This window comes from Actinopolymorpha singaporensis (assembly GCF_900104745.1).
Classification (GTDB): domain Bacteria; phylum Actinomycetota; class Actinomycetes; order Propionibacteriales; family Actinopolymorphaceae; genus Actinopolymorpha; species Actinopolymorpha singaporensis.
Genome location: NZ_LT629732.1, coordinates 2,219,792 through 2,334,020 on the forward strand (window position 1 = coordinate 2,219,792; position 114,229 = coordinate 2,334,020).

Annotated in this window: 106 protein-coding genes (2 of these 106 cut by a window edge); 75 read left to right on the forward strand and 31 right to left on the reverse strand. The window is 71.9% G+C overall.

Annotated features, from left to right (window positions below; all coding sequences use genetic code 11):
* Together BLU27_RS10145 and BLU27_RS10150 are read right to left on the reverse strand one after the other, a co-directional pair.
* A protein-coding gene (locus BLU27_RS10145; RefSeq protein ID WP_157728388.1) for a polysaccharide lyase 8 family protein crosses the window boundary here: on the reverse strand, nt 1-2,670 show its 5' portion. 9 nt of this gene lie to the left of the window's left edge; only the first 2,670 of its 2,679 coding nucleotides appear in the window; it begins with the start codon at nt 2,668-2,670; the stop codon falls past the left edge of the window.
* A 114-nt stretch (nt 2,671-2,784) separates the two neighbouring features.
* Complete coding sequence (locus BLU27_RS10150; RefSeq protein WP_092657495.1) at nt 2,785-3,687, reverse strand: HhH-GPD family protein; 903 nt, start codon at nt 3,685-3,687, stop codon at nt 2,785-2,787.
* Between the two features lie 129 nt (nt 3,688-3,816).
* Here BLU27_RS10150 and BLU27_RS10155 point away from each other — a divergent pair, with 129 nt between their 5' ends.
* A complete protein-coding gene (locus tag BLU27_RS10155) occupies nt 3,817-4,569 on the forward strand; it encodes a hypothetical protein (protein ID WP_092652704.1) in 753 nt (250 codons plus the stop codon).
* Nucleotides 4,570-4,801: 232 nt separating this feature from the next.
* Entirely contained in the window at nt 4,802-5,962 is a 1,161-nt protein-coding gene (locus BLU27_RS10160; protein ID WP_092652706.1) for a Gfo/Idh/MocA family protein, read from the forward strand.
* 84 nt (nt 5,963-6,046) lie between these two features.
* On the opposite strand, the gene disA is transcribed toward BLU27_RS10160, so the two are convergent.
* Nucleotides 6,047-7,132 (reverse strand): DNA integrity scanning diadenylate cyclase DisA, encoded by a 1,086-nt coding sequence (gene disA, locus BLU27_RS10165; RefSeq protein ID WP_092652708.1) that lies wholly within the window; start codon nt 7,130-7,132, stop codon nt 6,047-6,049.
* Nucleotides 7,133-7,430: 298 nt separating this feature from the next.
* Between disA and BLU27_RS10170 the strand changes: the two genes are divergently transcribed.
* On the forward strand, nt 7,431-10,118 hold the full coding sequence (locus BLU27_RS10170) for an alpha-L-rhamnosidase (RefSeq protein ID WP_092652710.1): 2,688 nt from the start codon (nt 7,431-7,433) through the stop codon (nt 10,116-10,118).
* Between the two features lie 118 nt (nt 10,119-10,236).
* On the opposite strand, the gene radA is transcribed toward BLU27_RS10170, so the two are convergent.
* Nucleotides 10,237-11,685 (reverse strand): DNA repair protein RadA, encoded by a 1,449-nt coding sequence (gene radA, locus BLU27_RS10175; RefSeq protein ID WP_092652712.1) that lies wholly within the window; start codon nt 11,683-11,685, stop codon nt 10,237-10,239.
* Between the two features lie 281 nt (nt 11,686-11,966).
* On the opposite strand from radA, the gene BLU27_RS10180 reads away from it, so the two are divergent.
* A complete protein-coding gene (locus BLU27_RS10180) occupies nt 11,967-12,488 on the forward strand; it encodes an SAM-dependent methyltransferase (protein ID WP_241827897.1) in 522 nt (173 codons plus the stop codon).
* Between the two features lie 54 nt (nt 12,489-12,542).
* On the opposite strand, the gene BLU27_RS10185 is transcribed toward BLU27_RS10180, so the two are convergent.
* Nucleotides 12,543-13,241, reverse strand: coding sequence for a class I SAM-dependent methyltransferase (locus BLU27_RS10185; protein ID WP_092652714.1), 699 nt, complete (start codon nt 13,239-13,241; stop codon nt 12,543-12,545).
* Nucleotides 13,242-13,290: 49 nt separating this feature from the next.
* Nucleotides 13,291-14,109 (reverse strand): DUF3109 family protein, encoded by an 819-nt coding sequence (locus tag BLU27_RS10190; protein ID WP_241827898.1) that lies wholly within the window; start codon nt 14,107-14,109, stop codon nt 13,291-13,293.
* A gap of 197 nt (nt 14,110-14,306) precedes the next feature.
* Here BLU27_RS10190 and BLU27_RS10195 point away from each other — a divergent pair, with 197 nt between their 5' ends.
* The 4 genes from BLU27_RS10195 (at nt 14,307) to BLU27_RS10210 (ending at nt 18,461) form a co-directional block, all read left to right on the forward strand.
* Nucleotides 14,307-15,248 (forward strand): Ppx/GppA family phosphatase, encoded by a 942-nt coding sequence (locus BLU27_RS10195; protein ID WP_092652716.1) that lies wholly within the window; start codon nt 14,307-14,309, stop codon nt 15,246-15,248.
* A gap of 25 nt (nt 15,249-15,273) precedes the next feature.
* The gene (locus BLU27_RS10200) at nt 15,274-16,302 is read left to right on the forward strand and encodes a BadF/BadG/BcrA/BcrD ATPase family protein (RefSeq protein WP_092652718.1); all 1,029 of its coding nucleotides are present in this window, start codon (nt 15,274-15,276) and stop codon (nt 16,300-16,302) included.
* Between the two features lie 160 nt (nt 16,303-16,462).
* On the forward strand, nt 16,463-17,347 hold the full coding sequence (locus tag BLU27_RS10205) for a sugar phosphate isomerase/epimerase family protein (RefSeq protein WP_197681899.1): 885 nt from the start codon (nt 16,463-16,465) through the stop codon (nt 17,345-17,347).
* A gap of 283 nt (nt 17,348-17,630) precedes the next feature.
* Nucleotides 17,631-18,461, forward strand: coding sequence for an SGNH/GDSL hydrolase family protein (locus BLU27_RS10210; RefSeq protein ID WP_092652722.1), 831 nt, complete (start codon nt 17,631-17,633; stop codon nt 18,459-18,461).
* A gap of 114 nt (nt 18,462-18,575) precedes the next feature.
* On the opposite strand, the gene aceA is transcribed toward BLU27_RS10210, so the two are convergent.
* A complete protein-coding gene (gene aceA, locus BLU27_RS10215) occupies nt 18,576-19,982 on the reverse strand; it encodes an isocitrate lyase (protein WP_241827899.1) in 1,407 nt (468 codons plus the stop codon).
* Between the two features lie 292 nt (nt 19,983-20,274).
* On the opposite strand from aceA, the gene BLU27_RS10220 reads away from it, so the two are divergent.
* From BLU27_RS10220 to proC, 5 genes are all read left to right on the forward strand, one after another.
* The gene (locus BLU27_RS10220; protein WP_092652724.1) at nt 20,275-21,711 is read left to right on the forward strand and encodes an XRE family transcriptional regulator; all 1,437 of its coding nucleotides are present in this window, start codon (nt 20,275-20,277) and stop codon (nt 21,709-21,711) included.
* Between the two features lie 303 nt (nt 21,712-22,014).
* Entirely contained in the window at nt 22,015-23,451 is a 1,437-nt protein-coding gene (locus BLU27_RS10225) for a hemolysin family protein (protein WP_092652726.1), read from the forward strand.
* Complete coding sequence (locus BLU27_RS10230; protein ID WP_092657501.1) at nt 23,444-24,481, forward strand: hemolysin family protein; 1,038 nt, start codon at nt 23,444-23,446, stop codon at nt 24,479-24,481. The genes BLU27_RS10225 and BLU27_RS10230 overlap by 8 nt, the downstream gene beginning before the upstream one ends.
* 106 nt (nt 24,482-24,587) lie before the next feature.
* Nucleotides 24,588-25,520 (forward strand): proline dehydrogenase family protein, encoded by a 933-nt coding sequence (locus BLU27_RS10235; RefSeq protein ID WP_449709588.1) that lies wholly within the window; start codon nt 24,588-24,590, stop codon nt 25,518-25,520.
* Between the two features lie 127 nt (nt 25,521-25,647).
* Nucleotides 25,648-26,466 (forward strand): pyrroline-5-carboxylate reductase, encoded by an 819-nt coding sequence (gene proC / locus BLU27_RS10240; RefSeq protein WP_092652728.1) that lies wholly within the window; start codon nt 25,648-25,650, stop codon nt 26,464-26,466.
* A 12-nt stretch (nt 26,467-26,478) separates the two neighbouring features.
* On the opposite strand, the gene BLU27_RS10245 is transcribed toward proC, so the two are convergent.
* Nucleotides 26,479-26,859 (reverse strand): nitroreductase family deazaflavin-dependent oxidoreductase, encoded by a 381-nt coding sequence (locus tag BLU27_RS10245; RefSeq protein WP_092652730.1) that lies wholly within the window; start codon nt 26,857-26,859, stop codon nt 26,479-26,481.
* Between the two features lie 66 nt (nt 26,860-26,925).
* The gene (gene trpS / locus BLU27_RS10250) at nt 26,926-27,921 is read right to left on the reverse strand and encodes a tryptophan--tRNA ligase (RefSeq protein ID WP_092652732.1); all 996 of its coding nucleotides are present in this window, start codon (nt 27,919-27,921) and stop codon (nt 26,926-26,928) included.
* Nucleotides 27,922-28,145: 224 nt separating this feature from the next.
* On the opposite strand from trpS, the gene BLU27_RS10255 reads away from it, so the two are divergent.
* Nucleotides 28,146-28,760 carry a GNAT family N-acetyltransferase gene (locus BLU27_RS10255; RefSeq protein ID WP_241827900.1) on the forward strand — a complete coding sequence of 205 codons (615 nt, stop codon included), beginning with the start codon at nt 28,146-28,148 and terminating at the stop codon, nt 28,758-28,760.
* A gap of 36 nt (nt 28,761-28,796) precedes the next feature.
* On the opposite strand, the gene BLU27_RS10260 is transcribed toward BLU27_RS10255, so the two are convergent.
* Nucleotides 28,797-29,378, reverse strand: coding sequence for an NUDIX hydrolase (locus BLU27_RS10260; RefSeq protein ID WP_092652734.1), 582 nt, complete (start codon nt 29,376-29,378; stop codon nt 28,797-28,799).
* A 121-nt stretch (nt 29,379-29,499) separates the two neighbouring features.
* Here BLU27_RS10260 and BLU27_RS10265 point away from each other — a divergent pair, with 121 nt between their 5' ends.
* The 5 genes from BLU27_RS10265 to BLU27_RS10285 all read left to right on the forward strand — a co-directional run bounded on the left by BLU27_RS10265 (nt 29,500) and on the right by BLU27_RS10285 (nt 34,238).
* A complete protein-coding gene (locus BLU27_RS10265; protein WP_197681766.1) occupies nt 29,500-30,564 on the forward strand; it encodes an ROK family protein in 1,065 nt (354 codons plus the stop codon).
* Nucleotides 30,565-30,568: 4 nt separating this feature from the next.
* Nucleotides 30,569-31,807 (forward strand): acetoin utilization protein AcuC, encoded by a 1,239-nt coding sequence (locus tag BLU27_RS10270; RefSeq protein WP_197681767.1) that lies wholly within the window; start codon nt 30,569-30,571, stop codon nt 31,805-31,807.
* A 225-nt stretch (nt 31,808-32,032) separates the two neighbouring features.
* Nucleotides 32,033-32,134 carry a 30S ribosomal protein bS22 gene (locus BLU27_RS10275; protein WP_092652736.1) on the forward strand — a complete coding sequence of 34 codons (102 nt, stop codon included), beginning with the start codon at nt 32,033-32,035 and terminating at the stop codon, nt 32,132-32,134.
* Between the two features lie 30 nt (nt 32,135-32,164).
* Entirely contained in the window at nt 32,165-33,223 is a 1,059-nt protein-coding gene (locus BLU27_RS10280; RefSeq protein WP_092652738.1) for an NAD-dependent epimerase/dehydratase family protein, read from the forward strand.
* Nucleotides 33,216-34,238, forward strand: coding sequence for a lysophospholipid acyltransferase family protein (locus BLU27_RS10285; protein ID WP_092652740.1), 1,023 nt, complete (start codon nt 33,216-33,218; stop codon nt 34,236-34,238). The genes BLU27_RS10280 and BLU27_RS10285 overlap by 8 nt, the downstream gene beginning before the upstream one ends.
* A 158-nt stretch (nt 34,239-34,396) precedes the next feature.
* Here BLU27_RS10285 and BLU27_RS10290 read toward each other — a convergent pair whose 3' ends face one another.
* The 3 genes from BLU27_RS10290 to BLU27_RS10300 form a co-directional block, all read right to left on the reverse strand.
* On the reverse strand, nt 34,397-35,575 hold the full coding sequence (locus BLU27_RS10290) for a DUF5667 domain-containing protein (protein WP_157728390.1): 1,179 nt from the start codon (nt 35,573-35,575) through the stop codon (nt 34,397-34,399).
* A 163-nt stretch (nt 35,576-35,738) separates the two neighbouring features.
* Nucleotides 35,739-36,581: a sigma-70 family RNA polymerase sigma factor gene (locus BLU27_RS10295; RefSeq protein WP_092652744.1), complete on the reverse strand. Its 843-nt coding sequence runs from the start codon at nt 36,579-36,581 to the stop codon at nt 35,739-35,741.
* An 84-nt stretch (nt 36,582-36,665) separates the two neighbouring features.
* Complete coding sequence (locus tag BLU27_RS10300) at nt 36,666-37,568, reverse strand: HAD family hydrolase (RefSeq protein ID WP_092652746.1); 903 nt, start codon at nt 37,566-37,568, stop codon at nt 36,666-36,668.
* An 81-nt stretch (nt 37,569-37,649) separates the two neighbouring features.
* Here BLU27_RS10300 and BLU27_RS10305 point away from each other — a divergent pair, with 81 nt between their 5' ends.
* The 14 genes from BLU27_RS10305 (at nt 37,650) to BLU27_RS10370 (ending at nt 53,923) form a co-directional block, all read left to right on the forward strand.
* Nucleotides 37,650-39,395, forward strand: a complete 1,746-nt coding sequence (locus tag BLU27_RS10305; RefSeq protein ID WP_241827901.1) for a class I adenylate-forming enzyme family protein — start codon at nt 37,650-37,652, stop codon at nt 39,393-39,395.
* A 2-nt stretch (nt 39,396-39,397) separates the two neighbouring features.
* A complete protein-coding gene (locus BLU27_RS10310) occupies nt 39,398-39,691 on the forward strand; it encodes a glutaredoxin family protein (RefSeq protein WP_092652748.1) in 294 nt (97 codons plus the stop codon).
* Between the two features lie 288 nt (nt 39,692-39,979).
* Entirely contained in the window at nt 39,980-40,717 is a 738-nt protein-coding gene (locus tag BLU27_RS10315) for a redox-sensing transcriptional repressor Rex (protein ID WP_092652750.1), read from the forward strand.
* Nucleotides 40,714-42,060: a glutamyl-tRNA reductase gene (locus BLU27_RS10320; RefSeq protein ID WP_092652752.1), complete on the forward strand. Its 1,347-nt coding sequence runs from the start codon at nt 40,714-40,716 to the stop codon at nt 42,058-42,060. Before BLU27_RS10315 ends, BLU27_RS10320 begins: the two co-directional genes overlap by 4 nt.
* A 32-nt stretch (nt 42,061-42,092) precedes the next feature.
* Entirely contained in the window at nt 42,093-43,037 is a 945-nt protein-coding gene (gene hemC, locus BLU27_RS10325; RefSeq protein WP_092652754.1) for a hydroxymethylbilane synthase, read from the forward strand.
* The gene (locus BLU27_RS10330) at nt 43,034-44,641 is read left to right on the forward strand and encodes a bifunctional uroporphyrinogen-III C-methyltransferase/uroporphyrinogen-III synthase (protein WP_092652756.1); all 1,608 of its coding nucleotides are present in this window, start codon (nt 43,034-43,036) and stop codon (nt 44,639-44,641) included. The genes hemC and BLU27_RS10330 overlap by 4 nt, the downstream gene beginning before the upstream one ends.
* 110 nt (nt 44,642-44,751) lie before the next feature.
* Nucleotides 44,752-45,726: a porphobilinogen synthase gene (gene hemB, locus BLU27_RS10335; RefSeq protein ID WP_092652758.1), complete on the forward strand. Its 975-nt coding sequence runs from the start codon at nt 44,752-44,754 to the stop codon at nt 45,724-45,726.
* 736 nt (nt 45,727-46,462) lie between these two features.
* Complete coding sequence (hemL, locus tag BLU27_RS10340) at nt 46,463-47,866, forward strand: glutamate-1-semialdehyde 2,1-aminomutase (RefSeq protein ID WP_092652760.1); 1,404 nt, start codon at nt 46,463-46,465, stop codon at nt 47,864-47,866.
* Entirely contained in the window at nt 47,863-48,519 is a 657-nt protein-coding gene (locus BLU27_RS10345; protein ID WP_092652762.1) for a histidine phosphatase family protein, read from the forward strand. The genes hemL and BLU27_RS10345 overlap by 4 nt, the downstream gene beginning before the upstream one ends.
* A 25-nt stretch (nt 48,520-48,544) precedes the next feature.
* Entirely contained in the window at nt 48,545-49,192 is a 648-nt protein-coding gene (locus BLU27_RS10350) for a TlpA disulfide reductase family protein (RefSeq protein WP_092652764.1), read from the forward strand.
* A 95-nt stretch (nt 49,193-49,287) separates the two neighbouring features.
* Nucleotides 49,288-50,034: a cytochrome c biogenesis CcdA family protein gene (locus BLU27_RS10355; protein ID WP_197681900.1), complete on the forward strand. Its 747-nt coding sequence runs from the start codon at nt 49,288-49,290 to the stop codon at nt 50,032-50,034.
* A gap of 3 nt (nt 50,035-50,037) precedes the next feature.
* On the forward strand, nt 50,038-51,795 hold the full coding sequence (resB, locus tag BLU27_RS10360; protein WP_092652766.1) for a cytochrome c biogenesis protein ResB: 1,758 nt from the start codon (nt 50,038-50,040) through the stop codon (nt 51,793-51,795).
* Nucleotides 51,792-52,823 (forward strand): c-type cytochrome biogenesis protein CcsB, encoded by a 1,032-nt coding sequence (gene ccsB / locus BLU27_RS10365; RefSeq protein WP_241827902.1) that lies wholly within the window; start codon nt 51,792-51,794, stop codon nt 52,821-52,823. The genes resB and ccsB overlap by 4 nt, the downstream gene beginning before the upstream one ends.
* Before the next feature lie 95 nt (nt 52,824-52,918).
* The gene (locus tag BLU27_RS10370; RefSeq protein ID WP_092652768.1) at nt 52,919-53,923 is read left to right on the forward strand and encodes a hypothetical protein; all 1,005 of its coding nucleotides are present in this window, start codon (nt 52,919-52,921) and stop codon (nt 53,921-53,923) included.
* Here BLU27_RS10370 and BLU27_RS10375 read toward each other — a convergent pair.
* From BLU27_RS10375 to BLU27_RS10385, 3 genes are all read right to left on the reverse strand, one after another.
* Nucleotides 53,905-55,218, reverse strand: coding sequence for a hypothetical protein (locus BLU27_RS10375; RefSeq protein ID WP_092652770.1), 1,314 nt, complete (start codon nt 55,216-55,218; stop codon nt 53,905-53,907). The genes BLU27_RS10370 and BLU27_RS10375 overlap by 19 nt on opposite strands.
* Nucleotides 55,219-55,268: 50 nt before the next feature.
* Nucleotides 55,269-55,658, reverse strand: a complete 390-nt coding sequence (locus BLU27_RS10380; RefSeq protein WP_157728392.1) for a PLD nuclease N-terminal domain-containing protein — start codon at nt 55,656-55,658, stop codon at nt 55,269-55,271.
* A gap of 218 nt (nt 55,659-55,876) precedes the next feature.
* The gene (locus BLU27_RS10385) at nt 55,877-56,062 is read right to left on the reverse strand and encodes a hypothetical protein (RefSeq protein WP_092652772.1); all 186 of its coding nucleotides are present in this window, start codon (nt 56,060-56,062) and stop codon (nt 55,877-55,879) included.
* 117 nt (nt 56,063-56,179) lie between these two features.
* On the opposite strand from BLU27_RS10385, the gene BLU27_RS10390 reads away from it, so the two are divergent.
* The 8 genes from BLU27_RS10390 to BLU27_RS10425 all read left to right on the forward strand — a co-directional run bounded on the left by BLU27_RS10390 (nt 56,180) and on the right by BLU27_RS10425 (nt 61,214).
* Nucleotides 56,180-56,728: an Lrp/AsnC family transcriptional regulator gene (locus BLU27_RS10390; RefSeq protein WP_092652774.1), complete on the forward strand. Its 549-nt coding sequence runs from the start codon at nt 56,180-56,182 to the stop codon at nt 56,726-56,728.
* 9 nt (nt 56,729-56,737) lie between these two features.
* Complete coding sequence (locus tag BLU27_RS10395) at nt 56,738-57,700, forward strand: threonine ammonia-lyase (RefSeq protein WP_092652776.1); 963 nt, start codon at nt 56,738-56,740, stop codon at nt 57,698-57,700.
* 17 nt (nt 57,701-57,717) lie between these two features.
* On the forward strand, nt 57,718-57,972 hold the full coding sequence (locus BLU27_RS10400) for a DUF4229 domain-containing protein (protein WP_092652778.1): 255 nt from the start codon (nt 57,718-57,720) through the stop codon (nt 57,970-57,972).
* Between the two features lie 123 nt (nt 57,973-58,095).
* Nucleotides 58,096-58,419: a DMT family transporter gene (locus tag BLU27_RS10405; protein WP_092652780.1), complete on the forward strand. Its 324-nt coding sequence runs from the start codon at nt 58,096-58,098 to the stop codon at nt 58,417-58,419.
* 74 nt (nt 58,420-58,493) lie between these two features.
* Nucleotides 58,494-59,021, forward strand: coding sequence for a TetR/AcrR family transcriptional regulator (locus tag BLU27_RS30090; RefSeq protein WP_277869305.1), 528 nt, complete (start codon nt 58,494-58,496; stop codon nt 59,019-59,021).
* Between the two features lie 59 nt (nt 59,022-59,080).
* Nucleotides 59,081-59,686, forward strand: a complete 606-nt coding sequence (locus tag BLU27_RS10415; protein ID WP_197681768.1) for a hypothetical protein — start codon at nt 59,081-59,083, stop codon at nt 59,684-59,686.
* 9 nt (nt 59,687-59,695) lie between these two features.
* Nucleotides 59,696-60,910: a PLP-dependent cysteine synthase family protein gene (gene cds1, locus BLU27_RS10420; RefSeq protein WP_479683694.1), complete on the forward strand. Its 1,215-nt coding sequence runs from the start codon at nt 59,696-59,698 to the stop codon at nt 60,908-60,910.
* A gap of 85 nt (nt 60,911-60,995) precedes the next feature.
* A complete protein-coding gene (locus BLU27_RS10425; RefSeq protein WP_092652786.1) occupies nt 60,996-61,214 on the forward strand; it encodes a hypothetical protein in 219 nt (72 codons plus the stop codon).
* Nucleotides 61,215-61,285: 71 nt separating this feature from the next.
* Here BLU27_RS10425 and BLU27_RS10430 read toward each other — a convergent pair whose 3' ends face one another.
* Both BLU27_RS10430 and BLU27_RS10435 read right to left on the reverse strand, forming a co-directional pair.
* A complete protein-coding gene (locus BLU27_RS10430; RefSeq protein WP_092652788.1) occupies nt 61,286-62,158 on the reverse strand; it encodes a 1,4-dihydroxy-2-naphthoate polyprenyltransferase in 873 nt (290 codons plus the stop codon).
* A 56-nt stretch (nt 62,159-62,214) separates the two neighbouring features.
* Nucleotides 62,215-63,471 carry an AMP-binding protein gene (locus BLU27_RS10435; RefSeq protein WP_241827903.1) on the reverse strand — a complete coding sequence of 419 codons (1,257 nt, stop codon included), beginning with the start codon at nt 63,469-63,471 and terminating at the stop codon, nt 62,215-62,217.
* A gap of 99 nt (nt 63,472-63,570) precedes the next feature.
* Here BLU27_RS10435 and BLU27_RS10440 point away from each other — a divergent pair, with 99 nt between their 5' ends.
* The 6 genes from BLU27_RS10440 to trhA all read left to right on the forward strand — a co-directional run bounded on the left by BLU27_RS10440 (nt 63,571) and on the right by trhA (nt 71,095).
* A complete protein-coding gene (locus BLU27_RS10440; RefSeq protein WP_092652790.1) occupies nt 63,571-64,533 on the forward strand; it encodes an o-succinylbenzoate synthase in 963 nt (320 codons plus the stop codon).
* A complete protein-coding gene (gene menD, locus BLU27_RS10445) occupies nt 64,530-66,305 on the forward strand; it encodes a 2-succinyl-5-enolpyruvyl-6-hydroxy-3-cyclohexene-1-carboxylic-acid synthase (protein ID WP_092652792.1) in 1,776 nt (591 codons plus the stop codon). Before BLU27_RS10440 ends, menD begins: the two co-directional genes overlap by 4 nt.
* A gap of 80 nt (nt 66,306-66,385) precedes the next feature.
* The gene (locus BLU27_RS10450) at nt 66,386-67,267 is read left to right on the forward strand and encodes a GNAT family N-acetyltransferase (RefSeq protein ID WP_092652794.1); all 882 of its coding nucleotides are present in this window, start codon (nt 66,386-66,388) and stop codon (nt 67,265-67,267) included.
* A gap of 70 nt (nt 67,268-67,337) precedes the next feature.
* Nucleotides 67,338-68,489, forward strand: coding sequence for a DUF2207 domain-containing protein (locus BLU27_RS10455; protein ID WP_092652796.1), 1,152 nt, complete (start codon nt 67,338-67,340; stop codon nt 68,487-68,489).
* A gap of 189 nt (nt 68,490-68,678) precedes the next feature.
* A complete protein-coding gene (locus BLU27_RS10460) occupies nt 68,679-70,334 on the forward strand; it encodes an ABC-F family ATP-binding cassette domain-containing protein (RefSeq protein WP_172804927.1) in 1,656 nt (551 codons plus the stop codon).
* A 74-nt stretch (nt 70,335-70,408) separates the two neighbouring features.
* On the forward strand, nt 70,409-71,095 hold the full coding sequence (gene trhA / locus BLU27_RS10465) for a PAQR family membrane homeostasis protein TrhA (protein WP_092652798.1): 687 nt from the start codon (nt 70,409-70,411) through the stop codon (nt 71,093-71,095).
* Nucleotides 71,096-71,250: 155 nt separating this feature from the next.
* Here trhA and BLU27_RS10470 read toward each other — a convergent pair whose 3' ends face one another.
* A complete protein-coding gene (locus tag BLU27_RS10470; protein ID WP_092652800.1) occupies nt 71,251-72,573 on the reverse strand; it encodes an isochorismate synthase in 1,323 nt (440 codons plus the stop codon).
* Between the two features lie 63 nt (nt 72,574-72,636).
* Here BLU27_RS10470 and BLU27_RS10475 point away from each other — a divergent pair, with 63 nt between their 5' ends.
* The 17 genes from BLU27_RS10475 to BLU27_RS10555 all read left to right on the forward strand — a co-directional run bounded on the left by BLU27_RS10475 (nt 72,637) and on the right by BLU27_RS10555 (nt 92,618).
* Nucleotides 72,637-73,329, forward strand: a complete 693-nt coding sequence (locus BLU27_RS10475; protein WP_092652802.1) for a demethylmenaquinone methyltransferase — start codon at nt 72,637-72,639, stop codon at nt 73,327-73,329.
* 545 nt (nt 73,330-73,874) lie between these two features.
* Complete coding sequence (locus tag BLU27_RS10480) at nt 73,875-75,185, forward strand: geranylgeranyl reductase family protein (protein WP_092652804.1); 1,311 nt, start codon at nt 73,875-73,877, stop codon at nt 75,183-75,185.
* A gap of 157 nt (nt 75,186-75,342) precedes the next feature.
* The gene (locus tag BLU27_RS10485; protein ID WP_092652806.1) at nt 75,343-75,702 is read left to right on the forward strand and encodes an NADH-quinone oxidoreductase subunit A; all 360 of its coding nucleotides are present in this window, start codon (nt 75,343-75,345) and stop codon (nt 75,700-75,702) included.
* 46 nt (nt 75,703-75,748) lie between these two features.
* Nucleotides 75,749-76,303, forward strand: a complete 555-nt coding sequence (locus BLU27_RS10490; protein ID WP_092652808.1) for a NuoB/complex I 20 kDa subunit family protein — start codon at nt 75,749-75,751, stop codon at nt 76,301-76,303.
* Entirely contained in the window at nt 76,300-77,046 is a 747-nt protein-coding gene (locus BLU27_RS10495) for an NADH-quinone oxidoreductase subunit C (protein ID WP_092652810.1), read from the forward strand. Before BLU27_RS10490 ends, BLU27_RS10495 begins: the two co-directional genes overlap by 4 nt.
* Nucleotides 77,046-78,407, forward strand: coding sequence for an NADH-quinone oxidoreductase subunit D (locus tag BLU27_RS10500; protein ID WP_092652812.1), 1,362 nt, complete (start codon nt 77,046-77,048; stop codon nt 78,405-78,407). The genes BLU27_RS10495 and BLU27_RS10500 overlap by 1 nt, the downstream gene beginning before the upstream one ends.
* Nucleotides 78,404-79,276 (forward strand): NADH-quinone oxidoreductase subunit NuoE, encoded by an 873-nt coding sequence (gene nuoE, locus BLU27_RS10505; RefSeq protein ID WP_277869290.1) that lies wholly within the window; start codon nt 78,404-78,406, stop codon nt 79,274-79,276. Before BLU27_RS10500 ends, nuoE begins: the two co-directional genes overlap by 4 nt.
* Nucleotides 79,273-80,595: an NADH-quinone oxidoreductase subunit NuoF gene (nuoF, locus tag BLU27_RS10510; RefSeq protein WP_092652814.1), complete on the forward strand. Its 1,323-nt coding sequence runs from the start codon at nt 79,273-79,275 to the stop codon at nt 80,593-80,595. Before nuoE ends, nuoF begins: the two co-directional genes overlap by 4 nt.
* Nucleotides 80,592-83,141 carry an NADH-quinone oxidoreductase subunit G gene (locus BLU27_RS10515; RefSeq protein WP_092652816.1) on the forward strand — a complete coding sequence of 850 codons (2,550 nt, stop codon included), beginning with the start codon at nt 80,592-80,594 and terminating at the stop codon, nt 83,139-83,141. The genes nuoF and BLU27_RS10515 overlap by 4 nt, the downstream gene beginning before the upstream one ends.
* Complete coding sequence (gene nuoH / locus BLU27_RS10520; protein ID WP_092652818.1) at nt 83,138-84,562, forward strand: NADH-quinone oxidoreductase subunit NuoH; 1,425 nt, start codon at nt 83,138-83,140, stop codon at nt 84,560-84,562. Before BLU27_RS10515 ends, nuoH (BLU27_RS10520) begins: the two co-directional genes overlap by 4 nt.
* Complete coding sequence (gene nuoI, locus BLU27_RS10525) at nt 84,555-85,136, forward strand: NADH-quinone oxidoreductase subunit NuoI (protein WP_092652820.1); 582 nt, start codon at nt 84,555-84,557, stop codon at nt 85,134-85,136. The genes nuoH (BLU27_RS10520) and nuoI overlap by 8 nt, the downstream gene beginning before the upstream one ends.
* Nucleotides 85,133-86,089 carry an NADH-quinone oxidoreductase subunit J gene (locus BLU27_RS10530; protein ID WP_092652822.1) on the forward strand — a complete coding sequence of 319 codons (957 nt, stop codon included), beginning with the start codon at nt 85,133-85,135 and terminating at the stop codon, nt 86,087-86,089. Before nuoI ends, BLU27_RS10530 begins: the two co-directional genes overlap by 4 nt.
* Nucleotides 86,086-86,385 (forward strand): NADH-quinone oxidoreductase subunit NuoK, encoded by a 300-nt coding sequence (gene nuoK, locus BLU27_RS10535; protein WP_092652824.1) that lies wholly within the window; start codon nt 86,086-86,088, stop codon nt 86,383-86,385. Before BLU27_RS10530 ends, nuoK begins: the two co-directional genes overlap by 4 nt.
* Before the next feature lie 82 nt (nt 86,386-86,467).
* Complete coding sequence (gene nuoL, locus BLU27_RS10540) at nt 86,468-88,381, forward strand: NADH-quinone oxidoreductase subunit L (protein WP_092657525.1); 1,914 nt, start codon at nt 86,468-86,470, stop codon at nt 88,379-88,381.
* Complete coding sequence (locus BLU27_RS10545; RefSeq protein ID WP_092652826.1) at nt 88,378-90,000, forward strand: NADH-quinone oxidoreductase subunit M; 1,623 nt, start codon at nt 88,378-88,380, stop codon at nt 89,998-90,000. The genes nuoL and BLU27_RS10545 overlap by 4 nt, the downstream gene beginning before the upstream one ends.
* Entirely contained in the window at nt 89,997-91,559 is a 1,563-nt protein-coding gene (gene nuoN, locus BLU27_RS10550) for an NADH-quinone oxidoreductase subunit NuoN (protein WP_092652828.1), read from the forward strand. The genes BLU27_RS10545 and nuoN overlap by 4 nt, the downstream gene beginning before the upstream one ends.
* 57 nt (nt 91,560-91,616) lie before the next feature.
* Nucleotides 91,617-92,618: a polyprenyl synthetase family protein gene (locus BLU27_RS10555; RefSeq protein WP_092652830.1), complete on the forward strand. Its 1,002-nt coding sequence runs from the start codon at nt 91,617-91,619 to the stop codon at nt 92,616-92,618.
* Between the two features lie 16 nt (nt 92,619-92,634).
* On the opposite strand, the gene BLU27_RS10560 is transcribed toward BLU27_RS10555, so the two are convergent.
* The 4 genes from BLU27_RS10560 to BLU27_RS10575 all read right to left on the reverse strand — a co-directional run bounded on the left by BLU27_RS10560 (nt 92,635) and on the right by BLU27_RS10575 (nt 97,498).
* The gene (locus BLU27_RS10560; protein ID WP_092652832.1) at nt 92,635-94,821 is read right to left on the reverse strand and encodes a bifunctional polysaccharide deacetylase/glycosyltransferase family 2 protein; all 2,187 of its coding nucleotides are present in this window, start codon (nt 94,819-94,821) and stop codon (nt 92,635-92,637) included.
* Nucleotides 94,822-95,441: 620 nt separating this feature from the next.
* Nucleotides 95,442-96,047: a nucleotidyltransferase family protein gene (locus BLU27_RS10565; RefSeq protein ID WP_092652834.1), complete on the reverse strand. Its 606-nt coding sequence runs from the start codon at nt 96,045-96,047 to the stop codon at nt 95,442-95,444.
* Nucleotides 96,048-96,051: 4 nt separating this feature from the next.
* Nucleotides 96,052-96,972 (reverse strand): PhoX family protein, encoded by a 921-nt coding sequence (locus BLU27_RS10570; protein WP_092652836.1) that lies wholly within the window; start codon nt 96,970-96,972, stop codon nt 96,052-96,054.
* 160 nt (nt 96,973-97,132) lie between these two features.
* The gene (locus tag BLU27_RS10575; RefSeq protein ID WP_092657528.1) at nt 97,133-97,498 is read right to left on the reverse strand and encodes a DUF427 domain-containing protein; all 366 of its coding nucleotides are present in this window, start codon (nt 97,496-97,498) and stop codon (nt 97,133-97,135) included.
* A 215-nt stretch (nt 97,499-97,713) separates the two neighbouring features.
* Here BLU27_RS10575 and BLU27_RS10580 point away from each other — a divergent pair, with 215 nt between their 5' ends.
* Nucleotides 97,714-98,415 carry a sulfotransferase family protein gene (locus tag BLU27_RS10580; RefSeq protein ID WP_092652838.1) on the forward strand — a complete coding sequence of 234 codons (702 nt, stop codon included), beginning with the start codon at nt 97,714-97,716 and terminating at the stop codon, nt 98,413-98,415.
* 32 nt (nt 98,416-98,447) lie between these two features.
* Here BLU27_RS10580 and BLU27_RS10585 read toward each other — a convergent pair whose 3' ends face one another.
* Nucleotides 98,448-98,894 carry a MerR family transcriptional regulator gene (locus BLU27_RS10585; RefSeq protein ID WP_092657530.1) on the reverse strand — a complete coding sequence of 149 codons (447 nt, stop codon included), beginning with the start codon at nt 98,892-98,894 and terminating at the stop codon, nt 98,448-98,450.
* 98 nt (nt 98,895-98,992) lie between these two features.
* Here BLU27_RS10585 and BLU27_RS10590 point away from each other — a divergent pair, with 98 nt between their 5' ends.
* Nucleotides 98,993-99,694 (forward strand): SDR family oxidoreductase, encoded by a 702-nt coding sequence (locus tag BLU27_RS10590; RefSeq protein WP_092652840.1) that lies wholly within the window; start codon nt 98,993-98,995, stop codon nt 99,692-99,694.
* Between the two features lie 51 nt (nt 99,695-99,745).
* Here BLU27_RS10590 and BLU27_RS10595 read toward each other — a convergent pair whose 3' ends face one another.
* From BLU27_RS10595 to BLU27_RS10610, 4 genes are read right to left on the reverse strand one after another with little or no spacing between them, the layout of a single operon-like run.
* Nucleotides 99,746-100,330, reverse strand: coding sequence for an MOSC domain-containing protein (locus BLU27_RS10595; protein WP_092652842.1), 585 nt, complete (start codon nt 100,328-100,330; stop codon nt 99,746-99,748).
* A 57-nt stretch (nt 100,331-100,387) separates the two neighbouring features.
* Nucleotides 100,388-101,413, reverse strand: coding sequence for an EamA family transporter RarD (rarD, locus tag BLU27_RS10600; RefSeq protein WP_241827904.1), 1,026 nt, complete (start codon nt 101,411-101,413; stop codon nt 100,388-100,390).
* Nucleotides 101,410-102,513 carry a 2-oxoacid:ferredoxin oxidoreductase subunit beta gene (locus BLU27_RS10605; RefSeq protein WP_092652844.1) on the reverse strand — a complete coding sequence of 368 codons (1,104 nt, stop codon included), beginning with the start codon at nt 102,511-102,513 and terminating at the stop codon, nt 101,410-101,412. The genes rarD and BLU27_RS10605 overlap by 4 nt, the downstream gene beginning before the upstream one ends.
* Complete coding sequence (locus BLU27_RS10610; protein ID WP_092652846.1) at nt 102,510-104,402, reverse strand: 2-oxoacid:acceptor oxidoreductase subunit alpha; 1,893 nt, start codon at nt 104,400-104,402, stop codon at nt 102,510-102,512. Before BLU27_RS10610 ends, BLU27_RS10605 begins: the two co-directional genes overlap by 4 nt.
* 350 nt (nt 104,403-104,752) lie before the next feature.
* Here BLU27_RS10610 and BLU27_RS10615 point away from each other — a divergent pair, with 350 nt between their 5' ends.
* Both BLU27_RS10615 and BLU27_RS10620 read left to right on the forward strand, forming a co-directional pair.
* Entirely contained in the window at nt 104,753-106,447 is a 1,695-nt protein-coding gene (locus tag BLU27_RS10615) for an ABC transporter substrate-binding protein (RefSeq protein WP_157728395.1), read from the forward strand.
* Between the two features lie 181 nt (nt 106,448-106,628).
* On the forward strand, nt 106,629-107,102 hold the full coding sequence (locus tag BLU27_RS10620; RefSeq protein WP_092652850.1) for a DUF1203 domain-containing protein: 474 nt from the start codon (nt 106,629-106,631) through the stop codon (nt 107,100-107,102).
* Nucleotides 107,103-107,222: 120 nt separating this feature from the next.
* Here the strand turns inward: BLU27_RS10620 and BLU27_RS10625 are convergent, their stop codons facing one another.
* Genes BLU27_RS10625 through BLU27_RS10635 form a run of 3 tightly spaced genes read right to left on the reverse strand, consistent with a single transcriptional unit; the run spans nt 107,223 to nt 109,912 of the window.
* Nucleotides 107,223-107,981: an amino acid ABC transporter ATP-binding protein gene (locus tag BLU27_RS10625; RefSeq protein ID WP_092652852.1), complete on the reverse strand. Its 759-nt coding sequence runs from the start codon at nt 107,979-107,981 to the stop codon at nt 107,223-107,225.
* A complete protein-coding gene (locus tag BLU27_RS10630; RefSeq protein WP_092652854.1) occupies nt 107,978-108,892 on the reverse strand; it encodes an amino acid ABC transporter permease in 915 nt (304 codons plus the stop codon). The genes BLU27_RS10625 and BLU27_RS10630 overlap by 4 nt, the downstream gene beginning before the upstream one ends.
* Before the next feature lie 18 nt (nt 108,893-108,910).
* Nucleotides 108,911-109,912, reverse strand: coding sequence for an ABC transporter substrate-binding protein (locus BLU27_RS10635; RefSeq protein WP_092652856.1), 1,002 nt, complete (start codon nt 109,910-109,912; stop codon nt 108,911-108,913).
* 147 nt (nt 109,913-110,059) lie between these two features.
* Here BLU27_RS10635 and BLU27_RS10640 point away from each other — a divergent pair, with 147 nt between their 5' ends.
* The 7 genes from BLU27_RS10640 to BLU27_RS10670 all read left to right on the forward strand — a co-directional run.
* Complete coding sequence (locus BLU27_RS10640) at nt 110,060-110,539, forward strand: DinB family protein (protein ID WP_092652857.1); 480 nt, start codon at nt 110,060-110,062, stop codon at nt 110,537-110,539.
* A 207-nt stretch (nt 110,540-110,746) separates the two neighbouring features.
* Nucleotides 110,747-111,142: an NADH-quinone oxidoreductase subunit A gene (locus tag BLU27_RS10645; protein WP_241827905.1), complete on the forward strand. Its 396-nt coding sequence runs from the start codon at nt 110,747-110,749 to the stop codon at nt 111,140-111,142.
* Nucleotides 111,133-111,822, forward strand: coding sequence for an NADH-quinone oxidoreductase subunit B (locus tag BLU27_RS30985; RefSeq protein WP_338417597.1), 690 nt, complete (start codon nt 111,133-111,135; stop codon nt 111,820-111,822). The genes BLU27_RS10645 and BLU27_RS30985 overlap by 10 nt, the downstream gene beginning before the upstream one ends.
* Entirely contained in the window at nt 111,819-112,601 is a 783-nt protein-coding gene (locus BLU27_RS30840) for an NADH-quinone oxidoreductase subunit C (protein WP_092652859.1), read from the forward strand. Before BLU27_RS30985 ends, BLU27_RS30840 begins: the two co-directional genes overlap by 4 nt.
* Nucleotides 112,594-113,553 (forward strand): NADH-quinone oxidoreductase subunit NuoH, encoded by a 960-nt coding sequence (gene nuoH, locus BLU27_RS10660; protein WP_092652861.1) that lies wholly within the window; start codon nt 112,594-112,596, stop codon nt 113,551-113,553. Before BLU27_RS30840 ends, nuoH (BLU27_RS10660) begins: the two co-directional genes overlap by 8 nt.
* 34 nt (nt 113,554-113,587) lie before the next feature.
* A complete protein-coding gene (locus tag BLU27_RS10665) occupies nt 113,588-114,109 on the forward strand; it encodes a NuoI/complex I 23 kDa subunit family protein (RefSeq protein WP_092657538.1) in 522 nt (173 codons plus the stop codon).
* 4 nt (nt 114,110-114,113) lie between these two features.
* On the forward strand, nt 114,114-114,229 hold the 5' end (the start) of the coding sequence (locus BLU27_RS10670) for an NADH-quinone oxidoreductase subunit J family protein (protein WP_092652863.1). It continues 475 nt past the right edge of the window; only the first 116 of its 591 coding nucleotides appear in the window; it begins with the start codon at nt 114,114-114,116; its stop codon lies off the right edge, out of view.

Here is a 114,229-nt window from a genome sequence, read left to right on the forward strand (position 1 = left end):
CAGGCGGGCGAACAGCCGCTGCGTGCCGTCGTCCAGGACGGCGGCCGCCTCCGGGCTGAGGCCGTGGCCCCGCAGCGCGGCGATCCTGCGCCGCAGGGCCCACAGCTGGGCGTGGGCCGGGCGCCCGCGTTCGGCCAGGTCGGCGAGGGTGTCCAGGGCCTGGCTCAGCGCCTGTCGGGCGTTCGGGCTCACCTCTGCCGGCCCCAGTCCGGCCAGTACCCGCTGCAGGTCCGGAACGCTCCAGGGGCGGTAGGTGGCCCGCAGGCCGCGGCTGGTGCCGTTGGCTCCGCCGAGATCCACCTCGACGGTCAGCGGATCCAGCGTGATCACCCGGAGGCCCTCGTCCGCGGCCAGCACCCTGTTCGCCGGCACCCCGACGCTGATCCACACCTTCCCCGCGGCCCGGGTCGGATCGGACACCGCGAGCGCGACCTCCTCGTCACCTTCCTGCACCACCACACCGGCCGGCGCTCTGGTGGACACGATCGACGCCGCACCGAGAGCCCACAGGTTCACGCCGAGCACACCGGCGTTCAGCGCTCGTACGGCCTGGACGCGGGAGGTGTTCGCGACCACCGCGGTCCCGGGCCGTTCGGCGTACCGTCTGGTCGTCTCCGCGTCGGCGGTCGGCAGCAGGACGTAGGAGTACGCCGCCTGGTCGGGATCCACGCCGTGGTCGAGCCAGAGGGTGAAGTAGTCGCGGGGGAGCGGGGTGTCGTCCTTCCAGGATGGGTGCTGGGTGATGTCGGACCAGCGGCCCACCCGGTGCTCGCGTTTCAGGTGCGCCTTGACGCCATGGGGGAAGACGTACCCGCCCGTCCCGGCGAGGTGGACCCACCGGGCGGCCGGCACGGTGGTCTGCTCGCCGAGCCCGGGCACCGCGGTCGTGCCGTTCACCACCACCGCCTCGGTCCCGGTCGCCAGCCGGCGGTTCTCCACCACCGTCTCCACCCGGCGGCCGTCGTGCGCGGTGATGCCGGTGCCCAGCGCGACCACCTCGTCGTCGAAGCAGAACCATGACCTTCGCGACACCAGCGAACAGCCCTGCGACGCGAGCCACATCCCCACCGCGGTGTAGCGGTCGGCGAGCGTGGTGCCGCCCACCCAGTCCTGCGGGTTGAGGTAGCCGCGGCCCTCCATCGGCCGGCGTTCACGCACGTCCACCGTCGTGCCGGGAATCCGGTAGGGGTCCACCGTGGGCCAGAACCCGTCGTTGTAGTGGTCGATCTGGTGGTCGTAGAGGTAGGTGGCGCCGTCCGCGGTGAGCCAGCCGCGGAGGTTCTCGTCGTTGATGGACTCGAAGTTCGCGATCCGCCGGGAGCACATCGAGATGCCGTACGCCCAGTTCGTACGCCGGTGCACCACCCGGTCCATGGCGGCGAAGACGTGGCTGGTCACCAGAGGTCCACGCCGGGGTACGGACTCGTCGGCGAGGAGCGTGCGCGCCTGCAGGAGAGCCGGGACGCTGCGACCGGCCAGCGGGTCGTCCTGGGTGTCGGCCAGGATCCACTCCTTGAGCATCGGCCCGAGCCAGGCGCTGGTCTCCGCCGGCGCGGCCACCCACAGGCCGAGGGCGGCGTCGACCGCGGCGTGCCCGGCGTGGTGGTCCTGTTCGTTGTGGCGGGCGATGACCCGGCCGCTGGCCATGTCCATCAGCCCGCCGTGCCAGATCAGCGGGTCGTAGGCGTCCCGGATCCACTCGTAGACGATGGGGTCGCTGACCGCGAACGGCGTCCCCGCGACCCGCTGGAAGATCCCCGGCAGCGTCGCCAGCAGGCTGACGCCGTAGGAGCCGTTGTAGGGGTAGTAGTCGTGCTGGATGAACGACCCGTCGCGGTGGAAGCCGTCGCCTGAGTCGGCGTACGACATCACCGGTGCCAACCCGTCCACCCCTAGCCGCACCGCGGCGGCGTCCCCGGCGAGGATGCCGCGGCCGACGACCACGTCGGCGGTGAGCACCCGGTTGGCCGCGGTGGCGATGGGCTCGGGCGTGTAGTTGGCCACCGCCCGGGTGTAGGCCCCGATCCGGTCCGCGCTCAGGTCGTCGTACACCAGCATCGCGGCGAGGTTGAAGCTCTGCGGCCCCGAGATCATCCACTCGTACCAGTTGCCGATGATCTGCCCGTCCTCGCGGTAGTAGTGCGCGACCATCCAGTCCATCGCGGCGATCACGTCGGCGAGCAGCTTCGGGTCGCCGTGAGTGTCGATGCCGGGGGTGGCCCAGCCGAGGGCCATCCGGGACAGCCGGCCGAACGAGATCGAGATGGCGAACGAGATCTGCACGTCGAGCCGGGCGTCCGGCCACAGGAACGCCCGGTCCGCCCCGGTTTCCATCGTCGACCACCACTGGTGGGTTTCCGCGGCGAGCCGTGCGAGTCCGGGGGCGATCGCCGGGTCCGCCGGGTCGTAGTCGCTGCCCACGTAGCCCGCCCGCCACTGGGCGCGCATCCGGGCGAAGTCGTCCCCGGCGGCGGACGGCGCGATGCCTGCGGCTGTGACGGCCGCGACGGTGGCCGCGGCCCTCTCTGCCGGGGTGGTGCCGGCCCGGGCCGGGTGAGCGCTCACCAGGCCCGCCAGGCCCGTACCGGCGAGGAGCGCACCGAGGTGGAGCGCGTGCCGTCGGGACAAGGGGAGGGGCTGGGGACTCTCGGGGTTTCCCGCGTCGTTCAAGGTCGGTCTCCGTTCGTCGTTCGGAGCGGCGGCGGGGAAGGCGCGACCTTCGTGTCTAGGCCCGAATCAGTACAAAGTGAAGAAAAACCGGTGAGATCGGTCGTCCGGTTGCCGTCAGGGCGTGGGTGGGAACACCGGCGCACTGACCGGGAGCCGGAACGTCCCGTCTGCCAGCGGCTCGACCAGCCCGTCGGCGACCAGCGTGTCGAGGGCGCGTTCGCGCTGCGGCGCCGCGGACCAGGCGGCGTCCAGGTCGGCTCGGGTGACCGGCCCGCTGGCCTCGCGCAGCACCCGCAGCAACCGGCCCCGGCACTGCCGGTCGGTTCCGTCGTAGGACTGCCGGCGGCGGGGCGGTCCGTCGTACGCCGGCTGTCCGGCAAGCCGCCACGCACAGCGGCGCCGGATCGGGCAGTCCGCGCACCGCGGACCTGCGGCCGTGCACACCAGGGCGCCGAGTTCCATCGTGGCCACCGCCCACCGGGCGGCGGTCGCGGGTTCGTCGGGCAGCAGGGCGAGCGCGGTCCGGCGCTCGGCGGCGGTGGTCGCCGTGGGCGGGTACTGCACGCCGTCGACGGCCCGGGCGAACACCCGGCGCACGTTGGTGTCCAGGACGACGTGCCGGCGGCCGAACGCGAACGAAGCGACCGCGGCGGCGGTGTAGTCGCCGATGCCGGGCAGGTCACGCAGCTCGTCGTAGTCGGCGGGTACGTCGCCGCCGTGCCGCCGGCTGATCGTGGTCGCGGCGGCGTGCAGTCGCAACGCGCGGCGCGGGTAGCCGAGCCGGCCCCACTGGCGTACCGCCTCACCGGGCTCGTCCGCGGCCTGCGCGGTCGGCGTGGGCCAGCGATCGAGCCACGCGGCGTGTGCGGGGAGCACCCTGCTCACCGGTGTCTGCTGCAGCATCACCTCGCTGACCAGCACCGACCACGGCGAGGCGTCCGGACGGCGCCAGGGAAGGTCACGGGCGTTGGTGGCGTACCACGCGAGAACGGGCGTGTGCAGCGGTGACTTCGGCATGGCGGTTCCGATCCTGCCACGGGGCCGGGACCGTACCCGGCAGCCGTACATGGTCACGGCGGCGCGGCACATGGTGTCGGCGCGGCGTGGGAACCCGGACATCCGGCGGCGGGCAGTTAGCCTCCGCCTATGATCCGCCCGCTGCTGCGTCCCGTCGGGCCGTTGCCTGCTTCGGCGTACTGGCTTCGGCGGGGTGTCCTGCTCGCCGTCGTCGTTGCGCTGGTGTGGGCGCTCGTGGCGTTGTTCACGCCGGACGGGCCGAGTCGTGGGACCGCGCAGGGCGCGGCGACGGCCAGTCCCACGCCGTCGCAGGACCCGACGATCGAGCCAACCAGCGCCGCTGACAAGGGCGGGCCGGTGGGGCGTTCGCCGGCGTCGACCGGCAAACCGTCCGAGACTCCCTCGCCGTCGCCGACTGCCTCGACGTCTCCGACGCCGTCGAAGACACCGACCCCCGAGTCCAGCCCGAAGCCGACGCCCGGCGGGTCCGCCCGGCCGGTTGCCTGTGAGCCGGGCACGCTCGGCGTCGAGGCCGAGGTGACCCAGAGTCCGGTCGAGGCCGGCAAGCCGGTGGTGGTCACGGTGCGACTGCTCAACAGCGGGTCGGACCCGTGCAGGCTGACGATCGACTCCAGTACGCTGCGCGTGCTCGTCACCTCCGGCAGCGACCACATCTGGGACACGGCGGACTGCCGCGGTCTGCCCGAGGTGCCGGTCGTCCTGAAGGCGAAGGAGCAGCGCAACCTGACCGTGCGGTGGCCGGGGGTGCGCTCCCGTGAGGGCTGCCCGAGCGGGCAACCCGCGGCGAAGCCTGGCTACTACGCAGCGGACGTCACCGTCGGCGGGGTGGGTCCGGTCCGCACGCGGTTCCGGCTGAGCTAGGCCCGACCTGGTGGCACCGCTGCCGTCCGGCCCTGCGCCGACCGGTTCCTGAGATTGCCCCGACGCGCTCGTGACACTACGGGCGCGGGGGTACTAGCGTGCCATCAGCGCCTGCACGTAATCGCCTGTCGTTACGTCGTTCCGCACAGCTTTGCGCAACTCGCTCAGGGGTGGGGGGACTTCTCGGCGAGCGGCGCGCATCGGTCGGGTACAACGAACGGAGTGGCACAGCATGGCGGACCTTGCGATCGGCGTGATCGGCTACGGGCTGCGGGGCAGTCTGGCACGGCACGCGCACCGGCCCGGTGAAGGCTCGAGGCTGGTCGCGGTGTACGACCCGGACGTCGCGGCGCACCAGCGGTTCCGCGAGGCGTTCGGCTCGGACGTCGCCGCCACGACCGACCTTGACGAGTTCCTCAAACTCGACCTCGACGCGGCGTTCGTGCTCAGCCCCGACTTCCTGCACGAGGAGCACGCCCTCGCCCTGCTCGACGCCGGCATCCCGGTCTACCTCGAGAAGCCGATGGCGATCACCACCGAGGGCTGCGACCGTCTGCTGCGGGCCGCACAGCAGAAGGGCGGCCGCCTCTACCTCGGCCACAACATGCGGCACATGCCGTTCGTCCGGGAGATGAAGAAGCTGATCGACTCCGGCGCGATCGGTGAGCCGAAGGTCGCGTGGTGCCGGCACTTCGTCGGCAACGGCGGCGACTTCTACTTCGGCGACTGGCACGCCGAGCGCAAGTACGGCACCAGCCTGCTGCTGCAGAAGGGCGCGCACGATCTCGACGTCCTGCACTGGCTGTGCGGCTCCTACGCCAGCGAGGTCACCGCGATGGGCGACCGGATGGTCTACAGCGCCGACCAGGGCGGCGAGGAGGACCCGTGGTGGCAGGGCGAGCGCAACCTCAAGCGCTGGCCGCCCAAGTCCCTCACGGGCCTCAACCCGAAGATGGACGTCGAGGACGTCTCGATGATGACGATGCGGCTGCAGAACGGCATTCTCGCGTCGTACGAGCAGTGCCACTTCACACCCGACTACTGGCGCAACTACACGATCATCGGCACCGAGGGCCGGATCGAGAACTTCGGCAACGGCGAGCCCGGCACCGTGATCCGGTTGTGGAACCAGCGTCACGACTACGCCGCCCAGGGCGACCACGAGGTGTCCCTCGGCGAGGAGACCGGCGGCCACGGCGGCGCCGACCCGCGGATCGTGGCGGAGTTCCTGCGCTACGTCCGTGAGGGCGGCCAGACCGACACCTCGCCGGTGGCCGCGCGGTACGCGGTGGCGGCCGGCTGCGCGGGTGCGGAGTCGCTGCGGTCGGGGAGCAGGCCGGTACGCGTGCCCGAGGTCGACCCGCAGGTCACGGCGTACTTCGACCAGGCCTGACGTCGGGGTCGCTCGGGTCGCACTCTCGAACGAGCTCCGAAGCGCCGCCGGCCGGACAGCACAGGATGTTCGGCCGGCGGCGGTTCAGACGTAGCGTTCGAGGATGCTCGACTCGGCCAGCCGGGACAGGCCCTCGCGGACCGAACGCGCGCGGTTCTCGCCGACCCCGCCGACGGCCTGCAGGTCGTCGATGCTGGCGGCGAGCAGCTTCTGCAGGCTGCCGAAGTGGTCGACCAGCCGGTCGATGACCGTGCCCGGGAGCCGCGGCACCTTCGCCAGCAGGCGGTAGCCGCGCGGGCTGACCGCGGCGTCCAGGGTGTCGCCGCCGTGGCCCAGCGCACGGGCCACTGCACCGACGTCGAGTAGCTCGGAGGCGGACAGGGCGTCGAGGTCCTCCAGCGCCTCGTCGACGGTGCGTACGCGCCGGCCGGGGACCTGGGGGAGGTAGTCGCGGGCGACGAGGTTGCGTTCGGGGTCGACCCCGGCGACGAGTTCGTCGAGTTGAAGCGACAGCAGCCGGCCGTCGACGCCCAGCTCGACGACGTACCCGTGGATCTCGTTGGCGATCCGGCGGACCATCTCCAGTCGCTGCGCCACCTGGGCGACGTCGCGGACGGTCACGAGGTCCTCGATCTCCAGCGCGGAGAGCGTGCCGGACACCTCGTCGAGGCGAAGCTTGTAGCGCTCCAGGGTGGCCAGGGCCTGATTGGCGCGGGACAGGATCTGCCCGGTGTCCTCCAGGACGTACCGGATGTCGTCGACGTACAGGCCGATGATCCGCATCGACTGCGACACCGACACCACCGGGAAGCCGGTCTGCTTGGCGACGCGCTCGGCGGTCCGGTGCCGGGTGCCGGTCTCGACCGTCGGAATGGAGGGGTCGGGCATCAGGTGGACGGCGGCCCGGACGATGCGTGTGCACTCGCGGTCGACGACGATCGCGCCGTCCATCTTGGCGAGCTCGCGCAGTCCGGTGGCGCTGAACTCCACGTCGAGGGTGAACCCGCCGGTGCACAGGCTTTCCACCGTACGGTCGTGTCCGAGGACGATGAGCGCGCCCGTGCGCCCCCGGAGGACACGCTCGAGCCCGTCGCGCAGAGAGGTACCTGGCGCGACCGCGGCGAGCGTGGCCCGGAACTTCGCGTCCGGGCTCTTGTCACTTGCAGCCACAACTCTCCTGGGATGGTCAGCTTGCTCGGCAGCAAAGTCTACGGTCCCGGAATCCGGGATGCGCCACGCGCCATGCTCTGGTCCCCGACGCGGAATCGCCCGATCGGACGTCGAAGCCGGCACGGCCAGCCCCGGGATCGCTGGATGTGACCGCTTGCGGACGGTGTGGCGCTGGCTGGGTATAGGCAGATCGGGTGTGACACGCAATTGTGGTGCAGTCCGTCCCCGTTGGCGCGGTGTTCCCGGTAATTGGCGGGTCCGCGCCGGCTTCGCCGAACCCTAGTGGAGTACGCCCCGCATGAGTGCCGCCAGTGCCACCGGTGTCCTGATCCCGCACACGCTTCGCACCGAGTACGCCGAGAACCCGCTCGGCGTGGAGGAACCCAGCCCGCGGCTGTCCTGGCTGCTCCGCCCGGTCCCGCAGGAGACGTCCGGTACCTCCGGCTCCGGCGCTTCTGGTTCCGGCGCGGCCGCCGCGGCCGCGACGCAGACCGCCTACCAGGTGATCGTGGCCACCGACCTGGCCGACCTGGACGCCGGCCGCGGACCGGTCTGGGACTCCGGGCGGGTGGAGTCCGGGCGTACCGGCCAGGTGGAGTACGCCGGGCAGGCACTGGCCGCGGACACCGGACACTTGTGGACCGTCCGGGTCTGGGACGGTTCCGGCGAGGTGTCGGACTGGGCCGAGCCGGCCACCTTCGTCACCGCGCCGGCGGGCGAGCAGGGCTGGGGAGGTGCGATGTGGATCGGGCAGGCCCAGGCCCTGCAGACCGACGGCCAGCCACCGGCACCCCTGCTGCGCAAGGCGTTCCGGCTGCCCACCGGCGATGTCGCGCATGCCCGCCTGCGCGTCAGCGGCCTCGGCTACGGCGAGTTCTTCCTGGACGGCGAGCGGATCGGCCGGTCGGTGCTCGACCCGGCGCCGACCAACTACGACGCGACCGTTCTCTACTCGACGTACGACGTGACCGCCCAGGTCCGTGCCGGCGCCTCCGACACCGATCACGTGCTCGCCGCCGTGCTCGGCCGCGGCCGTTACGGAGATCCCACGCCGAACGTGTGGTACTGGCAGAAGGCGCCCTGGTGGGACCACCCCAAGCTGCTGGCTCACCTGGCGGTGACCTACACCGACGGACGGGTCGTCCGGGTGGTCAGCGACCTGACGTGGCGTGCCGTGGACGGACCCACCCGGTCGGACTCGTTGTACGCGGGCGAGCACTACGACGCGCGGCACGCCCGCCGTGGCTGGACCACCGTCGACTTCGACGACAGCGAATGGCCGGAGGTGGCGGCGGCGGCCCCGCCGCGCGGGCAGTTGCGCTCGCAGCAACAGGAGCCGATCGAGGTGATCGGGGAGATTCCGCCGGTCGGGCTGGCCGAACCCCAGCCAGGTGTGTACGTCTACGACCTCGGCCAACAGCTCGCCGGGTGGGCACGGCTGCACGTCGCGGGCCCCGCCGGAACGATCGTACGAGTGCGGCACGGCGAGCGGCTGCTGCCCGACGGCACCGTCGACATCCGTCAAGTCCACATTGACGGCGACATCCAGACCGACTTCTTCACGCTGGCCGGAGAGGGCACGGAGGCGTTCGAACCCTCCTTCTCCTACAAGGGTTTCCAGTACGTCCAGATCGACGGGCACCCCGGCCGACCGGAGCTCGGTGACCTGCGCGGGGTGGTCGTGCACACCGCCGTCGCGTCCACCGCCGAGCTCGACACCGACCACCCGATCGTGAACCGGCTGCACACCGCGACCCGGTGGGCGGTGCTGAACAACCTGCACGGCATCCCCACCGACACGCCGGTGTTCGAGAAGAACGGCTGGACCGGTGACGCCCACCTCACCGCCGACGTCGCCGCCTACAACTTCCACATGCCACGCTTCTACACCAAGTGGCTGCAGGACTGGGTTGACGCGCAGTTGCCGAGCGGTGAATTCCCGCCGATCGTGCCGACTGCCGGCTGGGGCTACCACCACGACACCGAGGCCGGCATCGTCGGACCGATCCCGGCGTGGGACGTCGCGTACGTCGAGATCCCGTGGGTGATGTACCAGCACTACGGCGACGAACGGATCCTGCGCCGGATCTACGACCCCGCTCGGCGTTACCTCGACTTCCTCGTCGACGGCTATCTGGACGACGACATCGTGCTCGCCGGCCTTGGCGACTGGTTGCCGCCGGGGTTCAACGGGATGCCGCCGGAGGGGCCGGGCGTCTACGAGACCGCGTACACGGTGCGGTTCGTGGATCTGCTCGGCCGGATCGCGCGGGTGGTCGGCCGGGAGGGCGACACCAAGGGGTACGCCGAACTCCGAGACCGGCTCGCCGCCGGCTTCGACCGCGCGTTCTACGACGCGGAGTCCGGGACCTACCACGGTGAACGCCCCACCGGCTACCGGCAGTCGGCCAACGTGGTCGCACTCGCCTTCGGCCTGGTCCCGCAGGGGAGGTACGACCGGGTCCTGGACCGCTTGGTCGCCGACATCCACGACCGCGACGACCACCTGGACACCGGCGTCATCGGTACGAAGTTCCTGCTGCCGCTGCTCAGCCGCAACGGGCTGGCCGACCTGGCGTTCACCGTGGCGACGCAGCGGACGTACCCCGGTTACGGCTTCTGGATCGAGCAGGGCGCGACGTCGCTGTACGAGCACTGGCAGGCCGACTCGCGGTCCCGGAACCACCACTTCTTCGGCCACGTGGACCAGTGGTTCATCGAGGACCTGGTGGGGGTCACCCCAGCCGAGCCCGGCTTCACCCGGGTGCGGATGCGGCCGCTGCCGCCGACCGAACTCGGCCGGGCGCGAGTCCGTCTGGACACCGTGCGTGGACGCGTGGCCGCCGGTTGGGAACGTCGCGGCGCCGGCTACAGCGTCCGGGTCGACCTGCCTCCGGGGGTGACCGCCGAGGTGCACGTCCCCACGCCCGACGGCGGGCACCTGGTGGAGGAGTGCGGGCCGGGGAGCCACACCCTGGAGTCCTGACGCAGCATGCGCCCTTCGACGAAGTGTGGAGACTTGCGGGGGTCATAACCCCCGTAAGTCTCCACACTTCATGAGCGAGGGCCGGAACAAGTGCGGAAGGGTCGCGTCGACCGCGGGCTCACCACTTCTCCCACGGCGCCTGTGGCTCCCACTGCTCCTGCGGCTCGTCCGGCTGCTCGATGCGGACCACCTTGACCAGCCGGCTGACCGCGCGCAGCGCCTCGCTGACGTTGCTCGCCTCCCAGGCACGGATGCCGTCGGGCGGGGTGCCGCTGTCGGGCGGGACGATCGCGTCGGTGAACCCCAGCCGCATCGCCTCCGACAGCCGGCGTTCGACACCGGTCACCCGGCGGATGTCGCCGCCCAGGCCGACCTCGCCGATCGCGATCATGTACGGCGGCAACGGCTGGTCGATGGTCGCGCTGGCCACCGCGACCGCCACCGCCAGGTCGGAGGCCGGCTCGCGCAGCTTCACCCCGCCCACGGTGGAGGCGTAGACGTCCTGGTTGCCGATGCGCAGGTTGCAGCGGCGTTCGAGGACGGCGAGGATCATCGCCATCCGGCTGGAGTCCAGCCCGGAAGTCGCCCGCCGCGGCGTGCCCAGCGCGCTGGCCGCCACCAGCGACTGCACCTCGGCCAGCAGCGGCCGCTTGCCCTCGAGGGTCACCGTGACGCAGCTGCCGGACACCGGGACCGCCCGGCGGGTGAGGAAGAGGCCGCTGGGGTCGGGCAGGCTCTGCAGGCCGCCATCGGCGAAGTCGAAGCAGCCCACCTCGTCGGTCGGGCCGTAGCGGTTCTTCACCGCCCGGACCAGCCGCAGTCGGGAGTGCCGCTCGCCCTCGAAGTGGAGCACCACGTCGACCAGGTGCTCCAGAGCGCGCGGGCCGGCGATGGAGCCGTCCTTGGTCACGTGGCCGACGACGATCGTGGCGATGTTGCGTTCCTTGGCCACCCGGATCAGCGACCCGGCGACCTCGCGTACCTGCGTGACCCCACCCGGCGCGCCGTCGACCTGGGCCGACGCCACCGTCTGGACGGAGTCGAGCACGATCAGGTCGGGGCGTACGGCGTCGATCTGGCCGAGCACCGCGCCCAGGTCGGTCTCGGCGGTCAGGAAGAGCCGCGGCGCAAGGGCGTCGACCCGCTCCGCCCGCAGCCGAACCTGGGCGGCGGACTCCTCGCCGGACACGTAGAGGCTCCGTCCACCCGCCCGCGCCCGCTCCGCCGCGGTCTCCAGCAGCAGGGTCGACTTGCCGACGCCGGGCTCGCCCGCGACCAGGACCACAGCGCCGGGCACCAGCCCGCCGCCGAGCACCCGGTCGAGCTCGCCGATCCGTGTGGGCTCGGCACGCGCGGCCTCGACGTCCACCTCGTCGATGGGTATGGCCGGCTGGGTGACCGGCTGTGCGCTGGTCACCGTCACCCGGGCCGCGCCGACCCCGGACTCCTCGACCGTGCCCCAGGCCTGGCACTCACCGCACCGGCCGACCCACTTGGAGGTCTGCCAGCCGCACTCGCCGCAGCGGTAGGAGGGGCGCAGGGCACGAGACGTCGACGTTTTCGCCATGCCGCGAGGCTAGAGGCCACCACCGACAAACCATCCACAACCACCCGGCGGCCACCGGCAACCGTTCGGCGGCCACCGACACCCGTTCGGCAGCCGTACGGCGGCCGCCCGCAGACCATGGCGCCCGGCGCGGGCAGGATCGGGTTCCTGTCACGCTCCCGTCACGCGCAGGTCGCGGAACGATCGGTTGCCGCCTGCCCGGCGGCAGGTTGCGGACAGGCGCGCCGACCTACCCGCAAATCCCTGGGTGGACCGCGTCCGGGGTTCTACGCTCGGGAGATGTGAGCACCGAGACCAGTTCGAACGTGAGCACACAGAGCCCGCCGAGCACACACGGCGCAGAGGGCACCCAGATCACTCTCGTACCCATCGGGTACGTCCGAGGTGGTCGACGAGAGGTTCGCGACGGCAGGTGGGACCAGGAGACGGCGAGGATCGTTCTCGACGCCGACCTGCTGGAGCCGTCCGCGACCCACGGCCTGGTGGCGTTCTCCCACCTCGAGGTGATCTTCCACTTTCACAAGTCGACCCGGGCCAGATCCGGTGCGGCCCATCCACGCAGCAATCCCCACTGGCCGCGGGTCGGCGTCCTCGCCGACCGTACGCAACACCGGCTCAACCACCTCGGGGTCTCCCGGTGCGAGCTGGTCGCGGTGGACGGCCTGGAGTTGACGGTGCGTGGGCTGGACGCGGTGGACGGTACGCCCGTGCTGGACGTCAAGCCGTACTTCGAGGAGTACGGCCCGCGCGGCCAGGTCCGGGAGCCGGCCTGGACCCGGCAGCTGATGGCCGGCTACTCCTGACGCCCGGTCCCAACCACACGCCCGAGGCCGGCCGCCGCTGCCCGGACGGCCCGCTCAGAACGTCCGCCACCACAGGTTGACCGCGTAGTCGACCTCGACGCCTGCGTGTTCGGCGATCACGCGTTCGGCCACCTCGGGCCGGAACTCGATCCGGACAACCGCCTCGAAGTCGGCCCGCCGCTCGAACCTCCACCGGATGTCCAGTGGGGTACGCGACCAGCCGCGAACGGTCCAGAAGCGTTGGACCGCTTCGGGGTCGTACGCCGGGAAAGCCGCCCGGAACCACCTGCCGAACGTGCTCCGGGTGGCATCGTTGTCGATCACGAACGCCGCCCCGCCGCGCCGGACGACCCGGGACAGCTCGGCCAGCCCCGGCTCGCATCCCGGGCCGAAGAAGTACGCCCAGCGAGCGTGCACCACGTCCACGGACGCGTCCGGTACGGGCAGCGCCTGCGCGGAGCCCTGCCGTACCTCGACGTTCGCGAGGCCGGCGCAGCGCCGGCGGGCCTGCTCGGCGAGGCCGCGGTGCGGCTCGACGCCGATCACCGCCGCGGCGTCGGCGGCGAACCGGGGCAGGTGGTAGCCGGTGCCGCAGCCCACGTCGAGGACCCGTGCGCCGGCCCAGGTCCGCCGCTCCGACATCGCGCGTTCGAGCACACCGTCGGGGTCGACCGCGGCGTTCTCCAGCTCGTACGTCGCGGGGTTGTTCCAGATGTTGGGGCTCGGGGTGGCGCCGGTGGCGATGCGGGGCACACCCGGGAGGCTACGACAGACCTGGGCGGAAGATCCGTGCGACCGGCCCCTACGACGGGGCGCCGTCGACCAGCGGCTGCTGGGTGGAGGGGAGCTTGCGGGGCGGCTTGCCCGATCTCTTCACCCGCTCCGGGTCGGCGGGGTGGCGGGCGACCGGCTTCTTGGTGGCCAGGTGCGCCTCACAGTGCTTGGCCAGCTCGTCGTAGGCCTCCTGGCCGAGCAGCTCGACCAGCTCGGCGCGGCTGTTGAGGTAGACCGGCTCGGGCGCGTTGTGGGCCTCGGTGTTGCCGGTGCAGTACCACTCGAAGTCGTGGCCGCCCGGCCCCCAGCCGCGGCGGTCGTACTCGGTGATCGTGACCTCGGTGTACGTCGTGCCGTCGGTCAGCTCGACGTCGCGGTAGAGCCGCCGGATCGGCAGCTGCCAGCACACGTCGGGCTTGGTCTGCAACGGGTGGACCCCGATGCGCAGGGCGTACCGGTGCAGGGCACAACCGGTGCCGCCCGGGAAGCCCTCACGGTTGTGGAAGATGCACGCTCCGTCGACCACGCGGGTCTTGCGGTCGCCGTCCTCGTCGAGCTCGACGAAGCCGCCCCGGCGCCCCTCGGCGCGGTACTGCCAGTCCTCGGCGGTGAGCTTCTTGGCATAACTGCGCACGCGCTTCTCGTCCGCCTTGTCGGCGAAATGGGCACCAAGTACGCAGCAGCCCGCATCGGGCTCGTCGTGGAAGATGCCGGGACAGCCGGCCCCGAAGATGCAGTTGTACCTGGACGTGAGCCAGGTCAGGTCGGCGCGGACCACCTGGTCGGCGTCCGCCGGGTCGGTGAACTCCACCCACGCGCGGGGAAAGTCGAGTGATACCTCGGGCACGCCCGGAACCCTACGCCCCGGCGGGTGCCTCCCGTGGGACGCCCGGGGAATCGACCGGCGCGGGCGGAGTGTCGGAGCATGCTCGGACCCTCCGCGCCGACTCCGCCCGGGCCCCGCCCGGCGAAGATCGAGGCGTACGCACCGGTTTGTGTCGGACACGACGAGAGTCGGCGCCCGCCAACCGGTAGCGTCGGGGCATGCGGCTCGGTGTACTCGACGTGGGCTCCAACACCGTCCACCTGCTCGTGGTCGACGCGCGCCCGGGGGCCCGCCCGCTGCCGGCCTACTCCCACAAGACCGAACTCCGGCTCGCCGAGCATCTCGACGACGACGGCGCCATCTCGCGCGCGGGTGTCTCGGCGCTGGAGGACCTCGTGAGCGAGGCGCTGGAGATCGGCGAGGACAAGGGCTGCCAGTCCGTCCTGGCGTTCGCCACGTCCGCGGTCCGGGAGGCCACCAACGGTGATGCCGTGCTGGCCTCGGTGGACGCGTCCACAGGTGTGCACCTCGGAGTGCTCAGCGGTGACCAGGAGGCCCGGCTGACGTTCCTCGCCGTACGCCGGTGGTTCGGCTGGTCCTCCCGCCGGCTGCTGGTGCTGGACATCGGCGGCGGCTCGCTGGAGATCGCCACCGGCGTGGACGAGGACCCCGACGCCGCGCTGTCGGTGCCGCTGGGCGCCGGTCGGCTGACCCGCGGCTGGTTCACCGCCGACCCGCCCTCGCGGGGTGAGGTGAAGGACCTGCGGAAGTTCGCCCGTGCGGAGATCGCGAAGCACGCCGGGCAGGTGCTGAGGTTCGGTGCGCCCGACCATGTGGTCGGTACGTCCAAGACCTTCCGGCAGCTCGCCCGGGTCTGTGGTGCGGCCCCCTCCGCCGAGGGTCCCTATGTCAAGCGCACCTTGACAAGGGAGGTCCTGCACCAGTGGATCCCCAAGCTGGCCGCGATGCGCAGCTCCGAGCGCGCCCAGCTGCCTGGTGTGTCGGCCGGGCGCGCGCCACAGTTGCTGGCCGGTGCGCTCGTGGCCGAGGCGGCGATGGACATCCTCGAGGTGGAGGAGCTGGAGATCTGTCCCTGGGCACTTCGCGAGGGAGTGATCCTGCGCCACCTCGACACCATGCCCCCGGAGGACTTCGCGTGAGCGGACCCATGCAGGGATCCGGCAGGTGAGCGGATCCGTCCGACTGGCCGTCGACGGCGGCCAGACCATGCTGCGGATGGGCCTGCTCGGCGACACCTCCGTTGGCACGGTCACGGGTGATGGCGCGAACGCCGGCTCAACCGCGCCGGCGGCGCCCGAGTTCGTCCGGCAGGTCTCCGTCCCCGGCTTCCAGTGGACGATGGGGGAGGACCCGGTCGAGCAGCAGTGCCGGCGGGTGGAGGCGGCCTGGGAGGCGCTGGGCCGGCCCGCGCCGGTCGACGTGGTGGCCCTCGGCCTGGCCGGCGGTGCGTCCGACCCGGACAGCAGGCGCCGCCTCGCGCCGCTGGTGGCGCGACGGCTCGGGGCCCGCCGGGTGCTCCTCACCGGCGACGACGTGACCACCCACCTCGGCGTACTGGCCGGGGCGGCCGGGGTAGTGATCGCCGCGGGCACCGGCGTCGCCTGCCTCGCGGTCACTACCGGCGGCGAACTCCTCAACGTCGACGGGCTCGGCTACCTCTTCGGCGACTCGGGCGGAGGCTTCTCGATCGGCCTGGCCGGGATGCGGGCCGCGCTCGAGGGCTACGAAGGCCGCGGGCCGGCGACCGTGCTCACCGAACGCGCCGAACGCCTGGTCGGCTCGCCTCTGCGGCTGGCGATCAAGCGGTGGTACGCCTCGCCCTCGCTGGTCGCCGACGTCGCGGCGTTCTCCGCGCAGGTCACGCAGGCGGCCGGACCGCGCGAGGGCGACCCGGTGGCCCGGTCCCTGTGCCTGCGGGCGGGCCGGGACCTCGGCACGAGCGCGGCCACCGCGGCCCGCCGGGCGTTCCCCGGCGCAGCGCGGGGAAGCGTCCCGGTCTCGTGGGCGGGTGGCGTACTGGCGGCGCAGGTCGTCTTCGAGGCGTTCGCGGCCGAACTCGCCGCGACGTGCCCGGCGGCCGCGCTGCGGCCCCCGGCCGGCGGGTCGATGGCCGGTGCCGCCCGGCTGGCCGCCGGAAGTGACGTACCCCACCTGGCCAACGTCCTGGCACACCACGGACACGCCCCGTCGTGATCCGGCGGCCCCCGGGGATATCCCCGGGCGCACCCCAGGTGATCAACTGGTATTCGCCGGGCAAACCACACTCGGCGCGTCGCCGGGCGACGCGAGCCGTACGCTGGGGGCCGTGCAGCCCGTTGTGCCCTCGACCCACGTGCGCGGCAAGGACGCCGTCGTGCGCGTACCGGACGCCCGGATCGCCCTGTCCACGGCATCGGTCTATCCGGAGTCGACGGCCACCGCGTTCGAGCTGGCCGCCCGGCTCGGGTTCGACGGGGTGGAGGTCATGGTCGGTGCCGACCCGCTGAGCCAGGACGTCGAAGCCCTGCGCCGGATCAGCGACTACCACCAGATGCCGATCGTGTCGATCCACGCGCCGACCCTGCTCATCACGCAGCGGGTCTGGGGCACCGACCCGTGGGGCAAGATCGACCGAAGTGCCGAGGCGGCGAAGGCCCTGGGCGCGTCCGTGGTGGTCGTACACCCGCCGTTCCGGTGGCAGCGCGACTACGCCCGCGACTTCGTGGCCGGGATCGCCCGCCGCCAGGCCGAGACCGGCGTCAGCCTCGCGGTGGAGAACATGTTCCCGTGGAAGGCCGCGGGGCAGGGCGTCCAGGCCTATCTACCCGGCTGGGATCCGCGGGACTTCGACTACGCCGAGGTGACGCTCGACCTCTCCCACACCGCGACGGCCGGCGTGGACGCGTACCAGATGGCGTACGACCTCGGTGACCGGCTCACCCACATCCACCTGGCCGACGGCAACGGATCCAACAAGGACGAGCACCTGGTGCCCGGGCGCGGCAGCCAGCGCTGCTCCGACGTACTCGAACTCCTCGCCCGCCGCGGCTTCACCGGCAGCATCGTGCTGGAGGTCAACACCCGCAAGGCCACCGGGCGGTCGGAGCGGGAGGCCGACCTGGTGGAGGCGCTGGCGTTCGCCCGGCTGAGCTTCGCCGCGCCGGTCGTCCCGTCGTACGCCGTGACCGCCGACGGCACTATCGAGGCCGTCGCGCCGGAGCCGTCCGGCGGCGAGAGCGCGTCCGGCACGTCCGGCTGAGTCGCGGGCCCCGAGGGCATCGTCCCGGGCGCCGTGGGTTCTCGACCGCCTCGTCCCGGGATGGATCCGGGGATCGTGGGGCCGCACCAACTGATCGGTTTATGTCGCCGAGTCTTGTGGCGCCCGTGTCGTTCGCAAGTGTCCGATGTCGCGATAAGTAGCACAGCTTCGGCTATTGCCCCGAACCCTCCCACGCCGTCACGCTGTGGGCACATCGAGGCACGCCCCGAGCCGAGCGCCGGGGCGCGACCCGTGACCTGCGGGCGGCAAAGGGGTCCGGGACATGAACGTCGTACGGCGGCGGCTGCGGCTGCGCACCATCCTTGTCCTGTTGGGGTTCGCGTCCGGCTCGCTGGCGTTCGCCGCACCGGCGCAGGCGGCACCGCCGGCCTACGCCGCCCTCGGGGACTCCTACTCCTCCGGGCTCGGCACCCGCTCGTACTATCCCGACAGCGGATCCTGCTACCGCTCGCCGTACAGCTACCCCGTCCTGGACGCGGCGCGGCTCGGAGCCAGGCTGACGTTTCTAGCCTGCGCGGGCGCGACGGTCGCGGGGGTGCGCGGCCAGGTCGGCGGCATCCCTTCCGGCGCGACGCTGGTGACCGTCTCCGCCGGCGGCAACGACGCGGGGTTCGGCAACGTGCTGTTGCGGTGCGCGCTGCCGTGGCCGATGACCTGCTGGGACCAGATCGACCACGCGAACACCGTCATCCGTACGGTCCTGCCGGGCCGGCTGGACGGGTTGTACGCCGCGATCCGGGCGGCCGCCCCACACGCCAGGGTGCTGGTGGTCGGGTATCCGCGGCTGTTCAACGGCCGTGAGTGCAACCTCGCGTCCCGGATCAGTTCCGGCGAACAGCGTGCGTTGAACGCCACCGCGGACCTGTTGGCAACGACGATCGCGGCGCGGGCGGCAGCCCATGGGTTCGGCTATGCCGACGCGAGGGGGCCGTTCACCGGGCACTCGGTGTGCGCGGACGCGGAATGGATCAACGGCCTGTCGAACCCGGTAGCGGAGTCCTACCACCCGAACCGGCCCGGACAACGCGGGTACGCCGACCTGGTCGGTCCGGCACTGACCAGCCTCGCCGGCAGCCGCCAGGCCCGGGTCTGAGCGCAGCAGTCGGCCGGTCGACGTAACCAACCCAGCCAGCGTAAGGGGGCCGCCGCGGAACGTCGACCGGACGTCCCGCGGCGGCCCCGACCCCCTCGTGTGGTCGGTCGGTTCTCATCGGCGGTTCGAGATGAACTGCTCCTCTTCCGTCGAGCCGGTGAGTGCCGTCGTCGCCGACTGTGGCGAGATGGCGGTGCTCACCAGGTCGAAGTAACCGGTGCCCACCTCGCGCTGGTGCCGGGTGGCGGTGTAGCCGTCGCGTTCGGCGGCGAACTCGCGTTCCTGCAGGGCGACGTACGCCGTCATGCCTTCGCGCGCGTAACCCTTGGCGAGTTCGAACATCGACTCGTTCAGCGCGTGGAACCCGGCCAGCGTGATGAACTGGAACGCGTACCCCATCTCGCCCAGCTCGCGTTGGAACTTCGCGATCGTCCCGTCGTCCAGGTGCTGCTTCCAGTTGAACGACGGCGAGCAGTTGTAGGCGAGCATCTGGTCCGGGTACTCCGCCTTGATCGCCTCGGCGAACTCCCGCGCCACGCCCAGATCCGGCTTGGACGTCTCCATCCACAACAGATCGGAGTACGGCGCGTAGGCGAGTCCCCGGGAGACGCACGCGGCCAGTCCGTTGGTGACGCGGTAGAAGCCCTCCGCGGTCCGTTCGCCGGTGACGAACACCCGGTCGCGTTCGTCGACGTCGCTGGTCACCAGGGTCGCCGCCTGCGCATCCGTACGCGCGATGATCAGCGACGGTACGCCGGAGACGTCGGCCGCCAGCCGGGCCGCGTTGAGGGTGCGGATGTGCTGTCCGGTGGGGATCAGCACCTTGCCACCGAGGTGGCCGCACTTCTTCTCCGAGGCCAGCTGGTCCTCCCAGTGCACCCCGGCCGCGCCGGCCGCGATCATCGCCTTCATCAGCTCGAACGCGTTCAGCACGCCGCCGAAGCCGGCCTCCGCGTCGGCCACGATCGGTGCCAGCCAGTACGGCGCGTCCGCGTTGCCTTCGGCCCAGGTGATCTGGTCGGCCCGCTGGAGCGCGTTGTTGATCCGGCGCACCACCTGGGGTACGGAGTTCGCGGGGTACAGGCTCTGGTCCGGATAGGTCTGGCCGGCGAGGTTCGCGTCGGCGGCTACCTGCCAACCGGACAGGTAGATGGCCTCCAGCCCGGCCCGTACCTGCTGGACGGCCTGGTTCCCGGTCAGCGCCCCGAGCGCAGCCACGTAGTCGCGCTCGTGCAGCAGCTTCCACAGCCGCTCCGCGCCGACCCGGGCGAGGGTGTGTTCCTCGGGCACCGAACCGCGCAGACGCACCACGTCCTCGGCGGCGTAGTCGCGTCGGACGCCGGCCCAGCGCGGGTCGGTTTCCCAGACCCGCCGCAGTTCCTGCGCCGCGGCGCGGATCTGCCGCTCGACCGGCCGGTCGCCGTTCGGGCTGTGCTGCGCCACGGCTTCGCGAGGCGAGGGGATGTGCTGGTCCGCTCGGTTGTGCCTGCTGTGCTGGGTTGTGCTGTTCGTTGTGCTCATCGGGTTGGTTTCGCCCTGATCGACCCGGGTCCGCGCCGGAGTGTTCCGGCCGGCCCTGGTCCGCTCGGGCTTGGGCGCGGGCTCCTCCGGCGCGGCGTCTTCCTGCCCGCGCGGAGTCGTCTCGCTCGGTCGCATCGTGCTCCCCCTCCGTCGGATGGGTGCTTCCGACCCGAGTGTCGGACGCTGGAGGAGCCGGCGGAGGAGTTCGCCGGGGGAAACATCGGCGGTTCTTCTCCTACGATGAAAGCTGCGCTTCCTTCGGACCGGGGGAGGCGAAGAGGAGTTCGAGATCATGCCGGCAGACCTCCATCTGCCCACATTCGGGCAGCGACTGCGCCATCTGCGACGCAACCGACAGTTGACACTGGCCGAGCTCGGTGAACGGGTGGGCCGGGCGCCGTCCCAGCTGTCCCTGTTGGAGAACGGCCGGCGCGAGCCCAAACTCACCCTGATCACCGCACTTGCTCAGGCCTTGGACGTATCCGTCGACGAGCTGCTGTCCCCGACACCGCCGAGCCGGCGTGCGCAACTGGAGATTGCACTGGAGGAGGCGCAGCGCGAACCCCTGTACAAACAACTCGATCTGCCTCCTCTGCGCGTCGGGCCGCGGGTACCCACGGAGGTTCTCGAGCACCTCACCGCGCTCTACGAGGAACTCCGACGCCGGGACACCAAACCCACCGCCACGCCGGAGGATGCGCGCGCCGCCAACGCGGAGTTGCGCCGGCGGATGCGGGACCGCGGCAACTACTTCGCCGAGGTCGAGCGCCTCGCGGTGGAGACGCTGACAGCGGTCGGCTACCGAGGCGGAACGCTGTCGGACGCGCTGGCCGCCGCGATCGTGATGCACTGCGGGTTCCAGGTGAGGTACGCCGAGGACCTGCCGCGCTCGGTCCGGTCGGTCACCGACCTGCGAAACAACCGCATCTACCTGCGGCGGGAGTCGCTCGGGATGCACACCCACCGCGGCATCCTGCTGCAGACCGTCGGCCACTTCGTCCTCGGGCACGAGCAGCCGCGCGACTTCGCCGACTTCCTGCGTCAACGGGTGGAGGCCAACTACTTCGCCGCCGCCGTACTCGTGCCCGAACAGCAGGCGGTGCCCTTTCTCGAGCGGGCGAAGGCAGATCGAGACCTCGCCGTGGAGGACCTGCGGGACGTGTTCTCGGTGTCGTACGAGATGGCCGCGCACCGGTTCACCAACCTCGCCACCCGCCACCTCGACCTGCGATGCCACTTCGTCCGCAACGACGAGGCCGGCACGATCTACAAGGCGTACGAGAACGACGGGCTGTTGTTCCCGGCCGACCCGACCGGTGCGATCGAGGGACAGCGGATGTGCCGCCGGTGGGCCGGCCGACGAGTCTTCGGCGCCCCGGAGCGTTACTCCGCGTACTACCAGTACACCGACACCCCGGACGGCACGCACTGGTGCGTCTCCCACGTCGATCCCGGCCGGGAACGCGATTTCGCGGTCACGCTGGGCGTGGCGTACGAGGAGTCGCGGTGGTTCCGCGGCCGGGAGACCACCAACCGCGCGACGTCGCGCTGTCCGACCGGTCCGTGCTGCTCCCTGCCACCACCCGAACTCAGTGCCCGCTGGGAGGGCGCGGCCTGGCCGTCGGCGCGGGCGCACTCCCACGTGCTCGCCGCGCTGCCGACCGGCAACTTCCCCGGCGTGGACGAGACCGACGTCTACACCTTCCTCGACCGGCACGCCCCGTCCTGACCGGGCTCACCCCAGGCCCTGACCGCTCTCCCGGCCGTGACCTGCGCCGTCGTGACCGGACGAGGCGCCGGTCGCGAAGCCTCCCGTCCCTCCTGGAAGCGGACCCGCTCCGGCGCGGGTAGGCTCGGCGACTGCGGCCCAACGCGGACGCCGGGGCACACCTCGGGTCTACCCGCCGCCGGCTCGCACCGACGACCCCGTCCACTGGACAGGAGACATGGCAGGTTCACAACGCTCCGCCGGAGCGGCGTACCGACATCCGTCCGACCGCCGGCCCGGCAGCGAAGCGCTGGTGACGTCCACATGCTGACCGCCGTGCTGGTGGCGGCGTCCGTCCTTCTCATCCTGGTCTGCGGTGTCTTCGTCGCCGCGGAGTTCTCGCTGGTGACGGTGAGCCGGCCCGCGGTCCAGCGAGCCGCCGAGGCCGGGATGAAGGGAGCGCGCAGCCTCGAAGCCGCTCTCCCGAACCTCTCCACCCACCTGTCCAGCGCCCAGATCGGTATCACGCTCACCAACCTGGCCGTCGGTTGGCTGGCCGAACCCGCGGTGGCCAAGCTGCTGCACGCCCCGCTCACCGCGGTCGGTGTCGGCGACGGCGCGGTGCGCGGGATCTCCCTGACTCTCGCGCTGGTGCTGGTGACGCTGGCCACCATGGTGTTCGGCGAACTGGTGCCGAAGAACCTCGCCATCGCCCACCCGTTGGGCGTGGCCCGGATGGTGCAGTTGCCGCAGCGGGTCTTCACCACCGCCACCAAGCCGCTCACCGGGGCGCTCAACAGCACCGCCAACCGTGTCGTCCGGGCGCTCGGCATCGAGCCGCAGGAGGAGCTGGCCTCGGCCCGCACACCTGAGGAGCTGGTGTCGGTCGTACGGAGTTCGGCCGAGTCAGGCTCGCTGGCGCGGTCCACCGCCGCTCTGGTCGAACGCATGCTCCGCTTCGACGACAAGCGGGCGCGCGACGTGATCACCCCGCGCACCCGGCTGGTCTGGCTGGCGGACCACGATCCCGCACAGCGGGTGATCGACCTGGCCCGCGAGCACGGCCTGTCCCGGTTCCCGGTGGCGCGCGGTGACGACCTGGACGACATCGTGGGCGTGGTCGAGCTGAGCCAGGCGGTCGCGGTGCCGGCCGCGGAGCGGGCGACCACCACCGTCGGTACGCTCGCCGGCGAGCCCCTGGTGGTGCCCGACACGGCACCGCTGGACGAGGTCCTGTGGGCGCTGCGCGACTACCGGACCGAGCTCTGCGTCGTCCTCGACGAGTACGGCGGGACCGCAGGCATCACCACCTTCGAGGACGTGGTGGAGGAGATCGTCGGCGAGGTGTCGGACGAACACGACGAGCAGACCCCGACTCACGAGCGCACCGGTGACGGCTGGGTGATCTCCGGCCTGCTCCGTCCGGACGAGGTTCGCGACCTGACCGGCATCCGGCTGCCCGCCGACGACCACCGGTACGAGACCGTCGCCGGACTGGTGCTGCATCTGCTGGGCAAGGTGCCCGACGCCGGAGACGTCGCAGCCGTGGACGGCGTACGGATCACGGTGGCCCGGATGGACAACCATCGCATCGACCAGGTGCACCTCGAACGCGTGTCCGACGGTGACCACCCCGGCGACGTCCAGGAGGAGGGCGGCCTGGGGGCGGGCGACCGCCACGGGGGCAACGGGCACGGGGACAACGGGCAGGCGGGCAACCGCCAGGCACGCAACGGACACAGAGGTGCCGGCCATGAGTGACGGCGCCGCACTGATCCTTTCGGTCGTCCTGCTGGCGGCGAACGCGTTCTTCGTCGGAGCGGAGTTCTCGCTGGTCTCGGTCCGCCGCAGCCAGATCGAGCCGCTGGTGGAGGCCGGGTCGCGCCGGGCGCGGTCGACCATGTGGGCCATCCGCCGGGTGACGCTGATGATGGCCGGCGCCCAGCTCGGCATCACGTTGTCCACGGTCGGGCTCGGCGCGGTCGCCGAACCCGCCCTGGCTCACCTGATCCAGCCGGCGTTCGAGGCGGTCGGCGTACCTCACGCGCTGCTCCACCCGGTCGCCATCGTGATCGCGTTGCTGGTGGTCGTGGCGCTGCACGTCGTACTGGGGGAGATGGTCCCCAAGAACATCGCGCTGGCCGCGCCGGACCGGGCGGCACTCGCCCTCGGCCCGCCGCTGCGGGCGATGGTGCGGGCCATCCGCCCGGTGATCACCGGGCTGAACGGCGTCGCCAACGGCGTCCTGTGGCTGCTGCGGGTCACCCCGCAGAACGAGGTGGACGACGCGGTGACCCACGAGGAGGTGGGGCACCTGCTGGCCGAGTCGCGCGACGAGGGCCTGGTCGACGAGGACGAGCACCGGCTGACCTCCGAGGCGCTGGCGTTCGCCGAGGGCACCGCCGGTGACGTCGCCATCCCGCTGGACTCGGTGGTGCTGATCGACGCCGGCGCAACTGCCGCCGACGTGGAGCAGCTGTCCGCCCGTACCGGCCACTCGCGTTTCCCGCGCCGCGACGTGGGGGGAGTTCTGTCCGGGTACGTCCACCTCAAGGACGTCCTCGCCGACACCTCCGACGAGAGGCCCCGGCCGCTGACGCCGGACCGGATCCGCCGGCTGCCGGCGATCACCACCGGCACTCCGCTGGTGGAGGTGCTCGCCGCCCTCCGGCTCGGTGCGAGTCACCTGGCCCGGGTCGACGACGAGTCGGGTACGACGACAGGGGTACTCACCCTGGACGACGTACTCCTCCGACTGGTACCCCCTCGCCAGCACCAGGAGGCCCGCTGACATGATCGGCCTCCGTTGGGCGGGTGCCGGGGCGTAGCCTGACAGGGCCGGATACCGACCGACGGACCGATCACTGATCGCGGGGCTCGACCTTGGGAGGGTCACGGTGGTGCTACGCCAGGCGCTGCTGACCGGTGCCCGCAGCCGGCGGCTGCGGAAGCTGGTCTCCACGATGCCGGTCTCTTCCGCGATCGTGGCGCGGTACGTCGCAGGAGAGACCGCCGACGAGGCGGTGGAGGCCGCGCGGCGGTTGCTCACCGACGGGTTGCAGTCCTCGATCGACTATCTCGGCGAGGACACCCGTGACCGCGACCAGGCCACCCGAGCCACCCAGTCGTACCTCATCCTGCTGGACCGGCTGCACCGCGCGGGCCTCACCCGGGGTGCGGAGATCTCGGTCAAGCTGTCCGCCGTCGGAAGGTCACTCGGCTCCGACGGAGAGAAGATCGCCCTCGACAACGCCCGGTCCATCGCCGACGCCGCCAGGAACGCCGGCACCACGGTGACCCTCGACATGGAGGACCACACCTCCGTCGATGCCACCCTGTCGATCCTGCACGAGCTGCGCCGCGACTTCCCCGAGACCGGTGCCGTCCTGCAGGCCTACCTCCACCGCACCGAGGCCGACTGCCGCGATCTCGCCCACGAGGGTTCGCGGGTGCGGTTGTGCAAGGGCGCCTACAACGAGCCCGCCTCCGTGGCGTACCAGAAGACCGCCGACGTGGACCGGTCCTACGTCCGCTGCCTGAAGATCCTGATGGCCGGCCAGGGCTACCCGATGATCGCCACCCACGATCCGCGGCTGATCGAGATCGCCGGTGCTCTCGCGATGCGCCACGACCGGTCCCGCGGCAGCTACGAGTTCCAGATGCTGTACGGCATCCGGCCCCAGGAGCAGAGGCGCTTGGCCGACCTGGGTGACACGGTCCGGGTCTACGTGCCGTACGGCGACGAGTGGTACGCCTACCTCATGCGCCGCATGGCCGAGCGTCCGGCCAACACCGCCTTCTTCCTGCGCTCGCTGCTCACCCGGACCTGACCCCGGCCCGACCGGGCTGTGCGCCGCACCGGACGGCGGCACCGCGCCGGACGACGTGGGTCCACGTGGGTGTAGGTGTAGTTGCGAGCCCGTACGACAACCCCACCCGCCGAAGGATGATGTCGCGATGAACGCCGTCCAGCACACGATCGCCGTGATCGGCGCCGGCAAGATGGGCGAGGCCATCCTGTCCGGCCTGCTCCGGGCCGGCTGGCCGGCGACCCGGCTGATAGCGACCGCCCGCCGGGCCGAGCGTGGTGAGCAGCTCGCCGAACGCTACGGCGTCCGCGTGCTGCCCAACGCCGAGGCGGCCGCCACCGCGGACGTGCTGGTCATCGCGGTCAAGCCGCAGGACGCCGGCACGTTGATGGTCGAGCTCGCTCCGGCCGTACCGGCCGGGAGGCTGGTGGTGACCCTGTGCGCGGGCCTGCCGACCGCGTTCTTCGAGAAGCGGCTGCCGGATGCCACCCCGGTCGTACGGGTGATGTCCAACACCCCGGCCCTGGTCGACCAGGCGATGAGCGCGATCTCGGCCGGTTCGCACGCCAGCGCCGAGCACCTCGCGCTGACCGAGGAGATGCTGCGCCCGCTGGGGGAGACGCTGCGGCTGCCGGAGTCGCAGCAGGACGCGGTGACGGCGCTGTCGGGTTCGGGTCCGGCGTACTTCTACTACCTCGTCGAGGCGATGACCGACGCCGGCATCCTGCTCGGGCTTCCGCGCCAGGTGGCGCACGACCTGATCGTGCAGGCAGCGCTCGGTGCGGCGGTGATGCTGCGGGACACCGGTGAGCATCCGGTGGCGCTGCGGGAGGCGGTGACATCTCCGGGCGGCACCACGATCAGCGCCATCCGCGAGCTGGAGAGCCACCGGGTCAGGGCGGCGGTCCTGGACGCGATCGAGGCCGCCCGCGACCGGGCCCGGGAGATCGCGGCCGCCGCTGAGTGACCGCCGCCCGGCTCAGTCCGCGCGGCGCAGGTGCAGGAAGTCGCTCACACCGACGCGGGCCAGGATGAACCTGACCCGCTTCGGCATGTCCGTACGGCTTTCGTCGTGCACCAGCCGGGGGTCGGTCAACCGGATCGTCTCGCCCCTGGTGACGATCTCACAGCCGCCCGCGGCGAGGACGTTGCGCACCCAGTCCGAGTCCGGGCCGTAGGTAAGGGCGATGACGTAGCCCTCGGGGCGTTCGAAGACGTTCACCGGCGTCTCGTACCGGCGCCCCGACCTGCGGCCCTGGTGGACGACCGTCGCCATGCCCCGGAACCGTGGTGCGGCCTTCCCGAGAACTCGGTTGGTGGCGACCTTGTTGAACCTCGCGATCCGCTTGCTCAGCACCATGGCCTGATCGTCCCCCGGCTTCCCGGACGGATCAACACCTGCAGGCTTCGAGACACATCTCGTCCTTCACAACCCGATCGCCGTCCGGGCGGCGGCGAGTGTCGGAGCGGCGAGTTCCCGCGCGCGTTCGGCGCCCAGGCGCAGGGTCGCGTCGACGTGTGCCGGGTCCGCGGCGAGTTCGGCGTAGCTGTTCTGCAGCGGCTCCAGAATGCTCACCACCGCGTCGGCGGTGTCCCGTTTGAGCGCGGCGTAGCCGTCGTACTTCCCGGCGAGGGCAGCCGGGTCGGCCTCGCCGGTGCAGCCCGCGAGGATCTCCAGCAGGTTGGACACGCCCGGCCGGTTCTCGGGGTCGTAGCCGACGTCGGGCGAGGCGTCGGTGACGGCGCGGGAGATCTTGCGGACGACCACCTCGGGCGGGTCGAGCAGTCGGATGGACCCCAGTGAGTCGGCAGGGGCGTCCTTGCTCATCTTCGCGGTCGGGTTCTGCAGGTCCATCACCCGTGCGCCCACGGTGGCCGGGCTCATCTCCGGTACGACGAACGTGGGCCCGTACACGCGGTTGAACCGGATCGCCAGGTCGCGGGCGAGTTCCACGTGCTGGCGCTGGTCCTCACCGACCGGCACCTCCGTACTTCCGTACAGCAGGATGTCGGCGGCCATCAGCACCGGATAGGTGTACAGCGACACCCGGGTGCGCGGCCGGCCGCGACCCTTCTCCTTGAACTGGATCATCCGGTTCAGCTCGCCGACGTAGGCCGTCGACTCCAGGAGGTACATGAGTTCGGTGTGTGCGGACAGGTCGCTCTGTCTGGTGAGTACGCAGACCGCCGGGTCGAGCCCGGCGGCGAGGTAGATCGTCGCCGTCTCGCGGGTCAGTTGGCGCAGCCGTTTCGGATCGTGCTCGACGGTGAGCGCGTGCAGGTCGACGACGCAGAAGACGCACCGGGCGGTGTGCTGCAGGTCGACGAACCGGCCCAGCGCTCCGAGATAGTTGCCGAGGGTGAGCCGGCCGGTGGGCTGGATGCCGGAGAAGATCGTGCGGTTCGTGGCCGGGTGGTTCATGGGAGGGCTCCTTGGTCGGTCGGAGCCGCCGCCGCGAGGGCTGCTTCCACACATGCGTCGGCCGCCCTCGCAGGGGCGGCCGCGGATGCTTGGGGTGCGTCGTACGCGGGATCGGGGCCGCCCTAGGCGGCCCACCAACCCAGGGGTCGGAGAACGATCTGCGCACGCACCCGACCACAATAACCGCTCGGCCGATGCGGTGTCTGCAGGAGAGGATGATCCCCGTGGCGAATGTGGAGAACCCGGCGGCCGGGAAGGGCGCCGTCAACGCTGCCTTGACAGGGGCCGGAGGCGCGGAGGTGGATGTGAGCCGGCCCGGCGTGGTGGTCCGGCAGGTCGGGCCGGACGACTGGCGGGAGTGGCGGGCGGTCCGGCTGGCGGCGCTCGAGGAGGCGCCGTGGGCGTTCGGGTCGACGCTCGCGCAGGCGCGGACGTTCGGCGAGGACGAGTGGCGGCGCCGGTTGACCGGCTTCCCGTGCTACCTCGCCGACCTGCCGGGAGTGGCGGCCTCTCCGGTCGGGATGAGCGGGGCGTTCATCGAGGACCCTGAACCCGGCGAACTCGGCTTGTGGCAGGGCGGCACCACCGTCGAGCTGGTCTCGATGTGGGTCGGCCCGGCGGCGCGAGGACGCGGGGTCGGCGCGCACCTGGTGGCGGCCGTGGTCGACTGGGCCACCCGGACCGGCGCCGCCCGGGTGCACCTGTGGGTGACCGACGGGAACGACCCGGCCCGCCGGTTGTACGAACGCTGCGGCTTCGTTCCGACCGGCGAACGCGGGCCGCTGCCCTCCGACCCGAGCCTGAACGAGATCGGCATGGTGCGCGAACTCCGGGCGTGAGGCCGGGCGTGGCCAGGTGGCCGGCAGGTCGCCCGGTCAGGCGGGTTGCCCGCCTCCGGTGAGGTCGCCGGCCACTTCGGCCCGGCGGATCTCTCCGGCCAGGTCGAGCAGTTCGGGGTACCAGTCGCCGTCGGTCCGCAGCAGCTCCCGAGCCTGGGCCACCGGGACCACGCGTACCTCCTCCACCTGCTCACCGCCCGGCGGGTTGCTGGGCACCCCGTCGACCACGACGTCGGTGAAACACCACAGCCAGGCCTTGTTCGGGTGCGGCAGGTGCGGGCGGTACGGCGCGGGCCGGTCGGACACGCAGTGGTGTGCGCCGAACCACCGCAGCGGGCCCACGCGCCGGGCGCCCGCCTCCTCGGCGATCTCCCGGTCGACAGCGGCGAGCACGGACTCACCCGGCTCGCGGGTGCCGCCGGGCAGGAACCACACGTCGCGGTGGTCCCGGCAGACCGCCACCTCATCTCCCACGAATCCGACCACGTGGATGCTCTGCACCAGCGGCTCGGGCGGGAGTGTCGTGGAGAACTGCGCGTCGAGGCCCGCCCACTCCCACCGCTGCGGTGCGAAGAGCAGGGGGAAACGGTCGGCCGGCCCGGCGGGGATCACGTCCATGCCCGAAGACCCTAGGACCTGCCCTGCGCGGTGCTCCCCGATGGATCACCCGCCGGCGTTCGGCGGGAAGGGCCGGGAGCGCGTCCGTACTCGTGATCCGTTCTGGGGCAGGATGGCACGCGTGACGAACTCCCCGCTCGAGCCCGCGCCGTCTGCCGAGCCCCCGCAGCCCGATCCGAACGCACAGCCCGCTGAGCCTGCACCCGACTCCGCACCCGTCATCGGGGTGGACGTCGGCGGGACGTTGATCAAGGCCGCGGTGGTGTACGCCGATGGACAGGTCGGCGCCCGGGTGGAGGAGCCGACACCGCCGGCCCGCGACGCCGACACAGTGCTGTCCGCGGTCGTCTCGGTCGTGGCCGGGCTGCTGGAACGTACACGGAACGAGGAGCCGCGCGGCGACGTGGCGGCGCTCGGCGTCGCCGTACCCGGCATCATCGACGAACAGCGCGGCGTCGCCGTGGTCGCGGCCAATCTCGGCTGGCGGGACACCCCGGTGCGCACGCTTCTGTCCGAGGCGACGGGTCTGCCGGTGGCGCTCGGGCACGACGTCCGCTCGGCGTGCGTCGCCGAGTGGCGGCTGGGCGCCGCCCGCGAATCCGACGACGCGTTGCTGGTGACCCTCGGCACCGGCATCGGCGCCGGCGTGGTCAGTGACGGCCGGCTGCTCGTCGGTGGTGGGTACGCCGGCCAACTCGGGCACGTCGTGGTCGACCCCGGCGGGACGCAGTGCACCTGCGGGCAGTACGGCTGCCTGGCGACGCTTGCCTCGGCCACCGCCGTCGTCCGCCGGTACGCCGAACGCGCCTCGCAGACCGCGGGGGACCCGGGGAGCGCCGCCAACGGGTCCGCGGAGCTCACCGCCCGGGACGTGGCCCGGCTGGCCCGTACCGGCGACCCGGCCGCGGCCGCCGTGTGGGACGACGCCGTCACCGCGCTCGCCGACGCGCTGGCCACGGCGGTCACCGTGTTCGGGTCGGAGCTGGTGGTGCTCGGCGGCGGGCTCGCCCTCGCCGGCGACCAGCTGGTCGACCCCGTTCGCGACCGGCTGCTGGCCCGGCTGACGTTCCAGCGCCACCCTCGGGTGGTGCGGGCCGCGATGGGTGCGGAGTCCGGCGTACTCGGTGCCGCCCTGCTCGGCCGGGCCGCCCTGCTCGACGCGGTGCCCGGCGAAACGGCAAGGTAGGAACGTGACCGGACACGCACGGCTGGTGTACGACCCGGACCTCACGGCGTACGACTTCGGCCCCCATCACCCGCTGGCTCCGATCAGGGTGCGGCTGACCGTCGCCCTGGCCACCGAGCTCGGCCTGGTCGACACCACCTCGTCCACCTCGCCTGCCTCCCCGGGCGGCGGGTCCGGGGCCGAGGCGAACGGGCGCGTGCTCCAGGTGCCCGCCCCCTCGGCCACCGACGAGCTGCTCGCCCTCGTGCACGACCCGGCCTACCTCGAGGCGGTCAAGCGGGCCGGCGAGCACCCGGAGTGGGCGGACGCGGAGTTCGGCCTGGGGAGTTCGGACAACCCGACGTTCGCCGGGATGCACGAGGCGGCCGCCCACGTCGCCGGCGCCAGCGTCGAGGCGGCGCGCATCGTCTGGTCGGGGGAGGCGCAGCACGCGGTCAACGTCGCCGGTGGGCTGCACCACGCCATGCCTGCCTCGGCCAGCGGCTTCTGCGTCTACAACGACCCGGCGGTGGCGATCCGCTGGCTGCTGGACGCCGGGTGCCCCCGGGTCGCCTACCTCGACCTCGACGTCCACCACGGCGACGGCGTACAGGAGATCTTCTGGGACGACCCGCGGGTGCTGACGATCAGCGTGCACGAGTCGCCGCGGACGTTGTTCCCGTACGTCAGCGGCTATCCCACCGAGATCGGCGGCCCGAACGCCGAGGGCTTCGCTGTCAACCTCGCCTTGCCGGCGGGTACGGGCGACGCCGGCTGGCTGCGCGCGTTCCACGCCGTCGTACCCCACCTGCTGGAGGCGTTCGAGCCCACCGTCCTGGTCAGCCAGCACGGCTGCGACAGTCACCGGGCCGACCCGCTGGCCCACCTCGCGCTGTCCGTCGACGGGCAGCGCGCAGCCGCGCTGGCCGTGCACGACCTGGCCCACCGGATGTGCGAGGGCCGCTGGGTGGCCACCGGCGGGGGAGGCTACGCCCTGGTGGAGGTGGTGCCGCGCACCTGGAGTCACCTGCTGGCGATCGCCGGCGGTCGGCCGCTTTCGCCGGGCACACCGACTCCGCCGGGCTGGCGCGACCTGGTGGCGAGGGAGTGCCACAGGCCGGCGCCGACCGCGATGACCGACGGAGAGGACCCCACGTACGCCGACTGGGACACCGGCTACGACCCCGCCGACGAGCTTGACCGGGCGGTCCGGGCGACCCGGCAGGCGGTCTTCCCCTGCCACGGCCTCGACCCTCACCTCTGACCCGCCTTCGGCCCAACCTCCAACCCGCCTCTTGCGCCCGTCTCAGAATCAGTCCCAGAGCCCACCTCGGAGCCGGACGGTCCGGGCGGAAGTGGACGGGCTCGCGGCCTGTACCCTGTGAGGGCGCATCGGTCCGCCCTGGTCATCGCCTGCCCGTAGGCGTGGCGGTTTCGGACGTTCGGGTGCGTATTGGCTGGGGTACGAACACATCCGAAAGGGTTCCGCGTGGGTTCCGTCATCAAGAAGCGTCGCAAGCGAATGTCGAAGAAGAAGCATCGCAAGCTCCTCAAGAGGACGCGCGTGCAGCGCAGGCGTCAGGGGAAGTAGCGACCTTCGTGCCCACGGGGTGAGGCCGATATGGCGCGTGTAGTACTGGTCACCGGGGTCTCCCGAGATCTCGGTAGCAGGTTCGCGCGCCGGTTGGCCGGTGACCCCGGCATCGACCGGGTGCTCGCCGTCGACGTCGTACCTCCGCGTCACGATCTCGGTGACGCGGAGTTCGTACGTGTCGACCTGCGCAGCCCGGTCGTCTCCCGCGTCCTCGCCCGGGAGAGCATCGACACCGTTGTCCACCTGAACGTGATCGCCACCCCGCAGCACGCGGGCGGGCGGGCCACGATGAAGGAGATCAACGTCATCGGCACGATGCAGCTGCTGGCCGCCTGCCAGCGGCTGCCGTCGGTGAGCAAGGTCGTGGTCAAGTCCTCCACGGCGGTGTACGGTGCGTCGCCGGCGGACCCGGCGATGTTCACCGAGGACATGGAGCCGCGTGCGCTGCCGCAGTCCGGGTTCGCCAAGGACGCGGTGGAGGTGGAGGGTTACGTTCGCGGCTTCGCCCGGCGCCGCCCGGACGTCGCGGTGACGACGCTCCGGTTCGCCAACGTCATCGGTCCACGGGTGCGCACCCCGATGACGCGCTACTTCACGCTGCCGGTGGTGCCGACGGTGCTCGGCTTCGACGCGCGGCTGCAGTTCGTCCACGAGGACGACCTGCTGGAGTCGCTGCGCCTCGCCACCGTCGGCCAGGTGCCCGGCACGTTCAACATCGCCGGGGACGGCATGCTGATGCTGTCCCAGGCCATTCGCCGGATGGGCCGGCCAACGGCCCCCGTTCCGGCGTTCGCGGTGGCGACCTTCGGGCAGATGTTCCGGGCCGCCCGGCTGGCCGACTTCACCCCCGAACAGCTCTCCTACCTCACCTACGGTCGCGGCGTCGACACCACCCGGATGCGCGAGGACCTGGGCTTCAAGCCGGCCCACACCACCGCGGAGGCGTTCGAGGCCTTCGCCGCGGTGCACGAACAGGGCCTGCTGAGCTCCGAACGCATCGCGGCCGCCGAGGAGGAGGCCGCGGCGTTCCTCGGCATACGCGATGTGCGAGACGAGGCCGAAGGGGTACGACAGGGCCATGGCTGACTCCTCCCAGGCGAAGGTGATTCCCCTCCACGGCTCGCCCTCGGCCGACGGCGCCGGCTCACAGACGGACTCCGGGTCGGGCCCGGCAGGCGGTGCCGGCCGGTCGGCGAGCCTCGGCGACGGCCTGCTCGAGGCGGCCGGCGCGCTGGCGCAGGGCCTGGCGGCGCGAACCCTCGGCGACGACTGGCGGACGAAGGTGGCGGGAGGGCTTGAGTTCGCGCGACGCCGGCTGACGGGGGAGTACGAGGTCGACGACCTCGGCTTCGACCCGGACCTCACCGAGAACGTCCTGCTCGCCATCCTGCGGCCGCTCTACCGGAGTTGGTTCCGGGTCGAGGTACGCGGCCTGGACAACATCCCCTCCGTCGGCGGTGCGCTGCTGGTGGCCAACCACTCGGGCACGTTGCCCGTCGACGGCCTGATGACCCATGTCGCGGTGCACGACCACCACCCCGCACACCGCCACATCCGGATGCTCGGCGCGGACCTCGTCTTCCGTACGCCGGTGATCGCCGAACTCGCCCGCAAGGGCGGCACCACGCTCGCCTGCAACGAGGATGCCGAGCGGCTGCTCAGCGCGGGTGAGCTGGTCGCGGTGTTCCCCGAGGGCTACAAGGGGCTGGGCAAGCCGTTCTCCGAGCGCTACAAGCTGCAGCGGTTCGGGCGGGGCGGCTTCGTCGCGGCCGCGCTGCGCACCGGCGTACCCATCGTGCCGTGCTCGATCGTCGGCGCCGAGGAGACCTACCCGCTGCTCGGAAACGTCGAGCCGCTCGCCCGGCTGCTCGGAGTGCCGTACCTCCCGATCACCCCGACGTTCCCGTGGCTCGGTCCACTCGGGTTGGTGCCGCTGCCGTCGAAGTGGATCATCTCCTTCGGCGAACCGATCTCGACCGACAGCTACGACCCGGAGGCGGCCGAGGACCCCATGCTGGTCTTCGACCTCACCGACCAGGTGCGCGAAACCATCCAGCACACGTTGTATGCACTCCTCCTCGACCGCCCCGACGCCTTCTGACGGCGCCGCCGCGGGCCCCCGCATCCCGCCTGGCCCGTTGTCGTCGTCGCGCGTAGAACACCGCTACGCGTCTCCTCCTCCGCCTTGCCAGCCGGGCGCGGATGACCCGCGGTGCGGGCCCGGCATCCCGCCTGGCCGCGTTGTCGTCGTCGCGCGCGCTAGTTCGGCAGCGGCAGCGGCAGGGGCAACGTCGGGAGCGGAAGCGGCAACGGCAGTCCCGGCGGTGGCGGGGTCGTGGGTGTCCCCTTCGGGGCCGGGGTGGTCGGCTTCGGGTCCGGGGTGCCCGGTCTGCTCGGCCCGGGCCGCGGCAGGTCGAGCGTCGGCAGCGGCAGGGGAAGCGGATCGGCGGTACGAGTCGGCCGCGGACCGCCCGGGCCGGGGTTGGTCGGCACCGGACCGGGCCCGTCGGTCGGCCGCGTCGGTCCGGGTGTGGGCCGAGCCGGCCCGGAGGTGGGCCCGGCCGTAGGCCCGGAGGTCGGGGTGGGACGCGGGGAGGTGGGTCGCTCAGGGGCGTTCGGACCGCTGGGCGGTGTGCGACAGGTGGGGCAGGCGGCACGTGCCCGGCGGTCGGCGTCGGCGACCGCTGCGGCCGCGCGGGCGTACGACCCGGACAGGTTCGGCGGCAGCAGCGGCCGCAGCTCCCGAAGGTGCGGCCGCGCCCCGGTGGCGAACTCCCGGATCGCGACCACCGGCGCGGTGCTCCCGTCGGTCCGGTGTGCCCGCAGGAGCAGGTCGGCGCCCCGGCGGGTGTCCACGCTCACCTGCTCCAGGGTGGTCCGCGCCAGGTCGACGCGTTCGGTGTCGGTGTCGCGGAGCGGCGCGCTGTCGGCCATCCGGCCCACCTCGGCCAGCCGGGCCGAGGCCTGGGTGAGGTACTCCCGGCCGCGTGACTCCTGGCTGGACGCCACCGCGACCTGGGTGCGCTCCAGGCCGATCTTGATGGGGTAGAACATCCCGCCCGGCTGGGCGTCGTGGGCCGCGGCGGCCGTTCCGGCCACCCCGCCGGCCAGCACCAGCGCGGCGGCGACGGCGACGATTCGTGAACGGCTCGGAGTCGCGTCCGCGGGCCGGCCCGTGCGGTTCGCGCGCGCCCCGGCGCCACCCCAACGGGGCTCGACGGCACTGTCGCCCTCCGCGGCGGAAGTGCGGGCGGCGGCCACCAGCAGACGCTCCCGGAGGGCCGTACGGAACTGCTCCGACGGCTCGACCGCGCATGGCCGCAGCCGCATGGCGACGGTGAGCAGGTCGCGCAGCGCGGGGTCGGCGGAGCGGCTGGTGCCATCCACCAGCCGGGCGAATTCCTCGGCCCGCCGGCGCGACGCCAGGAGGGAGGTCATCGACGTGTGCTCCTTCGACCAGTCGACCGGGTGGCCGGGATTCTCCGTGCGCATCCGGTGGTTGTTCGCCAGGACGGGGGTGTCCCGAGGGATACCTGCGAGAACGAGCAGTGGCGTCTGTGGTTACGGTCCGGCGCCGCCCGTGATCAACGACTCGGCGACGTCATCGCAGTCCGTCGGGGAGCAGCTTGGCGAGGTTGCGGACCGCTCGCAACTGGAGCTGCTTGACCGCGCCCTCGCTCTTGCCCAGCGACTGGGCGGTCTCGGCCACCGACATGCCGTTGAGGAAGCGCATCACCAGGCATTCCTGCTGGTCCGGTCCGAGCTGCCGGAGCGCCTCCACCAGCGCCTCGTTGGTCAACCGGGTGAGTACGTCGTCCTCGGGGCCCGCGGCGACCGAGTCGGAGTCGAGGATCTCCCCGGTCGCGACCTCCAGCCGGAACCGGCCCGACTTGAAGTGGTCGGTGACGAGGTTGCGGGCGATCGTCACCAGCCAGGCACCGAAGTCGCGTCCCTGCCAGCGGAACGACCCCAGCGAGCGCAGGGCACGCAGGAACGTCTCGCTGGTGAGGTCCTCGGCGAGTGGGTGCGTGCCGACCCGGTAGTAGACGTACCGGTAGACGCTCGGGACGTAGTGGTCGTACAGCTGGCCGAACGCCTCCGCGTCGCCGTGCTGGGCGAGCTCGACCAGGGCGACGATCCGGGCCCTTGTCGCGTCGGCCGGTGCGTGGTCGCCGGCGGCGCGGGCACCGGCGCGGGTCCGGGTCGAGGCGGTCTGCTGGTGCGACGCCTGGCACAGCCGGCCGTCGTCGGGCACCCGGGGGTGCCCGACCGTAGACCCGGCGGACGAGTTCGAGACGAGAGCGGAGCCGGCCGAGGCCGGGACGAGGAGGTGCCCGCCGACCGGGCCCAAGGCGTCGTTGGTACGCAGCGCGGCGCGCAGCAGCGTGACGAGCTCCCGCACGCCCGCACGGTCGGCGAACGTGGTGCGGCGGTCATCCAACATCGCTACCTGCCCCCCAGCAGGAGTGGGTACGGCCCCGTCCGCGGCATCGTAGGGAAATTCCGGCAAACGGGAAACCCAGTGCGTTCAGCGGACCTTCCACCACGCAGAGTTGCGACGCCGGAGCGGAACTCCGAGTGGGGAGTGGTGCCGGCCGAGGGCCGTGCGGCGCAGGGCCGCGGCGGCCGCCGCCGCGCCTCCGACCGCCCCGGCCATGGCCGCCGCCGCGAGCCCTGCCCGGGCCGCTCTGCGAGCGCGGCGGAAGTCGCGGATGCGCCACCCGTTCTTGCGGGCGTACCTGCGCAGCTTGCGGTCGGGGTTGATGGCGTACGGCATACCGACCAGGGACAGCATCGGCACGTCGTTGGCCGAGTCGGAGTACGCCGCGCAGCGGGAAAGGTCGAGGTTTTCCCGCGCGGCCAGGATGCGGACCGCCTCGGCCTTGGCCTGGCCGTGCATGAGGTCGCCCACCAGCCGGCCGGTGTAGCGGCCGTCCTGCGTCTCCGCGATGGTGCCGAGCGCGCCGGTGAGGTTCAGCCGGTCGGCGATCAGCTGGGCGATCTCCACCGGCGCGGCGGTGACCAGCCACACCCGCTGGCCCTGGTCGAGGTGCCGCTGGGCGAGCGCGGCCGTGCCGGGCCAGATCTTGGTGGCCAGCGCCTCGTCGAAGATCTCCGAGGCGAGTTCGGCCAGGTCGTCGACCTCCCAGCCGGCGATGAAGGCCAGCCCGAGCTCGCGGATCTGGCTGATCCCGTCGGCGTCCTCCGCCCCGCCGATCCGGAACTTCAGCTGCTGCCAGCCCGCGCTGAGGAACTCCCGGGTCGGGTAGTAGTCGCGCGAGTGCAGGCCACGGGCCAGGTAGAAGAGCGAGGCGCCGCGCATCAGCGTGTTGTCCACGTCGAAGAACGCCGCCGCGGCCATGTCGGCAGGCGGTCGGTCGGCGGCTGCGATGGGGGACGGAGCCGGCTTGGATTCCTCCGCGGGCGTCATGCCCACCGAGCTTAGAGTGCCCGACCGACATCGGGGCGGTCAGGATGCGGGAATCCTCCGGCTTCGGGAGTGGTCCTGGCGGTGGACACCCGAAGCCGCGGCGGCTCGATGTGTGCCAGACTCGCCGACGTGGTGATGGCGCCTCGTACGCAGCTGCAGCCTGACCGGGTGGACACGGCGGTCAACGTCGCCGACCTGGTGCGGCGGGCGGCCCAGGATGCCCCCGACCACCTCGCGGTGGTGGCCGGGAAGGACCGGCTGACCTGGGCCGAGCTCGACCGCACGGTCGACGCCGTGGCCGCCGCCTGGTCCGGTGCCGGGCTGGTGGCCGGGTTCCGGGTAGCACTGGCCATGTCCAACTCCCTGGAGTTCGTCACCGCCTACTTCGGCGCGCTGCGCGCGGGCCTGGTCGCCGTACCCCTCAATCCCGCCAGCACGGCCGAGGAGATCGGGTCGATGCTGGGCGCGGTGCGCGCCCGGGTGGTCCTCGCCGACGACACGGCCGTGGCCGCGGTCAGGGCCGCGGTGGACGAGCTCGTCGGCGTCGGCAGCCGCGTCCTCGACGCTGACGCCGTTCCCGTGGTGGTCCCGGTCGGGGTCGCCTCCCGGCCCGGCGAACGCAGCTACGACGAGTTGCTGGCCGCCGCCTCCAGTGCGCCCGCCGTTCCGCCCGCGGACCCCGAGACCCTGGCCGTGCTGCTGTTCACCTCCGGTGCGGCGAGTCCTCCGGTGATGCTCACGCACCGTGCGCTGCTGGCCAACCTCGACCAGCTCGCTGCGATCGAGCCACCGGTGATGACGCCCGCCGACGTGGTGCTCGGTGTGCTGCCGATGTGCCACGTGTACGGCCTGAACGCAGTCCTGGGCATGGTCGCCCGGGTGGCCGGCACGCTGGTCCTGGTCCGCCGGTTCACCCCGGAGGGCAGCCTCGACCTGGTGGCGGGCGAGCAGGTGACGAACGTTCCGGCGGTTCCCACGGTGTTCGCGGGTTGGCTGCGGGCCGTCGCCGACGACGCCGAGCTCGCGCGCCGGCTCGCGAGCGTCCGGCTGCTGGTGTCCGGTGCGGCGCCACTGCCGCCGTCGCTGCGGAGCGCGCTGCGGGAGGCCACCGGGCTGGTCGTCGAGGAGGGTTACGGCCTGACCGAGGCCGGCCCGGTGGTGACCAGCACGCTGTGCTCGGCCGGCGCGGGGACGGAGGCTGCGCGGACGGGGACCGAGGGGAGGACGGGGACCGCGGAGGAGGCGACCGAACAGCCCCGACCCACCAACCGGGCGAAGCACACAGTGGGCGCTCCCCTGCCGGGTGTGGAGCTGCGGATCGTCGACGAGACCGGCACCGAGGTCGAGGTGGGCGAGCCCGGCCAGGTGCTCGTCCGCGGACCGAACCTGTTCTCCGGCTACTGGCCGGACGGCGCCGACGCGCCTGGTGAGAAGGGCTGGCTGGCCACCGGCGACATCGGCTACCTCGACGAGGACGGCGACCTGGTCCTGGTCGACCGGATCAAGGAACTCGTGATCGTCTCCGGCTTCAACGTCTACCCGCGCGAGGTCGAGGAGGCCATTGCCGAACTCGACGGCGTGGCCGAGGTCGCGGTGGTGGCGATGCCCGACCCGCAGACCGGCGAGGCGGTGCGTGCGTACGTCGTTCCCGCCGCCGGTGCGCAGGTGAGCGCGGAAGAGGTACGCCGGCACTGCGAGGTGCGGCTGGCGAGGTTCAAGCGGCCGAGCGTCGTGGAGATCGTTCCCGAGCTCCCGCGCTCGGTGACCGGCAAGGTCGCCAAGGCCAGCCTGCGGCGGGCCGCTCGCGAGTCGGCGATCGGCTTCTGACCATGACCCACCCGACCCACCCGACCAAGCCGACCCAGCCGACCCAGCCGACCCAGCCGGAGCGGGTGACGCTCTACAGCAAGCCCGGGTGCCACCTGTGTGACGACGCCCGGGCGGTGGTCGCCTCCGTGTGTGCCGACCTGGACGTCGGCTGGAGCGAGGTCGACATCCAGGGCGACGAGGCGCTGTACCCCAGGTTCTGGGAGCAGATCCCGGTGACCTTCGTGGACGGCCGTCAGCACGACTTCTGGCGCGTCGACGCCGATCGGCTGCGCGCCGCGCTCACCGCCGGCTGACCGCCAGCGCCGCCCGGAGAGCCCCCGAGAGCCCCCGAGACCCCGGCCGAAGTGGTCCGGGTTTCGGCGTTCCGGCGATCATGCCGAGTGCCCTCGTACGGGTCGATATCCGTGCAGATCCACTCCGAGTGCGCCGGATGTGACGACCGGCACGTCCACCCAGCGCTACGCTCGATTTTGTTCGCACGTTCACAAAGTCCTAGGCTTGGAGATCGCCGGTCGGGACGGCTCCGATCGAGCAGAGGCGTCACCCAGCCCCAGGGCGTCTCGTGTCACTACGGGAGAGATGTGAGTCCGCCGAACCCCCGCCGTACGAACGAGCAGGAAGCGCGCCCGAGCCGCGGCATTCCCGAGGCGACCGTCGCGCGACTGCCGGTCTACCTCCGGGCGCTGACCGCGCTCGCGGACCGGGGGATCGCGACCGCCTCCAGCGAGGAGCTCGCCCGGGCGGCCGGCGTCAACTCCGCGAAGCTGCGCAAGGACCTGTCCTACCTCGGGTCCTACGGCACCCGCGGGGTGGGGTACGACGTGGAGTACCTCCGCTACCAGATCGCGCGGGAGATCGGCCTCACCCAGGACTGGCCCGTGGTGATCGTCGGCATCGGAAATCTCGGCCACGCGCTCGCCAACTACTCCGGGTTCGTGTCCCGTGGGTTCGGCATCGTCGGGCTGCTCGACGCCGACCCGGCGCGGGTCGGTGAGCAGGTCGGGGACCACGTCATCCAGGCGTACAGCGAACTCGAACGCGTCGTGTCAGAGTACGGCGTGGCCATCGGCGTGATCGCGACGCCGGCGACCGCCGCGCAGGAGGTCTGCGACCGCATGGTTGCGGCGGGCATCACCAGCGTGCTCAACTTCGCTCCCGTGGTGCTGAGCGTTCCGCCCGGTGTGGACGTCCGCAAGGTCGACCTGTCCACCGAGCTGCAGATCCTCGCCTACCACGAACAACGCAAGGCGCTCGCGGGCCCGGGCCCGCTGAGCCAGGTCGACGGCATCCCAGTCGAGAGGAGCCCCCTCGTCCCATGAGCATCCTGGTCGTCGGCTTGTCCCACCGCGGTACGCCCGTCCATCTGCTGGAACGCGTGGTGCCCGCACCGGAGACGCTGGACAAGGTCCTCGTCGACGCGGTGGCCTGCCCGCACGTCGCCGCGGCGGTGGTGCTGTCCACCTGCAACCGGGTGGAGATCTACGCCGAGGTGGAGCGGTTCCACGGCGGTGTCGAGGAACTCGCCGAGCTCCTGGCCCGCCACGCGGGCGTCTCCGCCGCCGAGCTGACCCCGCACCTCTACGTGCGGTACGAGGACGGCGCGGTGAGCCATCTGTTCTCGGTGGTGTGCGGCCTGGACTCGATGGTCGTCGGCGAGACCCAGATCCTCGGCCAGGCCAAGGCGGCGCTGCGCAACGCCCAGGACGCGGAGACGATCGGCTCGGTGCTGAACGGCGTCTTCCAGCGGGCGCTGCGGGTCGGCAAGCGGGCGCAAACCGAGACCGAGCTCGGCCGGGCCGGCCGCTCGGTGGTGAGCGCGGCCCTGGCGCAGGCGGTCCGCGTCCACGGCGACCTGGCCGGACGCGCGGCACTGGTGGTCGGCGCGGGTTCGATGGCAGCACTCGCCGCCACCACTCTCCGCCGCGACCACGACGCCAAGGTGGTGGTCACCAACCGCACGCCGTCGCGCGCCCGCCGGATCGCCGAGCAGGTCGAGGGCACCGCGGTCCCGCTGGCGGACCTGCGTACCGCGCTGGCCGACGCCGACGTGGTGGTGTCGTGCACCGGCGCGGTCGGCACCGTGATCTCCGCCGTCGACCTCGCCACGGCCATGCGCCGGCGTACTGACCGGCCGCTGGTGGTCTGTGACCTCGCGATGCCGCGGGACGTGGAGATCGAGGCCGGGCACGTCGCCGGCGTCACCCTGATCGACCTGGGCCGGCTGGCCGAGAGGGTGGACGACGGTGTGGCCACCGACGTGGAGGCGGTCCGGGCGATCGTGGCCGAGGAGGTCGCCGACTTCGTGGCCACGCGGCGGGCGGCGACCGTGGCCCCCACCGTGGTGGCGTTGCGCAGCATGGCTGCCGAGGTCGTCGAGGCCGAGTTGCGCCGGCTCAGCGCACGGGTTCCGCACCTGGACGACCACTCCCACGCCGAGGTGGCCAAGACCGTACGCCGGGTGGTCGACAAGCTGCTGCACGCGCCGACGATCCGGGTGAAGGAACTCGCCGAGCAGACGGTCGAGACCTCCTACACCGACGCCCTGCGGGAGCTGTTCGCCCTCGACCTCAGCGCACTGGAGGCGTTCACCAGCGTCGAGCCGGTGGAGCCCGCCCAGCCGGACCGCTCCGTGCAGCCCGGCGAGCCGGGAGGTGCACCGTGACACCCGGGACACCCACGACACCCGTGACACCCATGACACCAGGGATCTCCGGGACGGCGTTCCGCGTCGGCACCCGTCGCAGCGCCCTCGCGCTCACCCAGGCCCGCCAGGTCGCCGCCGCGCTGGAGCGGGCCGGCCACCGGTGCGAGCTGGTCGAGGTGACCACCGAGGGCGACCGCAACCGCGCGCCGCTTGCGTCGATCGGTGGCCAGGGCGTCTTCACCGGCGCCCTGCGCGAGGCCCTGCTCCGCAAGGAGATCGACGTCGCGGTGCACTCGCTGAAGGACCTGCCGACCCAGAACGTCGACGGCATCGTCCTCGCCGCCGTGCCCCCGCGCGAGGATCCCCGCGACGCCCTGGTCGCCCGCGACGGGTTGCGCCTGGCGGACCTGCCCGCGGGTGCTCGGGTGGGCACCGGCTCACCGCGACGGCTGGCCCAGCTCCGGCTGCTCCGAGAGTACGACCTCGAGCTGGTCGAGATCCGGGGGAACGTCGACACCCGGATCAGGAAAGTACGCGACGGTGAGCTCGACGCCGTCGTTCTCGCCCGCGCCGGCCTCACCCGACTGGGGCGGCAGGACGAGATCACCGACACCTTCGATCCCACCGCGTTCGTCCCGGCCCCCGGCCAGGGCGCGCTGGGGATCGAGTGCCGGAACTCCGACGAGGACGTGGTGCGCGCCCTCGCCGGGCTTGACGAATCCCGCACCAGGGCGGCGGTGACCGCCGAACGCGCCGTACTCGCCGGAATCGGGGCCGGCTGCAGCGCACCCATGGGAGCCTTCGCCGAGACCACCGGCGGAGTGGAGGGAGACGACCTTTCCCTCCATGCCGTCGTGGCCGCCGTCGACGGCTCCGCAAGCGTCCGTCTGTCCACCTCGGGGCCTCTAGGCGATGCGGAGGAGATCGGCCGTCAGCTGGCGGCCGCCCTGCTCGCCGAGGGCGCCAGCCGTTTGATCGAGGAACGCGTCACGTGACCGCCAAGACAAAGACCACTAAGAAACTCCAGGGCTCGGTCTCCTTCGTCGGGGTCGGCCCCGGCGACCCCGCGCTCGTCACTGCCAGGGCGAAGGAGCTCCTGGGCCGTGCGGACGTCATCGCCGGTGAGCTTGCGGCCTTCGAGGTCGTGCTCAGCACTCACGTCCGCGAGGACGTCGAGCGGCTGGAGCTGACCGAGGACGCCGTGACCGCGGCCGAGGCCGGCCGAGTACTCGCCAAGCACGGGAAGGACGGCAAGCACGTCGTACGCCTGTACCACGGCGACCCGTTCCTCGACGGCAACGCCGCCGAGCACGTCGCCGCGTTCGTCCGGCACCACGTGCCGTTCGAGGTGACGCCCGGTCTGCCGGTGGCGACCGCGGTGCCCGCCTACGCGGGGATCCCGCTGACAGGTACCAAGGTGCGTGAGACCCGCATCGTCGACCTGAGCGGCGGCGAGCCGGCGTGGGAGACGTTCGCCGAGGGCTCGGCGACCCTGGTGCTCACCAACGTCACCGAGGGCCTGAAGGACATCGCCGCGTTCCTGGTCAAGGCCGGCCGGGAGCCTTCGACGCCGGTGGCCGCGACCACCGCCGGCACCACCACCGACCAGCGCACCGTTGCCGGGACGCTGGAGACGATCGCGGCCGAGGTGAAGTCGTCCCGGCTCGCCGGTCCGTTCGTCTTCGTCGTCGGCTCGGCCGTCGCGCATCGCGACAAGCTGTCGTGGTTCGAGACCAAGCCGCTCTTCGGCTGGCGGATCCTGGTCCCGCGGACCAAGGAGCAGGCGGGCGTGCTGTCCAAGCTGCTCCGGCAGTACGGCGCGGTGCCCGAGGAGGTCCCGACCATCTCCGTGGAGCCGCCGCGAAACCCCCAGCAGCTGGACCGGGCCATCACCGGGCTGGTCACCGGCCGCTACCAGTGGGTGGCGTTCACCTCGGTCAACGCGGTGCGCGCGGTGCGGGAGAAGTTCGAGGAGTACGGCCTGGACGCACGGGCGTTCGCCGGCCTGAAGATCGCCGCGGTGGGGGAGAAGACCGCCGAGGCGATCCAGTCCTGGGGCATCAAGCCCGACCTGGTGCCCTCCGGTGAGCACTCCGCGCGGGGTCTGGTGGAGGACTGGCCGCCCTACGACCGGGTGCTGGACCCGATCAACCGGGTGTTCCTTCCCCGTGCCGACATCGCCACCGAGACGCTGGTGGCCGGACTTGTCGAGCTCGGCTGGGAGGTCGACGACGTGACGGCGTACCGCACGGTGCGCGCCGCGCCGCCGCCCGCCCCGATCCGGGAGGCGATCAAGACCGGCAGGTTCGACGCGGTGGCCTTCACCTCCAGTTCGACGGTGCGCAACCTCGTCGGCATCGCCGGCAAGCCGCACGCCACCACCGTGATCGCCGCCATCGGCGCGCAGACCGCGACGACGGCGGAGGAACACGGCCTGCGGGTCGACGTTCAGCCGCCGCAGCCGTCGATCGAGGCGCTGGCGGAGGCGCTCGCCGACTTCGGCGAGGCGCGGCGCGCGGCCCAGATCGAGGCCGGCGACCCGGTGACCAAGCCGTCCGAACGCAAGGCGGGTGCCCGGCGCCGGGCAACCACCAAGTAGGCCGGAAACGAGCCCGGAGCAACCGGGACGAACGCGCCCAACAGTGCTACCTGCGAAGGGGTCCGCCGTGCCGGCGGGCCCCTTCGCACGTCCTGGTTAGGCTGGACGGCATGGGTTATCCGGAGATGCGCCCCAGGCGCCTTCGTACGACGCCCGCGATGCGCCGGCTGGTCGCCGAGACCGAGGTGCCGCCGCGCTCGCTGGTGCTGCCGATCTTCGTCCTGGAGGGCGCGGCCGAACCAGTCCCGATCCCGTCCATGCCGGGTGTGGTGCAACACACCCTGGACTCCCTGCGCAAGGCGGCCGTCGAGGCCGTCGAGGCCGGTGTCGGCGGGCTGATGCTGTTCGCGGTGCCGCAGGCCAAGGACGCGGTGGGGTCCGGGGCGACCGACCCGAACGGCATCCTCAACGTCGCGATCCGCGAGGTCGCCGCGGAGGTCGGTGACGCGAGCGTGGTGATGGCCGACCTCTGCCTGGACGAGTTCACCGACCACGGGCACTGCGGCGTCCTCACCCCCGACGGCCGGGTGGACAACGACGCCACGCTGGCGAGGTACGCCGACATGGCCGTCGCCCAGGCCGACGCCGGGGTCCAGGTGGTCGGGCCGAGCGGCATGATGGACGGTCAGATCGGGGCGATCCGCGCTGCCCTGGACCGGGCCGGCCACACCGACGTGAGTGCGATGGCCTACTCCGCGAAGTACGCCTCGGCGTTCTTCGGCCCCTTCCGCGACGCCGTTCAGTCCAGTCTGGAGGGCGACCGCAGTACGTACCAGCAGGACCCCGCCAACGCCACCGAGTCGATGCGGGAGGTCGCGCTCGACGTCGCCGAGGGCGCCGACATGGTGCTCGTCAAACCCGCGCTGGGCTACCTCGACGTGGTCCGCCGGGTGCGGGACGCGGTGGACGTTCCGGTCGCCGCGTACAACGTGTCCGGTGAGTACTCCATGGTCGAGGCGGCCGCCGCCCAGGGCTGGATCGACCGCGAGCGCGCGATTCTCGAGGTCCTCACGTCGATCCGCAGGGCCGGCGCCGACATCGTGCTGACGTACTGGGCGGTGGAGGCGGCGCGCCGGCTGCGCTGACCCGCCCCTGGTCCCGCCGAAACCACTCGTGCGGCCCGCTGTCCGATTCCGGACGGCGGGCCTCGTCATGCGCGGGGCCCACGTTTGCCGCACCGCCGGAGGGTCAGGTGGAAATGGAGGGGCCGCCACGGCGCCCGGTCGGGGGGGAGGTAACCGGGCACCGCGGCGGCCGAGGAGGCTCGGCGCGCCCGGGGGGGTGAGGGCGCCGAGCCGGCTTGGGGAGCCCGGGTGCGCGGGTCGCGCACGTCGCGGCTGCGGGCTCGCGGAACAGTCTGTGGTCTGTCTTGTGGCTGTCCTGTTCAGGGGCCAGGTCGTTGGCCGTTCGGTGTATCGGGAGCGTCAGTGGGCGGGGCCGTCATGGATGGTGAGCACATCGGGGACTCGTCGAACGGCGCACCGTGTCGGCTGCCCGCGACCCCGCCCCGACGGTCCCGACTCCGGCGCTCGCCCGCGCAGGTGAACCGGCCCGTCAACGGGCCCCCGTGTGGTCTCGACCTCCCCGGCTCACGCCTCACCTTACGTCCCCACCCTGGGTCTTTGAAGCCTTGACACCGTGCCGTCTCCATCGACGACTCCATCAACGACGGGGCGGGCCGGAAGTTACGCCCGGCTTCGCGAGTTTCGACCCGTGGGATTCCGTTCGTCGCGCAACGCCGCGGGCCGGCCCGTCCCCTCGCCGATCGGCCGACCCCCCGCCCCTGCGGGCGAGCCCAGCCCGGCGAGGGACAATGACGCGGTGACCGAGCCGCGAAACCCCGCAACGCACGGAAGTGCCGCCTCCCAGGCGTTGTTCGAACGTGCCCGTGTCGTCACTCCCGGTGGCGTCAACTCACCGGTCCGGGCGTTCCACGCCGTGGGCGGTACGCCGAGGTTCGTCACCTCCGCGCGCGGGCCGTACCTCCTGGACGCCGACGGCAACGAGTACGTCGACCTGATCGGCTCGTGGGGCCCGATGATCCTCGGCCACGCCCACCCGGAGGTGGTGGCCGCGGCCACCCGCGCGGTGTCGGCGGGCACGTCCTACGGCACGCCCACCCGCCCGGAGGTGGAGCTGGCCGAGGAGATCGTCGCCCGTACGCCGATCGAGCAGGTGAGATTCGTCTCGTCCGGCACCGAGGCCACCATGTCGGCGATCCGGCTGGCCCGGGGCGTCACCGGCCGGGCGAAGCTGGTGAAGTTCGCCGGGTGTTACCACGGTCACGTCGACGCGCTGCTGGCCTCCGCGGGGTCGGGGGTGGCGACGTTCGGGCACCCGGACTCCCCGGGCGTGACCGGTGCGCAGGCCGGCGACACCCTGGTCGTTCCGTACAACGACCGTGCGGCGGTGAGCGAGGTCTTCGCGAGGTACGGCGAGGAGATCGCGGCGATCATCACCGAGGCCGCGCCGGGCAACATGGGAGCGGTACCACCCGAGGACGGGTTCAACGAGTTCCTGGCGCGGACCGCGCACGAGCACGGGGCGTTGTTCATCTCGGACGAGGTGATGACGGGCTTCCGGGTGAGCCGTTCCGGTTGGTACGGCATCGACGGCGTGGCCGCCGACCTCGTGACGTTCGGCAAGGTGATGGGTGGCGGCTTCCCGGCCGCGGCGTTCGGCGGGAAGGCGGCCCACATGGAGCGGCTGTCCCCGGCCGGCCCCGTCTACCAGGCCGGCACGCTGGCGGGTAACCCCGTCGCCACCACGGCCGGGCTCACCACGCTGCGCCTGGCCGACGCGCAGGTCTACGCACACCTGGACAAGACGGCGGCCACCATCGCCGGACTGGTCAGCGAGGCGCTGACCAAGGAGGGCGTACCCCACCTGCCGCAGTTCGCCGGGAACCTCTTCAGCATCTTCTTCGTAGACCCCACCGAGGTGCCGCGGGTCCGCAACTTCGACGACGCCCGCTCGCAGGCGCAGCACCGGTTCCGGGCGTTCTTCCACGCGATGCTCGACGGCGGGGTGCACCTGCCGCCGAGCGCGTTCGAGGTGTGGTTCGTCAGCGCCGCGCACGACGAGGAGGCGCTGGACCGCATCGCCTCCGCCCTGCCGGCCGCGGCCAGGGCAGCCGCTGCGGCCGAACCCGATCCGGCCCCAGGAAGGCCAGCAGCCCAGCCAGCAGCCCCGACAGCCGACCCGACTCAGCAGGAGCGTTCGTGAGCCGAAGCCGCACCCTCGTCCATCTGCTGCGCCACGGCGAGGTCGACAACCCGCAGAAGGTTCTCTACGGCCGGCTCCCCGGCTACCACCTGTCCGAGCTCGGGCGGGAGATGGCCGAGCGCGTCGCCGAGACCGTCGCGTCCCGGCCGATCACCCACCTGGTCGCCTCCCCGCTGGAGCGCGCGCAGGAGACGGCCCAGCCGATGGCCGACAAGCTGGGCCTGCCGATCAGCACCGACGAACGCCTGATCGAGGCGGGCAACCTGTTCGAGGGGCTGACGTTCGGGGTGGGCGACGGTTCGCTGCGCCGGCCGGACTCGTGGAAGCACCTGCGCAACCCCTTCCGGCCGTCGTGGGGCGAGCCCTACCGCGCGATCGTGGTGCGGATGCTTGCGGCGATGGCCGATGCGCGGACCGCCGCGGAGGGTGCGGAGGCGCTGCTCGTCTCCCACCAGCTGCCGATCTGGACGGTGCGGTCCTACGTCGAGGGCCGCCGCCTGTGGCACGACCCGCGCAAGCGTCAATGCACGCTTGCCAGCCTGACGACGTTCACCTACGAGGACGGCCGGATCGTGTCCGTGGACTACTCCGAGCCGGCGGCGGACCTGCTGCCGGGCGGTCTGGCGGGCAAGAAGTTCGTCGCCGGGGCGTGAACGTCAGCTGAGGATGAACGGCGGTATGGGTTCCAGGTCACCGAGGCACCCGCGGGGCGCGCGGTCGCGCGCGCTCGCCGCGGTGGCGACGCTCGCCCTGCTGGGCGTGGCCGGACTCGCCGGTTGTTCTGGTGACGGCTCCGGCGGCGGAGGCGAGGGCGGCGACGGTTCGCGTTCGACCAACGCCACCACGAGGTTCGTCTCCGGCAGCGGCACCGTCACCACGATGCCGCCCGACGAACGCCGCCGGGCCCCGGCGGTCGCCGGGACCACACTGGACGGCAAGCGGGTCGCACTCGCCGACTACCGCGGCAAGGTCGTCGTGCTGAACGTCTGGGGCTCCTGGTGCGCGCCCTGCCGCAAGGAGGCGCCCGACCTGGCCGCCGCCGCCCGCGCCCTGCGGGCCAAGGGCGTGGAGTTCCTCGGCATCAACACCCGGGACGTCTCCCGCCAACCGGCCCAGGCGTTCGTGCGTACCTTCGACGTGCCGTACCCGAGCATCTACGACCCGAACGGCGAACAGCTGCTGGGTTTCCGGGCGACGCTGCCGCCGAGCGCGATCCCTTCGACGCTGGTGATCGACAAGCAGGGCCGGGTCGCCGCGCGGGTGCTCGGCAACGTCAGCCGGCGCACCCTCGAGCAACTCACCACCGACGTGACGGGGCTGCGGTGAGCTGGCTCGCCCTGGCCGCGACCCACTCCGCGGGAGCCTCGCCGAACGCCTCGCTGCTGGCGTCCGCGGCGTCCGCGGCGGCCACCGCGACCTCCGTGGGCGACGGCTTCGCGCGTACGGCGCTGAACGGCTCGCTGATGCTGGCGATCCCGATCGCGGCGCTGGCCGGCCTGGTGTCCTTCCTGTCCCCGTGCGTGCTGCCGCTGGTGCCGGGCTACCTGTCCTACGTCACCGGGCTCACCGGCGCCGACCTGGCATCGGCACGGCGCGGCCGGATGCTGGCCGGCGCGCTGTTGTTCGTACTCGGCTTCGCGGCGGTGTTCGTCTCCATCGGCGCGGTGTTCGGCGTGGTGGGCAACTTCCTCGCTGTCAACGCCGGCTTGCTCACCCGGATCCTGGGCGTGGTGGCGATCCTGCTCGGCTTGGCGTTCGTCGGACTCGTGCCCTGGCTGCAACGCGACGTACGGGTGCACAAGGTGCCGGCGGTCGGGCTGGCTGCGGCGCCGCTGCTCGGCGTGCTGTTCGGCCTGGGCTGGACGCCGTGCGTCGGCCCGACGCTCGGCGTGGCGGCGACGCTCGCGGTCAACGAGGGGACCGCCGGGCGCGGCTCGCTGCTGATGCTCGCGTACGCGCTCGGTCTCGGTGTGCCGTTCGTCCTCGTGGCGCTCGGCTTCCGGAGGGTGCTGGGCGGGCTGTCCTGGGTGCGCCGCCACCACGTGTGGGTGACCCGGGCCGGCGGCGCGCTGCTGATCCTGGTCGGCCTGGCCATGGTCACCGGGGCCTGGGACGCCGTGATCGGCCCGCTGCGGCAGTGGGCGAGCAACTTCCTGACGGTGGTGTGACGGATGGCTTCGACGCAGGAACGCGAGCGCGAGCGCCAGGCGCCGGCGGCCAAGGACGCGCCGCCGCTCGGCCCACGGGAGCTGGCCCGCTGGGTGTGGCGGCAGCTGACGTCGATGCGTACCGCCCTCATCCTGTTGTTCCTGCTGGCGGTGGCGTCCATCCCCGGCACGCTCATCCCGCAGCGCCGGATCAACCCGGTGACCGTGGCGGAGTTCGTCCGCAACAACCCCGGGCTGTCCCGGTGGTACGAACGGTTCGGGCTGTTCGATGTGTTCGGCTCGCCGTGGTTCGGCGCGATCTACCTGCTGTTGCTGGTGTCCCTGCTCGGCTGCATCCTGCCGCGCACGCTCGCCCACTGGCGGCTGATCCGGTCCCGGCCGCCGGTCGCGCCGCGCCGCCTGGAGCGGCTGTCGGTGCATCGGTCCTGGACCACCGACACCCCGCCCGACCAGGTGCTCGCTGCCGCCCGGGAGCGCCTGCGCGCGGCGCGGTACCGCGTGGTGGCCGATGAGGCGCCCGTCGGATCGCCCGGGTCTTCGGGGTCTTCCGGGTCCGCCGGCTCGGCCGGCTCGGCCGGCTCGTCACTGTCCGCCGAACGCGGCTACCTGCGCGAGGTCGGCAACCTCCTCTTCCACATGGCGATCGTCGTGGTGCTGGTCGGCGTGGCCATCGGCAGCCTGTTCGGGTTCCGCGGCACCGTGCTGGTCGTCGTCGGCAACGGCTTCGCCAACACCGTGACGCAGTACGACGGCTACCAGAGCGGCGGGTTGTTCAAGGAGAGCCGGCTGGCGCCGTTCTCGTTCACCGTGAAGAGCTTCAGGGTGAAGTTCGCCACCAACGGCGAGGAGAGCGGTTCGCCACGATCGTTCGACGCGGCGCTGGCGTACGCCCCGCGCCCGGGTGCCACCATCCGCGACTACCACCTGCGGATCAACCACCCCCTGCACGTGGACGGTACGCAGATCCACCTGAGCGGCCACGGGTACGCGCCACGGTTCACCGTCCGCGACGGCACCGGAAAGGTGGCGTTCTCCGGGCCGGTGCCGTTCCTGCCACAGGACGCTAACTTCTCCTCCACCGGCGTGGTGAAGGTGCCCGACGCCCGGCCCAAGCAGTTCGGGTTCGAGGGCTTCTTCCTGCCGACGGGGATGATCGACCAGCAGCGCGGCCCGATCTCGGCGTTCCCGGACGCGCTGCGGCCGATGGTGTTCCTCACCGGGTACACCGGCAACCTCGGCCTCGACGAGGGTGTGCCGCAGTCGGTGTACAGCCTGGACAAGACCCGGCTGACCCAGCTCGAGGGCGGGGACGGCCCCTGGCGCAAGTCGCTGGAGCCCGGGCAGACCGCCTCACTGCCCGGCGGGGGCAGCATCCGCTTCGACGGCTACACCCGCTGGGTCAACCTCCAGATCAGCAGCAATCCAGGTGCGCCGGTGGCGCTGGTGGGCGCGGTGCTAGCACTGGCCGGGTTGCTACTATCCCTTGTAGTACGTCGCCGCCGGGTATGGGTGCGAGTCGGCACAGACGACGGGCGTACCGTGGTCGCGATCGCCGGCATGGACAAGGGCGAACGGCTCAGCTCCCGCGCACCGGGCGTGGCCCGGGCGGCACCCGACGAGGGAGACCGCGCCGAGCGGGAGGGGCGGTCCGGCCCGGCCGGCGCCGACGACGGTGAGACGCGCGACCTCGCCGTCGAGATCGACAGAATCGCCGCGGACCTTCCCGGTCGTGCGGCCCCGGCCGGGGAGGAATCACCGTGAGTTCGTTGCTCGCGAGCTTGTCGGACAACTTCGTCTACGCCTCGACGGCGGTCATCGCGCTGGCGATGCTGGCGCACGCGGCCGAGTGGGCGTTCCGCCGCGAACGCCGTACCTCCGGCCGGGCGGAACAGTCAGCGGCTGTGCGTGGCGAGACAAGCGGCGCGTCCACGGCGGCAGCGCAGTCGTCCGCCGACGACTCCGGCGCGGGTGAGTCCGGTGGCGGGGTGGCCGTGCTGGAACGCGAGCAGGCGCCGGACGGCGGAGGCGTCGACCGGGCCGACCTGTTCGCCCGGATCGGTGTGGCGCTGACGATCCTGTCCACCGGCCTGCTCGGCGCGGGTGTGCTGTGCCGGGGATTCGCGGCCGGCCGGGTGCCGTGGAGCAACCTGTACGAGTTCTCGATCACCGGCAGCTTCGTGATCATGGTCGTCTACCTCGTGTCGCTTCGGAAGCTGCGCACGAACTTCCTCGGGCTGCCGCTGACCGGGTTCGTCCTGGTCCTGCTCACGGTGGCCATCTCGGTGCTCTACATCCCGGTGACCGGCCTGATCCCCGCCCTGCAGTCCTACTGGCTGGTCATCCACGTCTCCGCCGCCTGCCTGGCCACCGGCATCTTCACCCTGGGCGCCGTTGCCAGCGCCCTGCAGATCTTCAAGGCCCGCTACGAACGCCGGGTGGCCGAGGGTCGCCGTACCCCCGGCGGCTACCTCGCCCAGCTTCCGTCCGCGCAGGCCATCGACCGGGTGGCGTACCGGCTGAACGCGTTCGCGTTCCCGATCTGGACGTTCGCCCTGATCGCCGGAGCGGTGTGGGCGGCGGCGGCCTGGGGCCGCTACTGGGGCTGGGACCCCAAGGAGACCTGGATGTTCATCACCTGGGTCTGCTACGCCGCCTACCTGCACGCACGGTCGACGGCCGGGTGGCGGACCAAGGTGTCGGGGATCGCGCTGGTGTCCTACGCCGCGCTGGTGTTCAACCTGGTCGGCGTCAACTTCTTCATCTCCGGCCTGCACTCCTACGCCATGTAGGTCAGGCAGGTCCGGCCCCCGATCCGCGCGCGATGATCCGTCGGCACGTCCGATCCGTACAAGGCCCGCCGGTGAGTCGCGGGCAGGCTTGTCCCATGGTTGATCTGTCCGCCGCGAACGACTTCGTCGCCACCCACGCCCGGCTGCTCGAACGCCGCCGGTTCGGCCTCCTGACCGGGCAGGCCACGCCCGCGCAGGTGGTGACCGCCCTGATGGCCTACCGCAACCCCGACGGCGGGTTCGGCTCGGGGCTCGAACCCGACCTGCGCTCGGCGAGCAGCCAGCCGGTCGGCGCACTGGGCGCGTTCGAGGTGCTGGGCGAACTGGCGACGACAGCTGGCGCGATCGTGGAGCCCGGCCTGGTGGCACAGACGATGGACTGGCTGGACTCGGTGACCCGCTCCGACGGCGGCGTGCCGTTCGTTCTGCCCAGCGCGGCGGACGCGGCGTACGCACCCCAGTGGACGCCCGAACCCGATCCCGGTTCTTCCCTGCATCTGACCGCCGCGGTCGCCGCCGGCGCGCACCGGATCGCGGGAGCCGGCTCGAAGTCCGACGTGAGTGGCGGCGTGGGTTCCGGTCCGGCCGCCCATCCCTGGTTGCGCCGGGCGACCGGCTACTGCTGGAGCCGGCTCACAGACGGCTACCGCCCTGCGCACGCCATCGAACTCCGTTACGTCGTGGAGTTCCTCGATGCCGTGCCCGACCGCGAGCGGGCCCGCGCGGTGCTGGAATCGACGATCCGACCGCACGTGCCCGCGGGCGGGGACCTCGCGGTCGCCGGCGGCGCGGAGGGTGAACGGCAGACCACCACCGACCTCAGCCCGCTACCGGACGCCGCGTCCCGCGCGCTGTTCGACCCGCGCGCGGTCGACCGCGACCTCTCCCTGCTGGCGGCCGGGCAGCGCGCCGACGGCGGCTGGACGGTCGACTGGGCGCCGTTCTCGGAGCTCTCCGACCTGGAGTGGCGCGGGATCGTCACCGTCCGCACGCTGCGGGTGCTGGCCGCGAACGGGCGGGTCGACCTGCCGGGCGTCCCCGGCGGTGCTGCCCGGGCACGTCGCGATCAGGGGAACGACGATCAGGAGAACGCGGGGTAGATCGGCAGCAGCCCGACCCCCGGCCAGGCGCGCCGGGTGGCCGCCCGCAGTGTGCCCGCGAGGTCACCCAGTGCCGCAAGGCTGGGTTGACGGCGGGCGGCGTCGGCCAGGTTGTCCAACCGGAGTACGCAGAGCTCGCGGTGTGAGGGCAGGTCGAACGCCCACGCGTCGAACCTCCGCCGGTCGGCGCCCTCGGCCGTGGCGGCTCGGGGAAGCAGCCAGGAAAGCACCTGCAGCGCCCAGTACGCCTGGCAGGCGTCGAGCGCGGTGTCGAAGTCGCTGCCGCTCACGTCCCGGCCCGCCTCGGCGAGCCGCCGCCGGTAGCGGTCCACGAGCACGTCCGGCAGCCCGTCCGGCAACCGGCGTACACACCAGCAGGTGGGCATGACGGTGCGCACGTAGGCGAGGTCGAGGAGCGCGTGCCGGAAGCTGCCGAACTCCAGGTCGAACAACCGCACCGTGCCGTCCTCGCCGACGTGGTTGTTGTCGGGGCAGCAGTCGTTCGGGCTGTACGCCTGCCAGGACGGCGCCGCCAGCGTCTCCTCGATCCAGTCGACCGCGGCAAGGGCGGCGTCGTCGACGGCGGCGGCGAGACCGGGGTGGGTGCCGAGGCCAGCGCAGGGGCCTGCGTCGAGGTCGGCCAGCGCGGGGACGAGCTTGGTGCGTACGTCCTGCCCGATGCTGTCACCGGGCGCGGGTGTGCCGAACCGCGCGCGCAGCCGGGCGTACTCCTCGTCCCGGCCGAAGCTGGCCAGGTGGACCCGGGCGAGGGCGTCCACGTAACCGGCCATCCCGGTCCGGGCCGGCTCGGCACTCTCGCGCACCAGGATGTCGGCGAGGCTGCGGTCGGGGCCGAGGTCCTCGATCAGGATGAAGCCGAGTTCGGCGTCTCCCCCGTAGAAGGTGGGGGTTCCGCCCTTCACCGGAACGGAGGACAGGAACTCCAGCCCGGACCACTCGTTCCACAGCCGGTTGGCCGGGCTCCAGAAGTCGGTCGAGGTCCGGTCGAACTCGCCGTCGTCGCCCCGATGCGCCACCTTCACCACGGCTGAAGGGAACGGCGCGCCGGCGACGACCAGCCGGGCGACGTGCGCATGCCCGTCCACGCGAAGCGGCTCGTACCCCGTCACGCGGACAGGTGATCCGAGGTGGTCGCTCAGCAGAGTGGCCGCGCGGGCCGCGACACCAGCCGGCAGGTGGTCGCCGAGGGACGTCTCGGCCTGGTCCGCCTCGGCGGCCGCGGGGGAGTCGGGCGCGGGCTCGTCGGGCGCTGTCTTCGACGACGGCGGGATCATCGCCGCAGGGTAGGCCCCGTGAGCCGCCCGCGGTAGCGGATTTTGCCGCCTCAGGCGCGAGCGCTCCCGGTGGGGCCGGGCCCCTCGCCCTCGTCGCGGCCGAGTTCGCGTTCGCGGCGTTCGAGGTCGGCCTGCCACTGGCGCAGCCGGTCGTCCTCGGACTTCTGCCGCATCCGGGCGAGCCGGGCGAGGAACTCGGGGTCGTCGTCAGGCGCCAGCGGCTGGCCGGGCCGGAGCGCGGGCCGGCCGGACGTGCCGCCCTCGACGGGCCGGCCGAACGTCAGCCAGCCGAGCGGTCCGGCGTACGGCAGAAACGTGATGACGAGCGCCCACGCCCATCGGGGCAGCGCCCGAATCCTGTCGGATCGGCTCTGCGCGAGGTCGACCAGGCAGTAGACGAGCAGGACGAGGGCGATGAGGACGGGTAGTACGCGGAGCACCGAACCCCCTCCCGGACGGCTGTGGGGCGAAGTTATCCCCGAGGGTAGCCGTCCGGGAGGCTGGAGGCCCGTGGTCCTCGAGGCGACTGGTTCGGTGCGGGCCCGGTCCGCCGCGGCCGGCCCAGCGCGATCAGGCCAGCGCGATCGGGCCAGCGCGATCAGGCCAGCGCGATCGGGTCAGCGCGATCGGGTCGGCCTGCCGGATCAGTGAGCCTGCTTCAGCGCGACCAGCGGACGAAGCGGCGGAACCGGTGGCCCATGCGGCCGGCCGTCGCGGAGGCCTGCAGGTCGGCCGTAAGCGAACCCTGCGAGGGTGTGGGGACGCGACGGGAGGTCGCGAGCGAGGTGGTGCCGAGGTGCGGAAGCTGACGGAGCGTCGGGAACTCCGGGGAACCGATGAACATTTGGTGGTTGTGCCCCTTGGATCGTTGCTGTATCGAGGCGTACGTCGATGATTCTAAGGTTGCGGCCGGGAAACGCCAATAAATTACGTGTCGATCGCCAAGGCGCGGAGGATTTCGATGGACGAGCTGGACGGCCGCCTGGTCGCCGCCCTGCGGGAGAACGCCCGCGCGTCGTACGCCGAACTCGGCCGGCTCGTCGGGCTGTCCGGTCCGAGCGTCCAGGAGCGCGTACGCCGGCTGGAGGAACGCGGCGTGCTCACCGGCTACCGCGCTCTGGTCCGCCCGGGCGCGGTGGGCCTCACCGTGACCTCGCTGATCGGCCTGCTGCTGTCCGACAACGCCGACCAGAACGCGGTGGTGGAGCGGCTGGTCGGCGTGCCGGAGATCGAGGACTGCTGGTTCGTCGCCGGTGAGGAGTCCTACGTCGTCAAGGTGCGGGTCGCCGACGTCGACGCGCTGGAGGAGTTGCTGGGCCGGCTGCTCAGGGTCGAGGGAATCAGCCGCACCCGGACCACTCTCGTCCTGTCCACGAAGTGGGAGGGCAGGCTGCCGATGTCCGGGCTGCCCGACGGTGCGGATGCCGCGGGTGCAGCGGAGACCACGCACACGGCGGACGGGGACGCCACGGGTGGCGGGGAGGCCGGAGACGACGGCGACGCCGGGTAGCGTTTCGCCATGGCCGAGATCGCACTGGTGACGCTGGACGACATACGCACCGCTGCCACCCGGATCGCCGACCAGGTGCTGCGCACCCCGCTGGTGGCGACGTCGTGGGGCGAGGCCGACCGGCCGTTGTGGCTGAAGCCGGAGAACCTCCAGGTCATCGGGGCGTTCAAGGTCCGGGGCGCGCTCAACGCGGTCGGCGCGCTGACCGAGCAGGAGCGGGCGCGCGGAATCGTCACGCACTCCTCCGGCAACCACGCCCAGGCGGTCGCGCTGGCCGGCCGGGAGTACGCCGCGCCGGTGACGGTGGTGATGCCGGAGACCGCACCCGAGGTGAAGGTCGCGGCGACCCGTGCCCTCGGGGCCGAGGTGGTGATGGTTCCGGCCGCCGAGCGGGAGTCGCGCACCGCCGAGTTGGTCGCGGAGCACGACTACGCCTATGTCCCGCCGTACGAGCATCCCGACGTGATCGCCGGTCAGGGCACGATCGGCCTGGAGATCCTCGCCGACCTGCCCGACGTGGCGACCGTCCTGGTGCCGGTCGGTGGCGGCGGCCTGCTGTCCGGGGTGGCGACCGCGATCAAGGCGCTGCGGCCCAACGTCACGGTGCTCGGCTGTGAGCCGGAGCTGGCCGGCGACGCCGCGGAGAGCATGCGCCTCGGCGAACGCCGGGTGTGGCCGGTCGAGCAGACCTACCGCACGATGGCCGACTCCCTGCGGACCGGGCTCGGCGAGCTCACCTGGGCGCACCTGCACGAACGCGTGGACGGCGTGCTCACCGTCACCGAGGACGCCATCGCCGAGGCGGTGCGGGTGCTGGCCACCCGGTCACGGCTGGTGGCCGAGCCGGGCGGCGCGGTGACCACGGCGGCCTACCTCAGCCACGCGGGCGACCTGCCCGCCGGCCCGGTCGTCGCGGTGGTGTCCGGCGGCAACATCGAGCCGGACCTGCTGGTCAAGCTGCTCGGCTCCTGACGTACGCTGCCAACGTCGTGCGTACTTTCCTCGTCTACACGCTGCTCCGGCTCGTCATCTTCCTGGCGTGCTTCGGAGTGCTGTACGTCCTGTTCGGCGCCCACGTGTCGGGGTGGCTGATCGCCCTGCCCGCGGTGCTCTTCACGTCCGGTCTGTCCTGGTTGCTGCTGCGCCAGCGCGGTGTCGAGGCCGGCGCGGCGCTGTCCTCCGGCTGGCGGTCCGCGCGCGGCCGCCTGGAAGCGTCCACCCGCCGGGAGGACGCCGAAAGCTGACCGGGTGGCCGGTCGATTCGTGCTGGTCCGCCGGTAGTCCTCGCCGCCCCATGAACGTGTACTCTCGTACAGGTTAAGTTGTACGGTCGTACAGGTTTTCGTCCTGCCCGGGGAGAGTGTGAGATGGCGTGGCTGGTGCTGATCGGATCGGGGCTTCTCGAAGCGGGCTGGGCGGTTTCGCTGAAGCTGTCCAACGGCTTCACCCGGCTGGTGCCGTCGGTGGTGTTCGCCGTGTGCGCGCTTGCCAGCCTGGCCGGGCTCGCCTGGGCGATGAAGCAGATCCCGGTCGGGTCGGCGTACGCGGCCTGGACGGGCATCGGGGCCTCGGTGACCGCCGTGATCGGCATGGTGTTCCTGGGTGACGGCGTGTCCGTCCTGAAGCTCGTCTCGCTGGTGCTGATCATCGCCGGCGTGGTCGGCCTCAACCTGTCCGGAGCGGGACACTGACCGGCCGGCCGGCGCCCCGGCAGCAGCCGAGACGGGAGCCGAGGCAGGAGCGCGGCCAGCGGCGCCGGGACGCCCTGGTCGCCGCGGCCGCCGACCTGCTCGAGGACGCCGGGGTGGACGCGGTGAGCCACCGCGCGGTGGCCCGCCGGGCCGGCGTACCCCTCGGTTCCACGACGTACTACTTCGCCTCACTGGACGACCTGCGGGCCGCCGCGGCCGGTGCCCTCGCGCAGCGCTGGGTACGCCGGGCCGCCCGCTCCGCCGCCTCCGTGCCGGAGGGCAGCTACAGCGAACGCGAGGCTGCCCACGGGCTGGCCCGCGCGGTGCTGCCGGCCGGGCGGCCCGCGGTCCTCGCGCAGTACGAGCAACTGCTCGCCGCCGCCCGGTATCCCGCCGTCGCCGCGGTGCTGCGGGGAATGCGGCCGGCGTTCCTGGAAGTGATCGACGACCTGCTCGCCCGCACCGGCTGGGCCGGCCGGGCGGGTGCCGACGTGGTCCTCGCGCTCGTCGACGGCGCCGCGGTCAGCGCGCTGTCGGAGGGCCGCGGCGACGCCCGCGAGGTCGCCACCGACCTGCTCGCCCAACTCCTGGGCGAGCAGTGACCGCCCCGGTCGTACAGGCGCGGAGTTCCCGGTTGGTCACCGTCAGTTGACCTAGCATCGTGGCCACGGCGGAGGGAAACCAGAGCTTCCCCTTCCTCACGGCGACGGTTCTGGTGGTTCTCATCTCCGCGGGCGCCGGCTTCTTCGCGTGGTCGTACACCTATGCGTTCGCAAATCCCACTCCGCGAGAGGTTCCGGTCGCCGTGGTCGGCTGGGAAGGGACGCTGCGCCGCGCCTTCGTGGCCGGCATGGACCAGGCTCTGGACGGCGCGCTGGTGCCCCACCCCGCCGCCACCTACGCACGAGCCAGGGAGGCGGTCGAGGAGCAGACGGCCTTCGCGATCCTCGACCTGCAGCGGGGGCGGCGGGTGACCGTGGACGTGACGCTGGCGGCCGTCATCGTCGGCTTCGTCGGCGCGATCCAGCTCAACGTGCACGCGCGCGGCCTCGATCCCGGCGTGCGCATCGGGTTCACCGTCGGCTGTGCGCTCCTGGGCACGTTCGCCCACACCGAGGTCTACTTCCCGGGCCATTCGCACGGCCTGCCGTTCGTGGTCCTGGCCGGATGGGCCGCGGTGTCGACGTGCGTCTTCTGGGTCGTATGGCAGCGACAAGCGCGTGCTGGCAAGGTGTCGGCGCCCGGAGCTCTCCAGAGCCGGAGCTAGGGTGCCGCCATGTCCGCGCCCTCCGACCTGCCAGCGCCGTCCGACCTGCCAGCGCCGTCCGGCCTGCCAGCGCCGTCCGGCCTGCCAGCGCCGTCCGGCCTGCCAGCGCCGTCCGACCTGCCCACCCTGCCCGCCCCGGGCCGGCGGATGCCCGACCGCGACTGGGTGGCCGAGGCGGTCCGCCGGGTGGAGGCCGACGCCAACCGCAGCGCCGACACCCACCTGCACGTGTTCCCGCTGCCGGCCGAGTGGGGCATCGACCTCTACCTCAAGGACGAGTCGGTGCACCCCACCGGCAGCCTCAAGCACCGGCTGGCACGGTCGCTGTTCCTGTACGCGCTGACCAGCGGGTGGCTCGGCCCGGACACGCCGGTGATCGAGGCGTCAAGCGGCTCCACCGCGGTCAGCGAGGCGTACTTCGCGCGCCTGCTCGGGCTGTCGTTCGTGGCGGTGATGCCGGCGTGCACCAGCCCGGAGAAGATCGCGCTGATCGAGTTCTACGGCGGCCGCTGTCACCTGGTCGACGACCCGCGCGGGATCTACGCGGAGTCGCACCGGCTGGCCGAGGAGACCGGCGGCCACTTCATGGACCAGTTCACCTACGCCGAACGCGCCACCGACTGGCGGGGCAACAACAACATCGCCGAGAGCATCTTCGAGCAGTTGCGGCTGGAACGTCATCCGGTGCCACGGTGGGTCGTGGTCGGCGCCGGAACGGGCGGTACCAGCGCGACCATCGGCCGGTACCTCCGCTACCGACGGCACGGGACCAGGCTGTGCGTCGTGGACCCGGACGGCTCGGCGTTCTTCGAGGGCTGGTCGCGCGGGGACGCCGGGGTGACCGCGGTCGGCTCCCGGATCGAGGGCATCGGCCGGCCGCGGGTCGAACCCTCGTTCGTCCCGAGCGTCGTCGACACCATGCTCCGGGTGCCGGACGCGGCGTCGGTGGCGGCGATGCGGCACCTGCTCGGGGTGACCGGCCAGCGCGCCGGCGGATCCACCGGCACCAACCTGTGGGGCGCGCTCACCCTGGTCGGTCGGATGCGGGCGGCCGGCGAGCGGGGGAGCGTGGTGACGCTGATCTGCGACGGCGGCGACCGGTACGTCCACACCTACTACGACGACGCCTGGGTGGCCGCGCAGGGGCTCGACCTCGTGCCGTACGCCCGCCGGCTGGCGGCGTTCACCTCCACGGGAACACTCGAATCCGACGACGGTCGGTAGCCACAGTTCGACGGTCGGCTACGCGGCGACTCCTGCGTCGGTGGCGCCGGAGTTTCCGGGCGGTGCACCTGGGTAGCGGGCAGTTATGACCGACGAACCGCGCCGCGACTCGCAGGACAAGTCTCGCTGGGCCAAGGAAGGCGCAACGCCAGGCGAGGATCCGCGCGACATCGACGAGGAGCAGATCAACCCGGAGTACGTCCGACGGCTCCAGGAACGCCGGCAGGTGACCCACGCCCAGCCGGAAGCCGAGGACGAGATGGGTACGTCGTCCACCACGGACGACCCCACCGAGCGCACCTGAGCGCACCCCATGAGCGCACCTGAGCGCAGCTGCCTGGGTGGGTCGGCGGCCCTACGACCGGGCCGGCGCCCTCAGGCGAGGACGAGCCCGACCGCGAGCAGCACGGCGTAGGCGAGTTCGGCCACGCCGGTGTCGCGGAGCACCGGGATCAGCGCCCGGCCGGTGGTCCCGCGCATGACCGTGGCCACCGGCCGGAGCGCCAGCGGCAACGAGAGCAGTGCCAGCAGGGTCCACGGCGTCACCGTCACCGCGAGCAGCACCACCACGACGTTCGCCACGACCTGCAGCCCGGCGTACAGCAGGCGGGAGGCCCGGTCGCCCATGACCACCGCGAGGGTCCGCTTGCCGCTCTCCCGGTCGGTCGGGATGTCCCGCAGGTTGTTGGCCACCAGTAGTGCGCAGGTGAGCGCACCGACACCGAACGCGCAGGCGACGGCGGGCCAGGTCACCCGGTCGGCCTGTACGAACGTCGTCCCGATCACCGCGACCAGGCCGAAGAACACGAACACGCTGATCTCGCCGAGCGCGTAGTAGCCGTAGGGCCTGCTGCCTCCGGTGTAGAACCACGCGGCGGCCACCGCGGCCACGCCGACCAGCAGCAGCCACCACGCGGTGGTGAGCGCGAGGACGAGACCGCAGACCGCGGCGACGGCGAAGCAGCCGAAGGCGACGGCCTTCACCGTCTTCGGCCGGGCCGCGCCGGACCCGACCAGGCGCTGCGGGCCGACGCGGTTGTCGTCGGTGCCGCGGATGCCGTCGGAGTAGTCGTTGGCGTAGTTGGAGCCGACCTGCAGGGCCACCGCCACGACGAGCGCGAGGGCGGCTTTCCAGGCGACGAACGAGCCGGCGGCCGCGGCCGCACCGGAGCCCGCGACGACCGGTGAGATCGACGCGGACAGCGTGCGTGGACGGGCGCCGTCCAACCACTGTGCGGGAGTTGCCACGGCCGGATTGTTTCAACGGCGGTGTCGTGCACCGCGCCCGGGTCTTGGCCGGCGGCTCAGCCAGTGGCTCGCAGCGCCGAGCGGTCGACCTTGCCCGAGGGCAGCAGCGGCAGCGCGTCGACCACGACCACCTCGCGCGGGGCGTACGCCCGCGGGTGCGTCGCGCTCACGTGGTCGCGGACGTCGGCCAGCGCGGGCGCGCCCGCACCGGGCCGCAGCACGACGTACGCCCGGACCAGGGAACCCCACTCGGCGTCGGGAACCCCCACCGCCGCCGCCTCGGCGACCCCGGGGCACGACGCGACCGCCCGCTCCACCGCGAGCAAGGGCACGTTGACACCGCCGGAGACCACCACGTCGTCGGCCCGGCCGAGGATCTCCAGCGTCCCGTCGGGGCGCAGCCGGCCGAGGTCGCTGGTCAGGTGCCGGCCGTCGACCAGCGCCGTCGCGGTGAGGTCGGGCCGGCGCCGGTAGCCGGCGAACACCGTGGCGCCGCCGATTCGTACGAGGCCGCTGGCTTCGTCGATGTCCAGGTCCACCCCGGCCAGCGGCCGTCCGTCGTAGACGCACCCGCCGCACGTCTCGGTCATGCCGTACGTCGTCACCACCCGGACCCCGGCCGAGCGGGCCCGGTCCAGCAGTGCCGCCGAGCTCGCCCCGCCGCCGACCAGCACCGCGTCGTACGACCTGAGCGCGTCCACCGCCGCAGGGTCCGCGTCGAGCAGCCGCCCGAGCTGGGTCGGCACCAGCGCGGTGTACCGGCGGGCGGGTGAACCGGATCCGGCGCCGGAACGCCCCAGCCGGTCGGTCGCCGCCGTGAACGCCTCCACCGTGAACCGGCCGGCCATCACCGCCGGCGTCGTCCCCGCGACCAGCGACCGCACCAGTACCTGCAGACCGGCCACCCGGGTCGGCGGCAGCGCCAGCAACCATCGGCCGGGTCCGCCGAGAGCGGCCAGCGTCGCCCGGGCCGAGTGCAGCAGCGCCGACCCCGGCAGCAGGGCGCCCTTCGGCTCGCCGGTGGAGCCGGACGTGGGCAGCACGACGGCGATGTCGTCGCGTTCCAGCGCAAGATCGGTCCGGAGTAGGGTCAGGATCTGTTCGCGCTCGGGTCCCGGCGCGAGTGGCGCCAGCGCCGGCCCGTCGCCGTCGAGCCGGTCCGCGAGCAACGCCAGCAGTCCGTCGACACCGGCCCGCACGACGCTCGGGTCGGCATGATCGACTAGGCCCTGCGAGCCGTCGCCCGAGCGGTCGGGAGGGGGCTCGTCCACGAGTTCGACGGCGACCAGTCGGCGGCGGGAGTCGGTTGGCACGTGACTAGGCTACGAGCCCGGTCTCGTGACACTGTGTCACGGACATGCGGGGGAACGCCCCGACGGGGAAGTGGCGGGGAGGAGACGGAGGATGCGGTCATGATCATCCGGGCGGACGGCGATCTTCACGTCTTCGCGGTGGCCATGCGCAACCGCTTCCGCGGCATAACTGTCCGTGAGGGGATCCTGGTCCGCGGCCCGGCAGGCTGGGCGGAGTTCAGCCCGTTCCTCGACTACGACGACGCCACCTGCGTTCCCTGGCTGCGGGCGGCCCGCGAGGCCGCGTACGACGTGTGGCCCACCCCCGTCCGCGACGCGGTCCCGGTCAACTGCACCGTCCCCGCCGTCGGTCCCGAACAGGCGCACGAAGTGGTGTGCCGCAGCGCCGGCTGCCGTACCGCCAAGGTGAAGGTCGCCGAGCCCGGCCGGCCAGAGTCCGACGACCTGGCGCGGGTGGAGGCGGTCCGCGACGCCCTCGGCCCCGACGGACGGATCCGGGTGGACGCCAACGGCGGCTGGGACGTCGACACCGCCACCAGGATGATCACCTGGCTGGACAAGGCCGCCGGCGGCCTCGAGTACGCCGAACAACCCTGCGCCAGCGTCGAGGAGCTCGCCCAGGTACGCCGCCGGGTCGATGTACCCATCGCCGCCGACGAGTCGATCCGGCAGGCGGCCGACCCCTACCGCGTGGTCCGGCACGAGGCCGCCGACATCGCCGTGCTGAAGGTCCAGCCGCTCGGCGGGGTGCTGTCCGCGCTGCGGATCGCCGAGCAGATCGGCCTCCCGGTGGTGGTGTCGAGCGCGCTGGAGACCTCGATCGGGATCGCCGGCGGGGTCGCGCTCGCGGCGGCGTTGCCGGAGCTGCCGTACGCCTGTGGCCTGGCCACCGTCTCGATGCTGACCGCCGACGTGGTGGCCCATCCGCTCGTACCCGTGGACGGCGCGTTGCCCGTCGTCCGGCCCGAACCCGATCCCGCCCGGCTGGCCGCGGTGGCCGCCGACGAGGCGACCCGGCAGCGCTGGCTGGAACGCCTGGACAGGGTGGAGGGCCTGGCGTGAACCCCTCCACCGCACTGGCCAGGGTGATCGTCGACGAGCTGTGGCGGTGCGGCGTACGCGAGGCGGTGCTCGCGCCCGGGTCGCGCAACGCCGCCCTCGCGTTCGCCCTGCACGCCTCCGACGCCCAGGGCCGGATCCGGCTGCACGTACGCGTCGACGAACGCACCGCGGGGTTCCTCGCCCTCGGCCTGGCCAAAGCCGGTCGCCGCCCGGTCCCGGTGGTGTGCACGTCCGGCACCGCCGCGGCCAACCTGCACCCGGCCGTGCTCGAGGCCAGCCACGCGGGAGTGGCCCTGCTGGTGCTCACCGCCGACCGGCCGCCGGAGCTTCGGGGCGTGGGCGCCAGCCAGACGACGGACCAGCTCAAGCTGTACGGCGACGCGGTGCGGCTCTTCCACGAGGTCGGCCTACCGGAGCGCCGGCCGGGCCAGAACGCCTACTGGCGCGAGCTCGTCGGCCGGGCAACTGCGCTGGCGCGCGGGTTCCGCGACCGCAACCCCGGCCCGGTGCACCTCAACTTCGCGTTCCGTGACCCGCTGGTGCCCGACCCGGCCGACCCGCTGGACCTCGAGGACCCCCGGCTGCGCGACGACTGGCCGGAGTCCCTCGCCGGCCGGTCCGGGCACGGCCGGTGGACCAGGATCGAGCGGCTGTCCACCGAGCACATCGCCTGGCTGGAGGAGGGGCCGCGCACGGTGGTGGTCGCCGGCGACGGGGCCGACGCGCAGGCCCGCTGGCTGGCCGAGACAGCCGGCTGGCCGCTGCTCGCCGAGCCTTCCAGCGGCGCGCGATCGGGCCCGAACGCGCTCGGCCCCTACCGCCTCCTGCTGGACACCCGGCCCGACCTGGTCGCAGGGATCGAACGCGTGGTGGTGCACGGCTGGCCCACCCTGTCCCGCCCGGTGACCCGGCTGCTGGCCCGCCCGGACGTCGAGGTGGTCGTGGTGTCCCGCCGGCCGTCCTGGCCCGACGCCGGCCACCAGGCGTACCGCGTCACGACGACCGCGGCGCTGGAGGGAACGGTCGAGGGTGCCGGCCGGCGTGAGCCGGACGAATGGCTGGCCGCCTGGCTGGCCGCCGACCGGGCTGCCCGCGCCGCCGTCGACGACGTGCTCGCCCGCGAGCCCGGGTTCACCGGCCTGCACGTCGCCCGGGAGGTGGCCGGCCTGCTGCCCGAGGGCGGCCTGCTGGTGGCCGGGTCCTCCAACCCCATCCGCGACCTCGACCTCACCGGCGCGCCGTGGGACAACCGGCTGGTCGACGAGGCCGGCCGGATCGACCCGCGCGACCACCGCCGCGTGCTGAGCAACCGCGGCCTGGCCGGCATCGACGGCACCCTGTCGACCGCGATCGGGGCGGCGCTGGTGCACCGGTCGGGTCCGGCGTACGCGCTGGTCGGCGACCTGACGTTCCTGCACGACGCCAACGCCCTCGTCCGCGGTCCGTACGAAGCCCGGCCCGACCTCACGATCGTGGTGGTCAACGACGACGGCGGCGGCATCTTCAGCACGCTCGAACAGGGCGGGCCCGACCACGCTGACGCGTTCGAACGGATCTTCGGTACGCCGCATGGCGTCGACCTCGGCTCCCTCACCGCGGCGACCCACACGACGTTCATCCGGGCGACGACCCGGGCGGAGCTGCGCGGCGCACTGTCCCGGTCCCGCGGGCTGCGGGTCGTCGAGGTGCCGGTCGACCGGTCGCGCACCCGGGACCTGCACGCCCGGCTGCGCGAGGCCGTGGCGGCCGCGGCCTACGACGAGGTGCGCTGAACCCGCACGAGCTGCGCTGAACCCGCGAGCCGCGGTTCGGCAGGCCACCCTGGTGGGAGCTTCGGTGGGATGATCGGCAGGTGTACGGCGAGCTCACCGACGACCCGGCCAACTTCCTGACCTCGGCCGCGGACTACTTCGCGGCGGACCCGGTGGTCAACAACGTGCTGGTCACCAACGTCACCGGCCGGGCGGCCGGCGTGATCACCGACCCCGCGCCGGCGACGTACCTCACGGTGCGAACCGACGGCGGCGAGGTGGTGGCCGCCGCGATGCGGACGCCGCCGCAGCGGGTGTGGCTGTCCGCGGAGTCCGGCCCGGCCGCCGAGCTGGCCGCGGAACTCCTTGCCGCGGCCTGCCCGGACGCGGCGGGCGTGGTCGGCACCCACCCGTACGTCGCCGACTTCACCCGGGCGTGGGAACGCCTCACCGGCGCAGCCGCCGTGCCCGAGATGGCCGAGCGCCTGCACGCGCTGGACGCGGTGACGCCACCGATGCCGGTGCCGGGCGCGCCCAGGTTGGCGACGGCCAGCGACCGGGACAGGCTGCTGGCGTGGTGCCTCGCGTTCGAGGCGGACGCCGCCGAAGCCGCCGGCCGGCCGGTGAACGCGCTGACCGAGGTGGAGCGGCGCCGCGTGACCGAGGCGGTCGACCTGCGGCTGGCCGAGCGGCGCGCCTGGGTGTGGGACCACGACGGCCCGGTGTCGCACCTCGGCGTCACCGCGCCGGTGCACGGCGTCGTCCGGATCGGCCCCGTCTACACCCCGCGTGACCGGCGCGGCCGGGGATACGCGAGCGCGCTGGTCGCCGCCGTCAGCCGGCACGAACTGGACGCCGGCACGAAGACGTGTTCGCTGTTCACCGACCTGGCCAATCCGACCTCGAACAGGATCTACGCCGCGGTGGGCTACCGGCCGGTGCGCGACGTCACGGCGTACCGCTTCGAACCGGCTTCCGGCTGAGGGTGCCCGGTGCGCCGGTGCGCCGGTGCAGGTGTACCGGGCGCAGGGTGTGCTGGCAGGCTGAGCGGTCATGACGACGGCGTACGGCGGCCGGACCCGGTTCCCGGTCGTACTCCTCCTCGCTCCGCTCCTCGCGGGGCTGGTGCTGACCGGGCTCGGCCTGGCCCACCCGGCGCCCGCACGCGCGGCGGTGACGAAGGCCGCCAAGGCTGCCGAGGGTGACCGCATCCCGGCGTACGACATCTCCGCCCGGGTCGGCACCGACGGGTCGGTCGCCGTGCGTGAGCGGTTCACCTACGACCTGGCGGCCCGGCCAACCCCGCTGAACTGGGCCGTGCCGATCCGGTTCACCTCGGCCGGCGAGAGCGCGGACGGCCGCGACCAGGCGACCGGGCAGGTGGTGTCGGTGCACGACCTGGCGGTACGCATGGACGGCCGCCCGGTGCGCACGTACCACGACCATCAGGCCTGGTGGTACACCATCTGGATCGGGCCGGACGGCACGACGCCGGCCGGCCGGCACAGCTACGAGGTCAGCTACGTCCTGCGCGGGCTGGTCACCTCGCCGAGCGACCAGTTGCGGGGCACCAACGGCCCCCGCAGTGCCGGAATGTGGTGGAACGCGGTCAGCGCACACGACGAGCCGATCGACCGGGTGCGGCTGACGGTGACCGCGCCGGAGGCGCCGGTCCGGGTGTCGTGCACCATCACCGACGACACGGCGCCGTGCAGGGCCGGAGTCAGCGGTTCGACCGTCACCTTCACCGCCGCCGGCCTGCCGGGCAGGAGCGCGGTCACGACGTACGCCGAACTCCCCGGCGTGCACGCCGACGACTACACGGCGATCCTGCCCGGGGTGAAGGCCACCCTGCGCAGCAACCTCGCCGGGCCCGGCGCGATGGCCGGCCTGCCCGCGGGTGCCGTGTGGGGAGTCACCGCGCTGCTGGCGGCGGCGGTGGTCGTGGGGCTGGTGCTGGTGGCCCGCCGGCCGCGCCTGCCCAGGATGGCGGTGCGGGACACCGGGGCCCTGGTCACGGTCGCCGGGCTTGTCCTGGCGTACTTCCTGGCGAGATACGACCTGGTGTGGTGGGCGCTCCCGGTGGTCTGTTTCGGCGCCGCCCTGGTCGTGATCAGCCCGATGCTGCCGTCCTCCGGAGCGCACCGGCCGGCCGGTGCCGCCCCGGCGCCATGCGGACCCAAACCGGTTGCCCCGACCCGGTAGGGTTGGCCCGTCCCCTCGATCCGGGAGTGATCCGACCGATGCGCAGCTGATCCGCGGGCTTCGTCCGTGCTGTGGAACGCCTTCGTTCCACCCGGGAGTCCGCCGACGTTCGGCCATCGCGCGCGCCTTCTTCCAGCCGCCGCGCACCATGCCGGCCAGGTCCTCTGGCCACGTCGCCCCGGAGCAGCCATGTCCGTCTCGGCTCTGTCCACCCTCGTCGTTCGCGACGTCCAGCTTCACCTCGGCCCCCAGCTTGTTCTCGGGGGCATCTCCGCCACCGTCGCGCCCGGTGACCGCTACGCCGTCGTCGGGCCGAACGGCGTGGGCAAGACCACGCTGTTGCGGGTGATGCTCGGCGCGCTCACCCCCGATCAGGGCTCGGTCGAACGCCAGCCCGCCGCGGCCACCGTCGGGCTCCTCCCACAGGAGCGGGACGCCCGGCCGGGTGAGACGCTCGCCTGCTACCTGGGCCGGCGTACCGGCGTCACCGCGGCCGAGGCCGAGCTCACCGGCGCGACCACCGCGCTGGCCGAGGGCGAGAAGGGCGCGGACGATCGGTACGCGCTCGCCCTGGACCGCTACCTCGCCCTCGGCGCCGCGGACCTCGACACCCGCGCGCCCGCCGTCCTCGCCGACCTGGGCCTGCCGCCGGACCGGCTCGAGGACCCGGTGCTGTCCCTGTCGGGCGGGCAGCTCGCCCGGCTGGCGCTGGCGTCGGTGCTGCTGGCGAAGTTCGACGTACTCCTGCTCGACGAACCCACCAACGACCTCGACCTCGCGGGCCTGGCCAGGCTGGAGGAGTTCCTCACCAGCCGGTCCGGTGCGCTGGTGGTCGTGTCGCACGACCGGGCGTTCCTGCAGCGGGTGGCGACCGACGTCCTCGAGATCGACGAGTTCAGCCGGCAGGGCCGCACGTACGGCGGCGGGTTCGACTCCTACCTGGCCGAACGCGAGCGGGCGCACGCCGCGGCGCAGGAGGCGTACGACACCTACGCCTCGCAGCGGGACGCCCTGCTGGAACAGGCGAAACGCAAGCAGGAGTGGGCCCGCGCGGGTGCCCAGCGCTCTGCCCGCAAGCCCCCCGACAACGACAAGTTCGTCCGGCACTTCCACATCCAGAAGGCCCAGGGCACCGGTGCCGGCGCGGCCCGTGCACAGCGGGCGGCCGACCGCCTGACCGAGGTCGAGGAACCACGGACGCCGTGGGAGCTGCGGCTGAAGCTCGACCAGGGTTCTCGCAGCGGCGCCCGGGTGGCCGGGCTGGCGGGCGTCGTGGTGGAGCGGGGATCGTTCCGGCTGGGGCCGGTCGACCTCGACCTGCGCTACGCCGACCGGATGGTGGTGGTCGGGCCGAACGGCGCCGGGAAGTCCAGCCTGATCTCGGTGCTGCTCGGCCAGTTGGAGCCGGCGGCGGGGGAGCGGTGGATCGGGCACGGTGTCGTACTCGGGCAGATCGACCAGGTGCGGCGGGGCGTGGCGGCCGACGTCGTACTGCTGGACGCCTTCCGGCAGGCGTCCGGGCAGGACGAGACCGAGGCGCGGACCCTGCTGGCGAAGTTCGGGCTCGGCGCCGATGACGTCGTACGGCAGACCGGCTCGCTCTCGCCCGGCGAGCGGACTCGGGCCGACCTGGCGCTGCTGGTCGCGCGGCAGGCAAACCTGCTCGTCCTGGACGAGCCGACCAACCACCTCGATCTGCCCGCGGTCGAACAACTGGAGCAGGCGCTGGCGGACTACGACGGCACCCTCGTGCTGGCCAGCCATGACCGAAAATTGGTCGAAGCCGTCCACCCGACGCACATAGTTCACGTGCTGGACGGGCACATCAGCGTGGAACGCCCGTAAGACTAGAGTTCGTTACTCACCCGTAGCACCTGGACCGGACTCGATCCACAACCGACCCGCACCGTGGAGGGCCCATGCACGCCCCAGACCTCGGAAGCTCCGTGCAGGAGGCAGTCCACGACGTCGCCCAGAACGTCAAGCCGAGGTTGCGGGGCTGGCTGCACGCCGGGACGTTCCCGCTGTCGGTGGCGGCGGGCATCGTCATCGTGATCCTGGCGCCGAGCACCGAGGCGAGGATCGCGACGGGGATCTTCGCACTCACGGCGAGCCTGCTCTTCGGGGTGAGCGCGCTCTACCACCGCGGGACCTGGTCGCCGCGCGCGGCGGGGGTGCTGCGCCGGCTGGACCACGCCAACATCTTCCTGATCATCGCGGGCACCTACACGCCGTTCACGCTGCTGTTGCTGGACAGGCAGAACGCCAAGGTGCTGCTCGCCATCGTGTGGGGCGGCGCGCTGCTCGGGGTGGCGTTCCGGGTGCTGTGGCTGGGCGCGCCGCGCTGGCTGTACGTCCCGGTGTACGTCGCGGTCGGCTGGGCGGCGGCGTTCTGGCTGCCGGACTTCTTCGACCACGGCCGGGGCGCGGTCTTCGCGATGATCCTCACCGGCGGGCTGCTCTACTCCGCGGGCGCGATCGTGTACGCCACCAAGAAGCCGAACCCGTCGCCGCGCTGGTTCGGGTTCCACGAGGTCTTCCACGCGTTCACGGTCCTGGCGTTCATCGCCCACTACGTCGGGGTGTCGCTGACCGTCTACTCCTGAGCACTCGCGAAGAACGCCGAGGTGGGAAGACTTGCGGGGGTCATAGGCCCCGTATGCCTTCCCACCTCGAGGCTCGGGCCTTGACTTCGGTGACGGGCCACGGATCCGGCCGGAGCCGGTGGGCCGCCTCGACCACGGGGGGTCGAGGGTACGGGCTAGGGCGTCTCGGCGGGGTCCGGAGTGAGTGCGTCGCGTACGGGCACGAGCTTCGCCTGCGCCTCGGCGAGTTCGGCCTCCGGTACGGAGTCGGCCACGATGCCGCAGCCGGCGTACAGCCGCAGCCGCCGTGGATCGTCGGTGTCCACCTGCGCGCACCGCAACGCGATGCCCCACTCGCCGTTCCCCGCGGCGTCCACCCAGCCGACGGGCCCGGCGTACCGGCCGCGGTCCATGTGTTCCAGCTCGGCGATCAGTTTGAGCGCGACCGGGGTGGGTGTGCCGCACACCGCCGCGGACGGGTGCAGCGCCGCCGCGAGTTGCAGCGAACTCGAGCCGTCGGCCAGCACCCCGGCGAGGTCGGTCGCGAGGTGCATGACGTTCGGCAGGTGGAGGACGAACGGCGACTCCGGGACGTTCATGCTCGTGCAGTGCGGCGCCAGCGCGTCCGCCACCGACCGCACGGCGTACTCGTGCTCCTCCAGGTCCTTGCTCGACCGCGCCAGCGAGGCGGCGAGGGCCAGGTCGCGCGCGTCGTCGTTGCTTCGGCGGATCGTCCCGGCCAGCACCCGCGAGGTGACCAGGCCGTTCTCCAGCCGCACCAGCATCTCCGGCGTCGCCCCGATCAGGCCGCGCACGGCGTAGGTCCAGCAGGCGGGGTAGTCCCGCGCGATCCGGGCCAGCGGCCACCGGAAGTCGACCGGCTTCTCCGCGACGGCGAGCAGGTCGCGGGCCAGCACCACCTTGTCCAGGTCACCGGCGTCGATCCGGCGTACGGCGTCGGCGACCGCGCTCGCCCACTGCGCACCGGTCAGCGCCCCGTCGGCGAACACGACTCCCTGCGGGCGCTCCGGCGACGGCGTCCCGAACAGCGACGGCAGTGACGGCACCGTCGGGAGGGCGGGCTCGACCGCGATAGTGGTGAGCCAGCGGCGGTCGCCGCGGCGGCCGAGGACGACGCGGGGTACGACGAGGGTGGAGTGCCCGGGATCGTCGGCGAACGCGAAGGATCCGAACCCCACCAGGCCGGTGCCGGGTTCGCCGATCTCGTCCCGTACGGCGGCGGACTCGGCCAGCTTGCCCCACCACTGAACCGCGGTCGCGAAGCGATCGGGGCCGGCGACGTCCAGCCGGGCCGCTTCGCCGTGTCCGACCAGCCCCTCGCCGCGCCGCACCCAGGCGGTCGCGTTCTCGGCGGGCAGCGTCTGCAGGAGATCGAGTCCGGCGTGCACGTCGGGGTCGAGCTCGGTGGTGCGCACGACCAGCCGGGGCACGTCAGGGGCCACGAAGTCGTCCGCGGGGATGGCCGATGATTCCGTCACGGCTCACCAGAGTAGGTCTCGGCCGAGGTTAAGGCGCGGGCGCGGCCGTGAGAGGTTGGACACGTGGCACGTGCATCCCTGGCAAAACAGCCCGCCGAAGTGGCGGCGATGTTCGACGAGATCGCCGAGCGTTACGACCTGACCAACGACCTGTTGTCGCTGGGTCAGGACCGTTGGTGGCGGCGGGCGGTGGTGAAGGCGGTCGACCCGCGGTTGGGCGAACGCGTGCTCGACCTCGCGGCCGGCACCGGCACCTCCAGTGAGCCGATGGAACGCGACGGGGCGTTCGTCGTTCCGTGCGACTTCTCCGTCGGGATGCTGGGCCGGGGCAAGCGGCTGCGGCCGGAGCTGCCGTTCGTCGGCGGGGACGCGCTGGCGCTGCCGTTCGCCGACGAGAGTTTCGACGCGGTCACCATGTCGTTCGGCCTGCGCAACCTGGCCGACCCACGCGCCGGACTGGCCGAACTGCTGCGCGTCACCCGGCCCGGCGGGCGGGTGGTGGTGTGCGAGTTCAGCCACCCGGTGTGGGCGCCGTTCCGCCGGGTGTACGTCGAGTACCTCATGCGCGCTGTGCCCGGAATCGCCCGACGGGTGGCGGCCGAACCCGAGTCGTACGTCTACCTCGCCGAGTCGATCCGAGCCTGGCCCGACCAGGCCGGCCTGGCCGCGGAGTTCGCCGCGGCCGCGTGGAGCCGGGTGGAGTGGCGCAACCTGAGCGGCGGCATCGTCGCGCTGCACCGGGCGTACCGCCCCTGAGGTCCGCGCTGACGTAAAGCCCCTGACGTCTCCCGTACGCCGACCACGGCCGGGCGCCCCCAACCCGCCGTATCCGGCTGAATCCGCCCTGGCAGCACGCCACCCGGTCGCCGATCATCTGCGCCGGCCGATCCCGGCCGATCCCGGCCGATCCCGGCGACGAGTCCCGCGCAGGACGCAGCCCAGAAGCCTCCGGCCCGGCCGGCGCTGCGGCTCCCGCTGCTGATCGGGAGGTGACCGGCGAGGTGGCCGGCGAGGCGATCGGCAGCGGATCCGCGAGGCGACCGGGACGGGATCCGCGGGTGAGCGGCGGCCGAACCCCAGGTGAGCGGTGGTCAGGTTGTCCGGCAACGGCCAGCGGTTTTTGACAACCGAAACGTCGCTTAAATCCCCAGGTCAGCCCGGCCATGGGGGCTTGCGCGCGGATGGCGGAGAACCTCGTAGACTGTGACCATCACGGACTCGTGAAGGTGTTCACAAGTCCGCGCAGCAGACACTCAGCAACACCGCATCAGGTCCCGAATCTCTCTTCCCAGGCAAGGGCCATGAGCCGCAACAGCGCTGAACACGACGCGGACGTCATCGTCGTCGGAGCCGGTCCGGCGGGCGCTACGACCGCCTACCATCTCGCCCGCACCGGGCTCAACGTCCTGGTGCTGGAGAAGACGGCGTTCCCGCGCGAGAAGGTCTGCGGCGACGGGCTCACCCCCCGCGCGGTCAAGTCGCTCGTGGCGATGGGTATCGACACCTCGGCCGAGGCCGGCTGGCTGCAGAACAAGGGCCTGCGCATCTACGGCGGCGGAATGCGGCTCGAGCTGCCCTGGCCCGACCTCGCGGAGTTCCCGCCCTACGGCCTGGTCCGCAAGCGCACCGACTTCGACGAGACTCTCGCCCGCCAGGCCCAGAAGGCCGGCGCCCGCCTGCACGAACGCACCACGGTCACCGGTCCCGTCACCGACGAGCGCACCGGGCGGGTCGTCGGCGTGACCGCCAAGCCGGTCCGCGAGGCCGGCGGCTCGGGCGAACCGGGCTCCGGTGCCGAGGTCACCTACCGCTCGCCGGTGGTGATCGCGGCCGACGGCAACTCCTCCCGGCTGTCGGTCTCGGCCGGCCGGATGCGCCGCGAGAACCGCCCGATGGGTGTGGCCGTACGCACGTACTTCGAAAGCCCCCGGCACGACGACGACTGGCTGGAGTCCTGGCTGGAGCTGTGGGACGGCAAGCCCGGCCAGAGCAACCTGCTTCCCGGCTACGGCTGGGTGTTCGGCATGGGCGACGGCACCAGCAACGTCGGCCTCGGCCTGCTCAACACCAGCACCGGCTTCCAGAACGCCGACTACCGCGGCCTGCTGAAGGCGTGGCTGTCGGGGATGCCGCCGGAGTGGGGCTTCGTGGACGACCGGCAGGTCGGCCCGGTCCGCGGAGCGGCACTCCCCATGGGCTTCAACCGCAAGCCCCACTACGCTTCCGGACTGATGCTCGTCGGTGACGCCGGCGGCATGGTCAACCCCTTCAACGGCGAAGGGATCGCCTACGCCATGGAGTCGGGGGAGATGGCGGCCGACGTCGTCGCCCAGGCCCTGGCCCGCCCCGACGGTCCGGCGCGCGAACGGGTGCTGGAGAGTTATCCGCGGGCGCTTTCGGCGAGGTACGGCGGCTACTACACAATGGGCCGGATCTTCGTGAAGGCGATCGGCAACCCACAGGTGATGAAGATCGCCACCCGCCACGGCCTGCCACACCCGGTGCTGATGCGCTTCACGATCAAGCTGCTGGCCAACCTGACCGACCCGCGCGGAGGTGACGCCATGGACCGGCTCATCAACGCGCTCGCCAAGGTCACCCCGGCGGCGTAGTGACATGCGAGTTCCCCACGACGTTCCACACCACGTTCCACCCAGACATCCGGCCGGCCAACCGGCGCGGCCGGCCGAAACCCACCGGGCGGGGGAGTCCTAGGATGACCAGCCCGGGGGCCGGTACGACAACAGCCAGAAAGGGGAGCAGGTCGGCGTGAACCCCTATGTGCCGATTCTCATTCTGCTTCTGCTCGGCGGCGGCTTCGCGGTTGTCTCCGCCGTGGCCGGCTCCGTCATGGGACCGAAGCGCTACAACCGGGCGAAGGTCGAGTCGTACGAGTGTGGGATCGAACCCACCCCGCAGCCGGCCGGCGGTGGCCGCTTCCCGGTGAAGTACTACATCACCGCGATGCTGTTCATCGTCTTCGACATCGAGATCATCTTCCTCTACCCCTGGGCGGTCGCCTTCGACTCGATGGCGCTGTTCGGCCTGGTCGAGATGGTCTTGTTCATCCTGACCGTGTTCGTCGCCTACGCGTACGTCTGGCGCCGCGGGGGCCTGGAATGGGACTGAGCATCACCCCGCACCCGGTCCGCCGTACGGAAGAGAGCTGAGAGCCATGGGCATCGAAGAGAAGCTGCCCGCAGGGGTCGCCCTGACCACGGTCGAGGGCATCGTGGGCTACTTCCGCAAGGCGTCGGTGTGGCCCGCGACGTTCGGCCTGGCCTGCTGCGCCATCGAGATGATGACCACCGGCGGCCCCCGCTACGACACCGCCCGCTGGGGCATGGAGGTCTTCCGCGCCTCGCCGCGGCAGGCCGACCTGATGATCGTCGCCGGCCGGGTGAGCCAGAAGATGGCCCCGGTGCTGCGCCAGATCTACGACCAGATGCCCGAGCCCAAGTGGGTGCTGGCGATGGGTGTGTGCGCCTCCAGCGGCGGCATGTTCAACAACTATGCGATCGTGCAGGGCGTCGACCACGTCGTCCCCGTCGACATCTACCTGCCCGGCTGCCCGCCGCGGCCGGAGATGCTGCTGGACGCGATCATCAAGCTGCACGAGAAGATCCAGGCCGGGAAGCTCGGCGTGCACAAGCGGCAGCAGCTCGAGGAGCACGAGAGCCTCGCGCTGGAGGCCGCGCCGACCTCGCAGATGAAGGGGCTGCTTCGGTGAGCGACGAACGACAGCCTGCCGACGGGCAGCAGCCCGACGGAGCGCAGGAGAACCTGCCGAGCCGCAGGGAGCCGGCCCCTCCGGAGGTGATCGGCGTACGGCACGGCTCGTTCGGCGCCCGCGGCACCGGTGACACCTCCGGCTACGGCCGGTTGGTGCGCACGGTCGCGATGCCGGGCGGGACCGCACCGCCCTACGGCGGCTGGTTCGACGAGCTGGCCGAGCGGCTGGACGCGGCACTGCCCGACCACGGCGGGCCGGGGTTCGACGAGGCGATCGAGAAGGTCGTCGTCGACCGGGGCGAGATCACGTTCTTCGTCCGGCGTACGCACCTGCTGAGCGTCGTGCGTACCCTCCGCGACGACGCGGCGCTGCGGTACGAGTTCTGCAGCGGGGTCTCCGGGGTGCACTACCCGGGTGACACCGGGCGCGAGCTGCACTCCGTCTACCACCTGTTGTCCATGACCCACAACCGCCGGATCCGGCTCGAGGTGACCTGCCCCGACGCCGACCCGCACGTCCCGTCGGTCGTCGAGGTCTATCCCACCGCCGACTGGCACGAGCGCGAGACCTACGACTTCTTCGGCATCGTCTACGACGGGCACCCGGGCCTGACCCGGATCGAGATGCCCGACGACTGGCCGGGTCACCCGCAGCGCAAGGATTACCCGTTGGGCGGCATTCCCGTCGAGTACAAGGGCGCGACCATTCCGCCTCCGGACGAGCGGAGGTCATACAGCTGATGACTACGCAACAAGAGCACACCCAGCACACCGAGCAGCAGGACCCGTACGCCGGCAGCCGGGACACCACCGAGGGCCAGGTCTTCACCGTCACCGGTCAGGACTGGGACTCCGTGGTGCAGGGCGCGGCGGAGGCCGACGACGAGCGCGTCGTGGTCAACATGGGCCCGCAGCACCCGTCCACGCACGGCGTCCTCCGGCTGATCCTGGAGCTGGACGGCGAGACCGTGAAGGACATGCGGTGCGGGATCGGCTACCTCCACACCGGTATCGAGAAGAACATGGAATACCGGACGTGGACGCAGGGCGTCACGTTCTGCACCCGGATGGACTACCTCTCGCCGTTCTACAACGAGGCCGCCTACGTCGGCGCGGTGGAGAAGCTGCTCGGCATCGAGGACGACATCCCCGAGCGGGCCAAGGTCCTCCGCGTCATGATGATGGAGCTCAACCGCATCTCCTCCCACCTGGTGGCGATCGCCACCGGAGGCATGGAGATCGGCGCCCTCACCGTGATGACGATCGGCTTCCGTGAGCGGGAGAAGACGCTCGACCTGTTCGAGCTGATCACCGGCCTGCGGATGAACCACGCGTACATCCGGCCGGGTGGGGTGTCCCAGGACCTGCCCGACGGCGCCCTGGACGCCGTCCGCGACTACATCGTCTGGATGCGCAAGCACCTTCCCGAGTACGCCGCGCTGTGCAACGAGAACCCCATCTTCAAGGGCCGCCTGGTCGGCAACGGCTACCTCGACCTCACCGGCTGCATGGCGCTCGGCGCCAGCGGTCCGGTGCTGCGGGCGACCGGCTACCCGTGGGACCTGCGCAAGACCCAGCCGTACTGGGGTTACGAGACCTACGACTTCGAGGTGAAGACGTGGGACACCTCGGACTCCTACGGCAGGTTCCGCATCCGGCTGGACGAGATGCACGAGAGCCTGAAGATCGTCGAGCAGTGCGTCGAACGCCTGGAGACGCCCGGCCCGGTGATGGTGGCCGACAAGAAGATCGCCTGGCCGAGCCAGCTGGCGATCGGCTCCGACGGCCTGGGCAACTCCCTCGACCACATCAAGCACATCATGGGCGAGTCGATGGAAGCGCTCATCCACCACTTCAAGCTGGTGACCGAGGGCTTCCGGGTGCCGGCCGGGCAGGCCTACTTCGCGGTGGAGTCCCCCCGCGGCGAGCTGGCCTGCCACCTGGTGTCCGACGGTGGAACCCGGCCGTTCCGGGCCCACTTCCGCGACCCGTCCTTCGTCAACCTGCAGACCGCGGCGGCCATGTGTGAGGGCGCCATGGTGGCCGACGTCATCGTCGCGGTCGCGAGCATCGACCCCGTGATGGGTGGAGTGGACCGTTGATCACCGAGAAGACGCGCGCGGAGATGCGGGAGATCATTGCGCGCTACCCCCAGCCGCGTTCGGCGCTGCTGCCGATGCTGCACCTCGTCCAGAGCGAGGAGGGCTTCGTCAGCCCCGACGGCATCGAGGTGTGTGCCGAGCTGCTCGACATCACCGCGGCCGAGGTCGCGGCTGTGGCGACCTTCTACACGATGTACAAGCGTCGCCCGGTCGGTGACTACCACGTCGGCGTGTGCACCAACACGCTGTGCGCGGTGATGGGTGGCGACCAGATCATGGCCGGGCTGAAGGACCACCTCGGGATCGGCAACGACGAGACCACCGAGGACGGCAAGGTCACTCTCGAGCACGTCGAGTGCAACGCCGCCTGCGACTTCGCCCCCGTGGTGATGGTCAACTGGGAGTTCTTCGACAACATGACCCCCGACCGGGCCCGCAAGCTCGTCGACGACCTTCGGGCCGGCGTCGAGGTGGAGGCCGACCGGGGCGCGCGGGTGTGCACCTGGCGGCAGGCCGAGCGGGTGCTGGCCGGCTTCCCCGACGGCCGCGCGGACGAAGGTCCGTCCGCCGGTGAGGCGTCGCTGGCCGGGCTCCGGGTGGCGCACGAGCGCGGCTGGACCGCCGGTGGCCACGCCGCCGCGGCGGCGCCCGACCTGACCACCCGCGGCTCCACGCCGGCGGAGGCGACCCGGACCGCGGCCGAGACCGACACGACCCGCGCCGAGAGCGAGTCGCGGGCGGCCGAGGCCGGCGTGGGCAGAGGCGGCGAGGGCCCGAGCAGCCGGCCCGAGACGCCGAACAGCGGTGCGGAGAACGCCGACAACGCGGGTTCTGCGGGCAGCGCCGACGGTGAGAAGGGACAGCGATGACCGATCCGCTTGCGCCGGTTCTCACGGCCAACTGGGGCCGGCAGGGTTCGTGGACCATGCGTGCCTACGCCGAGCAGGGCGGGTACGAAGCGCTGAAGCAGGCGTTCGGCCGCGAGCCCGAAGAGATCGTGGCCATGGTCAAGGACTCCGGCCTGCGCGGCCGGGGCGGTGCCGGCTTCCCCACCGGGATGAAGTGGGGCTTCCTGCCGCCGCTCGGTGACAAGCCGCGCTACCTCGTCGTCAACGCCGACGAGTCCGAGCCCGGCACCTGCAAGGACATCCCGCTGATGATGGCCAGCCCGCACACGCTGGTGGAGGGCGTCATCATCTCGGCGTACGCCATCCGCGCGCGGCAGGCGTTCATCTACGTACGCGGTGAGGTGCTGCACGTCATCCGCCGGCTGCAGCAGGCGGTGCAGGAGGCCTACGCCGCGGGCTACATCGGCCGCAACATCCTCGACTCCGGCTACGACCTGGACGTCGTCGTGCACGCGGGCGCGGGTGCCTACATCTGTGGTGAGGAGACCGCCCTGCTCGACTCCCTGGAGGGTCGTCGGGGTCAGCCTCGGCTGCGGCCGCCCTTCCCGGCCGTCGCGGGTCTGTACGCCTCGCCCACTGTCATCAACAACGTCGAGTCCATCGCCTCGGTTCCGGCAATCGTCGCCAACGGGCCGGAATGGTTCGCCGGCATGGGGACCGAGAAGAGCAAGGGCCACGTCATCTACTCCCTGTCCGGGCACGTCGAGCGGCCGGGACAGTACGAAGGCCCGCTGGGCATCACGCTGCGCGAACTCCTTGACCTGGCCGGCGGAATCCGGGCCGGGCACAAGCTGAAGTTCTGGACCCCGGGCGGGTCCTCCACGCCGATGCTCACCGACGAACACCTCGACGTGCCGCTCGACTACGAGGGGATGATGGGCGCCGGCAGCATGCTCGGCACCCGCGCCCTGCAGATGTTCGACGACACCACCTGCGCGGTGCGGGCGGTGCTGCGGTGGACGGAGTTCTACAAGCACGAGTCGTGCGGAAAGTGCACTCCCTGCCGGGAGGGCACCTGGTGGCTGGTGCAGATCCTCGAACGCCTGGAGCGCGGCGAGGGGAGCACCGACGACCTGGAGACGCTGCTCGACCTGTGCGACAACATCGCCGGCCGGTCGTTCTGCGCCCTGGCCGACGGTGCCGTCGCGCCGATCATGTCGTCCATCAAGTTCTTCCGCGACGATTACGTCGCGCACTTCGAGCACGGTGGCTGCCCGTTCGACCCGGCCGCCGCCACGTTGTTCGGGGCCGAGACTGCGACCGCAGGAGTTGGCGTATGACAGTGCAGGCGTCCGACCAGACGTCGGCCGAGGTGGAGAACCTCGTCACGCTCACCATCGACGACGTCAAGGTGAGCGTGCCGAAGGGCACCCTGGTGATCCGGGCCGCGGAGATGATCGGGGTGCAGATCCCGAGGTTCTGCGACCACCCGCTGCTGGACCCGGTGGGTGCCTGCCGGCAGTGCCTGGTCGACATTCCCGACGCGGGCAACGGGCGCGGCTTCCCCAAGCCGCAGGCCTCCTGCACGATCGAGGTCGCCGAGGGCATGGTCGTCAGGACCCAGTTGACGTCCGGGGTGGCCGACAAGGCGCAGCAGGGAATCATGGAGTTCCTGCTGATCAACCACCCGCTGGACTGCCCGGTCTGCGACAAGGGCGGCGAGTGCCCGCTGCAGAACCAGGCGATGAGCAACGGCCGGCCGGAGAGCCGCTTCACCGAGGTGAAGCGCACCTACCCCAAGCCGATCAACATCTCCAGCCAGGTGCTGCTCGACCGCGAGCGCTGCGTCCTGTGCGCGCGGTGCACCCGCTTCTCCAAGCAGGTGGCCGGCGACCCGTTCATCGAGCTCCTCGAGCGCGGTGCGCTGCAGCAGGTCGGCATCTACGAGAAGGAGCCGTTCTCCAGCTACTTCTCCGGCAACACCATCCAGATCTGCCCGGTCGGCGCGCTGACCAGCGCGCAGTACCGCTTCCGCTCCCGCCCGTTCGACCTGGTGTCCACGCCGGGCACCTGCGAGCACTGCTCCAACGGCTGCTCGATCCGCACCGACCACCGGCGCGGCAAGGTCATGCGCCGGCTGGCCGGCGACGACCCCGAGGTCAACGAGGAGTGGATCTGCGACAAGGGCCGGTTCGCCTTCCGGTACGCCGCGACGACCGACCGCCTCACCCACCCGCTGGTCCGCGACGAGGACACCGGTGAGCTGCGGCCGGCCTCGTGGTCGGAGGCGTTCCGGGTGGCCGCCGAGGGTCTGGCCGCCGCCCGCGGCCGCGCCGGTGTGCTGACCGGCGGCCGGGTGACGCTGGAGGACGCCTACGCGTACTCCAAGTTCGCCCGGGTGGCGCTGAACACCAACAACGTCGACTTCCGTTCCCGGCCGCACTCCCACGAGGAGGCCGACTTCCTCAGCTCCGCCGTCGCCGGCACCGGCCTCGGCGTGACCTACCGCGACCTGGAGCGCGCGAGCGCGGTCCTGCTGGTCGGCCTGGAGGTCGAGGAGGAGGCGCCGATCGTCTTCCTGCGGCTGCGCAAGGCGGTCAGCAAGGGTGGCACCAAGGTCACCGCGATGGCGCCGTACACCACGTCCGGGCTGGAGAAGCTGTCCGGCACGCTGCTGCGGGCCGCGCCCGGCACGGAGGCGGAGTTCCTCGACGCCCTGCACGCCGACGGCGCGGACAGCGGTCTCGACGAGGCCGGCCGGGCCGCCGCCGAGGCGCTGCGCGGCGAGAACGCCGTGATCCTGGTCGGCTCCCGCCTGGCCGGGTCTCCCGGTGCGCTCTCGGCCGTGCTGCGGCTGGCGGAGGAGACCGGTGCGCGTCTCGCCTGGGTTCCCCGCCGGGCCGGTGAGCGCGGCGCGGTGGACGCGGGCTGCCTTCCGCACCTGCTGCCCGGTGGCCGCCCGAGCTTCGACGCGGCCGCCCGGGTCGACGTGGCCGCTGCCTGGGGCGTCGGCGACCTGCCGATCGAGCCCGGCCGCGACGCCGCGACCATGCTCACCGAGGCCGCCGAGGGTGACCTGGGTGCGCTGGTGGTCGGCGGTGTGGAGATCGACGACCTGCCCGACCCGGCCGCCGCACGCGCCGGGCTGGAGCGGGCCGGGTTCGTGGTCAGCCTGGAGCTGTCCCCGACCGAGGTCACGAAGTACGCCGACGTGGTGTTCCCGGTCGCCGCGGTGGCCGAGAAGGCCGGTTCGTTCGTCGACTGGGAGGGCCGGGCCCGCCCGTTCGAGCGGGCACTCGCCGAGGCCGGACACCAGTCCGACCTGTGGGTGCTGGCCGGCCTTGCCGACGAGCTGGACGCACCACTCGGGTTCACCACAGTCGAGGGCGCCCGCGCCGAGCTCACCGAGCTGGGCGCCTGGGACGGCGCCCGGGCGGTGCCGCCGCGGCTGCCCGCACCCGAGCCGGCCCAGCCGAGCGCGGGTGAGGCGGTCCTCGCGACCTGGCCGCAGCTGATCGACGACGGTGCCCTGCTGGCCGGGGAGCCGCACCTCGCCGGCACCGCCCGCCCGGTGCGGGCCCGCCTGTCCGCGACGACCGCGACGGCCCTCGGGGTCGTCGAGGGCGACTCGGTGGTGGTTTCCACGACCCGCGGCCGGCTGAACCTCCCGGTGGAGGTCGCCGACCTGCCCGACCAGGTGGTGTGGGTGCCGACCCACTCCCACGGGTCGCACGTGTACGACACGCTCGGCGTGGACGCCGGCGCGCTCGTGGACGTCGCCCGGGCCGAGCGGGTGCCGCAGACCGTCGACCCCGCCGCGACGGACCAGCAGTCTCCGAACGGGTCGGCCGCCGGCTCGACCGCCAGTCAGGGAGGTACGGCATGACCGCCGCTGTGCTGCCGCTCGCCGCCGGCGAGCTGTCGGCGTTCGGCAAGGACCCGTGGTGGATCGTCCTCATCAAGGCGCTCGGCATCACGGTGCTGCTGCTGGTGTTCACGATCTTCAACGTGTGGTTCGAACGCAAGGTCGTGGCCCGGATGCAGCACCGCACCGGCCCCAAGGTGCACGGCCCCTTCGGCCTGCTGCAGAGCCTCGCCGACGGCGTCAAGCTGTCGCTGAAGGAGACGATCAAGCCGAAGAACGTCGACACCGTGATCTACGTGATGGCACCGGTGATCGCGGCGTCGATGGCGTTCACGGCGTTCTCGGTCATCCCGCTCGGGCCCGAGGTGAGCATCTTCGGGCACCGCACTCCGCTGCAGCTGACCGACCTTCCGGTCGGGGTGCTGCTGGTGCTCGCGGTGGCCTCGCTCGGCATCTACGGCATCGTGCTCGGCGGCTGGTCCTCCGGCTCGACGTACCCGCTGCTGGGTGGTCTGCGCTCGTCGGCGCAGATGATCTCCTACGAGGTCGCGATGGGCCTCGCGTTCGTCGCGGTGTTCCTCTACTCCGGCTCCATGTCGACCTCGGAGATCGTCGCCGCGCAGGCACACGGCAGCGCGGCGCACATCTTCGGGCTGACCATCCAGCTGCCCAGCTGGTACGCCATCGTGCTGCTCCCGTCTTTCCTCATCTACCTCGTGTCGATGGTGGGCGAGACCAACCGGGCGCCGTTCGACCTGCCGGAGGCCGAGGGTGAGCTGGTTGCCGGCTTCGCCACCGAGTACGCCTCGATGAAGTACCTGCTGTTCTTCCTCGCCGAGTACGTCAACATGGTGACGGTCTCCGCCCTGGCGACCACGCTGTTCCTCGGCGGCTGGCGGGCGCCCTGGCCGCTGTCGCTGTGGTCGGGTGCCAACGAGGGCTGGCTGCCGTTCGTGTGGTTCATCGGCAAGGTGCTCGTCTTCATGTTCGTGTTCATCTGGCTGCGCGGCACCCTGCCGCGGCTCCGGTACGACCAGTTCATGCGGCTGGGCTGGAAGTTCCTGATCCCGATCGCCCTGGTGTGGACGGTGTTCGTGGCGACCGCGCGGGCCACCCTGAGCGCGGGCTACCAGCGCCAGTTCTTCTACGGCATCGGCGCGGTGATCCTCGTGGTCCTGGCGCTGTCCTTCGTCTACGACGCGAGGGCGGCCCGCAAGGAGCAGGCGGAGGAGGCCGCGAGGGAAGAAGCCGACCGGGCGGAGTTCGACCCGTTCGTCGGTGGATACCCTGTCCCGCCGATGCCCGGACAGAAGGTCCCCGGTCTGCAACCCGCCGCGGTGGCCGTGTCCGCCGACGCGGGCGCCCGCGAGACCGGGGCAGGCGGTTCGGGCACCGCCGGCCGATCGACAGACAGCGCAGGCCAGGAGGACTCCCGTGGCTAGTCTCAAGCAGCAGCTCTGGGACCCGATCGCAGGGTTCGGGGTGACCTTCCGGACGATGTTCCGCAAGGTCTTCACCGAGCAGTACCCCTTCGAGAAGAAGCCCACCGCGCCGCGGTTCCACGGCCGGCACCAGCTCAACCGCCACCCGGACGGGCTGGAGAAGTGCGTCGGCTGCGAGCTGTGCGCGTGGGCCTGCCCGGCCGACGCGATCTACGTCGAGGGCGCGGACAACACCGAGGACGAGCGGTTCTCACCCGGTGAGCGGTACGGCCGCGTCTACCAGATCAACTACCTGCGCTGCATCCTCTGCGGGCTGTGCATCGAGGCGTGCCCCACCCGGGCGCTCACGATGACCAACGAGTACGAGCTCGCCGACGACAACCGCGCGGACCTGATCTACGAGAAGAAGGACCTGCTCGCACCGCTCCTCCCCGGCATGGAGGAGCCGCCGCACGAGATGCGGCTCGGTGACGACGAGAAGGACTACTACCTCGGCGCCGGCCTGCCCGGCTGGTCCACCCGGGGCGGGTCCGAGAAGGGCACGAACGTGGAGAGCGAGGCAGCGCACTCATGACCGCGACCTTCTGGGTGCTGGCACCGATCGCGGTGCTCGCCGCCCTGGGCATGGTGCTCGCCCGGAAGGCGGTGCACAGCGCGTTGCTTCTGGCAGCGGTGATGATGTGCCTCGCCATCATGTACGCCAGCCTGGACGCGCCGTTCCTGTTCGCCGTCCAGGTGATCGTCTACACCGGCGCCATCCTGATGCTGTTCCTGTTCGTCCTGATGCTGGTCGGCGTCGACGCCTCCGACTCGGTGGTGGAGACCCTGCGCGGGCAGCGGTGGATGGCGATCGGGGGCGCCCTGCTGTTCGGGATCCTGATCCTGGTCGCGCTCGGCCAGGTCACCCTGGGCAAGCCGGTCGGCCTGGCCGCGGCCACGCCGGACGGCAACGTCCCCGCCCTCGCGTCACTGCTGTTCTCCAAGTACGTCTTCGCGTTCGAGGTGACCAGCGCCCTGCTGATCACCGCGGCGGTGGGCGCGATGATCCTCGCCCACCGCGAGCGGCTCACCGAGAAGGTGACCCAGAAGCAGCTGGCCGAGCAGCGGTTCCGGGAGTACGCCGAGCGCGGCCGCCACCCCGGCCAGCACCCGGCACCCGGCACGTTCGCCCGGCACAACGCGGTCGACACCCCGGCCCTGCTGCCCGACGGGACCGCGGCGGAGTCCTCGGTCTCCCGGGTGCTCATCGCCCGCGGCACGGTCCGCGACCCCGAGCGCTACACCAACCAGGTGCCCGGCCTCGAGCCGTACACCGGCAAGCCGCAGCCTCGGGCCACCCGCGACGCCGGCGGCCGCCCGACCGACGGCACGGCCGCCGAGAACGGCACCGACTACGTGCCCTCGGCGCACAACGGCTCCGGCACCGGCCGCAACGCCGCCGGCAACGGCACGGCCGGCCCCCACGAGGGCGGTTCCACCGAAGGCGGTTCCTCACGAGGCGGTACTTCCAACGGAGGTGACGCATGACCGCCGGTCCTTACATCGTGCTGTCGGCGCTGCTGTTCACGATCGGTGCGCTCGGTGTGCTCGTACGCCGCAACGCGATCGTCGTGTTCATGTGCGTCGAGCTGATGCTCAACGCCGGCAACCTGGCGTTCGTGGCCTTCGCCCGCCAGGTCGGCAACCTCGACGGGCAGGTCGTGGCGTTCTTCGTGATGGTGGTGGCCGCCGCCGAGGTGGTCGTCGGTCTGGCGATCATCATGACCATCTTCCGGACCCGTCGCTCGGCCTCGGTCGACGACGCGAGCCTGCTGAAGTTCTGATGCGGCCGAAACCTGATGCCGGCCCAAAGCGGCCAGTTCTGATCCGAGAGGCGAGACCCACGTGACCACCCCTGTGAGCGCCCTGGCGCTGGCCGGCGAGCAAGCGGCCCACGCGAGCGGCGTCTTCTCGCTGCTGTGGCTGATCGTCGCCATCCCGGCGGTCTCGGCAGCGGTGATCCTGCTTTCCGGACGCGCCGGCAACGCCTGGGGACACCTCCTCGGCTGCGCCGCGCCGATCGCGTCGTTCGTGCTCGGCGCGATCATGTTCTTCTCCATGCTCGGCCGCGGCCCGGAGGACCGGGCGGTCGCCCAGCAGCTCTACTCGTTCATCCCGCTGCCCGGCTACCACGTCGAGGCGGGACTCCTGCTGGACCAGCTGTCGGTGTGCTTCGTCCTGCTGATCACCGGCGTGGGCAGCATCATCCACGTCTACTCCCTCGGCTACATGGAGCACGACGAGCGGCGGAAGAGGTTCTTCGGGTACCTCAACCTGTTCGTCGCGGCGATGCTGCTGCTGGTGCTGGCCAACGACTTCCTCGTGGTCTTCATCGGCTGGGAGGGTGTCGGCCTGGCGTCGTACCTCCTGATCGGCTTCTGGCAGCACAAGCACTCCGCGGCCACCGCGGCGAAGAAGGCGTTCGTCGTCAACCGCGTCGGTGACGTCGGCCTGTCGCTGGCGGTGATGCTGATGCTGGCGACGTTCGGCACCTCCTCGTTCGCCGGCGTCTTCTCCCACGTGGGCGCCGCCGGGACCGGCATCGCCACCGCGCTGGGGTTCCTGCTCCTGCTGGGCGCGTGCGGTAAGTCCGCGCAGTTCCCGCTGCAGTCCTGGCTGCTGGACGCGATGGAGGGCCCGACCCCGGTGTCGGCGCTGATCCACGCGGCGACGATGGTGACCGCGGGCGTCTACCTCGTCACCCGGTCCAACGCGATCTTCGACCAGGCGCCGGTCGCGCAGACGGCGGTGGTGGCCGTCGGCACGGTCACCCTGCTGATGGGTGCGATCATCGGTTGCGCCAAGGACGACATCAAGAAGGTGCTGGCCGGCTCCACGATGAGCCAGATCGGCTACATGATGCTGGCGGCCGGGCTCGGGCCGGTGGGGTACGCCTTCGCGATCTTCCACCTGCTCACGCACGGCTTCTTCAAGGCGGACATGTTCCTCGGTGCCGGTTCGGTGATGCACGGCATGAACGACGAGGTCAACATGCGCCGATACGGCGCCCTGCGCAAGCTCATGCCGATCACCTTCGGCACGTTCTTCGTGGGTTACCTCGCGATCATCGGCATCCCGCCGTTCGCCGGGTTCTTCAGCAAGGACAAGATCATCGAGGTGGCGTTCGCGTCCAACTTCTGGATCGGGCTCTGCGCGCTGGTCGGTGCCGGCATCACGGCGTTCTACATGACCCGGCTGGTGTACATGACGTACCTCGGTCACAAGCGCTGGGCCAAGGACGCGCACCCGCACGAGTCGCCGTCGGTGATGACCGTCCCGCTGATCCTGCTGGCGATCCTCAGCACCGTGGGTGGTGCCGGCCTGGCCTACCTCGGCGGCGGGATCGTCAACTGGCTGGAGCCGGTGGTCGGTGAGAAGGAAGCCCACCTGTCGTTCCCGCTGGTCCTGCTGACCATCGTCACGCTGCTGGTGGTGCTGCTCGGCATCGCCTGCGCCTGGCTGTTCGTTGCCCGCTGGGACGTGCCGGTCGTCGCGCCGACCAAGGTGTCGCCGATCACCACCGCCGCCCGCCGCGACCTGTACGGCGACGCTTTCAACGAGGTCGTCCTCATGCGTCCCGGTCAGGAGGTGACCCGCGGGCTGGTCAGCTTCGACAACCGCGGGGTCGACGGCGTGGTCAACGGCCTCGCCGCCTTCTTCGGTGGCGTGTCCGGCCGGGTCCGGCGGGTCCAGACCGGCTTCGTCCGTTCGTACGCACTCGTCATGATCGGGGGCGCCGCCCTCGTCGTCGTGTCCATGCTGTTGGTGAGGCTGTCGTGAACAACTTCCCTTGGCTGACCGTCATCGGCGTGCTCCCCGCCGTCGGGGCGCTCGTCGTGGCGCTGCTCCCGAAGGGGCGTGACCTGCTCGCGAAGCAGACCGCGCTCGCCTTCTCCACGGTCGCGCTCGTGCTCGCCGTGGTGATGGCGGTGCGGTTCGACCCCGCGGCAGCGAGCGGGGGCAAGTTCCAGTTCGCCGAGCAGCACAGCTGGATCCCGCAGTTCGGCGTCCACTACGCCCTCGGCCTGGACGGCATCGGCCTGGTGCTGTTCCTGCTCACCGCGCTGCTCACGCCGGTGGTGATCCTGGCCTCGTGGAACGACGCGGACGCCCCCGCCCGGGCGGCTGGCGCGGCGGTCGACGCGGCCGGGCAGCCCATCGACGCCGACCGGACAGCGCAGCCGCGCAGCGGCGTGAAGACGTTCTTCGCGCTGATGCTGGCGCTGGAGACGTTGGCCCTCGGCGTGTTCGCGGCCACCGACGTGTTCTTGTTCTACGTGCTGTTCGAGGCCACGCTGATCCCGGTCTACTTCCTGATCGGCCGGTTCGGCGGTCCCCGCCGCAGCTACGCCGCGGTGAAGTTCCTGATCTACAGCCTCGTCGGCGGTCTGGTCATGCTGGCGTCGGTGGTCGGCCTTTACGCCCTGTCGGCGTCGCAGACGAAGGGCAGCCCGTCGTTCCTGCTGCACTCGCTGACGGAGCTGAACATCGACCCGACCACCCAGAAGTGGCTGTTCGCCGGCTTCTTCGTGGCCTTCGCGATCAAGGCGCCGATGTGGCCGGTGCACACCTGGCTGCCCGACGCGGCCCGGGAGGCGACCCCCGGCACGTCGGTGCTGCTGGTGTCGATCCTGGACAAGATCGGCACGTTCGGGATGATCCGGCTGTGCCTCCAGCTGTTCCCGGAGGCCTCGCAGTGGGCCACCCCGGCGATCATCGTGCTGGCGGTGATCAGCGTGATCTACGGCGCGGTCCTCGCGATCGGGCAGAAGGACATCAAGCGGGTGATCGCGTACAGCTCGGTCTCCCACTTCGGTGTGATCGTGCTCGGCATCTTCGCGATGACCAGCCAGGGCCAGACCGGCGCGACGCTCTACATGCTCAACCACGGCCTGTCCACGGCGGCCCTGTTCCTGGTCGGCGGCTACCTCATCAGCCGGCGCGGCTCGTCGCGGATCGCCGACTTCGGCGGTGTCGACAAGGTGGCGCCGGTGCTGTCCGGCACGTGGTTGTTCGCCGCCCTGTCCGGGCTCGCGCTGCCCGGGCTGGCGCCGTTCGTCAGTGAGTTCCTGGCGCTGGCGGGCACGTTCAAGCGGTACGAGGTGGCGGCGATCATCGCCACCTGCAGCATCATCCTGGCTGCGCTGTACATGCTGATCCTCTTCCAGCGCACGATGACCGGCCCGACCGCCGCGGCGGTGGCGAAGATGCCCGACCTGCGTGGCCGGGAGAAACTCGCGATCGCTCCGCTGGTCGTACTGATCATCGCGCTCGGGGTGTTCCCCAAGCCGGCGCTCGATGTCATCTCACCCGCCGTCGACGCGACGATGAAGCGGGTCGGTGTCACCGATCCGGCACCCAAGGTCCCCGTCACGGCTCCTTCGGAAGGTACGAAGTGACTCCGATCACCCTGGCCCAGGAGTTCAAGAGCCCGACGATCGAGTACGCCAAGGTCGCGCCGCTGCTCATCATTTTCGGCGTGGCGATCGTCGGCGTCCTCATCGAGGCGTTCCTTCCGCGCCGGCTGCGCTACCCCGCCCAGGTGACGGTGACGCTGCTCGCCCTGGTCGCCGCGCTGGCGGCGACCGTCGGGCTGGCCGGCACGTCGCAGGTGGCCGCCGAGGGCGCCATCGCGGTCGACGGCTTCACGTTGTTCCTGTGGGGCACCGTGCTGGTGATGGCGATCATCTCGGTGCTGCTGCTGGCCGAACGCGCCGTCGACGGTGGCGTGACGGCGTTCGCCGGGCAGGCCTCGGCGCTGCCCGGGACGGAGGCCGAGCGGGAGTCGCTCGGCCGCCGACTGGAGCAGACCGAGGTGTTCCCGCTGTTCCTGTTCGCGGTCAGCGGCATGCTGTTGTTCCCGGCCGCCAACGACCTGTTGACGATGTTCGTCGCGCTCGAGGTGCTGTCGCTGCCGCTGTACCTCCTGTGCGGGCTGGCCCGCCGGCGTCGGCTGCTGTCGCAGGAAGCCGCGATGAAGTACTTCCTGCTCGGCGCGTTCGCCTCGGCGTTCTTCCTCTACGGCATGGCGATGCTGTACGGCTTCGCCGGCACGATCAGCTTCGGCGGCATCGCGACCGCGGTGGGCGCGAAGGTCGGCTCCGACGGCCAGCTGCTCGCCGGGACCGCACTCGTCGCGGTGGGGCTGTTGTTCAAGATCGGTGCCGCGCCGTTCCACATGTGGACGCCGGACGTCTACCAGGGCGCGCCGACCGCGATCACCGCGTTCATGGCGGCCTGCACCAAGATCGCCGCGTTCGGTGCGCTGCTGCGGCTGTTCTACGTCGCCCTCGGTGCCGCCCGCTGGGACTGGCAGCCGATGATCTGGGTGGTCGCGATCCTCACCATGGCTGTCGGTGCGGTGCTCGCCCTCACCCAGACCGACATCAAGCGGATGCTGGCGTACTCCTCGATCGCCCACGCCGGCTTCCTGCTGGTCGGGTTCGTCGGGGTGCGCGAGGCGATCTCTGCCAACCTGTCCGGTGTGCTGTTCTACCTCGCCGCGTACGGCTTCGCCACGATCGGTGCGTTCGGCCTGGTGACGCTGGTCCGCGACGCGAGTGGCGAGGCGACCCACCTGTCCCGCTGGGCCGGGCTCGGCCGCCGGTCCCCGCTGCTGGCCGGCGCGATGGCGCTGTTCCTGCTCGCGTTCGCCGGTATCCCGCTGACCAGCGGGTTCATGGGTAAGTGGGCAGTGTTCAGCGCCGCATGGCAGGGTGGTGCGTGGCCGCTGGTCGTGATCGGTGTCCTGGCCAGCGTCGTGGCCGCGTTCTTCTACGTCCGGGTGATCGTGGTGATGTTCTTCTCCACGCCGGCCGCGGAGGGGCCGACAATCGCCGTGCCCAGCATCTTCACGTCGGTGGCGGTGGCGGTCGGTGTCGCGGCCACGGTGGTGCTCGGCCTGCTGCCGGGCCCGCTGCTGGACCTCGCGGCGCGAGCCGCCCACCTGGTGGGTTGAGTCAGGCGCCGACCGCTCCGTCTGGAGCAGTGCGACACCCGAGGGAGAGGGACGTCGATGAGCATGGCCGGCCTCACGTTGCCGTCGGTCGACGGCGACCTCGACCTTCGGGTACGCCGGCGGCTGGCCGAGGTGGAGGACGAACTCGACCGGGTGGCGGCCAGCGAGTTCGGCTTCGTCACCGAGGCGGCCCAGCACCTGATCCACGCCGGCGGCAAGCGGTTCCGGCCGCTGCTGGTGGTGCTGGGCGCGGAGTTCGGCGCGCCGTCCTCCTCTGCCGGTGACGTCGTCGCGGTGGCCACGGCGCTGGAGCTGATCCACCTGGCGACGCTGCACCACGACGACGTGATGGACGAGGCGGCGCTGCGCCGGGGCGCCCCCAGCGCAAACGCCCGGTGGGACAACACCGTGGCGATCCTCACCGGCGACTATCTCTTCGCCCGGGCGTCGGACCGGATGGTCGACCTTGGCCTGGAGGCGGTCCGCATCCAGTCGCAGACGTTCGCCCGGCTGGTCGAGGGGCAGATCCGGGAGACGCTCGGGCCGACCGAGGACGAGGACCGGCTCGACCACTACCTCGCCGTGCTCGCGGACAAGACCGGCTCGCTGATCGCCACGTCGGCGCGCCTGGGGGCCAAGGTTGCCGGGGCCCCGACCGACATCGAGCGCGTGATGACGGAGTACGGCGAGAAGATCGGGATCGCGTTCCAGCTCTCCGACGACGTACTCGACATCGCCAGCGACGCCGACCAGTCCGGCAAGACACCCGGCACCGACCTGCGCGAGGGCATCCCGACACTGCCGATGCTGCTGGCCCAGCGCTCCACGGACCCGGCCGACGGCCGGTTGCTGGAGCTGCTGTCCGGCCCGCTGCCCGACGACGCCCGGCACGCCGAGGCGCTGTCCCTGCTGCGGGCGCACCCGGCGATGGACCAGGCCCGGGCGATCGTGCAGCAGTGGGCCGACGAGGCCCGCGCGACGTTGTGCTACCTGCCCGACATCCCCGCCCGGGATGCGCTGGCCGGGCTTTGCGACCTCGTGGTCTCCCGTACCGGCTGAGCGTTTCCCGGAGCTGTCACGTCGCCGAGGCCGGGTCGCGCCGGGCGAACGTACCCTCCCGCCGTATCGCGTGCCAGCGCAGCGGCGCACCGGCGATCGCGGTGACCATCGACTGGATCACCACGAGGTACATCAGCTGGCGGTAGACGAACTGTTGCAACGGCAGCGTCCACAGCGGCGTGAGGCGCTCCCCGTCTAGCCGGAGCGCGTACGCCCCCACCAGCGCCTGCACCGCCACGAACGCCGCCCAGACCGCGACCACCCGCGCCGGCTCACCGAAGAACAGTCCGTACAGCGCGAACACGTCCACCGCGGGCGCCAGCAACGGAAGCACGACCTGGAAGACCGTGAGGTAGGGAAGAGCCCGGCGACCGAACCGGCCCGAGGGTCCGCGTTCGACCAGCGCACGACGGTGCTTCCACATCGACTGAAGCGTGCCGTAGCACCAGCGGTACCGCTGCCGCCACAGCTGCCGCAGCGAGCTCGGTGCCTCGGTCCAGGCCCGGGCGGTCTCCTCGTAGACCACTCGCCAGCCGGCCCGGCAGACCGCCATCGTCAGGTCGGTGTCCTCGGCCAGGGTGTCGATGCTCACCGGGCCTGCCATCGCGTACGTACTTCCCGGGGCCTCCGGGTCGGCCGCGTCGGCCAGAGCCTGCCGCCGGAAGGCGCCGATCGCGCCCGGCACCGTCGGCATGCACTCCAGCACGTCGAACATCCGCCGGTCGAGGTTGAAGCCGATGACGTACTCGATGTGCTGCCAGCGCCCCAGGATCCCGCCCGCGTTGCCCACTTTGGTGTTGCCGCTGACCGCTCCGACGGCCGGGTTGGCGAACGGCGCGACCAGGCGGCCGATGGTGTCCGGCTGGAACACCGTGTCGCCGTCCACCAGGACCAGGATCTCGTGCCGGGCGTACGCGATACCGGCGTTGAGCGCGGCCGGCTTGCCGGCGTTGGCCTGGGAGAGGACGGTCACCCCGGGCAGGTCGAGGTCGCGGGCGATCCGTGCGGTGTCGTCGGTCGAGCCGTCGTCGACCACGATCACCTCCACCGGGCCCGGGTAGGTCGTCCGCACCAGTGAGCCGACCGTCGCGGCGATGCCCGCCTCCTCGTTGTAGGCGGGGACGACGACCGACACCGGTGGGTAGTACCACCCGGGTTCCCTGTCCGGCCCTCCGCGGCGCCGGCCGCGGCGGGTGCGGCCGACGTGCAGCCGGGCGATCGCGGCCAGGATCACCACCCGTGCCACCGTGAGCACTCCGGCCACGGCCAGGGCGTACGTGAGCCCGACCGCCGCGATCCGGCCGACCTGCTGCGCGGCGACGACGGTGCCGCCCGCGATGCGTTCGGGGAGGCTCACCGGTACGGCCGTGTTCCGCAGGTGCAGTGCGTCTGACACCGTGGTGGCACGGTACCCGCGCTCGTTCAGGCGGGTCAGCAGCTGGTCCACGGCGGCGACGGTCCTGGACCGGTCGCCGCCACTGTCGTGCATCAGGACGACGGCTCCACGCTGCCCGGAGGGCATCGCCCGGGCCACGATCTGCTTCTCGCTCAGGTCGTCCCAGTCCCTGGTGTCGTGGTCGGCAATCACCACGAGGTAGCCCGCACGCCCGGCGTCCCGCGCGGCGGCGTAGCCGGAGCCGGTGAGCCCGGATGGGGTGGCCGAGTACGGCGGCCGCAGCAGGTGGGTGTGCAGGCCGAGGACGCCGGCGAGCGCCTTCTGGGTCAGGCCGAGTTCCAGTCCGCGTTGCCAGCTGGGCGTACGGGCGAGGTCGACGTGGGTGTACGTGTGCGAACCGATCTCGTGCCCCTCGGCCACGATCCGACGGGCCAGCGCGGGCTCGGCGGCGACCTTGGAGCCGAGGACGAAGAACGTCGCCTTCGCGTGGTGGCGCCGAAGGACGTCGAGGATCCGCGGCGTCCATCGCGGGTCCGGCCCGTCGTCGAAGGTGAGGGCGACCGTGCGCGCCGGCATCGCCGCGGTGTTCGGACGGTCGCCGCTGAGGTCGAGGACCGGCCGGTCGTTGCGCAGGGCCTGGCGCGGAGCCCGATCGCCGCCGGCCGTCGTACGGGGTGCGTCGGAGAGGTCGTTCCAGCTGCGCTGGACGTAACCCTGCACCAGCAGGACGCCGACCAGGGTGGCCAGCAGCAGGCCCACGAGGAGCCAGTGGTGGCGGGGTTCGCGGATCCGCAGGTGCCGGGCCACGTCAGCGGGACTACGGCTTGGGCCGCGGAGTGGGGGAGGGCGAGTGTGTCGCGCGCCCGCGCGGCTCCGGCTTCGCCGTCGGGACCGGGCTGTTGGTGCGCCGCGGCTTGACGGTAGGCGTTGGGGTCGGCGTGGGCGCGGACGTGCGGCTTCGCGTGGGTGTCGGTGCCGGCTTCGTGGTCGGTGCCCTCGTGACCTTCGGTGTGGGCGCAGGGGCAGGGGCCCGCCGAGTCGCCGTCGGGGTCGGCGACGGCGTGCGGGCGGCTCGCTCGGTGGCGCGCGCGTCCGGTGTCGGTGTCCGCTCCCGCCTGCGGCTCGAGATGGTCGAGTCCACCGAGGGAGAAGGCGTGGGCGTCGCGGTCGGCTCCGGGACGGAGGCGGGCCGGCCGAGGCTCCACGGCGTCGACGGCAACCCGGGCCCGCTCACCAGGCTGATGCACAACAGGGCCAGCGAGACCACCACGACCACGCCGAGGATCAGCCCCACCCTGCGGACACGACGATGCCGGCGTCCGGAGTCGTCCACGAACACCGCGTGTTTTCCGCCTGGGTGGTTTCGCACGGCGGCCCAGTGTAGGTGTGGTTGTACTGGTTTGGCACGGTCGGACTGCAGGAGATGGTCAGGGGCGACTCTGGGCCAGCAGCCGCCGCCGAAGCGTGGTCAGCTGCTCCGGGGTGTCCACGTCGTCGGGCGCGCCGACGTCGTCACAGGGGACCGGTGTCGTGACGTCCGGGTTCGCCCGGAGATAGGCCCGGGCGCCGGTGTCCCCGGATGCCTGTGCGGCGACGTCCGCCCAAGTCGTACGGGCGAGCAGGACGGGGTTGCGGGGCAGGCCGTCGTAGGTCGCGACCGCGGCGACCGCCCCCTCGTCGTACGCCTGCCGCAGTCGGCGGATCGCCTCGGGCGTGACCAGCGGCTGGTCGACGAGGGCGACGACGACCGCCTCGACGTCGGGTGGCAACGAGGCGAGACCCGTCCGCAGGGACGACGCCAGGCCGGTACGCCAGTCCCGGTTGTGTACGACAGTCGCGCCGGCCAGGTCGGCGGCGGCGAGTACGTCGTCGTGGGCCGCGCCCAGGACGACGTGGACCGGCGTACACCCGCCGACGGTGAGGGTGGCCAGGCCGCGCTCGACGAGCAGTCGCCCGCCGAGGTCCACCAGCGCCTTGGGGCGGCCGATCCGCCGCCCCTCGCCGGCGGCGAGGAGCAGCCCTGCAACGGTCATGCCCTCACGGTAGCGGCAGCGGGTCTCCCGCCCGGGCTGCCGACCGCGGGTCGAGCAGGACCTCGGTGACCGACCGGCCCGGCACGTACGACTGCTCGTCGTCACACAGCCGGATCCAGCCGTCCGTCTCCCCGCGGCCGGGTGCACGCTCGTCGGCGGGCCGGCCGGCGTACAACGTGCCGTTGTCGAGCAGGGCCAGGTTGTGGCGGTGCTCGGCGGCGGTGGCGCCCCGGCGTACCCGGTCACGGGACACGAACCGGTACCTCGCACCGTCCTGCCCGGCAGCGGCGGCCGGCTCGCTCATGTCCACCGTGACCCGCCCGTCCGCGGTGAGCGAGATCGCCACCCGGTCGCGTTCGAACCGTCCGAGCATGGTGCGCTTGCGCGGCGTCGCGTCCGGGTCGTAGGGGTCGAGTTCGACCAGCCAGCCGAACCGGTGTGCCTCGTGGCGTTCGCGGAGGGCGTTCGGCTGGAGGACTCGTTCGCCGTGCAGGGTCGTACCCCACGGCGTGACGGCCAGGCACCGGCGCGCCGACGTACCCAGGACGTGGCGGCCGGAGGGGTCCGCTGTGGTGCGCAGCAGCCGCTGGCCGGCCGCCGGTCCGGTGAGGACGAACGGTGCCCGCGCGGTGAACCGGCGGTTGTAGGGGCGGTCGCGTGCGCCGACCTCCTGCCAGTCACCGGCAGGGCCGGTCCGCCGGACCGCGACCACGGACAGCTCGCACAGGCCGCGGAGTTCGCCCGGTGGTTCGGTGGCAGCATCGACCGCCTCGCGCCCGACCACCATCAGGGCCTGCCCGGCACCCCGGTGGCAGCTTCGGCCACGGGACCACTCCAGCGGCAGTACGACGGTGCCGTCACCGGCGGAGTCGGGCACGGGCGCCCGGGAGAACTGCCGTGGGAGCAGGGACGACAGAGGATTCATCCGGGCGCCTCCAGGTCCGGATCGGGGTGACACCGATCGCGACGCTAGAGCGCCCGGGCGGCCGGCCCGGGGCCGGAAGCTGAACGGACGGGGTCGTGCCGGCTACCAGTCCTGCGACCCCGCCGGCCACCTGTTTACTCCGGGCTCCGGCCGCGGACGGCTACCGGCGTACTCCGTCGACGTAGGTCTCGACCGCCTCCCCGTAGAACGACAGGTGGTCCCTGATCCCGGCCACGTCCTCCTTGGGCTCGGGATAGGCCCACGCCGCGTCCCTGCCCGCCTCGTCGTCGGCGAACGCCCAGTACGACGCGACTCCCTTGAACGGACAGGTCGTGTGGGACTCGGTGGCCACCATCAGGTCCGTCCGCACGTCCTCGATCGGGATGTACAGGCGGTCGTCCAGCCCCGTTTCGGTCAGCACCAGCGCCCGGTCGGTCTCCGCGACGACCTGGCCGCCGCGTTCGATCCGTACGTGCTGGGTGGTCGGGGCGACGCTTACTTTGTGGAAGAGGTTGCGTACGGCCATCGTGATCTCCGTCCTGACGGCGTGGCGGTGGTGGCGCTGCCTCTTCCACGGTACGAGGTGGCTCGCGGTGGGCCGGCCGGGTCCGGAGGTCGGACCGGATGTCCGCCACCGGTCCGGAGCGCCCCGTTCTGTGGGCACCCGGGCGGAGTCCGTCTCGTTGTCCGGACAGAGGCAGACCGCGGAGCAGGCACGCAGACGTACGGGGAAGGTGGACGATGCTGAAGGTCATCGGTGCGGGATTCCCGCGGACGGGCACCACGTCGATGAAGGCCGCGCTGGAGCAGCTGGGCTTCGGGCCCTGCCACCACATGTTCGAGGTGATCCAGCACCCGGAGCAGCAGGAGAAGTGGCGGCAGGTCATCGAGAAGGACGGCCGGGTCGACTGGACCTGGGCGCTGGAGGGCTACCAGTCGTCGGTGGACTGGCCGAGCGCGTACTACTGGCGGGAGCTCATGGCGGCGTTCCCGGACGCGAAGGTCCTGCTGACCGTGCGCGACCCGCACCGGTGGTACGCCAGCGTGCGCGACACGATCTTCACGTTCAACCGCGAGGGCCGGCGTGCCGAACTGAACGGCCAGGCGCCGCCGAATCCGCTCGGGCCGGTCCTCGGCCGCCTGTGGGCCGGAACGTTCGGCGAGGAGATGGGGGAGGAGATGCCGGCCGAGGACCACGCGGTGGACGTGTTCCAACGCCACCTCGCGACCGTGCGCGAGACCGTGCCCGCCGACCGGCTGCTGGTGCACGAGGCACGGGACGGGTGGGAGCCGCTGTGCGACTTCCTCGGCGTGCCCGAGCCCGACTCGGGCTACCCGCACCTGAACGACGGCGACACGATGCGGCGGATGGCCGAACGCGCCCGCACCGGCGAGGCCCCGGAGAGGTTCACCCTGGAGGACCTGCGCAAGGCCGGCAGCTGAGACCCGGCCCTCCCGCGGTGCTCTCCCGGTGCTCACCGGTTCGTCGGCGCCGAACTCCACAGTGAACCGGCGGTGCCCGCTCCGAGGTGCTCCTCGTACACCCTCACCTTGTGGGTGATCAGGTCGAGGCAGGCGTGAAGTTCGCGAAGCTGCGCGCGGACGTGCTGTTCGTGCGCGTGCAGCACCGCGAGCCGGTCCTGCTCGTTTCCCGGACCCTGCCGAACCAGGTCGACGTACTCCCGGATCGTGGTGAGCGGCATGCCGGACGCGCGCATCCGCAGGCAGAACTCCAGCCAGGAGACGTCGTTCTCGGTGTAGACGCGTCGGCCGCTCCCGTCACGGCGCACCGGGCTGACGAACAATCCCTCGCGTTCGTAGAAGCGGAGCGTGTCGACGCTGAGTCCGGTGCGGGCCGCCACGTCTCCGATGCCGAGGCACCGCGGGGCGCCCGCGACTTCGGGCGCGTTGGACGTTGACATGTCCGCCAGCATACGGATGGGCCGGCGGACGGGAACCAGCCCTGGAGGCCGACCGGAAAGTTGCCCTGGAGTCGGCTCCAGCTCATACGGTCGGCGCCATGACCGACTTTCCTGTGACTCTGATCACCGGCGGTTCCAGCGGCATCGGTGCCGCGGCCGCCCGTCTCCTGCTGAACCGCGGCCACCGGGTCGCGGTGACCGGCCGAGACAAGGCCCGGCTCGACCAGGCTGCCGAGTCCCTGGGCCGACCGGCGGAACTGCTCACGTTCGTCGCAGACGCGACCGACCACGACCAGGTGGCGAGGGCGGTCGAGGCGACCGTCTCGGCGTTCGGCCGGCTGGACACCGCCGTCGCGAACGCGGGCTTCTCCACCGGAGGAAGCCTGGCCGACGGGGACCCGGCGGCCTGGCGGCGGATGGTGCTGACCAACGTCCTCGGACCGGCGTTGCTGATCCGGGCCTGCCTGCCCGCGCTGCGGGAGACCCGTGGGCGGATCGTGCTGGTCGGCAGTGTCGCCGGCTTCATCTGGAGCCCCGGCAACCTCTACGGCGCCACCAAGTGGGCGGTCACCGGGCTGGCGGAGAACACCCGGCGGATGGTGACCGGTGACGGTGTCGGCGTGACGCTCATCGCCCCGGGCCGGGTGGAGACGCCGTTCTGGGACCCCTACGGCGGAGCACCGGAGGGTCCGATGCTGACCGCGGACCAAGTGGCCGAGTCCATCGCCTGGGCGGTCGGCCAGCCCGTCGGCGTCGACGTCAACACGGTCGTAGTACGGCCGACCGGGCAGCCGAACTGAGCCGATCCCGTCGTGGGCGGGGTGACTCAGGCCCAGAGCTCGGGCGCGGGATCAGACGCGTTCCAGCGGGCGGTGGGGTGGCGGGGGGAGGGTGACCACGATCGGGTCGCCCGGCGCCACCTCGCCGCCGGTCCGAACGACGCCCATGATGCCTGCCCGGCGGACGACCGACCCGTCCTCGGCCCGGCCCACCACCCGGGCGAGCAGGCCGGTGCGGAAGTCCTCGATCTGCCGGCAGGGGTTGCGCAGCCCGGTGACCTCGACCTCGGCCGAGTCGCCGAGCCGGAGCAGCGTGCCGGTCGGCAGGCCGAGCAGGTCGACGCCCTCGGTGGTGACGTTCTCCCCGAGCTGGCCGGGCGCCACGTCGTACCCCTGCTCGTTGAGCTCGGCGAGCAGTTCGGCGTGGATGAGGTGAACCTGGCGCAGGTTCGGCTGGCTCGGGTCACGGGCCACCCGGGAGCGGTGCTTCACCGTCGTACCGAGGTGCGCGTCGCCCTCCACTCCCAACCCGGCGAGCAGCCGGATGCGGTCGCGCCCCGGCTTGCTGAACGTGTGCTTCCCGCCGCTGCTGACCGCTCGTACGACACCGTTGCCGGTGCCCACCTCGGCGGGCGCGCCCGCCTCGTTCGGCTCCATCGGTTCGGGCCCCTCCTCAGTCGGGATCAGTCGGGAACAGTCGGGATGCAGCCGGGATCAGTCGGGCTCGGTGACCGGCACCGGGGCACCGGCCGACCGGTCCGCGGCGTTCGCGTCCGACTTCGCGGCGGCCACCGCCCGGCGCCGCCGGCGCAGCCCGTCCCAGGTGAACACGATCACCGCGAGCCACACGAAACCGAAGCCCAGGAGCCGGTCCGGCGGCATCGGCTCGTGGAACACGAGGACACCGAGCAGGAACTGCAGCGTCGGCGCGAGGTACTGCAGGATGCCGAGCAGCGTCATCGACACCCGGGTGGCCGCACCGGCGAACAGAAGCAGCGGAATCGCCGTCACCACCCCAGCTCCGGCCAGCAGCACCGCCTGCCCGGCTCCGTGGTGCCCGAACGCCGCGGTGCCCTGCACCTGCAACCAGATCAGGTAGCCGAGGGCGAGCGGCGTCACCACCGAGGTCTCCACCATCAGGCTCTCCACGGCGGCGACGTTCGCCTTCTTCTTGCAGTAGGCGTACGTCGTGAAGCTCAACGCCAGGATGAACGCCACCCAGGGCGGGCGGCCGTGGGACACGGTGAGGATGACCACGGCCACCCCGGCCAGTGCGATCGCCGTCCACTGCACGCGGTTGAGGCGTTCGCCGAGAAGTGCCACGCCGACCAGCACGATGACCAGCGGGTTGATGTAGTAGCCGAGCGCGGTCTCCACCACGTGGTCGTGGTTGACCGCCCAGATGTAGGTGCCCCAGTTGACGGTGATGACGAGGCCGGCGACGGCGAGGTAGCCGATGGTCGCCGGGGTTTCCCGCAGCCGCGCCCACCAGCCCGGGCGGGGCCGGACCCGCAGCGCGACCACCGCGAAGAGCAGCGACCACACCATCCGGTGGGCGAGGATCTCCAGCGACCCGGCGGGTTGCAGCAGCGGCCAGTAGAGCGGGAAGAGACCCCACGCGGCGTAGGCGGCCGCTCCGAAGACCAGCCCCCGCCGGTTCTCGTCGGCGGGGGCGGGCGTGGGTGACGCGATGCGGTGGGAGGGCGAGCCGGCGGACTCCTCCGACAGGCCCGTACTCACGCGTCCGCGCCGACGGTCCAGGTGTCGGACCCGCGCAGGAGCTGGTCGAGGTCGCCGTCGCCGACCTCGGCACCGGTGTCGGTGGTGGTGCCGTGCGCGTCGCGGGCCAGCCGGACCTGTTCGCGGGCGAGGTCGTCGTACGCCGGCCGGTCCACGTCGCGGAAGATGCCGATCGGCGTACGGGCCAGCGTCTGCGCGTCGGACAGCCGGGACAGCGCGAAGGCGGTCGTCGGGTCGTCGGCGTGCGCGTCGTGGACGACAAGCGCGTCGGTACCGACCTCGGCGACCGGCACGACCCGCAGCTGCCCGGAGGCCGGGTCGCGGACCACGCCGAGCTCGCCGCCGGTACCGAACCTGATCGGCTGCCCGTGCTCGAGCCGGATGACCGCCTCGTCCTGGGTGTCCTTGTCCTTGAGCAGGTCGAACGCGCCGTCGTTGTAGATGTTGCAGTTCTGGTAGATCTCCACCAGCGACGTGCCCCGGTGGGCGACGGCCGCGCGCAGCACCGAGGTGAGGTGCTTGCGGTCGGTGTCCAGCGTCCGGCCCACGAACGACGCCTCCGCGCCGAGCGCCAGCGAGACGGGGTTGAACGGCGCGTCCAGCGACCCCATCGGCGTCGACTTGGTGATCTTGCCGCGTTCGGACGTGGGGGAGTACTGCCCCTTGGTCAGGCCGTAGATCCGGTTGTTGAACAGCAGGATGTTGAGGTTGACGTTGCGGCGCAGGGCGTGGATCAGGTGGTTGCCGCCGATGGACAGCCCGTCGCCGTCGCCGGTGATCACCCACACCGACAGGTCGGGCCGCGAAGTCGCCAGGCCGGTGGCGATCGCGGGCGCCCGGCCGTGGATGCTGTGCATGCCGTAGGTGTTCAGGTAGTACGGGAACCGGCTGGAGCAGCCGATGCCGGAGACGAACACGATGTTCTCGCGGGGGACACCCAGCTCGGGCAGGAAGCCCTGCACCGCGGCGAGGATCGCGTAGTCACCGCAGCCGGGGCACCAGCGCACCTCCTGGTCGGAGGTGAAGTCCTTGCGGTTCTGCGGCAGGTCGGTGGTGGTGACGCCGCGCAGACCGGGAACGGGCAGGTCGGTTGCGCTCATCGGTGCGACTCCTCCGTGTGCTCGAGGTCGAGCGATCCCGCGAGTTCGGTGATGGCGCCGGTGAGCTCGCTCGCGCTGAACGGCAGGCCGCGCACGCGGTTGTAGCTCACGACGTCGACCAGGTAGCGGGCGCGCAGCAGCATGGACAGCTGGCCGAGGTTCATCTCCGGGACCAGCACGCGGTCGTAGCTGCGCAGGACCTCGCCGAGGTCGGGCGGGAACGGGTTCAGGTGGCGCAGGTGCGCCTGGGCGACCGGGATGCCGTGCTCGCGCACGGCCCGGCAGGCGGCGCCGATCGGGCCGTACGTCGAACCCCAGCCGAGCACCAGGATCCGCGCGTCGGAGGTGGGGTCGTCGACCTCGAGCGGCGCGATCGAGCGGGCCACGGCGTCCACCTTGGCCTGCCGGGTGCGCACCATCAGCTCGTGGTTGGCCGCGTCGTAGGAGATGTTGCCGTGGCCGTCGGCCTTCTCGAGACCGCCGACGCGGTGTTCGAGGCCGGGCGTGCCGGGCACCGCCCAGGGACGGGCGAGAGTCTCCGGGTCACGCTTGTACGGCCAGAACGCGCTGTCGCCGTTCTCGGTCTGGTGGTTGGGCTCGGTGGCGAAGTCGACCCGGATCTCCGGCAGCTCCGCGGTCTTCGGGATCCGCCACGGCTCGGAGCCGTTGGCGAGGTAGCCGTCGGACAGCAGGATCACCGGGGTGCGGTAGGTGACCGCGATCCGGACGGCCTCGATGGCCGCGTCGAAGCAGTCCGCCGGCGACTGGGGCGCCACGATCGGCAGCGGCGCCTCGCCGTTGCGGCCGTACATCGACTGCAGCAGGTCGGCCTGCTCGGTCTTGGTCGGCATGCCGGTGGACGGGCCCGCCCGCTGGATGTCGCAGACGACCAGCGGCAGCTCCAGCGCCACCGCGAGGCCGATGGTCTCCGCCTTCAGTGCCATGCCCGGACCGGACGTCGTGGTGACGCCGAGAGAACCGCCGAACGACGCGCCGAGTGCCGCGGTCACCCCCGCGATCTCGTCCTCGGCCTGGAACGTCGTGACGCCGAACCGCTTGTGCTTGCTCAGCTCGTGCAGAACGTCGCTGGCCGGGGTGATCGGGTAGGAGCCGAGGAACATCGGCAGGTCCGCGCGCCGGGCGCCGGCGATCAGGCCGTACGCCAGGGCGAGGTTGCCGGAGATGTTGCGGTACTGGCCGGACTTCATCTCGGCCGGCTTGACCTGGTAGGAGACGGCGAACGCCTCCGCGGTCTCGCCGAAGTTCCACCCCGCGCGGAAGGCCGCGACATTTGCGTCCCGCACGGCGGGATTGCGGGCGAACTTCGCGTGCAGGAACGACAGGGTCGACTCGGTCGGGCGGTTGTACAGCCACGACACCAGGCCCAGGGCGTACATGTTCTTGGACCGGGAGGCGTCCTTGCGGGTCAGCCCGAACTCCTTGACCGCCTCGGCGGTCGCGCTGGTCAGCGGGAAGGAGTGCGTTTGGTACGCGTCCAGCGAGCCGTCCTCGAGCGGGTTGGCGTCGTAGCCCACCCGGGCGAGGTTGCGCTTGGTGAACTCGTCGGAGTCGACGATCAGCGTGGCCCCGCGCGGCAGCTCCGGCAGGTTGGCCTTGAGAGCCGCGGGGTTCATCGCCACCAGGACGTCCGGGGCGTCGCCCGGAGTCAGGATGTCGTGGTCTGCGAAGTGGATCTGGAACGACGAAACTCCCGGCAGGGTGCCGGCTGGTGCCCGGATTTCCGCCGGGAAGTTCGGTAGCGTCGAAAGGTCGTTTCCGAACGACGCTGTTTCCTGGGTGAACCGGTCACCGGCCAGCTGCATCCCATCTCCGGAGTCACCGGCAAATCGGATGATGACACGGTCGACCTGCAGGACCTGTTTGGTCACTGGGTGAACGACCTCCTCGACGCCCGCGCAGGAATGTTCTCCGCCGTCCTGTGCGGCGCGATCCCATTTGGTACTTCTATGCTACGTCCGGGCCGTGGTGTGCCGTGGGGGCGACCGCACTGTGGAACATCCTTGCAGCGCGCTCGTTGACTGTAACTCTCGGTGTTCGAGAGGGGTGCCGGATCGGCAACCTCGGGTGTTCCGGCGGCTCCCCTTCGGGCAGCGACAGGGAGGACCCCTCGATGCGACGACCCAACCGACCCGCACGTCGACCCTTGTCCGGAATCGGTCGGCGACGTCAGTTTACGGCGTGCGCGGTCACGGTCGCCGCTCTGGCGACGTCGTCGGCGATGACCGCGTGCAGCCTGCTGCCCGGTGGAGCGTCGGACGAGGAGTCCCCGGCTCCCCGGCGCGTGTCGACCTACGACGAGGCGCAGGACGCCAAGGCGAAGGCGCCCGCACCGGCCGTGACCGACGCGCGGAGCGGCGGGACGCTGCACGTGCTGTCGTCGGCCACGCCGCACACGTTCGACCCCACCCGGGTGTACCACCTGGACACGCTCGCCATCATGCGGATGGTCACCCGGAGCCTGACCCAGACGCGCTACGTCAAGGGCAAGCCGGTGCTGGTGCCCGATCTCGCCACCGACCTCGGCCGGCCGAACGCCGACTTCACCCGGTGGGAGTTCACCCTGCGGGACGGGCTGAAGTACGAGGACGGCTCGCAGGTGAAGGCGGCCGACGTGGCGTACGCGATCAAACGCCAGCTCGCGCAGGACGAGCTGTCCGGCGGCCCGACGTACGGCCTGGACTACTACCTCGGCGGCGACACCTACAAGGGCCCGTACAAGAGCGGCGACGACTTCGAAGGGGTGGACACCCCCGACGAGAAGACGGTCGTCGTGAAGATGCGAAAGCCCTTTCCGTCGATGCGCTACTACACCTCGCTGCCGACGTTCGCGCCCATCCCGAAGGCCAAGGACACCCGCGAGGACTACAGCAACCACCCGTTGGCCACCGGGCCCTACAAGTTCGGCAGCTACGACCCCGGCAAGAAGCTCGTGCTGGTGAAGAACCCCGAGTGGGACCCGAAGACCGATCCGAACCGCCACCAGTACGTCGACCAGATGGTGTTCGATTTCGGCCTGGACACCGACGAGGTGCAGCGGCGGGTCATCGCGGACAACGGTGAGGACCAGACCGCGCTGACGTACGCCGACATCCTGGCCCCGAACTACGACAGGATCCGGGACACGGCCGCCCGCGACCGGCTGGTGACCGGCCCCAGCCCGTGCAGCTCCTACATGTGGATGGACACCCGGAAGATCCCGCTGGAGGTACGCCGCGCGGTGGCCAAGGCGTGGCCGCTGAGCTCGGAGAACCGCGCCGCCGGTGAGATTCCCGGACTGACCTGGCGCCCGGCCACCACGATCATGCCGTCGGCCACGCCCGGCTGGCAGGACTTCGACGTGATCGGCAACAAGGGCGAGGGCGACGGCGACCCGGTGGCCGCGAAGAAGATGCTCACCGACGCGGGGCAGCTCGGCTTCGAGCTGTCGTTCTACTACTCCTCCGACGACGAGAACGCCGCCAGGATCGCTGCCGTACGGAAGAAGGCGCTCACCCGGGCGGGCTTCACCGTCAAGGCGATGCCGGCGCCGTCGTCCCTGTCGCGGGACCTCTCCGACGACTCGATTCGCCCCGCCAACCTGCGTGACGGCAGCTGGTGCATGGACTGGGCCAGCGGGGACTCGGTGCTGCCGGCGATCCTGGACGGCAAGAAGGCGGACCTGCCGGGTGCGCCGGTTCCGTCGTTCCTCGACGTGCGGGCGGTGAACGACGAGATCGACCGGATCAGCGACCTGCCGGCGCAGAAGGCGCTGAACGCGTGGGGCCACCTCGACAAGACGATCATGGAGAAGTACCTCCCGGCGGTTCCGCTCGGGGAGAGCGGTACGACGGTGCTGCACGGCTCCCGGGTGGGCAACGTGGTCATCGACTCCGTGGGCGGTATGCCGGACTTCAGCCAGATCTACGTGAGGTAGGCGGCGGGCCGCGGAGTGGTGGGGCGGCGCGCAAGCGCTGGTTGACACGGCGGCCTCCTGACGCGGGGCAAGCGTGGCTTGCGCATCCGCTCCCCATGCCTCGGTCGCGCCTTCGCCGCGCTGGTACGCGGCGTCCGAAACCCGCCGGTGCTCGCGGTCGCGGCGGGACACGATTGCCGGCATGAGCACATACGAGATCGTTCCGATCAGCCCCGAGCGGCTGGACGCGATGCGCGTGAAGGACGAGGACGAGTTCGGCAACCCCTGGAAACCCTTTCCCGCCGAGGGGTGGGAGCCGCTGCGGTGCTGCCTGCGCAAGGCCGAGCCGGGGGAGGCGGTCGCGCTGATCTGCTACACCCCGTGGACCGAGCCGAGCCCGTGGATGGAGGCGGGCCCGGTGTTCGTGCACGCCGAACGGTGCGGGGGCTACCCGACGCCGGACCGCTATCCGGACGACATGGCCCGGGGCAAGTGCATGTTCAACACCTTCGACCACGACGGCAACCGGGCGTACGACCACATCACGTTCGTATCGCCCGGCGACTCCTACGAGGAGACGCTGGCCGAACTGCTGGGCCGGCCGGAGGTGGCGTTCGTGCATGTCCGCAGCGTCGCCGCGGGGTGCCTCGCCTTCGAGGCGCGCCCCGCCCGCTAGGACCATCCACCGACATCCCCCTGCGCATCCGTAACGGGGCGCGACCAGACGGCACACCACGGAAGCCTCGACGCGGACGAGAGCAGGCCGAGCCGACTCAACTCCTACGAGCAGCCGGCCTCAGGTGTGGTCGGCTTCGACCAGGCGGTGCAGGAACTGCCTGGTGCGCGGTTCCACCGGGTCGTCGAGCACCTGCTCGGGTGGTCCGTGTTCGGCGATGACGCCGCGGTCGAGGAAGCACACCCGGTCCGCGACCCGGCGGGCGAAGCCCATCTCGTGGGTGGCGATCACCATCGTCATGCCGTCCCGGCGCAGGTCGGCGACCAGGGCGAGCACCTCGCCGACGAGTTCGGGGTCGAGTGCGGACGTCACCTCGTCGAACAGCATCAGCCGGGGCGAGTTGACCAGCGCCCGCACGATCGCGGCGCGTTGCTGCTGCCCGCCGGACAGCCGGTCGGGGTACTCGCGGGCCTTGTCGGCCAGCCCCACCCGGCCCAGTAGCTCGTGTGCGGCCTGCTCGGCGTCCTCCCTCGACCGTCCGTGCACCCGGCGAGGCGCCAGCGTCACGTTGTCCAGCACGGTCAGATGCGGGAAGAGGTTGTACGACTGGAACACCATCCCGATCCGCTGCCGGCATGCGTCGGCGTCCACGCGCGGGTCGGTGATGTCGGTGCCGTCGAGGTGGATCGTCCCGTCGCTGACGCGCTCGAGCAGGTTGACGCAGCGCAGCAACGTCGACTTGCCCGAGCCGGACGCGCCGATGAGGACGACGACCTCGTGCTCGGCGACGGTGAGGTCGATGCCGCGCAGCACCTCCACCGTGGCCGACCGGCGGCCGAACACCTTCCACACGTCGCGGCACTCCAGCACCGGGCTCATGCCGATCCCTCCGCGGACTGCCGGCGGGCGGCGCGTACGGTCACCGCGTCGGTGACGGCGACCAGCGGCACGGCCAGCGCGACGAACAACGCACCGGCCACGACGTACGGCGTGAAGTTGTAGGTGGTGCCGACCGAGATCTCCGCCGCCCGGACCGCGTCGATCGGCCCGGCCAGGGAGATCAGCCCGACGTCCTTCTGCATCGCCACCAGGTCGTTCAGCAGCGGCGGGCTGACCCGGCGCACCGCCTGCGGCAGCACGACGTACCGCATCGTCTGCCGGTAGCTGAGCCCGAGCGAACGGGCAGCCGCGCGCTGGCTCGGGTGCACCGACTCGATGCCGGCGCGGAACACCTCGGCGAGGTAGGCGCTGTAGGTGAGGATGATGGCGGCGGCGCCCAGCACGATGACGCCGGGTGTGCCCCGCAGCCGCAGCCCGGGGACGCCGAGCGCCATGACGTAGATGACGATGATGAGGGGTACGCCGCGGAAGGCGTAGGTGTACCCCGTCGACAGGGCCCGGATCGGGAACGCCACCGGTCCGCGGAGCGTACGCAGGAACGCGATCAGCAGCCCCAGCAGCAGCGAGCACGCCGCGCAGGCGAGCAGCAGGCGGAGGTTGAGCCACAGCCCGGACAGGATGTGCGGCAGCGCCTGCCGGGCCACCTGCGGGTCGAGGAACGACGCCCGGACCCGCTCCCAGCCGGGCGCGCCGGTGAGGGCGACGTAGAGGACCAGCCCGACGACCGCGGTGGAGACGGCGGCGACCAGCACCGACCGGACGGTCTGGCGGGAGCGGTAACGGTCGCGCTGGACCTGCAGCGGGCTGGGCCTGTGGCCGGGAAGCCCGGCTTCGCCGCGCGGGTCCGGGCCGGCGCCCGGTGCGCGGCCGGGTGAGGTGGTGGATGACATCGGCGAGGTCCGTTCGGGTCAGTTCAGGACCGGAGCACCGGCGACGTCGGCCAGCCAGGTCTTCGCCAGCTCCTCCAGCGTGCCGTCGTCCCGCAGCGCGTCCACGGCCCGGGTGACGCAGGCGGTCAGCGGCGAGCCCTTGTCCAGGACGAGGCCGAACTGCTCCGGTGTGCCCGACTTCTGCTCCAGTTGGCCGACGATCGTGGCGCCCTCGAGCTGCGCGGCGGTCATGTAGAAGGCGGTGGGCAGGTCGACCACCAGCCCGTCGATCGAGCCGTTGGCCAGGGCCTGGCGGGCGTCGTCGTTGCTGCGGAACACCTGGGCCTGCCTGGCGGGCTGCACGACGTCGTTGATCACGTCGTAGCTCGTGGTGTTGACCTGGGCGCCGAGCTTGGCGTCCTTCAGCCCGGCGACGGACTTCGCGTTCGCGATCGGCGACGATTTCAGCGCGACCACGGCCTGAGTGGCGTCGTAGTAGGAGGAGCTGAAGTCGACGGCCTTCTTCCGCTGGTCGGTGATGGTGAACTCGTTGATGTCGAAGTCGAAGTCCTTCGGCCCGGGCTGGATCGCGTTGTTGAACCGCACCCGGGTCCAGGTCACCTCCGAGGCGGTGAAGCCGAGCTGCCTGGCCACCGCGTAGGCGACCGCCGACTCGAACCCCTTGCCGCTGGAGGGGTTGTCGTCGGCGAACCACGGCTCGTACGCGGGCTGGTCGGTGGCCACGGTGAGGGTGCCCGGTGCGTGCAGGTCGAGGTCACCCTTCGCGCACCCGCGCGGGCTGGGCGAGGTGGTCCCGGAGGCCTTCGGCTGCTTCGAGGGCGTGGCGCCCGCCTGCCCGCCGGTGGCGCTGTCCTCGGGTGCGCAGGCGGTGAACGCGGCGAGAACCGCGCAGGCGAGCACGGGAAGCAGCACGGTGAGTCGGCGGGACGTGACGCGCGGGGACGTGGCGCGGCGGGACGTGGCGCGGCGGGACGTGGTGCGGGGGGACGTGGCGCGGCGGGGCAGTGTGGCGAAGGGCATGCGTGGGCTCCGGGAATGCGTGGGGTGGAACGGTCGTCCGGAGTCACGCGGTCGCGTCACCTGGACGTGATCACCCTAGACGGGCCCGGGGACAAGGGCCTGATTAACTTGAGCCGGCTCGTGCGGCAGGAGTGACAGGGGACGCTGATGGGTTCGTTCGATGTGCCGCTGGACGACGAACGTACGCAGCTCGACGCGTTCGTCGAGGAACACCGCGGAGCCATCGAGGCCACTTTGGACTCTCTCACCGAGGAGCAGGCCCGCCGCCGGCTCGTCCCGTCGGCGACGACGTTGCTCGGGCTGCTCAAGCACGTCACGTGGATGCAGCGGGTGTGGTTCGAGGAGTGCGTCGGCGGGACGCCCCGTCAGGACCTCGGCCTGGTGCAGGGTCCGGACGATTCCTTCCGGCTCTCCGACGACGACACCATCGCCTCGGTGACGGCAGCTCACCGGGAAGCCTGCGCCACTGCTCGAGCGGCGGTCGCGGACCTGCCGCTGGACGCCGTCGTGACCGGCCACCGCTCCGGACCGCGCACGCTTCGCTGGGTCTACCTGCAGGTCCTGCGGGAGCTTGCCCAGCACTGCGGACACGCCGACATCCTGCGCGAACAGGTACTTGCCGACTGAGCTCCGAGCTCCGGGTCCTCGTCCGCCTGGGTGCCGAAGCCGAGGTACGGCCCCTCGAGTACGGGTAACCTCTCGTCCGGTTCGTTCGGGTTCGGCACGCCGGTAGACCTGGCGCTGTGTGGTCGGCATGCGGCATCGTGCGGTCGGGCGTACTGGCAGGTCCCCCCGAGGCCCTAGACTCGCGGAACGGGCGGAAGGAGGCGTGCCGTGAGCGCCCTGGCGATGGCCGGTAACGCGAGCTACTACGCGACCTACACGACGGTTCTGCTGGTCGTGCTGGCCGGAGTGGCCTTCGCCGCGGTCGCGTTCGGCGCCAACCGGCTCCTGCGGCCCCATCGGCCGACGACGGAGAAGCTCCTCACCTACGAGTCCGGTGTCGACCCGGTGGGGGAGGGCTGGGCGCAGACCCACGTCCGCTACTACGTCTACGCCTACCTCTACGTCGTGTTCGCCGTGGATGCGATCTTCCTGTTTCCCTGGGCCACGGTGTTCGCCGCGCCGGGGTTCGGCTGGTCGACTCTGGCCGAGATGTTCGTCTTCATCGGGTTCATCGCGGTCGGGCTGCTGTACGCCTGGCGCAAGGGGGTGTTGACATGGACGTGACCCCGAAGGGCCGCCCGGTCGACCTGCCGCTGCCGCAGGTCGCGCCGTCCGCCACCGGCGGTCCCGGGAGTCCCGGCGAGCTGGGCGCCCTGTCCCGGTTGGCGCCGGAGCCGCTGAAGTTCGTGCTCAACTGGGGCCGGCGCTATTCCCTGTGGGTGTTCAACTTCGGCCTGGCCTGCTGTGCGATCGAGTTCATCGCCTCGTCGATGTCCCGGCACGACTTCATCCGGCTGGGTGTGATCCCGTTCGCGCCGGGTCCGCGGCAGGCCGACCTGATGGTGGTGTCCGGAACGGTCACGGACAAGATGGCGCCGGCGATCAAACGCCTGTACGAACAGATGCCGGAGCCGAAGTACGTCATCTCGTTCGGGTCCTGCTCCAACTCCGGCGGCCCGTACTGGGACTCCTACTGCGTCACCAAGGGCGTCGACCAGATCGTCCCGGTGGACGTCTACGTGCCCGGCTGCCCGCCGCGTCCGGAGGCGCTGCTGCAGGGGATCCTCCGCCTGCAGGACAAGATCGCGGCCGAGTCGATGCCGGAGCGGTACGCAGGGGCAGGGGAGTCCGGCGAGGCCGGACAGTTGGGACAGCCCGGACAGGAAGCCGGCCGGCCGCGTGGCCGGTGGCGTTCCGCCGCCTCGCTGCTGCGCCGTCCGCTGCGACCGGGTGATCGCGGATGAGCTGGCCGGAGCAGGCCCGGGCGGCAGTGGCCGAGGCGCTCGGCGTCGACGCCGCGGAGGTCGGCCTGGACGAGGCGTTCGGCCCGCCCGCGCTCGACGTACCCCCCGACCGCTGGGTGGACGCGCTCACCGCGGTCCGCGACGTCGTTGGCTGCACGTACTTCGACTGGCTGTCCGCGGTGGACGAGCTCGAGCAGGGCTTCACCGTGGTCTGCCACGTCGCCCGGCTGCGCGGCCAGGGCGGCGGCGCGAGTGCCGGCCCGTCCGTCGACCACCTGCTGGTGCGGACCAGGATCCCGCGCGAGGACGCCCGGCTGCCCACTGCCACCGGGGTCTACGCCGGTGCCGGCTGGCACGAGCGGGAGACGTACGAGATGTTCGACATCGACTTCGCCGGGCACCCGAACCTCGCGCCGCTGCTGCTGCCCGACCAGTTCGAGGGGCACCCGCTGCGCAAGGAGTTCGTGCTGGCCAGCCGGGTCGCCAAGCCCTGGCCGGGGGCGAAGGAGCCGGGCGAGTCCGAGCACGAGGCGGCACGGGCGCCGAGCCGGCGACGGGTGGCCCCGCCGGGCGTTCCCTCGCCCGAGGCGTGGGGCCCCCGCCCTCCCGGTTCGACAGCACCGGACCCGCTGGCCGCCGCAAAGCCGGCCCGGCCGGCCCGCTCCGCCAAGCGCGCAGAGCGCCCGGCCCGGCGCACCCCGCGGGGCGCGCAGCCCGACCAGCCCGACCAACCCGCCAGTCCGCCGGACGCGGGGGAGGGCGGGCCTGCGGATGAGTGAGGTGCTGGAGGTCCTGCTGCGGGTCGTCGGGGTGTTCGCCGCGTTCCTCGTGCTGCCGCTGCTGGTGGGCCAGACCGAGCACAAGGTGATGGCGCACATGCAGGGCCGGCTCGGCCCGATGTACGCGGGCGGGTTCCACGGCTGGGCGCAGCTCGTGGCCGACGGCGTGAAGTTCGCGCAGAAGGAGGACGTCGTACCCGCGCGGGCGGACCGTACGGTGTTCAGGCTCGCGCCCGTGCTCGCCCTGCTGCCGTACCTCGTCGCGCTCGCGGCCATCCCGCTCGCGCCCGGACTCGTGGGCGTCGACCTGGAGACCGGGCTGTTCTACGTCCTCGCGGTGATGGGGATCGGCGTGCTCGGCGCGCTGATGGCCGGCTGGGCCAGCGCCAACAAGTACAGCCTGATCGGCGCGTTCCGGTCGGCCGGCCAGCTGCTGGCGTACGAACTCCCGTTCGTGCTCGCCGCGGCGAGCGTCGCGATGGCCGCCGGCACCCTGTCGCTGTCCGGGATCGTGCGGGCGTGGGAGCCGTGGTGGCTGCTGTGGCAGCTGCCAGGCCTGTTCGTGTTCTTCGTGGCCGGGCTGGCCGAGCTGGCCCGTCCGCCGTTCGACATGCCGGTCGCCGACGCGGAGATCATCTTCGGCCCCTACACCGAGTACACCGGGATCCGGTTCGCGTTGTTCCTGCTCGCGGAGTACGCCGGGATCGTGGTGCTGGCGGCCCTCACCACGGTGCTGTTCCTCGGCGGCTGGCAGGGCCCGTTCGCCGCGGAGCTCGGCTGGCTGTGGACGCTGGTCAAGGTGTTCCTGGTGGCGTTCGTGGTGATCTGGGTGCGGGTCGCCTATCCGCGGCTGCGGGCCGACCAGCTGCAGCGGCTCGGCTGGCAGCTGCTGGTGCCGCTGGCGCTGTTCCAGCTCGCTCTCACCGGCGTGGTGAAGGTGGCCATCTCATGAACGGATCGTCGTACGGGAAGGTGGCGTGGGCACGATGACCGATCTCCCCGGCAAGGGGCTCGTGCAGGGACTGAAGGTGACGTTCGACCACCTCACCCGGCGCGCGGTGACCCAGCAGTACCCCGATGTCAAGCCGGAGTTGCCGGCCCGCTCTCGCGGTGTCATCGCGTTGTTCGAGGAGAACTGCACGGTGTGCATGCTCTGCGCGCGCGAGTGCCCGTGCTGGTGCATCTACATCGACTCGCACAAGGAGACCGCGCCGCCGAGCGAGCCGGGTGCCCGGGAACGCTCCCACAACGTGCTCGACCGGTTCGCGATCGACTATTCGCTGTGCATGTACTGCAGTATCTGCGTCGAGGTGTGCCCGTTCGACGCGTTGTTCTGGTCGCCGGAGTTCGAGTACGCCACCACCGACATCGCCGACCTCACCCACGAGAAGGACGAGCTGCGGGAATGGATGTGGACCGTGCCGGCGCCGCCGCCGGTCGACGCCGGTGCCGAGGCGCCGAAGGAACTCGGTGCGGCGCGCAAGGCCGCCGAGCGGGAGAACCGCTGAGCCCATGACCACGACGATCGACGTGTTGTTCTGCCTGCTCGGCGCGGTCGTGGTCGGCTCCGCCCTGCTGGTGGTGACCACCCGCCGGATCGTGCACGCCGCGCTGTGGCTGGTGGTCAC

Excerpts from the sequence above, each read along its gene's own strand:
- BLU27_RS10480 (WP_092652804.1), top strand. The coding sequence starts at position 73,875 with ATGAGCCGCAACAGCGCTGAACACGACGCGGACGTCATCGTCGTCGGA.
- nuoH (WP_092652818.1), top strand. The coding sequence starts at position 83,138 with ATGACCGCCGCTGTGCTGCCGCTCGCCGCCGGCGAGCTGTCGGCGTTC.
- BLU27_RS10350 (WP_092652764.1), top strand. The coding sequence starts at position 48,545 with ATGGGTTCCAGGTCACCGAGGCACCCGCGGGGCGCGCGGTCGCGCGCG.
- BLU27_RS10455 (WP_092652796.1), top strand. The coding sequence starts at position 67,338 with ATGACGACGGCGTACGGCGGCCGGACCCGGTTCCCGGTCGTACTCCTC.
- hemC (WP_092652754.1), top strand. The coding sequence starts at position 42,093 with ATGACACCAGGGATCTCCGGGACGGCGTTCCGCGTCGGCACCCGTCGC.
- BLU27_RS10155 (WP_092652704.1), top strand. The coding sequence starts at position 3,817 with ATGATCCGCCCGCTGCTGCGTCCCGTCGGGCCGTTGCCTGCTTCGGCG.
- BLU27_RS10630 (WP_092652854.1), bottom strand. The coding sequence starts at position 108,892 with ATGTCATCCACCACCTCACCCGGCCGCGCACCGGGCGCCGGCCCGGAC.
- BLU27_RS10620 (WP_092652850.1), top strand. The coding sequence starts at position 106,629 with ATGAGCACATACGAGATCGTTCCGATCAGCCCCGAGCGGCTGGACGCG.
- BLU27_RS10310 (WP_092652748.1), top strand. The coding sequence starts at position 39,398 with ATGACCCACCCGACCCACCCGACCAAGCCGACCCAGCCGACCCAGCCG.
- BLU27_RS10625 (WP_092652852.1), bottom strand. The coding sequence starts at position 107,981 with ATGAGCCCGGTGCTGGAGTGCCGCGACGTGTGGAAGGTGTTCGGCCGC.
- BLU27_RS10635 (WP_092652856.1), bottom strand. The coding sequence starts at position 109,912 with ATGCCCTTCGCCACACTGCCCCGCCGCGCCACGTCCCCCCGCACCACG.
- resB (WP_092652766.1), top strand. The coding sequence starts at position 50,038 with ATGGCTTCGACGCAGGAACGCGAGCGCGAGCGCCAGGCGCCGGCGGCC.
- BLU27_RS10390 (WP_092652774.1), top strand. The coding sequence starts at position 56,180 with ATGGACGAGCTGGACGGCCGCCTGGTCGCCGCCCTGCGGGAGAACGCC.
- BLU27_RS10575 (WP_092657528.1), bottom strand. The coding sequence starts at position 97,498 with ATGGCCGTACGCAACCTCTTCCACAAAGTAAGCGTCGCCCCGACCACC.
- nuoF (WP_092652814.1), top strand. The coding sequence starts at position 79,273 with ATGACCGATCCGCTTGCGCCGGTTCTCACGGCCAACTGGGGCCGGCAG.
- nuoK (WP_092652824.1), top strand. The coding sequence starts at position 86,086 with ATGACCGCCGGTCCTTACATCGTGCTGTCGGCGCTGCTGTTCACGATC.
- BLU27_RS10440 (WP_092652790.1), top strand. The coding sequence starts at position 63,571 with ATGATCATCCGGGCGGACGGCGATCTTCACGTCTTCGCGGTGGCCATG.
- BLU27_RS10385 (WP_092652772.1), bottom strand. The coding sequence starts at position 56,062 with ATGTTCATCGGTTCCCCGGAGTTCCCGACGCTCCGTCAGCTTCCGCAC.
- BLU27_RS10170 (WP_092652710.1), top strand. The coding sequence starts at position 7,431 with ATGAGTGCCGCCAGTGCCACCGGTGTCCTGATCCCGCACACGCTTCGC.
- BLU27_RS10515 (WP_092652816.1), top strand. The coding sequence starts at position 80,592 with ATGACAGTGCAGGCGTCCGACCAGACGTCGGCCGAGGTGGAGAACCTC.
- cds1 (WP_479683694.1), top strand. The coding sequence starts at position 59,696 with ATGTCCGCGCCCTCCGACCTGCCAGCGCCGTCCGACCTGCCAGCGCCG.
- BLU27_RS10460 (WP_172804927.1), top strand. The coding sequence starts at position 68,679 with ATGTCCGTCTCGGCTCTGTCCACCCTCGTCGTTCGCGACGTCCAGCTT.
- radA (WP_092652712.1), bottom strand. The coding sequence starts at position 11,685 with ATGGCGAAAACGTCGACGTCTCGTGCCCTGCGCCCCTCCTACCGCTGC.
- BLU27_RS10605 (WP_092652844.1), bottom strand. The coding sequence starts at position 102,513 with ATGAGCGCAACCGACCTGCCCGTTCCCGGTCTGCGCGGCGTCACCACC.
- BLU27_RS10570 (WP_092652836.1), bottom strand. The coding sequence starts at position 96,972 with ATGAATCCTCTGTCGTCCCTGCTCCCACGGCAGTTCTCCCGGGCGCCC.
- BLU27_RS10195 (WP_092652716.1), top strand. The coding sequence starts at position 14,307 with ATGCGGCTCGGTGTACTCGACGTGGGCTCCAACACCGTCCACCTGCTC.
- BLU27_RS10565 (WP_092652834.1), bottom strand. The coding sequence starts at position 96,047 with ATGACCGTTGCAGGGCTGCTCCTCGCCGCCGGCGAGGGGCGGCGGATC.
- BLU27_RS10160 (WP_092652706.1), top strand. The coding sequence starts at position 4,802 with ATGGCGGACCTTGCGATCGGCGTGATCGGCTACGGGCTGCGGGGCAGT.
- BLU27_RS10295 (WP_092652744.1), bottom strand. The coding sequence starts at position 36,581 with ATGTTGGATGACCGCCGCACCACGTTCGCCGACCGTGCGGGCGTGCGG.
- nuoH (WP_092652861.1), top strand. The coding sequence starts at position 112,594 with ATGAGTGAGGTGCTGGAGGTCCTGCTGCGGGTCGTCGGGGTGTTCGCC.
- BLU27_RS10425 (WP_092652786.1), top strand. The coding sequence starts at position 60,996 with ATGACCGACGAACCGCGCCGCGACTCGCAGGACAAGTCTCGCTGGGCC.
- BLU27_RS10260 (WP_092652734.1), bottom strand. The coding sequence starts at position 29,378 with ATGGACGTGATCCCCGCCGGGCCGGCCGACCGTTTCCCCCTGCTCTTC.
- BLU27_RS10285 (WP_092652740.1), top strand. The coding sequence starts at position 33,216 with ATGGCTGACTCCTCCCAGGCGAAGGTGATTCCCCTCCACGGCTCGCCC.
- BLU27_RS10500 (WP_092652812.1), top strand. The coding sequence starts at position 77,046 with ATGACTACGCAACAAGAGCACACCCAGCACACCGAGCAGCAGGACCCG.
- BLU27_RS10585 (WP_092657530.1), bottom strand. The coding sequence starts at position 98,894 with ATGTCAACGTCCAACGCGCCCGAAGTCGCGGGCGCCCCGCGGTGCCTC.
- BLU27_RS30985 (WP_338417597.1), top strand. The coding sequence starts at position 111,133 with ATGGACGTGACCCCGAAGGGCCGCCCGGTCGACCTGCCGCTGCCGCAG.
- BLU27_RS10490 (WP_092652808.1), top strand. The coding sequence starts at position 75,749 with ATGGGCATCGAAGAGAAGCTGCCCGCAGGGGTCGCCCTGACCACGGTC.
- BLU27_RS10640 (WP_092652857.1), top strand. The coding sequence starts at position 110,060 with ATGGGTTCGTTCGATGTGCCGCTGGACGACGAACGTACGCAGCTCGAC.
- BLU27_RS10375 (WP_092652770.1), bottom strand. The coding sequence starts at position 55,218 with ATGATCCCGCCGTCGTCGAAGACAGCGCCCGACGAGCCCGCGCCCGAC.
- trhA (WP_092652798.1), top strand. The coding sequence starts at position 70,409 with ATGCACGCCCCAGACCTCGGAAGCTCCGTGCAGGAGGCAGTCCACGAC.
- BLU27_RS10580 (WP_092652838.1), top strand. The coding sequence starts at position 97,714 with ATGCTGAAGGTCATCGGTGCGGGATTCCCGCGGACGGGCACCACGTCG.
- BLU27_RS10280 (WP_092652738.1), top strand. The coding sequence starts at position 32,165 with ATGGCGCGTGTAGTACTGGTCACCGGGGTCTCCCGAGATCTCGGTAGC.
- aceA (WP_241827899.1), bottom strand. The coding sequence starts at position 19,982 with ATGAGCACAACGAACAGCACAACCCAGCACAGCAGGCACAACCGAGCG.
- BLU27_RS10665 (WP_092657538.1), top strand. The coding sequence starts at position 113,588 with ATGACCGATCTCCCCGGCAAGGGGCTCGTGCAGGGACTGAAGGTGACG.
- BLU27_RS10150 (WP_092657495.1), bottom strand. The coding sequence starts at position 3,687 with ATGCCGAAGTCACCGCTGCACACGCCCGTTCTCGCGTGGTACGCCACC.
- BLU27_RS10405 (WP_092652780.1), top strand. The coding sequence starts at position 58,096 with ATGGCGTGGCTGGTGCTGATCGGATCGGGGCTTCTCGAAGCGGGCTGG.
- BLU27_RS10530 (WP_092652822.1), top strand. The coding sequence starts at position 85,133 with ATGACCGCGACCTTCTGGGTGCTGGCACCGATCGCGGTGCTCGCCGCC.
- BLU27_RS10595 (WP_092652842.1), bottom strand. The coding sequence starts at position 100,330 with ATGGAGCCGAACGAGGCGGGCGCGCCCGCCGAGGTGGGCACCGGCAAC.
- BLU27_RS10320 (WP_092652752.1), top strand. The coding sequence starts at position 40,714 with ATGAGCATCCTGGTCGTCGGCTTGTCCCACCGCGGTACGCCCGTCCAT.
- BLU27_RS10210 (WP_092652722.1), top strand. The coding sequence starts at position 17,631 with ATGAACGTCGTACGGCGGCGGCTGCGGCTGCGCACCATCCTTGTCCTG.
- BLU27_RS10290 (WP_157728390.1), bottom strand. The coding sequence starts at position 35,575 with ATGACCTCCCTCCTGGCGTCGCGCCGGCGGGCCGAGGAATTCGCCCGG.
- BLU27_RS10300 (WP_092652746.1), bottom strand. The coding sequence starts at position 37,568 with ATGACGCCCGCGGAGGAATCCAAGCCGGCTCCGTCCCCCATCGCAGCC.
- trpS (WP_092652732.1), bottom strand. The coding sequence starts at position 27,921 with ATGAACCACCCGGCCACGAACCGCACGATCTTCTCCGGCATCCAGCCC.
- BLU27_RS10230 (WP_092657501.1), top strand. The coding sequence starts at position 23,444 with ATGAGTGACGGCGCCGCACTGATCCTTTCGGTCGTCCTGCTGGCGGCG.
- hemB (WP_092652758.1), top strand. The coding sequence starts at position 44,752 with ATGGGTTATCCGGAGATGCGCCCCAGGCGCCTTCGTACGACGCCCGCG.
- BLU27_RS10395 (WP_092652776.1), top strand. The coding sequence starts at position 56,738 with ATGGCCGAGATCGCACTGGTGACGCTGGACGACATACGCACCGCTGCC.
- BLU27_RS10225 (WP_092652726.1), top strand. The coding sequence starts at position 22,015 with ATGCTGACCGCCGTGCTGGTGGCGGCGTCCGTCCTTCTCATCCTGGTC.
- BLU27_RS10590 (WP_092652840.1), top strand. The coding sequence starts at position 98,993 with ATGACCGACTTTCCTGTGACTCTGATCACCGGCGGTTCCAGCGGCATC.
- BLU27_RS10370 (WP_092652768.1), top strand. The coding sequence starts at position 52,919 with ATGGTTGATCTGTCCGCCGCGAACGACTTCGTCGCCACCCACGCCCGG.
- BLU27_RS10245 (WP_092652730.1), bottom strand. The coding sequence starts at position 26,859 with ATGGTGCTGAGCAAGCGGATCGCGAGGTTCAACAAGGTCGCCACCAAC.
- proC (WP_092652728.1), top strand. The coding sequence starts at position 25,648 with ATGAACGCCGTCCAGCACACGATCGCCGTGATCGGCGCCGGCAAGATG.
- BLU27_RS10555 (WP_092652830.1), top strand. The coding sequence starts at position 91,617 with ATGAGCATGGCCGGCCTCACGTTGCCGTCGGTCGACGGCGACCTCGAC.
- BLU27_RS10220 (WP_092652724.1), top strand. The coding sequence starts at position 20,275 with ATGCCGGCAGACCTCCATCTGCCCACATTCGGGCAGCGACTGCGCCAT.
- BLU27_RS30840 (WP_092652859.1), top strand. The coding sequence starts at position 111,819 with ATGAGCTGGCCGGAGCAGGCCCGGGCGGCAGTGGCCGAGGCGCTCGGC.
- BLU27_RS10615 (WP_157728395.1), top strand. The coding sequence starts at position 104,753 with ATGACCGCGTGCAGCCTGCTGCCCGGTGGAGCGTCGGACGAGGAGTCC.